Below are 95,153 nucleotides of genomic sequence, written 5' to 3' on the forward strand. Positions count from 1 at the left end.
GAATTCCAGGCCATCGGCGACGACGACGGTGCGCGTGCGCTGGCCGAGGAGGTGCTGGCCGAGGCCACCGGGCCGCTCAAGGCCCGGGCCCAGCGCTTCCTGGCCGACCTCGGCTGAGAAGCCCGCGGCGAGGGGATCGACGGTGCGTCTGGCACTCGGGGTCAGCTATGCGGGCCAGGCCTATGACGGTTGGCAGAGCCAGCCTTCGGGCAACACCGTGCAGGACAAGCTCGAGCACGCGCTGCGCACCTTCGCGCAGCATGACATCGGCACCATCTGCGCCGGCCGCACCGACGCCGGCGTGCACGGGCTCATGCAGGTCGTGCATTTCGACACCACGGCCGCGCGCGAGACCCATGCCTGGGTGCGCGGCACCAACAGCTACCTGCCTGGCGACATCGCCGTGCAATGGGCGCGCCCGGTGACGGAGCAGTTCCACGCCCGCGCCAGCGCCATCGGCCGGCGCTACGCCTACGTGCTGATGGAATCGCCCGTGCGGCCCAGCGTGGAGCGGGGCCGCATCGGCTGGGTGCACCGCCCGCTCGAGCAGGCCGCCATGCAGGCCGCAGCCGCGCTGCTGCTGGGCGAGCACGACTTCACATCCTTCCGCGCCTCGCAGTGCCAGGCGCGCACGCCGGTCAAGACCATGCGCCGCATCGACATCACGCGGCGCGGCGCCTACTGGCGCTTCGAATTCGAGGCCGATGCCTTCCTGCACCACATGATCCGCAACCTCATGGGCTGCCTGCTGGTCATCGGCAAGGGCGACCGGCCCGTGGCGTGGATGGCCGAGGTGCTGGCCGCGCGCAACCGCCAGGTCGCCGCCCCCACTTTTTCGCCGGACGGCCTGTACTTCCTGGGCCCGCGCTACGAAGACCATTGGGGCCTGCCGGAACGCACGGCTGCCTATGATTGGCTTCCTTGAGAACGTGCCGACGTTCCAGCGCCACCCCGCCTGAGAGCACCCCCACCGCAGCCCCGCCCCGGGGCAGAGGTTTTCCATGACCAGAACCCGCATCAAGATCTGCGGCATCACGCGCGAGCAGGACCTGGAGGCCGCCGTCGCGGCCGGTGCCGACGCCGTCGGCTTCGTGCTCTATGCCAAGAGCCCGCGTTACGTCACCGCGCAGCGCGCGGCCGAACTCGCGCGCCGGTTGCCGCCCTTCGTCACGCCCGTGCTGCTGTTCGTCAACACGCCGGCCCAGGACGTGGCCGCCGCCTGCGACCAGGTGCCAGGCGCCATGGTGCAGTTCCACGGCGACGAGACCCTCGCCGAGTGCCTGGCCGCCACTGCGCGCCCGGCCCGCCCCTTCCTGCGTGCCGCCCGCATTCCGCTGGATGGAAACGCAGCCCCGTTCGACTTGGTAAGATTCGCGGCCGAATTCTCTCCAGCCCAGGCCATCCTGCTCGACGCCCATGTCGAGGGATACGGCGGCGGCGGCAAGGCATTCAATTGGTCACTCCTGCCAACAAGCGTCGACTCTCACCTCGTCTTGAGTGGTGGACTCACGCCTGCAAACGTGACCGATGGCATCTTGCAGGTGCGGCCACGCGCGCTGTCGCTGGCCGTTGATGTGAGTTCCGGCGTCGAGGCCTCCAAGGGCATCAAGGACGCCGACAAGATCAACCGCTTCGTCGCGGCCGTTCGCGCCGCCGACGCGCACTTTGCAAAGATTCAACATGTCGACCCCTTATCAACAGCCTGATGCCTCGGGCCATTTCGGCATCTACGGCGGCAGCTTCATCTCCGAGACGCTGACCCACGCCATCGCCGAACTCCGCGAGGCCTACGCCCGCTACCAGAACGACCCGGAATTCATCGCCGAATTCAAGAGCGAACTGGCGCACTTCGTGGGCCGTCCCTCGCCCGTCTACCACGCCGCGCGCAGCAGCCGCGAGCATGGCGGCGCGCAGATCTTCTTGAAGCGCGAGGACCTCAACCACACCGGTGCGCACAAGATCAACAACGTGATCGGCCAGGCGATGCTGGCCAAGCGCATGGGCAAGCCGCGCGTGATCGCCGAGACCGGCGCCGGCCAGCACGGCGTGGCCACGGCCACGATCTGCGCGCGCTACGGCCTGGAGTGCGTGGTCTACATGGGCAGCGAGGACGTCAAGCGCCAGAGCCCCAACGTGTTCCGCATGAAGCTGCTGGGCGCCACCGTGGTGCCCGTGGACAGCGGCAGCAAGACGCTCAAGGACTCGCTCAACGAGGCCATGCGCGACTGGGTCGCCAATGTGGACAACACCTTCTACATCATCGGCACCGTAGCCGGCCCGCACCCCTATCCGATGATGGTGCGCGACTTCCAGAGCGTCATCGGCAACGAATGCCTGGTGCAGATGCCCGAGATGCTGCGGGCTGCCGGCTGCCAGGGCGAGCAGCCCGACGCCGTGCTGGCCTGCGTGGGCGGCGGCAGCAACGCCATCGGCATCTTCCATCCCTACATCGGACACGAGGGCACGCGCCTGATCGGCGTGGAAGCCACCGGCCAGGGGCTGGACAGCGGCAAGCACGCGGCCTCGCTGCAACGCGGCAGCCCCGGCGTGCTGCACGGCAACCGCACCTACCTGCTGCAGGACGAGAACGGCCAGGTGACCGAGACGCACAGCATCAGCGCCGGCCTGGACTACCCCGGCGTGGGCCCCGAGCACGCCTTCCTGAAGGACATCGGCCGCGCCGAGTACGTCGGCGCCACCGACACCGAGGCGCTGGACGCCTTCCACTACCTGTGCCGCACCGAGGGCATCATCCCGGCGCTGGAATCGGCCCATGCCTTCGCCTACGCCCGCAAGCTGGCGCCGACCATGCGGCCCGACCAGAGCATCCTCGTGAACCTGTCCGGCCGTGGCGACAAGGACATCGGCACCGTGGCCGACCTGTCGGGCGCGGACTTCTACGACCGCCCCTCGATGCGCGGCCACGCCGTGAAGGGAGGTGCGCTGTGAGCCGCATCCAATCCACCTTCGCCAAGCTCAAGGCGGACGGCCGCAAGGCCCTGATCCCCTACGTCACGGCCGGCTTCCCCTATGCCGATGTCACGCCCGAACTCATGCACGCCATGGTTGCCGCCGGCGCCGACGTGATCGAACTCGGCGTGCCGTTCAGCGACCCGATGGCCGACGGCCCCGTGATCCAGCAGGCCGGCGAGAAGGCCCTGGCGCTGGGCATCGGCATGGCCCAGGTGCTGGACATGGTGAAGGCCTTCCGCGCCCAGGACGCGCTGACGCCCGTGGTGCTGATGGGCTACGCCAACCCGGTCGAGCGCTACGAGCAGCGCCACGGCGAAGACAGCTTCCCGCGCGACGCCGCCGCCGCCGGCGTGGACGGCGTGCTGGTCGTCGACTACCCGCCCGAGGAATGCGTGGACTTCGCCGCCCGCCTGCGCGCCAAGGAGATCGACCTGATCTTCCTGCTGGCGCCCACCTCGACCGACGAGCGCATGCGCCAGGTGGCCGATGTCGCCAGCGGCTACGTCTACTACGTCTCGCTCAAGGGCGTCACCGGCGCCGGCACGCTGGACACGGCGGCCGTCGAGGCCATGCTGCCGCGCATCCGGCGCCATGTGCAATTGCCCGTGGGCGTCGGCTTCGGCATCCGCGATGCGGCCTCGGCCCAGGCCGTGGGCCGCGTGGCCGACGCCGTGGTCATCGGCAGCAAGATCATCCAGCTGCTCGACGACCAGCCGCGCGACCGGGTCGCCAGCACGGCCGCCGGGTTCCTGCGCGGCATCCGTTCGGCGCTCGACGCATAATCCCCTCCCCGTTCGTCCCACCGGAGTAGCCAATCCCATGTCCTGGCTCGAAAAACTGCTTCCCGCCAAGATCCAGCCCAGCGACCCCGCCGAGCGCCGCCAGGTGCCCGAGGGCCTGTGGATCAAGTGCCCGAGCTGCGAGAGCGTGCTCTACAAGACGGATCTGGAGAAAAACCTGAACGTCTGCCCGACCTGCGGGCACCACCTGCGCATCACGGCCCGCGCGCGGCTGGACAGCTTCCTGGACCATGAAGGCCGCTACGAGATCGGCCACGAGGTCCTGCCCATGGACCCGCTCAAGTTCAAGGACAGCCGCAAGTATCCCGAGCGGCTCAAGGAAGCGCTGGACAACACCGAGGAAACGGATGCGCTGGTCGTCATGGGCGGCGCACTCCATGGGCTGAACGTGGTGGTCGCCTGCTTCGAGTTCGAATTCATGGGCGGCAGCATGGGCAGCGTGGTGGGCGAGCGCTTCGTGCGCGGCGTGCATGCGGCCATCGACCAGAAGGTGCCCTTCATCTGCTTCACCGCCACCGGTGGCGCGCGCATGCAGGAAGGCCTGCTGTCGCTGATGCAGATGGCCAAGACCAATGCCTCGCTCACGCGCCTGGCCAAGAAGGGCCTGCCCTACATCAGCGTGCTGACCGACCCGACCATGGGTGGCGTGAGCGCCGGCTTCGCCTTCGTCGGCGACCTGGTGATTGCCGAACCCAAGGCGTTGATCGGTTTTGCCGGCCCGCGCGTGATCGAGTCCACCGTGCGCGTGACGCTGCCCGAAGGCTTCCAGCGCGCCGAGTTCCTGCAGCAAAAGGGGGCGGTCGACCTGATCTGCAACCGCAAGGACCTGCGCCGCACCATCGCCAGCACGCTGGCCATGCTGCAGCGCCAGCCGGCCGACGCCGTCAGCGCCAGCTGATCAGAAGCTCATCGCGCCCAGCACGCCGCGCAAGGCGTGCTGGAGCACGATGGACGCCACCTGCAGCAGCACCAGCAGGATCAAGGGCGTGAGGTCCATGCCCCCCACCAGCGGCACCATGCGCCGCAGGGGCCGCAGCGGCGGTGCCACCAGCCGCGCGACCACGTCGTACAGCGGCGACTGCGCCTGCACCCAGGACAGGACGGCGTACACGATCAACAGGCCGGTGAGGCCGTAGATCACCAGGCCGATCACGCCGAACACCGCCATCACCGGCACCACCACCAGCGCCCCGCCGGTCAGCAGCCACAGCAGGAAATACTGCGCCAGCTTGAGCAGGAAGGCGCCGGCCAGGCTGGCCAGGTCCCAGCGCGCCACGGGCCGCAAGACCTTGCGCAGCGGCAGCACCAGCCAATCGGTCAGCGCGAACACCAGGTTGCCGATGGGGTTGCCGAAGGGAATGCGCTGGTGCTGCATGTACAGCCGCAGCAGGCAGGCGCTGCCCAGCAGGCCAGCGGCCACCTCGAGCAGAAAGGCGAAGATTTGATACAGCATGCGGCCCTATGAAAAGCGCATGGGATGATAGCGGCTGCAACAATCCTGCCGGCCCCTTGATCCCCTCGCCCCTGCCCCTGTTTCCGCTGTCCTCCGTGCTGTTCCCGGGCGGCCTGCTGCCGCTGCGCATCTTCGAGGTGCGCTACCTCGACCTGATCGGGCAGTGCCAGCGCGAAGGCAAGCCCTTCGGCGTGGTGGCCCTGCACCAGGGCAGCGAGGTGCGCCGTGCCGGCGCGCCGGCAGAAGAGTTCCTTCAAGTCGGCACGCTGGCCCATCTGCGCACGGTCGAACGGCCGCAACCGGGGCTTATGCACATCGTCAGCGAAGGCGGTACGCGCTTTCGCATCCAGTCCGCGCGCCAGCTGCCGCATGGCCTGTGGACCGCCGACGTGCAGGCGCTGCCCGACGACGCGCCCGTGCCCGTGCCCGACGACCTGCGCCAGGTGGCCACGGCGCTCGAACAACTGCTGGACAGCTGGCGCGCGCGCGCCATCCCCGAGGACCAATGGCCGCTGCGCGCGCCCTGGCGCTGGGACGACTGCAGCTGGCTGTCCAACCGCTGGTGCGAGCTGCTGCCTCTGCCGCCCACGGTCAAGCAGCAATTGATGGAACTGGACAACCCGCTGGTGCGGCTGGAGCTGGTGGGCGATCTGCTGGCGCGGCACGACAAAGCCTGATGCCGGCGGCGCGCGCTTCTTCCGCCGTGCTTGGCTGGCCCCGCGCCGTCAAGCGCGCCGTGGTCGTGGCCACGGACGTGCTGCTCTCGCTGGCGGCGACCTGGCTGGCCTTCACGCTGCGCCTGGACACGCTGCACTGGCCCGAGCAGGACCAGTGGGCCGTGTACACGGTGGCGCCGCTGCTGTCGGTGCCCGTGTTCGTGCGCTTCGGGCTGTACCGCGCCATCTTCCGCTACACGGGCGTGGCCACGCTGCTCGCCACCGCCAAGGCCATCGCGCTGTACGCGCTCATGCTGCTGGCCGCGCTGGCCGTGATGCAAAACGCCGGCCTGTCGGTCGTGCCGCGCAGCCTGGGCATCCTGCAGCCGTTGATCTTCCTGCTGCTGGTGCTGGCCAGCCGCACGCTCGCGCGCGCATGGCTGGATGGGCAGGCGCGGCGCGGCCTGCGCGCGCCCCGGCGGCTCATGGTCTACGGTGCCGGCCAGGCCGGCGCGGAGGCCGCTGCCGCGCTGCTGAACGGCCAGCAGCCGTACCGGCTGCTCGGCTTCATCGACGACGATGCAGCCAAGGTCGGCCGCAGCATCCACGGCGTGCGCGTGTTCGCGCCGCGCGAATTGCCCACGCTGGTGGCGCGCCTGCACGTGCAGGACATTCTGCTGGCCATTCCGAGCGCGGCCCGCGAACGGCGCAACCAGATCCTCAACAGCCTGCAGCCCTTACCCGTGCATGTGCGCACGCTGCCCAGCCTGGCCGACCTGGCCAGCGGCCGCGTGAGCGTTCAGGACATCCACGAACTCGACATCGAAGACCTGCTGGGCCGCGAACCCGTGCCGCCGCGGCCCGAACTGCTCGCGCGCAACCTGGCCGGCCGCACGGTGCTGATCACCGGGGCAGGCGGCAGCATCGGCGGCGAGCTGTGCAGGCAGATCCTGCGCGAACGGCCTGCACGCCTGGTGCTGCTGGACCACAGCGAGTTCGCGCTGTACAGCATCCACGAGGAACTGCAGGGGCTGGCAGCGCGGTTGGGCAGCAGCGTGGAACTGGTGCCTGTGCTCGGCAGCGTGGTGCACTACGCCCGGCTGGCGGCGCTGTTCCAGCGCTGGCAGCCCACCACGGTCTACCACGCCGCGGCCTATAAGCATGTGCCGCTGGTCGAAGTCAATGCCGCCGAAGGCGTCATGAACAACGTGCTGGGCACCTTGAACCTCGCACGCGCGGCCATCGCCGGTGGCGCGGAGCACTTCGTGCTGATCTCCACCGACAAGGCGGTGCGGCCCACGAACGTGATGGGCGCCAGCAAGCGGGTGGCCGAGTTGATACTGCAGGCCCTGGCGGCTGAAACGCAGGTCGACTTCGAAGCGCTTGCCGATGCCGGCGCCGAGACGCGTACCAACCACACCCGGTTCTCGATGGTGCGCTTTGGCAACGTGCTGGGCTCCAGTGGCAGCGTGGTGCCGCTGTTCCGACGCCAGTTGGCCGCCGGCGGGCCGCTGACCGTCACGCATGCGGAGGTCACGCGCTATTTCATGACCATCGCCGAAGCGGCGCAGCTGGTGCTGCAGGCCGGCGCGATGGCGCAAGGCGGCGACGTGTTCGTGCTCGACATGGGACAGCCTGTGAAGATCTTGGACTTGGCGATGCGCATGATCGACCTCTCGGGATTGCGGGTGCGCGATGCGGGGCATCCGGAAGGAGACATCGCCGTAACGGTCACCGGCCTGCGGCCAGGCGAGAAGCTGTACGAAGAATTGCTGATTGGCAACGACCCAGAGCCCACTGAGCATCCGCGCATTCTGCGAGCGCAAGAGGAACATTTGACTTGGGCTGCATTGGCCCCCCCCCTGCGAGAGTTGACCACTGCGGCGCGCCACGGAGAAAGCGGCCGCATGCTCAACTTGCTGCAGCAGCTGGTCCCTGGCTTTAAAACCGATGGCGTCCTCTGTGCTTCGGCGATGCCCTGAGGTCGAAGGGATGCAGCGCATCAGCCAGTGGTACACCCCACATGCGCCAAGGCAGGCCGCCATCGCCGCCGGAAAATGCATTGTGCTTCCAAGCATGTCGATGGCCAGGCGGCGCTGAGCAGGCCATGGGACTGAAAGCCAACATTCTTGCCAACTACCTGGGAATGGCGACGGTGGCGGTCGCTCCGCTGCTAGCCCTCCCCTGGTATTGGACTGCCTTGGGCCCACAGCAGTTCGGCTTGGTTGGTTTCATCACCATGCTGCAGGGCTTGATGGGCATTGTGGATGCTGGTACCAGCCAGGCGCTGGTGCGTGAATTCTCCGGACGTTTCCATGTGCACGGCGGTCAGCGCGACACCGCCCTGATGCTTTTGGGCTTCGAGCGCCTGTACTGGTTGTTTGGCGCAACCATGGCCTTGGTCGTCGTGCTTCTGAGCAAGCCCATTGCCAGCCACTGGCTTGTTCTGGAAGATCTCCCACTGTCCACGGGCATCCATGCCATTTGCGGCGCAGGCGCATTGTTTGCCGCCCAGTTTCCAGGCTCTGTCTATCGCAGTCTGCTGGTGGGCGCCCAGGCTCAGATCCAGCTGAATGGGGTCATGCTGACCGGTGCTTTACTGCGCCATGGCGGTGGTGTGCTTGCTGTGCACATTTGGCCAAGCATTCCCGCTTATCTCACCTGGCACGTCGGCATCGGGCTTTTGGAGACTCTGGCACGCAGGCAACTGGCGTGGCGCACCACAGGAATCGACAGAAGCACCCTGCAATGGGAGTTCGTGCGCCTGCGCCCTCTCTGGAAGACGGTTGCCAGCTTGACCGGAGCCGCCTGGTTGGGAGCATTGACCGTACAGATGGACAAGGTCATCCTGAGCAAGATGGTCAGCGTGCAACAGTTCGGCTACTACACCATCGCCGCAAGCCTTGCCATCGGCGCTTTGCAGTTGGTCTATCCGCTGATCCAGGCTGTCATGCCCCAAGCCATTCAATTGCGGGACGATCCCAAGGGCTTGCGCAAATTCAGCATCAGGTTGCTTGGGCTGTTCGCACTGTGCGTCACGATGGGTGCACTGCTGTTCGCCACTCTCGGGGAGCGGTTGCTAACCTTCTGGGTCCGGGATGCTGCGGCCGTCGCCGTGATTTATCCGGTGCTGTCGGTTCTGCTCGTGGGCACGGCCTTAAATGCCCTTTACAACGTGGGCTATATCTATTGGCTGGTTGTTGAAAAGGTGGATCGCATGCTCAAGGTCAATTTGGCTGCGCTGTTGCTGTCGATTGCGCTCATCCCGCCGCTCGTCCTGCGCTTTGGCATCGTAGGGGCCGCCTTTGGCTGGTTGACGCTCAACGTGATCGGCTTCATCGTCAGCCTGGAATGGCTGAGGCATGGACGCAGCGGACACCAGCCCCCACCTTGACCCCATACGCCAAAGCAAACAATGACAGCCGTCAAACATTTCGCCTTTGGCGCAGCCTGAAAAATCGCGCGAGAAGGCCAAGATCTCCGCAAATCCAATTCCACGACTTCATATCCGACGCCATACCGATGCGTAAGTCCACCCTAAGACGGCTTTTGCTCACATACAAGGAGCAGTGGGATGACCCGTTCATCCGGGCATCGTGGGCGAGAACATGAACCCAATCCACAGATCGACCCCCGTGATCATCTGCCATATCTTGGGAGGCCTTGGCAATCAGATGTTCCAGTTCGCCGCAGGCCGGGCTCTGGCGCTGGACCGGGAAGCCCAACTCCAATTGGACACTTCGGGCTTTAAAGGCTACCGGTTGCACGAAGGCTTCCAATTGGAACAAGCCTTTGCCGGCTCGTTCCATCTCGCAAATGAATTGGACATTCAAGCCGTCCTGGGTTGGCAAAGAACGCGGTGGGCACAGAACATCGTCGCCCGCCCGGCCATGGCGCCGATGCGGAAAGACAGCCTTGTGATCGAGCCCCATTTTCAGTATTGGCAAGGCATTCACAACACACCGGCGCGCTGCTACCTGAAGGGCTATTGGCAATCCGAAAAGTACTTTAAAAAGCATGTGAAGACACTTCGCTCAGATTTTGGCTTCCGATTGCCGCTATCGGGGAGGAATGCCGTTCTTGCCACCAGGATCCGTCAATGCAACGCAGTGAGCGTGCATGTTCGGCGCGGTGACTACGTGCAGAACCACGTCACAGCGGCCACCCATGGGTTGTGCCCGCCAGACTATTACCAGGCTGCTGCGCACCATGTCGCCAGCCGTGTGGACAACCCTGTCTTTTTCATCTTTTCAGACGACATGTCATGGGCAAGACAACATCTGCCCCTGCCTGCTCCCGTGGAATACGTCGACCACAACCAACATGCCTACGACGACATGCATTTGATGAGCCTGTGCAAGCACCACGTGATCGCCAACAGTTCATTCAGTTGGTGGGGGGCATGGCTCAATGCCAACCTGCATAAGATCGTCGTGGCCCCGAGACAATGGTTTGCGGTGGCACGGAATACGCAAGACCTGTTGCCCGCGGACTGGGTCGCCTTATGACGGCTGCAGCGCCGCGTTCGTCGCCCACGGTGACAGTCGGAATGCCCGTTCACAACGCCGGCCGCCATCTGCGTGCGGCAGTGGCCTCCATCGTGCAGCAGACTTTCACCGACTGGGAATTGCTGCTCATGGACGATGGTTCCGACGATGGCGCTCTGGACAGCGTGGAAAACTTGGCCGATCCGCGCATACGCATCCTGCGCGATGGAAAGAAGCGGGGCATTGCAGTCCGGTTGAACCAGGCCTTGGACCTAGCATGCGGACAGTATTTCGCCCGGATGGACGCCGACGATGTCTCGTTTCCCGACCGGTTTGCCAAGCAGGTGGAGGTGCTGCAGGCCGATGGTGCCCTGGATCTGGTGGCCACGCGCGCGATCGTCATCGACGAGGAACATCGGATCACCGGCACTTGTCAGTCCGCCATTTCCCATGAAGCGATCTGCGCCCGCCCGTGGCTCGGATTCCCTCTCCCGCACCCGACCTGGATGGGAAGGACGGCATGGTTCCGCGCCCACCGGTACGCCACGCCTGCGCCCTATCTGTGCGAAGACCAGGAGCTGCTGCTTCGGACCCATGCTCACAGCAAGTTCGGGACGGTTGACGAGCTTCTGTTCGCTTACCGCATCCAAACCACGAAAGACCGGCGGATTCTTCCAAAGATCCGCCGGGCAACAGCCCAATACCAGCTGCGCTACTTCCTGGGTCGCGAGCAGTGGTATTGCGCGGCCTTGGCACTGTTGGCTTGGCCGGCGAACAACGCCAACGACTGGCGAAAGACAATGTCCCGGCGGTCGCCGTTCGTCAACACGTATGATGTTGCTCCCCGCGTGCGGCAACAGTGGGCCGACATTCTCGACGCCGTGACCGGCTCAGCGCCGCCCAGGTCCGTATCTGACGGATGACGAAATGCGCCACCGCCAAGGGTACCGCTCCTGTCTCGGTCGTGGTCCCGATCTACAACGCCGAGGCCACGTTGGCTCGGGCGCTTGCATCCGTCTATAGCCAGACCCTGCTGCCGAGCGAAGTGCTGTGCATCGACGACGGGTCCCGCGATCGCTCCGAGCATGTCGCCGCTGCATTCGAGCATGTGGGTGGGCCGCCCCTGCGCTGGTTGCGCATGGCGTCCAATCGGGGCCCTGCGGCCGCTCGCAACCACGGCATCGATGCGGCGTCGCAAGCCTACATTGCGTTTCTGGATGCGGACGATGCATGGCATCCGCAGAAGCTGCAACTGCAACTGCATGCCATGCAGGCGCAGCAGTTGGATCTGCTGGGCAGCCATCTTTGCGTCAGCCGGACCGCCACTTGGTCCCCCCCCCCGCTGCCGGCCGAACTGCCGATCCGCACCGTGGGACTGTGGCGCGCCATGTTGTCCAACCCCTATCACACGTCGGCGGTCGTCATGCGTCGCGATCCCGCCTTCCGCTTTCCGGAAACCGGGGCGCTCGGTGAAGATTTCGCGCTCTGGCTGCACTGCATCGCAGCCGGCTGGCGCAGTGCCCACCACCCCGCAACGCTTTCAGCCATGTTCAAGGAGTCGTTCGGCGATGCGGGATTGAGCCGGCATCTGATGCGCATGCAACGCGGGGAGTTGGCCGCACTGATCGACATCGGCAAACATGGCCATCCACTGGCCGCCGCCTTGACCATCCCATGGTCATGCGGCAAGTTCGTCCGGCGGCTGCTGCTCACCTGGCTGAGAAAGAGGCCCTTATAGCGCCACAGAGGCGTCAAATTTCCGTCGCAGGAGCCAAGCGCTCGTACTCGGCCAAGGTCTTACGCGCAATGATCCGTCCGTCGAACTCTCTCAGCGCCCGCTTGCGCCCCTCGGCCCCCATGCGCAAGCGCTCGGCCTCGTCGTCGACAAGGCGCTGCAGTGCCCCAACCAGCGCTGACACGTCGCGCGTCGGGACAAGCAGCCCGGTAACGTCAGCTTCGACCGCCTGCCTGCAGCCAGTTGCATCAGTAGTGACGATGGGCAAGCCGCAGGCCATGGCCTCCAACAGGAACTTGGGCAAACCCTCCCTGTAGTAGGACGGCAGGCACGCGATGTGGCATTGCTGCAGCACGGCGGCCATGTCGTCGCGGTGGCCGAGCCACTCGACAACACCTTCGGCATGCCAGCGCTCCAGCTGCTCGCGGGGCACGCACGAGGGGTTCTCCGGATCGGGTGCGCCTGCCAGCACGCAGCGCACCCGCACACCGCGTGCGGCCAGCATCCGCGCAGCCTCGACAAACTCGAAAACCCCTTTCTCACGCAGCATGCGCGACCCCATGACCACCCGCAGCGGCCCAGCGGGTGGTGGCCCAGGACGGAACAGGTCGGTATCGACGCCCGCCCCCGGAATCAACACGCTATCGGACGCACGCACGCTGCGGCCGCGCACGCACAATGTCAGGTCTTCCTCGTTCTCGAACACGACCTTGCTGCCAGCCGGGTTCATCAGCCAGCGCAGCAGCGTGCCGACGAGCGCGCGCAGAACGCGTCCTTTGGCGCCGCCCACCGTGAACGCATAGCCCATGCCCACGGGCGCGTTCAACACAGCGCGGATGCCCAGACATTGGGCGATGAGGCTCCCGTAGACAATGGGCTTGAGCGCCACCTGGTGCACCAGGTTCGGCCGCTCGGCCCGATACGCGCGCCAGACCTGGCGCAGCACGCCGAACTCGCGCAGCACGTTGACGCCGCTGCGGTCCATCTGCAGCGCGATCAGCCGAAAGCCCGCGGCCCGCAGTTCCGGCCCGTGGCGCCCCACGCGTGTCAGCACAACGACCTCATAGCCTGCGTCGCGCGCGGCCGCCGCGCGGTCGAAAAAGTGGGAACGGAAGAACCAGTCTTCCGAGATGAAAAAAAGCAGCTTTGCCATCGAGCCAGTGGGTTCGGTCGAGCGCGTCCCGCAGCGGACGGCCAAGCGCGCATGTGTACCATACGCAGCCCCCATGGCCGCCCCCCCTATCCCGTCGGACCGCACTGTGCTGGTAACCGGTAGCAGCGGCTTCATCGGTCAGCATCTGGTGCGTGCGTTGGCCCTTCGCGGCCGCAGTGTCCAGCGCGCGCAGCGACCGACAGGAGACGGCGGGATCGACCGGTTGCACGGCATCCAGAGCATCATCCATCTGGCTGCCCGCGCCCATGTCCTGGACGACACTGCCGCCGCCCCTCTGGCGGCCTACCGAGCAGCTAACACCGTCGCCACCTTGGCCCTGGCCGAGCAGGCCGCAGCAGCCGGCGTGCGCCGTTTCATCTTCATCAGCTCCGTCAAGGTGCACGGCGAATCGACGCCCCCTGGACGCCCATTCGACGAAAACATCACCGCAACGCCGCACGACCCGTACGCCCTGAGCAAATGGGAAGCCGAACAAGGCCTGGCGGCCATCGCCGCGCGCGGCGCGATGGAGGTAGTCGTCGTGCGGCCGCCCCTGGTCTATGGGCCCGGCGTCAAAGCCAACTTCGCCGCCCTGCTGCGCGCCGTCGCACGCGGATGGCCGCTGCCGCTGGCCGCCATCGACAACCGGCGCAGCCTGGTCGGCATCGACAACCTCGTGGACTTCCTGCTGCTGTGCCTGGACCATCCCGCGGCCGCCAACGAGACCTTCCTCGTCAGCGACGGCGAGGACTTGTCCACACCCGAGCTGCTGCGCCGCCTGGGCAATGCCATGAGCCGGCCCGCCCGGCTCTGGCCCATTCCCCCCGAGCTGCTGACAGCCGGTGCTGCATTGCTAGGCCGCCGCGCGGCGGCAGAGCGCCTGTGCGGCAACCTGCAGGTCGACATCACCAAAGCCCGCACGCTGCTGAACTGGTCGCCACCGGTCAGCGTCGACGAAGGCCTGCGCCGCGCGGCTGCAGGGCGTGCACCATGAAACGCCTGCTCGACTTCCTGCTGGCCCTGGCCCTGCTGCCCCTGCTCGCGCTCCCCCTGCTCTCCGTCGCCCTGGCCGTCCGCCTCACCTCCCCCGGCCCCGCCCTCTACTGGTCCGACCGCGTCGGCCGCCACAACCGCCTCTTCCGCATGCCCAAGTTCCGCAGCATGCGCACCGACACGCCGGCCGTGGCCACGCACCTGCTCGAACGTCCCGAGCAGTACCTGACCCCCATCGGCAGCTTCCTGCGCCAAAGCAGCCTGGACGAGCTGCCGCAACTCTGGAGCATCCTCCGTGGCGACATGAGCTTCGTCGGCCCACGCCCGGCCCTGTTCAACCAGCACGACCTCATCGCCCTGCGCACCGAGCGTGGCGTCGACGCGCTGGCCCCGGGCCTCACGGGCTGGGCCCAGATCAACGGGCGCGACGAGCTGCCGATCCCGGTCAAGGTCGACTTCGACCACTGGTACCTGGAGCACCGCAGTCTGCGCCTGGACCTCCAGATCCTGTGGCGCACGGCACGCAAGGTGCTGGCCCGCGACGGTGTGTCGCACTGACCCTTCTAAAATGGCGGGTTCGCCGCAGGCAGCCCGCCCGCGCGCCACCCGTTCTTTTCCAGCCATGTCCGAACCCACCAGCACGCCCACCGCCACCGACGACAACCAGCTCATCGCCGAGCGGCGCGAGAAACTCAAGGCCTTGCGCACGCTGCAGGCCCAGGGCGGCGGCGTGGCGTTCCCGAACGACTTCAAGCCGCAGGACAAGGCTGCCGCACTGCAGGCCGCGCACGACGGCGTGGCCAACGATGCGCTCGAGCCCCAGGCCGTGCGCGCCGTGGTGGCCGGCCGCATGATGCTCAAGCGCGTGATGGGCAAGGCCTGCTTCGCCACGTTGCAGGACGCCACCGGCCGCATCCAGCTCTACATCACGCAGGACCTGGTGGGCCCCGAGACGCTGGCCGCCTTCAAGCACTGGGACCTGGGCGACATCGTCGGCTGCGAGGGCACGCTGTTCCGCACCAAGACCGGTGAACTCTCGGTCAAGGCCACCAGCGTGCGCCTGCTCACCAAGTCGCTGCGGCCGCTGCCCGACAAGTTCCACGGCATGCAGGACCAGGAGCAGAAGTACCGCCAGCGCTATGTGGACCTGATCACCGACGCCGACGCACGCGCGCGCTTCACGGCGCGCAGCCAGGCCGTCTCGGCGATCCGCGGCTTCATGGTCGACAACGGCTTCTTGGAGGTGGAGACCCCCATGCTCCACCCGATCCCGGGCGGCGCCAACGCCAAGCCCTTCGCCACGCACCACAACGCGCTCGACCAGGAGATGTTCCTGCGCATCGCGCCCGAGCTGTACCTGAAGCGCCTGATCGTCGGCGGCTTCGAGCGCGTGTTCGAGATCAACCGCAACTTCCGCAACGAAGGCATCTCGGTCCGGCACAACCCCGAGTTCACGATGATGGAGTTCTACGCGGCCTACTGGAACTACCGCGACCTCATGGACTTCACCGAGGCGCTGATCCGCCACGCGGCCGAGTCGGCCTGCGGCACGCTGCAGTTGGCCTATGGCGGCAAGCCGGTCGACCTGTCGCAACCGTTCGCGCGGCTGACGATCCGCGAGGCCATCGTGGCCCACACCGAGGCCGGCGACAACGTCGACAGCGCCGAATGGCTCATCGCCGCCTTGCGCAAGCTCGGCATGACGGAGGAGAAGGACCGCCTGTCCAAGCGCAGCCTGGCCAGCCTGCAGGTGCTCTATTTCGAGGAGACGGTGGAAGAAAAGCTCTGGCAGCCCACCTTCATCATGGAGCACCCCACCGAGATCTCGCCGCTGGCCCGCGCCAACGACGACCGGCCCGAGGTGACGGAGCGCTTCGAGCTCTACATCACGGGCCGCGAGTTCGGCAACGGCTTCTCCGAGCTCAACGATGCCGAGGACCAGGCAGCCCGTTTCCAGGCCCAGGTGGCCGCCAAGGACAGCGGCGACGACGAGGCCATGTACTTCGACCACGACTTCGTGCGCGCGCTGGAATACGGCATGCCGCCCACGGGGGGCTGCGGCATCGGCATCGACCGCCTCATGATGCTGCTGACGGACTCTCCCAGCATCCGCGACGTGATCCTGTTCCCGGCGCTGCGCCGCGAATCCTGATCTGCGGAGCGCATGCAACTCAGGACCTACCTGCCCGCCTGGGCGCACGAATGGATCGAGCTGATCGTGCCCGGCCTGCAGATCATCGGCATCCTGCTGGTGGCCTGGCTGCTGCAGTACCTGCTGCGCCGGCTCATCAACCGCGTGGGCCAGCGCTACCAGCTGCCCAGCGACCTGGTATCGCCAGCGCGCAACGTGCTGCGCTACCTGATCTACGCGGCGGCGTTCCTGCTCGTGATGGAGCGGCTCGGCGTGTCGGCCACCGTGCTGTGGACCGGGTTCACCGGCTTCGTGACGGTTGCGGCCGTCGCTTTCTTCGCGGCCTGGAGCGTGCTGTCCAACCTGTTCTGCGCGGTGCTGATCTTCAGCACGCGGCCGTTCCGGCTGGGCGATGTGGTGGAGCTGATCGACGCGGGTGACAAGCCCGGCATCAAGGGACGCGTGGTCGACATCCAGCTGGTCTACACCACGCTGGAAGACGTGACACCCGAGCATGCCGGCGCGCTGCTGCAGGTGCCCAACGCGCTGTTCTTCCAGAAGTCGTTGCGGCGCTGGCGCAGCGATCCGGGCACGCTGTCGCTGTGAGCAGTCCGGCGCCAGCACTCGGCATCGACTTCGGCACCTCGAATTCGGCCGTGGCCTGGGTCGGCACCGATGGGCTGGCCCGGGCCCTCGCGGTGGAAGGCCCCGCCACCACGCTGCCCACGGCCGTCTTCTACAACACCGAGGAAGGGCTGCGCCACTTCGGCCGCGACGCCATGGAGCAGTACCTGGCCGGCCTGGAAGGCCGGCTCATGCGCTCGCTCAAGAGCGTGCTGGGCAGCGCACTGATGCAGGAGACCACGGCCATCGGCGACCAGCTCGTGCGCTTTTCGGATGTGGTGGCGCTGTTCCTGTCCGAGCTGGCCACGCGCGCCGAGCGGCAACTGGGCTCCAGGCCGCGCCGCGTGGTGCTGGGCCGGCCCGTGCACTTCGTCGACGACGACGCCGCGCGCGATCGCCAGGCCGAAGACAGCCTGCGCGCCGCGGCGGCCAGCGCCGGCTTCGAGGAGATCGCGTTCCAGTTCGAACCGATCGCAGCGGCCCTGGACTACGAGCGCCGCATCACCGGCGAGTCGCTGGTGCTGGTGGCCGACATCGGCGGCGGCACCTCTGACTTCACCGTCGTACGGCTGGCCCCCGGCCGCGCCCAGACGACGGACCGGGCAGGCGATGTGCTGGCCACGCGCGGCGTGCACATCGGCGGCACCGACTTCGACCAGCGCCTCAACCTCGCGCGCGTGATGCCCGCGCTGGGCTTCGGCCACCAAGGGCCGGGCGGGCGCGAGGTGCCCAGCGCGATGTTCTTCGAGCTGTCGTCCTGGCACCTGATCCACTGGGTGTCGGGCCCGCGCGCGTTGCGCGAGGCGCGCGCGCTGCGCGTGAACTACAGCGACCTGCGCCTGCACGACCGGCTGCTGCACGTGGTCGGCGACGGCCAGGGCCACCGCATCGCGGAGACCGTGGAGCGGGCCAAGATCGCGGCCTCGCAGCGCAACGCCGAAGCCGGCATGGCGCTGGACTGCATCGAGCCCGGCCTGGCCATCGCACTGACGCCTGCCCAACTGGCCGAAGAGCTGCAGGCACAGCTCGCGCGCGTGGTCGCTTGCGCGCAGGACTGCGTGCGTGCCGCCGGCATCGCGCCAGGCGACCTGCAGGCCGTGTACCTCACCGGTGGCTCGTCGGCGCTGCGGCCGTTCCAGGCAGCGCTGCAGGCCGGCTTCGCGGGGGTGCCGCTGGTCGAGGGCGATCTGTTCGGCGGCGTCGCGGCTGGCCTGGCCTACCAGGCCCGCACGCTGTACGGCGCATAAAGCCTCAGGGCAGCTTCCAGAGCGCCTGCATGTAGGTCGGCTGCGTCATGAGCACATCCCAGTCCGTGGCGGGCGTGCGCGGCAGCAGGGCCAGGCGGCGCTGTTCCGACGCTTCGGACGGCTGCCAGTGGCCCTCGACCTGCGCGCGGGCCAGCCCGTCGATGAGTTCGTCCAGCGCAGCGCCCTCGCCCAGCGACTGGTTGCACAGCAGCGCCAGGTCGCAGCCTGCCTGCAACGCAGCCAGCGCCGCCTCGGTGTAGGAGAGCGTGCGGCCCTCCAGCTGCCGCGCGCCGGCCATGCTGAGGTCGTCGCTGAACACCGCGCCGTCGAAGCCCAGCCGGCCGCGCAGGATGTCCTCCAGCCAGCGCGGCGAGAAGCCCGCCGGCCGCGCATCGACCTTCGGGTAGACCACATGCGCAGGCATGACCGCGGTGAGCACGCCGTCCAGCCAGCGGTACGGTTGGGCATCGTCGGCCAGGATGGCCTTGAGGCTGCGACGGTCGACCGGTGTGTCGGTGTGCGAATCGGCGCGCACGAAACCGTGGCCGGGGAAGTGCTTGCCGCAGTTGGCCATGCCCGCCTGCAACAGGCCCTGGGCAACGGCACGCGCCAGCATCGCGACCACACGTGGGTCGCGCGCGAAGGCCCGGTCGCCGATCACGCCGCTGCCGCCATGGTCCAGGTCCAGCACGGGCGTGAAGCTGAAGTCCACGCCGCAGGCCCGCAGTTCGGCACCCAGCACGTAGCCGCAGGCGGTGGCCGCGGCCATGGCGGCCATCGCGCCCTCGCCGGGCTGCTTCTCGTCGGCGCGCAGCCACAGTTCGCCCAGCGCGCGCATCGGCGGCAGGTGGGTGAAGCCGTCGCTCTTGAAGCGCTGCACGCGGCCGCCTTCGTGGTCCACGCAGATGAGCAGGTCGGGGCGCAGCGCGTGGATCTCGGCGCACAGGGCCGTGAGCTCGGCGCGGCCCTGCCAGTTGCGCGCGAACAGGATCATGCCGCCCACCAGCGGATGGCTCAGGCGGCGGCGGTCGTCGTCGGTCAGCGCGGTGCCGGCGATGTCGAGGATCAGGGGGGCGTGTTGCATCTTCAGTTTTTTTCCACGACGACGAAGCTCGCCGCGTAGTCGGTCTCGTCGGTCAGCGTGACGTGCGCGGTCAGGCCCTGCGCCTCGAACCAGGTCTTGAGCGCACCGTGCAGCACGATGACGGGCTGGCCACTGGGCAGGTTGGCGATCTCGCAGGTGCGCCAGGTCATGGGCATGCGCATGCCCAGGCCGATGGCCTTGCTGAACGCTTCCTTGGCCGAGAAGCGCGTGGCCAGGTAGCGCAGGCCGCGGTCGGGCCAGCGTTCGCTGCGGCGGCGGTAGACGGCCAGTTCGGCCTCGCTGAGCACCTTCTCGGCGAAGCGCTCGCCATGGCGCTCCACGCTCTCGCGGATGCGCCGCACATCGCAGATGTCGGTGCCCAGGCCGTGGATCATGCGGCTTCGATACAGGCGAGGTAGGCGCGCACGGTCTCGCTGTAGCCGAGCTCCAGCGCGTCGGCGACCAGCGCATGGCCGATCGAGACCTCCTGCACGGCCGGGCAGGCCGCCAGGAAGGGCGTGAGGTTGTCGCGGTTGAGGTCGTGGCCTGCGTTGACGCCGAGGCCGGCAGCGGCCGCCGCCTGCGCGGACTGTGCGAAGGCCTGCAGCACCTGGGCCTGGCGCGGGCCACCGAAGGCCGCGGCATAGGGCTCTGTGTAGAGCTCGACGCGGTCGGCGCCCGCAGCACGCGCGGCAGCCATGGCGCCCGGCTCCGGGTCCATGAACAGGCTCACGCGCACGCCCAGCGCCTGGGCTTCGGCGATCAGCGGGCGCAGCCGCTCGCCGTCCTTGGCCAGGTCCCAGCCGTGGTCGCTCGTGAACTGGTCCTCGCCATCGGGCACGAAGGTGCATTGCGCGGGGCGCACGGCGCGCACGAACTCCATGAGGTTCTGGAACGGGTTGCCCTCGATGTTGTATTCGCGGCCGGGCCAGGCCTTCATCAGCGCCGCCAGTTCGTGCACGTCGTCGCTGCGGATGTGGCGCGCGTCGGGCCGCGGATGCACGGTGATGCCTTGTGCGCCGGCCTGGAGGCATAGCTCTGCCGCGCGCAGCACGCTGGGGATGCCCAGGTGCCGCGTGTTGCGCACCAGGGCGACCTTGTTGACGTTGACGGACAGCGCGCAGCGCTGCGAAAGGTGGGGGTTCATAGGGCTTGCAGGTCCATCATCAACTGCCGGGTGTGCAGCGGGGTGCCGCCGCAATGGTAGTGCAGCATGGCGCGCAGCTGCGGCTTGAGCGCAGGCGCCAGGTGGGCACCGGCATGCAGCGTGGCCATGAAGGGCGCGGCGTCCTGCAGCGCGTCGTGCAGCGCCGCCCACTGCACGCCCGACAGGCCGGCGCGGTCGTCGCCATGGCGCTCGCGCAGGCCGCCTTCGGGCACCAGCGTGTACTGCGTGGCGGCATCCAGCGGCGCCAGCGTGGCGGTCTGCAGGTCCAGCGCAGGCAGCACACCGGTTTCGCGCAGCAGCAGCAGTTCGAAGGCGCGCAGCACGGGCTGCAGCGCCTCGCCATGCTCGGACGCCAGCAGCGCCACGGCCTGGCCGTAGGCATCGAACAGCTCGGGGTGCGCATCCTCGCGCGCCAGCAGGCGTTGCAGCAGCTCGTTGAGGTAATAGCCGGCCAGCAGTGCATCGCCGGTCGGCATGACATGGCCGCCGCCCCATTCGGCGCCCTTGAGCGTGCGGATCTCGCCATCGCCACCAAAGGCCAGGCGCAAGGCCTGCAAGGGCAGCAGCACGGGGCGGAAGCTGGAGCTGGGCCGCTTGGCGCCCTTGGCCACCAGTGCCACGCGGCCATGCCGGCGCGTGAACACGTCCAGGATCAGGCTGGACTCGCTCCAGTCGTAGCGGTGCAGCACATAGGCTGGCTCGTCGAGAACCCGTCGGACGGCCACATGCTCACTCGTAGCCGAACGAGCGCACGCGCGCTTCGTCGTCGGCCCAGCCCGAGCGCACCTTGACCCACAGCTCGATGAACACCTTGGCGTCCATCAGCCTCTCGAGTTCGACGCGCGTCTCGGTGCCGATGCGCTTGATGCGCTCGCCCTTGTCGCCGATCACCATGGCCTTGTGGCCGTCGCGCTCGACCACGATGGTGGCGGCAATGCGCACCAGGCGCTTGTTGGGGCCGCGGCCTTCCTCCTCGCTGTACTGGTCGATGATGACGGTGGAGGTGTAGGGCAGCTCGTCACCGGTGAGGCGGAACAGCTTCTCGCGCACGGTCTCGCTGACGAGGAACTTCTCGCTGCGGTCGGTCAGTTCGTCCTCGGCGTAGAACCACGGCTGTTCGGGCAGGTACTTCTCGCAGATGGCGAACAGGCGCTCGATGTCCTTGGCGTTCTTGGCCGACATGGGCACGAACTCGGCGAACGCGTGGCGCTCCTGCATGGACTTGAGCCAGGGGGCGATCTCGGCGCGCCGGTGCACGTTGTCCAGCTTGTTGGCCAGCAGCACCACGGGCGTGCCTTCCTTGAGCAGCGACAGCACCTTGGCGTCGGCCAGCGTGAAGCTGCCGGCCTCGACCACGAACAGCACCAGGTCCACATCGCCGACCGCACCCAGCACCGTCTTGTTCAGCGAGCGGTTCAGCGCGTTGTCGTGCCGGGTCTGGAAGCCGGGGGTGTCGACGAACACGAACTGCGTGGCGCCGCGCGTGCGCATGCCCGTGATGCGGTGGCGCGTGGTCTGCGCCTTGCGCGATGTGATGCTGATCTTCTGGCCGACCAGTGCGTTGAGCAGCGTGGACTTGCCCACGTTGGGCTTGCCGACGATGGCGATCAGGCCGCAGCGCTGGCCTTCGGCACCTGGCACCGGCGCAATCCCGGGCACGGGGGGGATGGTTTCTTCGCTCATGGCTTGCTCGCTTTCAGTTTGGCCAGCATGGCCGTGGCGGCGGCCTGCTCGCCGGCACGGCGCGAACCGCCGATGCCGCGTTCGCGCAGGTCCAGCTCCTCGATGGCGCACTCCACGTCGAAGGTCTGCCGATGGGCTGCGCCCAGGATGCTGACCACGGTGTAGGCCGGCAGCTTCATCTTGCGGCCTTGCAGCCACTCCTGCAAGGCCGTCTTCGGATCCTTGCCGATGGCCTGCATCTGCGGGTTGATGGCGATCTTGGCGAAAAGGCGCTGCACCAGGGCCTCGCCTGCGGCGAAACCGCCGTCGAGGTAGGTGGCGCCAATCACGGCCTCCAGCGCATCGGCCAGGATGGAGGGCCGCTTGAAGCCGCCCGAGCGCGCCTCGCCCTCGCCCAGGCGCAGCACTGCGGCCAGGTCGAGCCCCAGCGCGATGTTGTGCAGCGTGTCCTGCTTGACCAGGTTGGCGCGCACGCGCGAGAGATCGCCTTCGGGCAGGTCGGCCAGGCGCTGGTACAGCAGGCCGGAGATGGACAGGTTCAGCACCGAGTCGCCCAGGAACTCCAGGCGCTCGTTGTGGTCGGCCGAAAAACTGCGGTGGGTGACGGCGCGCAACAGCAGGCGCTCGTCGGCAAAGCGGTAATGCAGGCGCTGCTGCAGCGCCGCCAGGTCAGGATTCACGCGTCGACATCAGCGGGAACGGCCCGTGTACTTGATCAGCAGGTAGGCCGGCGCGAACAGCTCGACCTCCCTGTTGTAGGCAAAGGCCACGACGACCTTGTCGCCTTCCTTGCTAATGTTGAGGTCCGTGCCCTTGATGGACGTGATGTCGTCGACCGCGGCCGAACGGTCGAATAGCGAACGCACTTCGGCCACCGTGGTGCCGGCCGCCGCGCGGTCGACCGCCTTGCGGATGGCCTGGTACTCGAGCACGGTCGGCACGACCTTGGCGCCGACCACGAAGCAGAACACCACGACCACGCCGACAATCAGCACGCCGAAGAAGCTCAGGCCCGTTTGCCGGCCTCCCACGCGCCGATGCTGCTGCAACATGTTCCGCACAGTCCGTCTCCTGCTCAATTGAAGGCGCCGATGCGCCCGAAACTGCCGAAGTTCATCCAGATGAAGAACGCCTTGCCGACGATGTTGGCGTCCGGCACGAAGCCCCAATAGCGCGAGTCCAGCGAGTTGTCGCGGTTGTCGCCCATCATGAAGTAGTTGCCTTCGGGCACCTTGCAGACCACGCCCTCGACACTGTAGCGGCACTGGTCCTTGGCAGCGAAGTTCTCCACGCCGGGGATGAACGCGGGACGGTCGTCGTCGATCAGCAGGCGGTGCGGCTTGTCGCCGAGCTTTTCCTCGTACTGCTTGAAGTAGCGCATCGCGTCCTGGTCGAAGAACTCGGGCACGGACTGGATCGGCACGGGCTGGCCGTTCACGGTCAGGCGCTTGTTCAGGTAAGCCACTTCGTCGCCGGGCACGCCGACCACGCGCTTGATGTAGTCCAGGCTGGGCTTGGGCGGGTAGCGGAACACCACCACGTCGCCACGCTGTAACGGATTGCCCTGCGTGATCTTGGTGTTGATGACCGGCAGGCGCACGCCGTAATGGAATTTGTTGACCAGGATCAGGTCGCCCACGAGCAGCGTGGGAATCATCGAGCCCGAGGGAATCTTGAACGGCTCGAACAGGAACGAGCGCAGCAGGAACACCACCAGGATGACCGGGAACAGGCCCGCAGTCCAATCCAGCCACCAGGGCTGCATCAGCAAGCGGCTCTTGGCCTCGGCGAGGTCCACGTTGTCGACCTGGGTGATGCCCTTGCTGGCCAGCTCCTGCTTGCGTTGTGCGGTCTGCTGCTCCAGTTGGGCCACAGCCTTGCGCCGGCGCGGCAGGAAGACGAAGCGTTCGGCCAGCCAGTACAGGCCGGTCACGAAGGTCGCGAGGAACAGCAGCAGCGCGAAGTTGCCTTCGAGGCGCCCGAGGTACCAGGCCCCCGCGTAGGCGACGAAGCCGGCGAGGATCGCAGCGGTGAGAACCGGCATCAGTCCTCCACCTGCAAAATGGCCAGGAAGGCCTCCTGAGGAACTTCCACCGAGCCAATCTGCTTCATGCGTTTCTTGCCAGCCTTTTGTTTTTCGAGGAGCTTGCGCTTGCGGGAAATATCGCCGCCGTAGCACTTGGCCAGGACGTTCTTGCGCAAAGCCTTGATTGTCTCACGCGCGATGATGTTGGCCCCGATGGCGGCCTGGATCGCTACGTCGTACATCTGGCGCGAAATGATCTCGCGCATCTTGGCCACCACCGCACGGCCGCGGTACTGCGACTGGCTGCGGTGCACGATGATGGACAGCGCATCGACCTTCTCGCCGTTGAGCAGGATGTCGACCTTGACCACGTCGGAGGCGCGGTACTCCTTGAACTCGTAGTCCATGGACGCATAGCCGCGGCTCACGGACTTGAGCTTGTCGAAGAAGTCCAGCACGATCTCGCCGAGCGGCATCTCGTAGGTCAGCACCACCTGGCGGCCCTTGTAGGCCATGTTCATCTGCAGGCCGCGCTTCTGGTTGGCCAGCGTCATGACCACGCCCACATACTCCTGCGGCATGTACAGGTGCACGGTGACGATGGGCTCGCGGATCTCGGCCGTCTTGCCGATGTCGGGCATCTTGGAAGGGTTCTCGACCATGATGACTTCGCCGTCGTTCTTCATGACCTGGTAGACCACGCTGGGCGCGGTCGTGATCAGGTCCTGGTCGAACTCGCGCTCGAGCCGCTCCTGCACGATCTCCATGTGCAGCAGGCCGAGGAAGCCGCAGCGAAAGCCAAAGCCCAGCGCCTGGCTGACCTCGGGTTCGTAGTGCAGCGAGGCATCGTTGAGCTTGAGCTTCTCGAGCGCATCGCGCAGCGAGTCGTACTCGCTGGCTTCGGTCGGGTACAGGCCGGCGAAGACCTGCGGCTGGATCTCCTTGAAGCCCGGCAGCGGCTCGGCGGCCGGGCCCAGGTTGTTCGGCAGCTTCTTCTCGAGCGTGACGGTGTCGCCGACCTTGGCGGCCTGCAGTTCCTTGATGCCCGCGATGATGTAACCCACCTCGCCCGCCTCGAGCGAAGAACGTGGTTCGTTGGCCGGCGTGAAGACGCCGAGGTTGTCGGCGTTGTAGGCCGCGCCCGAGGCCATCATCTTGAAACGTTCGCCCTTGGCCAGTCGGCCATCGACGACGCGCACCAGCATGACGACGCCGACGTACGAATCGAACCAGCTGTCGATGATCATCGCGCGCAGCGGCGCATCGGCATTGCCCTTGGGCGCCGGCACGTGGGCGACCACGGCCTCGAGGATTTCGTCGATGCCCACACCGGTCTTGGCCGAGCAGGGAATGGCATCCGTGGCGTCGATGCCGATCACGTCTTCGATCTCGGAGCGCGCGTTGTCGAGATCGGCGTTGGGCAGGTCGATCTTGTTGAGCACCGGCAGCACTTCCACACCGAGGTCCAGTGCGGTGTAGCAGTTGGCCACCGTCTGCGCTTCGACACCCTGCGATGCATCCACCACGAGCAGCGCGCCTTCGCATGCAGACAGCGAACGGCTCACCTCGTAAGAGAAGTCGACGTGGCCCGGTGTGTCGATGAGATTGAGGTTGTAGACCTTGCCATCGCGCGCGGTGTATTTGAGTGCCGCGGTCTGCGCCTTAATAGTTATCCCACGCTCTTTTTCGATGTCCATCGAATCGAGGACCTGCGCTTCCATCTCACGTTCTGCGAGGCCGCCGCAGCGCTGGATCAGGCGATCTGCCAGTGTCGATTTGCCATGGTCGATGTGCGCGATGATCGAAAAGTTTCTGATGTGCTGCATCAACGGGAAGCTTTAAGTAATTGAATTTAGAGGGCGCACAAAAAGAAAAAGGGCGCGTCGATCAACGACGCGCCCAGAACCAACAATCTTTGGCAACTGCGATGGTTGGAACTTCATTGTAGGCAAAAAGGCTGAACTGCATAGCCGCGAGAGTCGGTCCAAGTGGTCGTTGCAGGGTCACAACAAGCATTTTATCCACAGCTTATCCACAAGATTCCTGGATAGGTCTCTGGACAACTTGTGGGCGCCCTGTGGATCGCGTGGTTGTTGCCTGTTGGCATCCCGCATCGTGGGTTGGCGACAGATTCAATATGCCCGGTACGCCGTGATCGCTCGCCTGATTCTATCCAAACTGCTTGATGGCCCTGAAAAGCTGGTGTGCACTAACTTTTAGGCCGCCAAAAAATACTGTCGAAAAAAACAGCCGAGAGTCGCATCGGCGCCACCATCGCCAGCCCCAAACCCTGTAAACCTGAGCAGAAGTTGGGGCCTTTGGCGGCGGCAATCCGTTCAGCGCTGCGCGCGAATCAGCGCGTACTGCGCCCAGTCTCCACGACGGAACAGGACGTTCACAGGCTTGCTGCGGTCGACCTTGGCAATCACAGCCTCGAAATCCTTGACGCCCGTGATCTCGGTATTGGCAATGGCCACGATCACGTCGCCCTCGCGCAGGCCGGCCTGGGCTGCGCCTTCGGTGGCGGCCTCGACCTTGACACCGCCCTTGATGCGCATCTCCTTCTTCTGCGCGTCGGGAACCTCGCTGACCACCAGGCCCAGCGCCTGGCCAGCGGCGGAACCGCGCGGGCGCTCTTCCTTGGCAGGCGCCTTGGCCACCGGGGCCTCGGCCTCGATCTCGGCGATCAGGATGCTGAGTTCCTTGGTCGCACCGCGGCGGAAGACCGTGATGGCGCTCTTGGTGCCAGGCTTGGTGTTGCCCACCTGGCGCGGCAGTTCGCCAAAGCGTTCGATCACCCGGCCATCGAAACGCGTGATGATGTCGCCCGCCTCGATGCCGGCCTTCTCCGCCGGCGACCCAGGCTCCACGCTGCGGACCAGCGCGCCCTGGGGCTTGCCCAGGCCGATGGACTCGGCCACGTCCTTGGTGACCTGCTCGATCTGCACGCCGATCTTGCCGCGCGAGACACGGCCGGTGGCGCGTAGCTGCTCGCTGACGCGCGTGGCCTCGTCGATCGGGATCGCGAACGAGATGCCCATGAAGCCGCCCGAACGCGAGTAGATCTGGCTGTTGATGCCCACCACCTCTCCGCGCATGTTGATCAGCGGCCCGCCGGAGTTGCCTGGATTGATCGCCACGTCGGTCTGGATGAATGGAAGGTAGTCGCCGGTATCGCGCTGCTTGGCGCTGACGATGCCAGCGGTGACCGAGTTCTCCAGGCCGAATGGCGAGCCGATGGCCATGACCCATTCGCCCACGCGCAGCCGGCTCACATCGCCAAGCTTGACCGCGGGCAGGCCCGTGGCGTCGATCTTCACGACGGCCACATCGGTGCGCTTGTCGGAGCCGATCAGCTTGGCCTTGAACTCGCGCTTGTCGGTCAGCGTGACCAGTACCTCTTCGGCGCCGTCGACCACGTGGTGGTTGGTCATGATGAGGCCGTCGGAGGTCAGGATGAAACCCGAGCCCACGCCGCGTGGCTGTGTCTCGCCGCCACCCTCGGGTTGCTGCGGGCGAGGGCCCTGGCGCGGGACGTTCGGCAGCGGAATTCCGAAGCGTCGGAAGAACTCCAGCATCTCCTCTTCCGAGCCGCCCGGGCCCGGGCGCGCGGCAGCACGCTCGACCGTGCGGATGTTGACCACCGACGGCCCGACCTGGTCCACCAGATCGGTGAAGTCCGGCAGCGCGCGCATTTGCTGCGCCTGAACGGGCGTGTGCGGCGCGAGCGCCAGGGTTGCGGCCAGCGCCATGGCCCAGGCCATGGCCTGCACCCGCAGTTGTCGTCCGGCGAAGCTAGACATCGTCATCCACCTCTTTCCATCACATGGTCCACAGGGCTCTCGCCCATTGCTTGTCTATTTGCGGGTGCGTTGCAGCGAGGCGGCAAAGCTCTTGAGCGTGACCACCGGGACCTCGCCCACGGCGGTCAGCCACCACTCGTCGCTGCGCCGCATGAGCGATTGTGTGGCACCCATCCCCACCAACCCCTCCTTGGGGTGGCGCTGCGCATCGTAAGGCTCGACGAACAAGGACACCGAGGCCAGGCCATCGGAGAACACCCACTGCATCGTGCTGGGCGGCATGCCCGGCTGCGGCGCGCGCTTGATGCAACTCATGGACCGGAAGCCCGGCACGGGCTCGTTCAGCGTCCAACCCTCGGCAGCCGGGTCTGCTGCCAGCGTCTCCACACGCTCCGTGCGGTAACCAGCCGTCTTGTTCATCATGCGCGCCAGGCTCTCCAGGCGCACGGGTGCGTCGATCTGCAGCTCGGAAAAGGCAGCCTGCTCCAGCACCTTGCCGTCCACGTCCAAGGTCTGCAGCTTGATCACGAGGCCGGACTTCTTCTCGCTCCAGACCCGGTAGCCGAAGCGCAGCTTGTCCTTGGGCTTGAGCAGCACGATGTCGGCCTCGAAGCCGGCCACGCGGTCCTGGCCGAGCCGCTTGGCGCTGTAGAACTCGGCGATCGAGGTGTCGGCCGCCTGCAGCAGGTTGGGGAACAGCCCGAGCGCCTCGCGCTTTTCCATGCGCGCGACCTTGCTGTCCTGCAGAAAGGTAACGACATGGTCGTTGCGCCGGAAGGTGGTGCGCGGCGGCCCTGTCAGTGCATCCACGCGCTCGATCTGCTGCTCGCCCTCGCAGGCATGCCAGATGCGCGCGCTGGCCAGCATGGCATCCGACGACACCACGAAGGTGCCCGTGTAGGCGCGCTTGCGCGAGGCATCGTGCATGCGCATCAGCCACTCGCCGATGCTGCGCTGCTCGGTCACCGCCGGTGCGGCATCGACAGGAACCGGAGCGACCTGCGCCAACACCGTGCAGGCGGCCAAACCCAGGGAGACCGCAGCCACCGCAGCGCGGCCGGACGACAGCATGGACATCGGCAGCAAACTCAACCTTGACCGGCCATCAACGCTCCGGCGCCGTGAACGTGGCGCTGCGCAGCAGGCCGGCCGGCACGGGCATCTGCAACGCGCTGGAACTGCCTGCCTGCTTGTGCGCAGCCAGCAATTCGTCCAGGCGCGCATCGCGCAGCATCACTTGCGCCTCCCCGCTGGGCAGACGCACCTCCTGCTCGACCACCTGGGGTGCCGCGCTTGCCTCCACCACCGGTGCGGGCAGCGCCGCCATCTGGGGTTGCTGCACCATCGACCCGGCGCCGCCGACCACGGTCCAGGCCAGTGCGGCCACCGCGACAAAGGACGCGCAGCCCGCCACCATCTTCCAGCGGAAGCTCGCGTCGTTCGCAGACGCGCGGGAAATGGCCGCCACCTGCACGGGCTCCGCAACCGGTACGGCCGGCCGCGCCGGCACCAGCGGCGCCTCCTGCGCGAGCCGCGTCTGCAGGCGAGACAGGAAATCGGACGATGCGTGCACCGCGGTCTGCTCGCCTCCGCGCAACACGTCGCCAATCAGGTGATAGGCCTGCCAGGTCTGGTGCAGGCCGTCGCGCTCTGCCTGAGGCGCCTCCATCAGCCGGGCGGTCTCGTCGCCATCGAGCTCGCCGTCGGCCAAGGCCGAAAGCCGTTCGCGCAGCCTCACCACATCGTCCTGGTTCATCGTCGTCACCTGCATCACTGTTTCCGCCGCGCCATCACCAGCGCTTGCCCGACTGGTTTTCCAGCAGGGGCTTGACCTTGGCCGAAATCGCCTCACGCGCACGGAAGATGCGGGAACGCACGGTTCCGATGGGGCAATTCATGGCTTCGGCAATTTCTTCGTAACTGAGGCCTTCGATCTCGCGCAGCGTCACGGCCTGGCGCAAATCTTCGGGCAAGGCTTCCATCGCCATGTTCACCACCGAGGAGATCTGCTTGGCCGCCAGCACGGTGTCGGGCGTCTCATGGCTGATTGGTTCGGTTTCGGCGCGGTAAGTTTCATCGTCGTCGTCACCGGAGCGCAGTGCGGCTTCAGCCACGGTTGGATCGCGCTTGAAATCCATCAGCGTCTTCTTGGCCGTGTTGACCGCGATGCGGTACAGCCAAGTGTAAAACTGTGCGTCGCCACGGAACTTCGGGAGGGCGCGGTAGGCGCGGATGAAGGTTTCCTGGGCGATGTCTTCTACCAGATCGACGTCGCGCACCATGCGGGCGATCAAGCGCTGGATGCGGCGCTCGTACTTGAGGACCAGCAGCTCGAATGCACGCTGGTCGCCCGCAACCGCACGCTCGACCAGCACCAGATCGCTGTCGCCCGTGGGAGGCGTGGCCCCGCTCACGGCTGCGGCTCCGGCACCGATGGCGCCGGAACGCCGCGTTGGTGCAGTGCGCGGCGCACATCGCTCCACCGCGCGGGTGCGGCAGCACACTCCAGCCAGCGCCACCGCACGCGGCCCGGCGCGCCGACCATGCGCACGAGCACTGCGGATTGCAGGTCCAGGTGCAGGACGATGCTCACGGCGTACTCATCCGCCTGCGCGGCATCGTCGGGCAGCCACCACCAAGCCTGGCCGTCCCAGCGCAACTGTCCGGCACGCACGCCGCGCCATTGAAGAACAACGGCGGCAGCGGCCAGCACCCAGCTGGCAGCGACCGCAACCAGTGGCGCGGCCGCCAGGCCAGAAGCCCAACCCAACAGGCAGGACGCGGCCGGCGCCAGGCACAGCACAGCCAGAGCGCGGCCGGCACGCGCGGAACGCGGCACCGGATAACGGACCGCCGGAGCGCTGTGCATGCCGAACAGGATGGTCGCAGGCGGCTCAGACGCGCTTGAACACCAGCGAACCGTTGGTGCCGCCAAAACCGAAGTTGTTCTTCAGCGCCACATCGATGCGGGCATCACGGGCCGTATTGGCGCAGTAGTCCAGGTCGCACTCCGGGTCCGGGTCGGTCAGGTTGATCGTCGGCGGGATCTTCTGGTGGTGCAGCGCCAGGATCGTGAACACGCTCTCGATGCCGCCCGCGCCGCCCAGCAGGTGGCCGGTCATGGACTTGGTCGAGTTGATTGCCAGCTTGTACGCGTGCTCGCCGAACACCGCCTTGACGGCGTTGGTCTCGTTCGCGTCGCCCAGGGGCGTGGACGTGCCGTGTGCGTTCAGGTGCTGGACCTGGTCGGGGTTCAGGCCCGCGTTGCGCAGCGCCATCTGCATGGAGCGGCGCGGGCCGTCCACGTTCGGCGCGGTGATGTGGTAGGCATCGCCCGTCATGCCGAAGCCAACGACTTCGGCATAGATCTTGGCGCCACGCGCCTTGGCACGCTCGTACTCCTCGAGCACGACGACACCGGCGCCTTCGCCCAGCACGAAACCGTCGCGGCCCTTGTCCCAAGGGCGCGATGCGCCCTTCGGATCGTCGTTGCGCGTACTCAAGGCACGTGCAGAGGCGAAACCGGCGATGCCCAGCGGCGAAACCGTGGATTCGGCGCCGCCGGCCACCATCACGTCGCAATCGCCGGATTCGATCATGCGGGCCGACAGGCCGATGGCATGCAGGCCGGTGGTGCAGGCCGTGACCACGGCGATGTTCGGGCCCTTGAAGCCGTACTTGATCGAGACGTGGCCGGAAATCATGTTGATGATCGAAGCTGGCACGAAGAACGGCGACACCCGGCGCGGGCCGCGGTTCACCAATTCGGCGTGGGTCTGTTCGATCATGGGCAGACCGCCGATACCCGAGCCGATGTTGCAACCGATGCGGGTGGATTCTTCTTCGCCCAATGCGTCGCCGGTGGCCAGCCCGGAATCCGCGACCGCCTGGCACGCTGCCGCGATGCCCAGGTGCATGAAGCGGTCCATGTGGCGCGCTTCCTTGTCGGGGATGTAGCTGGCGACGTCGAAGCCCTTGACTTCACCTGCGAACTTGCAGGCCAGGCCGCTTGCGTCGAAGCTCTGGACCAGATCGATGCCGGACTGACCAGCCAGCAAGGCCTGCCAGGACGACTCGACCGTTGCTCCAACCGGGCTCACGCAGCCCAGACCTGTGACGACGACACGACGACGCGACATAAGCGGCGGTTCCCTTCGGCCTCAGGCCTTCTGGTGGCTGTTGGCGTAATCGATGGCGTTCTGCACCGTGGTGATCTTCTCGGCATCCTCGTCAGGGATCTCGATGCCGAACTCGTCTTCCAGAGCCATGACCAGTTCGACGGTGTCGAGCGAGTCGGCACCCAGGTCGGCAACGAACGACTTCTCGTTCGTGACCTGGGACTCCTCCACACCCAGTTGCTCGGCAATGATCTTCTTGACGCGTGCTTCGATATCGCTCATGGTTCCCTCTTAGGGTTTGTAAAGAATCGGTGATTTTAGCGAGGCGCTTACGCCGGCACTTGTCCCCCGCTTCGCAGGGAATCCGCCGGGCACTCGCCAGCTACATGTACATGCCGCCGTTGACGTGCAGTTCCTGCCCCGTCACGTAGGCTGCCTCGGGTGAGGCGAGATAGGCCACCGCATGCGCCACATCGGATGGCGTGCCCAGTTGGCCCAATGGGATCTGGCCGAGCAACGCCTTGTGCTGCTCGTCCGAAAGCTTGCCGGTCATGTCGGTGGCGATGAAGCCCGGCGCGACGCAGTTGACCGTGATGCCGCGCGAGCCCAGCTCCCGCGCCAGGGCGCGCGTCATGCCGGCCACACCCGCCTTGGCGGCCGCGTAGTTGGCCTGGCCGGGGTTGCCCGACGCGCCGACGACCGAGGTGATGTTGACGATGCGGCCGTAGCGCTGCTTCATCATCGCGCGCATGACCGCGCGGCTCATGCGGAACACGGCCTTGAGGTTGGTGTCCAGCACCGCATCCCAGTCCTCGTCCTTGAGCCGCATGGCCAGCATGTCTCGCGTGATGCCGGCGTTGTTGACCAGCACGTGCAACGCGCCATGCTCCTTCACGATGGCCTCGACCAGGGCTTCGCCGGCTTTGGCGTCGTTGACGTCCAGCACACGGCCGACGCTACCGGCATGGCCAGCCAGCGCCTGCGTGATGTTGGCCGCGCCGGCCTCGCTGGTGGCCGTGCCGACGACCTTGAAACCGCGTTGCGCCAGTTCCTTGGCGATGGCGGCGCCGATGCCGCGCGACGCGCCGGTGACCAGCGCGACCTGTTCGGAGATGGCGGGTGCGCTCATGCCGTCGTTCCTTCGAGTTGTGCCTTGGCCTGCGCCAGCGTGGCGGGGTCGTGGACGGCGCCCGAGGCCAGTTCGGCGTCGATGCGCTTGACGAGGCCCGCCAGCACCTTGCCGGGGCCGCATTCGATCAGCGTGCCGATGCCACGCGCCTTGATGGCCTGCACGCATTCGACCCAGCGCACCGGACCGAAGGCCTGGCGGTACAGGGCGTCGCGGATCGCATCGGCATCCTGCTGCACGGCCACGTCGATGTTGTTGACGACCGGGATCTGCGGCGCACCGAAGGTGAGTTCGGCCAGGCGTTCGCGCAGGCGTTGCGCCGCAGGCCGCATGAGGCTGGAATGGAATGGGGCCGACACCGGCAGCGGCAGCGCGCGCTTGGCGCCCTTGCTCTTGAGCAGTTCGCAGGCTTTCTCGACCGCCAGCTTGCTGCCGGCGATCACGGTCTGGGCCGGGTCGTTGAAGTTCACGGCCTCGACCACTTCACCAGCTTGGCCGAGGGCGGCCTGCGCCTCGGCACAACCGGCCGCGACCTGGGCACTGTCCATGCCCAGGATGGCCGCCATCGCGCCCGTCCCCACCGGCACGGCGTCCTGCATGGCCTGGGCACGGAAACGCACCAGCGGCGCCGCCTGTGCCAGCGTCAATACCCCGGAGGCGACCAGCGCCGAATACTCGCCCAGCGAGTGGCCGGCGACCACGGCCGGCGCCAGCCCGGTTTCAGCCATCCATGCACGGTAGGCGGCCACACCGGCCACCAGCATCACGGGCTGGGTGTTGGTGGTCAGCGCCAAGGCCTCTTTCGGGCCCTCATGGATGAGCTTGGCGACATCCTCGCCCAACGCATCGGAGGCTTCGGCCAGCGTCTGGGCGATGACGGCATGGCCTTGCCAGCCATCGAGCATGCCGACGGCCTGCGAGCCCTGGCCTGGAAAAACGAACGCGAATGGTGTGGTCATGGCGTGGAAGGCGCGCGGGTGCTTTGCAAGCACCCTGTCGCGCACGGTCTCCTCAGAAATTCAGCAGGACGGCGCCCCAGGTGAACCCGCCGCCGACACCTTCGAGCATCAGCAGATCACCCTTCTTGATATCGCCCTTGCGCACGGCGTGGTCCAGGGCCAGCGGAATCGAAGCCGCCGAGGTGTTGCCGTGCTGGTCCACGGTGACGACGAGCTTGTCCAGCGGCAGCTTGAGCCGCTTGGCCGTGCTCTGCATGATGCGGATGTTGGCCTGGTGCGGGATCAGCCAGTCGATCTGCTCGTGCGTCTTGCCGGCCTTGGCGAGCGTGGCGCGCGCGGCATCCTCGAGCACGCCCACGGCCAGCTTGAACACGGCCTGGCCATCCATCTTGAGCAGCGGATCACCCAGCACCGAACCGCCAGACACATGGCCTGGAACGCACAGGATGCCGACATGCTTGCCATCCGCATGCAGGTCGCTGGCCAGGATGCCGGGCGTCTCCGAAGCCTCCAGCACGACGGCACCGGCGCCGTCGCCGAACAGCACGCAGGTCGTGCGGTCGTTGAAATCGAGGATGCGCGAGAACACCTCGGAGCCGACCACCAGCGCGCGCTTGGCGTTGCCGGCGCGGATCATGGCGTCCGCCACCGTCAGGGCGTAGACGAAACCGCTGCACACGGCCTGCACGTCGAAAGCCGGGCAACCGGCGATGCCGAGCTTGTGCTGCAGGATGGTGGCAGCCGAAGGAAACACCATGTCCGGCGTGGACGTGGCGACGATGATGAGGTCGATCTGCTGCGGCGCGACGCCCGCGGCCTCCATGGCCGCCTGCGCTGCCGGCACGGCCAGGTCGCTGCAGGTCACGTCCGGCGCGGCGAAGTGGCGCGCGCGGATGCCGGTGCGCTCGACGATCCATTCGTCGGAAGTCTCGACTCCCTTGGTGGCCAGCTCTGCGGCGAGCTCGGCGTTGCTCAGGCGGCGCGGCGGCAGGTAGCTGCCGGTGCCCGTGATGCGGGAATAGGTGGACATGGGTGTTGTCAGTGGTGGGCTGCCAACTCGGCCGGCACCGGCGCACCGGTGTCCACGGCCTGCTGCGGGGCGGTCTTGGCGATGCGTGCCTGCACCTGCTCCAGCAGCTTGTTGCGCGCCGCATCATAGCCGCGGTTCAACGCCTGCTCGAACGCGAAGGCGTCGGCCGAGCCGTGGCTCTTGAACACCAGGCCACGCAGACCCAACAGGGCTGCCCCGTTGTAGCGCCGGTGGTCGAGCCGACCCTTGAGCGCCTGCAATACCGGATAGGCGACCAGGGCCGCGGCCTTGGTCCAGACGCTGCGCGAAAACTCCGCCTTGAGGAAGCCGCTGATCATCGACGCCACACCTTCGCTGCTCTTGAGCGCCACGTTGCCGACGAAGCCGTCGCAGACCACGATGTCGGTCGTGCCCTTGTAGATGTCGTTGCCTTCCACGTTGCCGTGGAAATTCAGGTGCCCGGCGGCATGCGCGGCCTGGAACAACTCACCGGCCTGCTTGATGACTTCACTGCCCTTGATCACCTCTTCACCGATGTTCAGCAGCCCGACCGTGGGCTCGTCGTGCCCCTTGAGCACCGACACCAGCGCAGCCCCCATCAGCCCGAACTGGAGCAGGTGCTCGGCCGTGCAGTCGACATTGGCGCCGAGGTCGAGCACCGTGGTGGCGCCACCACGCGCATTGGGCAACTGGGTGGCGATGGCCGGGCGGTCGATGCCAGGCACTGTCTTGAGCAGGTAGCGCGCGATCGCCATCAGGGCGCCGGTGTTGCCGGCGGACACGGCCACATCGGCCACCTTGTCCTTGACCTGTGCGATGGCCACGCGCATGGACGAGTCGCGCTTCTTGCGCAGCGCGACCTCCACGGGGTCGTCCATGCCGACGACCTCGCTGGCCGGAACGGCGCGCGCGCGCGGGTGCGAAAAACCCTGGATGGCCTCGGGCAGGCCGACCAGCAACAGTTGCGCGTCGGCATGCGACGCCAGGAAAGCGCGGCACGCCGGCAGCGTGATGCCAGGGCCGTGGTCCCCACCCATACAGTCGACAGCCACAGTGATCATGGGCGCGACTGTACGTCCAGGGGACGCACGAATTCGAAAGGAAAGTGAACGGTCACCAAAACAAAAGCCCGTCGCTACGACAGGTAGCCACGGGCCTTGCGGGCGAAACGATCAGGCTTCGGACTTGTTCTTGAGCACCTGGCGGCCACGGTAGAAACCGTTGGGGCTGATGTGGTGGCGCAGGTGGGTTTCGCCGGTGGTGGGCTCCACCGCGATGCCGGGCACGTTCAGCGCATTGTGCGAACGGTGCATGCCGCGCTTGGACGGCGATTTCTTGTTTTGCTGGACTGCCATGCTTGGCTCCTTGAATCAAAGTAGAGGTTTGCGGGGATCGCAACCCGAAAACTCTCACCGAAGGAGATATCTGGAGCGATCTGGCCAAAATCGTGGCCGATTGAATTGTCCAAAAATTGTTCAATTTCAACCGACCCCGCGGCACGCGAAGCCGGCCATTATAGCCCGGCTGCGGACATCGAGGCTAGAGGCCGTTGCCGCTGGACTTGCGCTTGAGGTCGGCCAGCACGTCGAACGGATTGGGCTTGTCGGCCTCGGCCTGCGCGAAACCGGGATCGGCCACCTCCATCCGCACCTCACCCGGGCACACGTCATGCCGCGGCACCAGGGGCAGCGCCATCAGCAGCTCGTCCTCGACCAGGGCCTGCAGGTCGAACGCGGGATCGAGTACCAGCACGTCTTCGTCGGCCTCCTCGTCCTCGCGCGCGGCCTGTGCCTCGTCGGCCACGAAACGGAACCAGCGGTCCACGGCCAGGGGCTCGTCGACCGGCTCCAGGCAACGCTGGCAGGTCAGCGGCACATCGGCATCGGCCACGACGTGCAACCAGATCTGCGGTACCACACCGGCCGACGTGCGCCACTGGCCCACGGCGTGCCAACGCACAGGCCGGTCGCCGCCACGGCCTTCGGCCTCTTCGAACAAACGCGGATGGTCGGCGAGACGGTCTTGCTGCTGCCGCTCGCCACCCGACTGGGCGAAGGCCTTGATGTCCAGGCCACGTGCCTGCTTGGGGGCTGTCATGCGGGGCAGTGTAAGAGAATCGCACCATGCCACGCCTCATCCTGGGATCGACCTCGCGCTACCGCCGCGAACTGCTGACACGCCTGCGCATCGACTTCGACGTGGTCGCGCCAGAGGTCGACGAAACCCCTCTTGCCGGCGAAGCGCCGGCCGCCCTCGCCCGCCGGCTGGCGCTGGCCAAGGCGCGGGCCGTCGCCGCCAGCCATCCGGATGCCGTGGTGATCGGCTCGGACCAGGTCGCCGACCTGCACGGCCAGCCACTCGGCAAGCCCGGCGACCATGCGCGGGCCACCGCCCAATTGCGGGCAATGCGCGGCCAGACGGTGGTGTTCCAGACCGCGTTGTCGGTCGTGCATGCCGCCCAGGGTTTCGAGCAGACCGCCCTGGTGCCCGTGCAGGTGCGCTTCCGCGACCTGGACGACGCCGACATCGAGGCCTACCTGCAGGCCGAACAGCCCTACGACTGCGCCGGCAGCGCCAAGAGCGAGGGCCTGGGCATCGTCCTGCTGGACGCCATCACGAGCGACGACCCGACCGCGCTGGTGGGCCTTCCGCTGATCCAGACCAGCCGCATGCTGCGCGCCGCCGGCGTCCGACTGCTGTGAGCGGCCGCCTGTACCTGGTGCCGGCGCCGCTGGACTTCGGTTGCGCCGAGCAGGCGCCGCTGCAGGACGCGGTACCGCTGGGCACGCTGCAGGTGGCCGCCCGCCTTTCGCACTGGATCTGCGAGAACGCCAAGAGCACGCGCGCCTACCTCAAGCGCGTCGATGGCGTCGTGCCACTCGCCATGCCGCTGCAGCAGCAAACGCTGACGGAATTGCCCCGCGAAGTGCACAAGAAAGGCGACCACGGGCCCGGCTTCGACGCCACGCCGCTGCTGGCCGCCGCTCTGCAAGGTCATGACATCGGGCTGGTCAGCGAGGCCGGCATGCCCGCGGTCGCGGATCCGGGCAGCTCGGTGGTGCGCGCCGCCCACGCGCTGGGCGTGGCGGTGGTGCCCCTGGTCGGCCCCAGCGCGCTGTTGCTGGCGCTGGCGGCCAGCGGCCTGAACGGCCAGAATTTCGCGTTCGTCGGCTACCTGCCGCAGGACGCCGAAGCGCGCACCGAGCGCGTGCGCCAGCTCGAAACCCTGGCGCTCAAGACCGGGCAGACGCAGCTGTGCATCGAAACCCCGTACCGCACGGAAACCCTGCGCCGCGCGCTGGTGCAGGCCCTGCAGCACAACACGCGGCTGGTTATCGCCACCGGCTTGACGCTGGACAACGCCCGCATCCTCAGCCAGACCGTGAAGGCCTGGCGGCAGCACCAGGAACCGCTGCCGGACGCGCCGGCCGTCTTTGCCATCGGCCGCTGACGGCCACGACGGCCACGACCGGCCGCCGATCCGCTCAGCGCAGCGCCGGCACCGATTGGAGCGCCCGCATGGCGCCCTCGCCCAAGGCCGCGCCGAAGCGCTTGGCCAAGCGCTCGGCCACGTTCTCGCGGCGCGTGTAGTCGACGATCTCCTCGGCCTTGACCACATCGCGTGCCACGTAGTCCAGGCTGCCGAGTTGGTCCGCCAGACCCATCTGCACGGCCTGTTCGCCACTCCAGAACAGGCCGCTGAAGGTCTCGGGTGTTTCCTTGAGCCGGTCGCCACGGCCCTTCTTGACCACGCCGATGAACTGCTGGTGGATGGTGTCGAGCATGTTCTGCGCCAGCGCACGCTGGGTCTCGCTCATGGGGCTGAACGGGTCGAGGAAGCCCTTGTTGGCGCCCGCCGTCAGCAGCCGGCGCTCCACGCCCAGCTTGTCCATGAGGCCGGTGAAGCCGAAGCCGTCCATCAGCACACCGATGCTGCCCACGATGCTGGCCTTGTCGACGAAGATCTTGTCGGCGCCAACGGCGATGTAGTAGGCCGCCGAGGCGCAGGCTTCTTCCACCACGGCATAGACGGGCTTGTTGTGCTTGGCCTTGAGCCGCAGGATCTCGTCGTTGATCATGCCGGCCTGCACGGGGCTGCCGCCCGGCGAGTTGATGAGCAGCACGACAGCCTGCGCACCCTGGTCCTCGAAGGCGCTGCGCATGGCGGCCACGATGGATTCGGCGCTGGCATCGGCGCCCGAGGCGATCTCGCCCTTGATCTCGACCACGGCGGTGTGCATGGTCGAGGTGTCGGTCGTCGGCGCAGCGCGCAGCAGCAGCAGCCAGGCCAGCACGATGAAAAAGCCGAGCCAGGTGAGCCGCGTGAAGATCTTCCAGCGGCGCGCGGCGCGCTGCTCCTTCAGCGATGCGAAGGCCAGCCGCTCCAGCAGGCTGCGCTCCCATTGCGGATCGGACGAGGGGGAGCCGGAGGCTTGCGGTTCACTCATGGTGATGGGGCTACTCGAAGAAAACAGGTTGCAATTGGGGCTGAGTATGCCAATGCACCACGCTGCCCGACTCCGACAGCGCGATCTTGACCAGGCCGCCGCGGCAAGGACCGCCGCCGCAGGCACCCGTGTCGGGCCGGTAGGCGGCGCCGTGGGTCGCGCACAACAGCCATTCGCCAGTGTCGTCGAGGAAGCGGTTGGGCTGGTAGTCCATCTCCATGGCCACGTGGGTACAACGGTTCAGGTAGGCATGGGCCTGGCCACGCCAGCGCACGGCAAACGCCCGGCAGGTCTGGCCCTGGTACCGCACATCGAAGGGCACGGCCTCGCCGCCCTCGGCCAAGTCATGGGAATTGCACAGTGCAACGCAGTCCATGGTGGCGCTGCTCGCAAGCTTCAGGCCGGCGCCAGCAGCCAGTCGTGCAGTTCGCGGACCGAGTGGGCCACGAACAGCGGCCGCAGCGCAGCGAACTCGCCGTGCGGATGCGCGCCATAGCCCACGCCTACGCTGGGGCAACCGGCGTTCAGTGCCATCTGGAGGTCGTGGGTGGTGTCGCCGACCATGAGCAGGCGCTCGGGCGCCACGTCGAACTCGCGCATCAACTCATGCAGCATGCGCGGGTGCGGCTTGCCGGCGGTTTCGTCGGCGGTGCGCGAGCCGTCGAACAGGCCTTGCAATTCCACGACGCGCAAGGCCTCGTCCAGGCCGCGGCGCGATTTGCCGGTGGCCACGGTCAGCAGGATCTGCTGCTCCTTGAGTGCGCGCAGCAGCTCCAGCACGCCGGGGAACAGCACGATGTCGTTCTGGTGCTGCATGTAGTGCACGCGGTAACGCGCGGCCAGGTCGGGGTAGCGCTCGCGCGGCACGTCTGGCGCGGCATGTGCCAGGGCCTGCGGCAGGGCCATGCCGATCACGAAGGAGGCGGCGGTGTCGGTGGGCACGGTGCCGCCGACATCGCGGACCGCCTCCTGGATGCACCGGGTGATGATGGCCGTCGAATCGAACAGGGTTCCATCCCAGTCGAAGGCGATCAGGTCAAAGCGTCGGGCTTGCATGCGGCGATTGTCGCCCGGCGCCCGTGACAGCCGGTGCGCAGGCGGCCAGAAAACCGGCCAGTTCGGGCGGCAATGCGGCCTCCAGCTGCACCGTTTCGCCACTGGCCGGGTGCGCAAGCCGCAACCGCCAGGCATGCAGGAACATGCGCGACAGCCCCTGCCGGACCAGGGCCTTGTTGACCGTGAAGTCGCCGTACTTGTCGTCGCCCGCGATCGGATGGCCTTCGCTGGCCAGGTGCACGCGGATCTGGTGCGTCCGGCCGGTCTTGATGGTCACCTCCAGCAGGCTGAAGTCGGCCAGGGCTTGCGCGACCCGGACCAGCGTGATCGAGCGCATGCCTTGCGGATCGTCCGCAGCCGCCACGCGCACGCGGCGCTCGCCCTCCGTGCCGGGCTTGCCGGGCAGCAGGTAGCGCACCAGCGGCTTGTCCAGCACCTTGTGCTTGCCCGGCCAGGTGCCCAGCGCCAGCGCCAGGTAGGTCTTGCCGGTCTCGCGCTCGCGGAACTGGTCCTGCAGGTGTTTCAGCGCGCTGCGCTTCTTGGCCACCAGCAGCACGCCAGAGGTTTCGCGGTCCAGCCGGTGCACGAGCTCCAGGAACGGCGCACCTGGCCGCGCCATGCGCAGCTGCTCGATCACGCCGAAATCCACGCCGCTGCCGCCGTGCACGGCCACGCCGGCCGGCTTGTCGATGGCCAGGAAGGCATCGTCCTCGTGCAGCACGGGGAAGCTGCGGGCCGGAGCGTTGCGGGCCATGGCCGCGGATTTCTCCTCTGCGCGTTCGGACAGGCGCAGCGGCGGCAGGCGCACGCTGTCGCCCAGCGCCAGGCGCGTGGCGGCATCGGCACGGCCCTTGTTCACGCGCACCTCGCCGCTGCGGATGATGCGGTAGACATGGGTCTTGGGCACGCCCTTGAGCACGCGCAGCAGGTAGTTGTCGAGGCGCTGGCCCTCGGCATCGGGACCGATTTCGACGAGCTTTGCGGCCGGCGCGGACACCTCCTGCGCTGCACCTATAATATTTTTCACCAGCGTCTCGGCCTAAGTGCTTGATAAGACACGAGTTTAGAGCACGACTCCAAACACGCTGGGAGGCGATGCCACTTGGAGGCATCGGTTGTCGACCCCCTGGTCCGCGCGGACCCTGGTGACAACCGGTGGCAGCCAAGGCGGGCTGACGCAATTGAAACCCTGATACGGAATACCCCAAGCCGGCCTGGACGTGCTGTCCATGGCAGCGCGTCCAGGCCGGCGGATCAAAGCAAGAACATGGTGTGGAGGCCCCCTTCCCGAACCTGCCAGCCCGGGCGAGCGCCCGTGCGGCCAGGATCGCGCGCGAGCCACGCACCGCCCCGGCACGCCTGTCCGGCCACCGCACCTGCGGCCCGGACAGGCCTTGCGAAGCCCTTGCTCCATCCACGCGCCCATGCCCCACTGCGCGAGCCCGATGGCTCGTGAGTGAAGGCTCTCCGGCAATTCCCTTCGTTTCAAGCGCGTCCGCTCAGGCATCAACCAGGTTCCCACGGAACCACGACGTTTTGACGACACACCGGGCTCCGCAGGAGCCCAGAGGACGCTACCCATGAAACGGATGCTGATCAATGCCACGCAGGCCGAAGAGCGCCGCCTGGCGATCGTGGACGGGCAAAAGCTGCTCGACTACGAAATCGAGATCGAAGGGCGCGAACAGCGCAAGGGCAACATCTACAAGGCCGTGGTCACGCGGGTCGAGCCTTCGCTCGAGGCCTGCTTCGTCGACTACGGCGAAGACCGCCACGGCTTCCTGCCGTTCAAGGAAATCTCCCGCCAGTATTTCGCCGAGGGCGTCTCGGTCAGCCAGGCGCGCATCAACGATGTGATCCGCGAAGGCCAGGAATTGGTGGTGCAGGTCGAGAAGGAAGAACGCGGCAACAAGGGCGCGGCCCTGACCACCTTCATCTCGCTGGCCGGCCGCTACGTGGTGCTGATGCCCAACAACCCGCGCGGCGGCGGCGTGTCGCGCCGCATCGAGGGCGACGACCGGGCCGAGCTCAAGGAGGCGATGGACCAGCTCGAGTACCCCAAGGGCGCCAGCATCATCGCGCGCACCGCCGGCATCGGCCGCAGCGCGCCCGAACTGCAGTGGGACCTGAACTACTTGCTCAAGCTCTGGAAGGCCGTCGACGAAGCCGCCAAGAGCCTGCGCAAGCCCGAACTGATCTACCAGGAGTCCAACCTGGTAGTGCGCGCGCTGCGCGACTACTTCAACCACGACATCGGCGACATCCTGATCGACACCGACGACGTGTACGAGCAGGCCCAGCAGTTCATGGCGCACGTGATGCCCGAACACGCGCCGCGCGTGAAGCGCTACCGCGACGACGCGCCGCTGTTCAGCCGCTTCCAGATCGAGCACCAGATCGAATCGGCCTACGCCCGCACCGTGACGCTGCCCTCCGGCGGCGCCATCGTGATCGACCACACCGAAGCGCTGGTGTCCGTCGACGTGAACTCGGCCCGCTCCATCCGCGGCGGCGACATCGAGGAAACCGCCACCCGCACCAACCTGGAAGCCGCTGAAGAAGTGGCGCGCCAGATGCGCCTGCGCGACCTGGGCGGCCTGATCGTGATCGACTTCATCGACATGGAGGAGTCCAAGAACCGCCGCGAGGTCGAGAACCGCCTGCGCGATTCGCTGCGCCAGGACCGCGCCCGCGTGCAGTTCGGCACCATCAGCAAATTCGGCCTCATGGAAATGAGCCGCCAGCGCCTGCGCCCGGCGCTGTCCGAAGGCTCCTCGATCCCCTGCCCGCGCTGCGGCGGCTCCGGCCACATCCGCGACACCGAAAGCTCGGCGCTGCAGATCCTTCGCATCATCCAGGAGGAGTCGCAGAAGGACAACACGGCCTCGGTGCTGTGCCAGGTGCCGGTCGAAGTGGCCTCCTTCCTGCTCAACGAAAAGCGTGCCGAGATCGCCAAGATCGAGTTGCGCCAGCGCATCAGCGTGCTGATGGTGCCCAACAAGACGCTGGAAACGCCGAACTACCGCATGGAGCGTCTCAAGCACGACGACCCGCGCCTGGACCAGATGCAGGCGAGCTACAAGCTGGCCGAAGAGGTCGAAGACCGGACCGGCGTCACGCGCCGCTCGCAGGAGCCCACCAACAAGCAGACGCCGCTGATCAAGGGCGTGCTGCCCGACGCGCCGGCACCGCAACCGGTGGCCAAGCCCGTCGAGGCACCGGCCCCGGCGCCTGCTGCCGCAGCACCCGCCGCCTACGTGCCGCCGGTGCACGAGGAAAAAGGCTTCCTGGGCTTCATCAAGAGCCTGTTCGGCGCCCGGCCGGCCGTCGCGCCGGCACCCGTGGCCCCTGCCCCTGTGGCTGCACCCGCGCCTGCCGCCGCTCCGAAGTCCGAAGCCCGCGCCCCGCGGGGCGAAGGCCAGGGCCGCGGTGGCCGCGGCAACCGTGGCCGCAACGGCGAAGGCCGCGAGGGCCGTGAAGGACGCGAAGGCCGGGACACCCGCGAAGGACGCGAACCGCGCGAAGCCCGCGAGCCGCGTGAACCGCGCGCACCGCGCAGCGATGAAGGCCGCGTCGAAGGCGGTGAAGCGCGCGGCCGCGGTGGCCGTGGCGGCGAACGCCAGGGCGGCCGTCAACGTGCAGACGCCGAGCTGCGCAACGAAGGCCTGAGCGCCGTGCCGAACGGCGAGGCTGCAGCCGAGCAACCCGCAGGCGAGCGCCAGCGCCCGCCGCGCAATGCAGAGCGTGGTGAACGCGGCGAAAGCCGCGAAGCCCGCGAATTGCGGGAACCCCGTGAACCGCGCGAGCCCCGCGAACCGCGCGAAGGTGGCCGTGAACGCGGTGGCCGTGGCGGCCGTGGCCGCGGCGAACGCGAAGAGCGTGCGCCCGGCGAAGCCGAGGCAGCCGGTGCAGGTGCAGCTGCAGGTGCCGCAGGCGAGAGCCTGAACGACGAGGTGCAAGCCCCGCGTGAAGCGCCCGCACGGCCAGAGCGCACGGACCGCCCGTCCTACTTCTCGGCATCGGACGCAGCCGCGCCGCAAGCCGAGGCCGAAGCCGATGTGCCGGCTGCTGCCGCGGCCGACAACGCCGCACCGGCAGCCGAAGGCGAGGAAGCCCCCCGCCGCGAGAAGCGTTCGCGCGACCGCTACGGCCGTGAGCGACGCGAACGCGGCGAGCGCGGTCCGCGTACGGCCGAGCCACTGGCCGAAGGCGAGGCCGAGGCAGCACCCGCTGCACCGGTGCAGGCCGCCGTGCCCGCCCCCGCGTCGGCCCCCGCCCGGGCGCCTGTCGCTGCGCCCTCAGTGGCTGCCGCTGTGGCCCCTGCACCCGCTCCGGCTCCCGTGCCGGCCCCCGCCCCTGTCGCGCCCGTCGCCGCCCTGCCACAAGTGCAGGCCTTCGCGCTGCCGGTCAGCGATCTGGAGCAGATCGCGCTGAGCTCGGGACTGCAGTGGGTCTCCACCGACGCCGCCAAGAGCGCCGCCGTGCAGGCCGCCATTGCCGCCGAGCCGCGGCCCGTGCATGTGCCGCGCGAGCGGCCGCCCGTGGTGCAGATCTCCGACGAGCCCCTGATCCTGGTCGAGACCCGCCGCGACCTGGGCAACCTGCAGCTGCCGTTCTGACGCAGGCACTGCGCCAATGAAAAGACCGCCTCGTGAGGCGGTTTTTTTTTTGCCTGGGGCCCGCCACGGGGCTGGGCCCGATGCGGTGTTGAACCTACAGCAGCGCCGCCTCGCGCAGGGCCTGCTGGGATGCGGCGCCATCGCCGCGCTGCTCGGCCAGGGCCGCCAGTGCGCGCCAGGCGTTGCGCTTGAGACCGGCATCCTGCAGCCGGGCCAGCGCCTGCGTGAGCAGCTGCTGGGCCTTGCCCCACAGCTGGTGGCGCAGGCAGGCGATGCCCGCCAGGTACTGCAGTTCGGCGCTCTCGGGATGCTGGCGCTGCGCCGCCTCGATGCGTTCCAGCCATTGCAGGTCGCTTGCGCCGGCTTCAGCGCCGAAGCCCTCTTCCAGCGCGTGGATCAGCTTGACCAGCACGGGGGCCTGTTCGCGCAGGCTGGGCGCGCGCAGCAGCTCGTCCCAGACCGGCTGAAGCCATTGGCGCGACAAGGCCACGTCGCCTTCCAGCTGCGCCAGGCGGTGGCCAGCCTGGATCGCGACATCGGCCATGGTGCGCTCTGCCGGCTCCAGCCCAGCCCAGGCACGCTGCAGCTGCACCGAGTCGTGGGCACCCTGGATCAGTTCGAGGGCGAGGCCCTTCAGGATGAGGTGCGCGGCATCGGTCGAGAACGCGCGGTGCTTGGCCAGCAGCCGCGCCGTCTCCAGCGCCGGCAGCGTCTGGCGCGACAACCGCGTGGCCTTGAGCCGCGCGCGCAACGCCAGCGTGCGGCGCGAGGCGCCCTGCGGCATCTCGTCCAGCCATTGCAGGGCGGCCTGCGGATCGCGGTCGGCCAGTGCCCAGCGCGCGGCCTGCAGCTGCACGCCTTCGCGTGTCTCCTGGGCCTCGCGCGGTTCGGTTTCCTTGAGCAACTGCTGCAGGTGCATCTCGCGCGTCGCGCGGTCCTGCAGCGCGTGCGCGCTCTCGGCCGCGACGAGGTGGGCCGTGGCCCGCAGCTTGCCGGCGTGCTGGACGGGGTGGCCGCCGGCCGCCAGCGCCTCTTCCTGCTGCAGGGCCGCCTCGGCCGCCTTGCGCGCGCGCAGGAAACGGCCGGCCTGGCGGTGCGTCAGCGCATCCAGCACGGCAGCGTGCATGGCGCGTTCGCGCTGCTGCAGGCGCCAACGCTGGGCCTGCCGCGGCATCGAGAACAGCGCCGACAGGCCGCGCAGCGCCAAATGCAGCAGCACGAAGCCCAGCGCCAGCGTGGCCAGCACCAGGTTCAGCGACAGGTCCACACGGTAGGGCGGCAGGAACAGCGTGACCGTTCCCTGGTTGTTGCCAGCCAGCAGCGCCGCACCGGCCGCCAGGCCGAACAGCGCCAGAAACCACAGCAGTGCGCGCATCATGCGGTTCAGCGCCCCGCTGCCGCCGTGGCCAGGGCCGACAGCGTTTCGTCGATGCGCGGCAACTCCACCGCCTTGAGCTGCGCCTGCACCTCGGACAGCGTGTTGGCGAACTGCTGCGTGCGCCGTGCCGCTGGATCGAAGTAGCGGTGCAGCATGAAGGCAGCCGCCGTCGCATCGGCACGGGCCGAGGGGAACTGGCGCGCCAGCAGGCCCATGCGCGTGTTCAGCAGGCGCAGCTTGAGGTTCTCGCGCAGGAAATAGGCCTGGTCGGGTGCCAGCAGTGCCGCCTCGGGCTGGTCGATGCGCGACACGCGCATGAGCCGCGCCGCCTCCGCGCGCACCAGTTGCCAGATGCGCAGCCACCAGTGCTCCGACGGCGGCTCGGCTGCGGCCTGGCCTTGGGCCAGGTTGGCGGCCAGCACGGCGTTGAGCATGGGCACGTCGTCGATCTGGCGCACCAAATCGTCGAGCTTTTCGAGGATGGACTGCGTGTCGGCGATCTGTGTGGAGCGGATCGACTCGGTGTCGCGCGCCACGGCGCGGCGCACGGGGTCCAGGCGCGGCTGCGCCGCGCGTTCGAGGCGCTGGTCGGCCGTGCGCAGCGCGGCCAGCAAAGGCTCGGCGCTGAGCGTCAGCTGGGCCTGCTGCTGCGCCAGGCGCAGCGAGGATTCGAGGTCGACGACCAGGGTCTCGTCGCGCGAGCGCGACAGGCTCACGAGCAGCTCGTCGATCTGGCCGCGCTGCAGCGTGGCTTCGCCGAGCTTGGTGTCGGTCACCGCCTGGCGTGCAGCGGTCTCGCGCGCCAGGTCCTGGGCCTCGCGGGCTGCGGCCCGGGCTTCCATCGCGCGGGCCTGCGTGTCGGAACTCTGGCGGGCCAGGTTCTCCTGCATGCCGCCGACCTTCTGCCAGAGCAGGCCGACCGCCGCCAGCGCGATGACGACCAGCAGGGCCAGGAACAAGACGAGCACCCGGGGTGCGGAGGTGGCCGGAGGCCTGGGCTGTGGGGCGGGCCCTGCAGCGGCACTGCCCGGTGGGGATTCTGAAGACAGCTCGGCAGCGTTCATCGGGCGGATTCTATCGACGCCACCATGTCGTCCAGCCCGGGGCGCACGGTATCGACCTGGCCGAAACCCGCGGCGCGCGCCGCCTCGGCGATGCGCGCATGCGTGGCCAGTGCGCGCGTGGCGCGCCAGTCGGCCGAGGGCAGCAACTGCTGCAAATGGCGCACCGCATCGGAGCTGCTGAACAGCCACAGGGCATCGGTCGCGCCTGCGGCCAGCGCACGCGTGCGGGCGTCCCAGGCCGGCAGTTGGCGCGCGTACGCAGCCAGCGCATGCACCTGCGCGCCCACCGCCTCAAGCTGCGTCGCGAGCCAGGGCCGCCCGGCCAGCCGGCCGTCGGCGTCGGTGCCGCGCACGATCAACACCTGCGCACCGGCCAGGCCGGCGTCGTGGCCGACCAGGTGCCACAGCGCTTCGGAGTCGAACTGCGGCGCATCGGGGGAGGGCGCGACCAGTGCCGCCTGCGGCACGCCCGCCGCCAGCAGCGCGCGGGCCGTGCCCGGGCCGGTGGCCCAGGCCGCCGTGTGCGCAGGCCAGTCCATGGCCTCGGGCCGCGCCGCGAAAAAGGCCTCGACGGCATTGGCGCTCACGAACATCGCAGCCCGGCAGCCGGCCAAGCCGGCCCAAGCGCGGGCCACTGGCGCGGGATCGGTGGGCGCGATGTCGATCAGCGGCAGCGGCTCGGCCGCGAGGCCGCGTGCGCGCAACTGCTCGCACCAATGCAGTGCTTCGCGCAGCGGCCTGGTGACCAGCACGCGCATGCGCGCGTCAACCCGCTGGGCGGGCACCACCGGCCTGCAAGGCCTCGGCCACCTGCCAGCCCAGCGCCTCCGCGGCGGCCAGGCTGCCGGCCGGGCCCGCCGTCTCGGCCCGCACCAGCAGGCCCTTGGTGTCCTGGTCGCCCCAGGCGGCATGCAGCTGCAGCGCGCCGTCCACCCACTGGGCATGCGCAGCCAGCGGCATCGAGCAGCTGCCGCCCATCGCGCGGCTCACGGCACGCTCGGCCGCGGTGGCCTGCCAGGTCGGCTGGTGGGCCAGCGGCGCCAGCACGGCCAGCAGGTCGGCGCGGTCGGCCCGCACCTCGATGCCCAGGGCGCCCTGCCCGGCAGCCGGCAGCATGCGGTCGGGCGCGAACACCGCGCGGATGCGGTCTTCCAGGCCCAGGCGTTTGAGGCCGGCGGCCGCCAGCACGATGGCCGCGAAATGGCCTTCGTCGAGCTTGCGCAGGCGCGTGTCCAGGTTGCCGCGCAGCGGCTGGATGTCCAGGTCCGGCCGCAGCGCCTGCAGCAGCACGGCGCGGCGCAGGCTGGAGGTGCCGACCACCGCGCCCTGCGGCAGATCGTCCAGCGATGCATGGTGCGGCGAGACGAAGGCGTCGCGCGGGTCCTCGCGCTCGAGCACGCAGGCCAGCGCGAAGCCGGCCGGCAGCTCCATGGGCACGTCCTTGAGCGAATGCACGGCGATGTCGGCGCGGCCGTCCTCGAGCGCGGTCTCCAGCTCCTTGACGAACAGGCCCTTGCCGCCGACCTTGCTGAGCGAGCGGTCCAGGATCTGGTCACCGCGCGTGGTCATGCCCAGCAGCTCGACGCTGTGGCCGCGCTGCACCAGCAGGACCTTCACGTGTTCGGCCTGCCACAGCGCGAGACGGCTTTCCCGGGTCGCAATGACGATGGTGGAAGTGGGGGAGGAACGCACGCAGGTAACCAGTTCGTAATCGTCCGGGGGGCCGGATGCTAGCATGGGGTGAGCCCCCAGCAGGGCATGGCATTCTTCTTGCAGGGCGCTTGCACAGCCCTCGTTCCAACATGAAAACACAAGACCAGGCGCCCTCCCCCTCCGCTGCGGCCGCAGCCCCTGCCGCCGAGGACGCGCCGCAACGCAGCCGTGCCGCGGCGCGCGATGCGGAGCGGCCCCTGGTCGAGGACATCCGCCTGCTGGGCCGGCTGCTGGGCGACGTGATCCGCGAGCAGGACGGCGCGCCCGCCTTCGACCTCATCGAGCAGGTGCGCAAGCTGTCCGTGGCCTTTCGCCGCGATGCCGACGAGGAGGCCGACAAGGCCTTGAAGAAGCTGCTCAAGAGCCTGACGGCCGACCAGACCGTCAGCGTGATCCGCGCCTTCACCTACTTCAGCCACCTGGCCAACCTGGCCGAAGACCGGCACCACATCCGCCGCCGCGCCGTGCACGAGCGCGCCGGCAACACGCAGGAAGGCAGCATCGACGTGGCGCTGTCGCGCCTGCGCTGGGCCGGCATCTCGCCCAAGGCCATCGCGATGACGCTGGCCACGAGCTACGTCTCGCCGGTGCTGACGGCACACCCGACCGAAGTGCAGCGCAAGAGCATCCTCGATGCCGAGCGCGACATCGCGCAACTGCTGGCCGCGCGCGACGAGATCCGCCTGCGCGCCCAGCTCTCGGGTGGCGGCCGCGACGCGCTCACGCCGCGCGAACTGGCCGCCAACGAAGCCCAGCTGCGCGCCCGCGTGATGCAGCTGTGGCAGACCCGGCTGCTGCGCTATTCCAAGCTCACGGTGGCCGACGAGATCGAGAACGCGCTGTCCTACTACGAATCCACCTTCCTGCGCGAGATTCCCAAGCTCTACGCGCAGCTGGAGCGCGAGCTCGGCAACCAGAACGTGGCCAGCTTCCTGCGCATGGGCCAGTGGATCGGCGGCGACCGCGACGGCAACCCCAACGTCAGCGCCGAGACCATGGAATACGCCATGCGCCACCAGGCCGAGATGGCGCTGCGCCACTACCTGACCGAGGTGCACCGCCTGGGTGCGGAGCTGTCGCTGTCGGCGCGGCTGGTCGACATCCCGGCCGAGATGCAGGCCCTGGCCGAGCGCTCGCCCGACACCAGCGAGCACCGCAAGGACGAGCCCTACCGCCGCGCGCTGACCGGCATGTACGCCCGCCTTGCCGCCACGCTCAAGACGCTGACGGGCGGCGACGCCGCGCGCCATGCCGTGGCGCCGCAGAACCCCTACCTGAAGGCCGAGGACTTCCTGGCCGACCTGCGCACCATCGAGGCCTCGCTCAAGTCGCACCATGGCGCGGCCTTCACCGCGCAGCGCCTGCATCCCCTGATCCGCGCCGTCGACGTGTTCGGCTTCCACCTGGCCACGCTGGACCTGCGCCAGAGCTCGGACAAGCACGAGGAAGTGGTCGCCGAACTGCTGGCCACGGCGCGGCTGGAGCCGCAGTACGCCGCGCTCGACGAAGCCGCCAAGCGCGCGCTGCTGCTGCGCCTGCTCAACGACGCGCGGCCCTTGCGCGTGCTGGGCGCGCAGTATTCCGACCTGGCCCGCCACGAACTCGCCATCTTCGAGAACGCGCGCAGCGTGCTGCAGCGCTACGGCCGCAACGCCATCCGCCACTACATCATCAGCCACACCGAAACCGTCAGCGACCTGCTGGAGGTGCTGCTGCTGCAGAAGGAAGTGGGCCTCATGCACGGCCTGCTCGACGAGGCCAAGGGCAAGGGTGCGCGCACCGAAGGCGCCAGCGCCGACCTCATCGTGGTACCGCTGTTCGAGACCATCGAGGACCTGCGCAACGCCGCGCCCATCATGCGCGAGTTCTACGCGCTGCCGGGCGTCGCGCGCCTGGTGCAGCGCTCCGGCGGCGAGCAGGACATCATGCTGGGCTACTCGGACAGCAACAAGGACGGCGGCATCTTCACGAGCAACTGGGAGCTCTACCGCGCCGAGCTGGCACTGGTCGAGCTGTTCGACGAACTGGCCAGCAGCCACGACATCACGCTGCGCATGTTCCACGGCCGCGGCGGCACCGTGGGCCGTGGCGGCGGCCCGAGCTACCAGGCCATCCTGGCGCAGCCCCCCGGCACCGTGCGCGGCCAGATCCGCCTGACCGAGCAGGGCGAGGTGATCGGCTCCAAGTACGCCAACCCCGAGATCGGCCGGCGCAACCTGGAGACGCTGGTCGCCGCCACGCTGGAGGCCACGCTGCTGCAGCCGACCAAGGCCGCCACGCCGGCCTTCCTCGACGCGGCCGCCGTGCTGTCGCAGGCCAGCATGCGCGCCTACCGCCAGCTGGTCTACGAGACACCGGGCTTCACCGACTACTTCTTCGAGTCCACGCCGATCCGCGAGATCGCCGAGCTCAACATCGGCTCGCGCCCGGCCTCGCGCAAGGCCAGCCAGAAGATCGAGGACCTGCGCGCGATCCCCTGGGGCTTCAGCTGGGGCCAGTGCCGGCTCACGCTGCCGGGCTGGTACGGCTTCGGCTCGGCGGTCGAGGCCTTCCTGGCCGGCGACGCGGAGCAGGCAGGCACCGGCAGGAAGCCCGCCGGCACCAAGGACCGGCTGGCCCTGCTGCAGAAGATGTACCGCCAGTGGCCGTTCTTCCGCACCCTGCTGTCCAACATGGACATGGTGCTGGCCAAGAGCGACCTGCAGCTGGCCTCGCGCTACGCCGAACTGGTGAGCGATGCGCGGCTGCGCAGGAAGGTGTTCGGCGCCATCGAGGCCGAGTGGCAGCGCACGGCGCAGGCGCTGGTGCAGATCACGGGCGAGAAGCAGCGCCTGGCCGGCAACGCCGCACTGCAGCGCTCGATCCGCCACCGCTTTCCCTACATCGACCCGCTGCACCACCTGCAGGTGGAACTGGTGCGGCGCTACCGTGCCGGCCAGGCCGACGAGCGCGTGCGCACCGGCATCCACATCTGCATCAACGGGATCTCGGCCGGGCTGCGCAACACCGGCTGAGCCGGTTCAATCGGCAGGGCCGCGGTTCAGGCGTAGACGTCGAGCCGCGTGCCCAGCATGCCCTGCGGCACGGGCGGGGGCGGCGGCAGCGATTCCAGCAGCGCCGCGGCTGCGTTCTCCTGCACATCGAGCGCCTTCTTCAGCACGCGCAGCTGGACGCTGGCCTGCACCGCGCCGGCCGGAGCCGACGACGATGCCGCAGCGGCCGTGGCGGCCTGCACGGCTGGCGTGCTGGAAATGTTCATTGCGAACGGCCGTACACGTCCTCGAAGCGCACGATGTCGTCCTCGCCGAGGTAGCTGCCCGACTGCACTTCGATCATCTCCAGCGGCAGGCGGCCCGGGTTCTCCAGCCGGTGCGTGGAGCCCAGCGGGATGTAGGTCGACTCGTTCTCCGAGACCAGGTAGCTGTCCTTGTCGCGCGTGACCCGGGCCGTGCCCGACACCACGATCCAGTGCTCGGCGCGGTGGTGGTGCATCTGCAGCGACAGCTGGCCGCCCGGCTTGACCACGATGCGCTTGACCTGGAAGCGCGCGCCGTTGTCCACGCTGTCGTACCAGCCCCAGGGCCGGAACACCTTGCGGTGCAGCTGGCCCTCGGAGCGGCCCTCGCGCTTGAGCGCGTCGACGATCTTCTTGACGTCCTGCGTCTTGTCCTTGTTGGCCACCAGCACGGCGTCGGCGGTCTCCACGATGACCAGGTTGTCCACGCCCACGCAGGCGATGAGCCGGCCTTCGGACAGCGCCAGCGTGTTGCTGCTGTCGTGCAGCAGCACGTCGCCCTGCTTCACGTTGCCGTTCTCGTCCTTGGGCAGCACCTGCCACAGCGCATCCCAGGCGCCCACGTCGGACCAGCCCGCCGACAGCGGCAGCACCACGCCGGCCGGCAGGTCTTCGCGGCCGCCGGCAGCCAGGCGCTCCATGACCGCGTAGTCGATGGAGTCGCTCGGGCAGGCCGTGAAGGCGGCCTTGTCCACGCGCAGGAATTCGCCGTCGGCCGAGCCCTTGCCGAAGGCGGTTTCGCAGGCGGACAGGATGTCGGCGCGGCAGGCCGCGATCGCCGTCAGCCAGACCGAGGCCTTGAGCATGAACAGGCCGCTGTTCCAGGCATAACCGCCGGCGTCCAGGTAGCCCTGGGCCGTGGCGCGGTCGGGCTTCTCGACGAAGCGCGCGATGCGGCTGGCGCCGCCCTCGAAGGCCGCACCCGACTGGATGTAGCCGTAGCCGGTCTCCGGCGTGTCGGGCGTGATGCCGAAGGTCACCACGGCGCCGGCCTCGGCCAGCTTCGCACCCTGCACCACCACCGACTGGAACGCCGCCACGTCGACGATCACGTGGTCCGCCGGCATCACCAGCAGCACGGGATCGGCACCGTCGCGCCGCGCCGCCAGCGCGGCCAGCGTCAAAGCCGGCGCGGTGTTGCGGCCAGTGGGCTCCAGCACGATGGTGCCGGGCTTGCCCATCAGGCGCAGCTGCTCGGCGATGACGAAGCGGTATTCCTCGTTCGAGACCACCATGGGCGCGGCCAGGGACACACCGGCCAGCCCTTCGACGCGGCGCACCGTGGCCTGCAGCAGCGAGTCCTCGCCGATCAGCGGCAGCAGCTGCTTGGGGTATTTCTCGCGCGACAGCGGCCACAGGCGGGTGCCGGAGCCACCGGACAGGACAACGGGTTGGATCAGCATCGTTTGGTTCAGCAAAGTTGGAAAAACATCAGGCGGCGTAGCCGTTGGGGTTGCCGCTCTGCCAGCGCCAGGCGTCCTGGCACATGGCGACCAGGTCGCGCTCGGCGCGCCAGCCCAGCACGGCCAGCGCTTCGGCCGGGTCGGCATAGCAGGAGGCCACATCGCCGGCGCGGCGCGGTGCGAGCTTGTAGGGCACGGGCTTGCCGCTGGCCTGCTCGAAGGCACGCACCATGTCGAGCACGCTGTAGCCGGTGCCCGTGCCCAGGTTGACGGTCAGGCCGCCCTCGCGGGCCTGCAGCCGCTCCAGCGCGCGCAGGTGGCCGATGGCCAGGTCGACGACGTGGATGTAGTCGCGCACGCCGGTGCCGTCGGGTGTCGGATAGTCGTCGCCCCACACCTGCAGCTGCTCGCGCCGGCCGATGGCGACCTGCGCCACGTAGGGCATGAGGTTGTTGGGCACGCCGCGCGGGTCCTCGCCGATCAGGCCGCTGGCGTGCGCGCCGACCGGGTTGAAGTAGCGCAGGATCGCGATGCGCCAGGACGCATCGCTGACCTGCAGGTCGCGCAGCATGTCCTCGATCATGAGCTTGCTGCGGCCGTACGGGTTGGTGGCCGACAGCGGGTGGTCCTCGGTCAGCGGCAGGCGCTGCGGATCGCCATAGACCGTGGCCGACGAGCTGAACACCAGCTGCTGGACGGAACATTCACGCATCGCCTCCAGCAGCCGCAGCGTGCCCACGACGTTGTTGTCGTAATAGGAGAGCGGCTGCTGCACCGATTCGCCCACGGCCTTGAGGCCGGCGAAGTGGATCACCGCGCTGGCGCCGCTCTGCTTCAGTGCATCGACCAGCGCCTGGCGGTCGCGGATGTCGCCACGCACCAAGCTGGGCGCCTTGCCTGCGATGCGCGCGATGCGCGCAACCGACTCGGGGTTGCTGTTACAAAAATTGTCAAAAATGGTGACGTCCTGGCCTGCCTGCAGCAGTTCGACGCAGACATGGGAGCCGATGTAGCCGGCACCGCCGGTGACAAGAATCATGTGATGTTCTGGGCAAGGCCGGCGCGGGCCGGCGGGAGATGGGTTCTCGCCGCGCCGTTCGAGGCTGTAGGCCCTCCGGCGACTGTGGCGCGGCAAGAATAGCATGTGCCGTGCCAGCCCTTGTGTCAGCCGTGGGGCGGCCCTTGGCCGCGGGTTCAGGCTTGCAAGGCCTGCAGCAACGCCGCCCGGAACCACTGCGAGGCCGGGTCCGCATCGGCCGTGGCATGCCAGTACAGGAAGGTCTCCAGCGCCGGCAGCGCCACCGGCAGGGCCAGCACCTGGATGCCGGCCTGCGCGCTGTCCAGGTCGGCCTGCGTGCGGGACATGGTGGCCAGCAGGTCGGTGCGCGCGACGATGGCGCTGGCCGCACCGTGGCGCTGGCAGCGCACGCGGATCCGGCGCCGCATTCCCAGCCGCCCCAGCGCCACGTCCTCCAGCCCGACGCCGCGCCGGCGGCCCGTCACCAGCACATGCTCCTGCGCCAGGTAGGCCTCCATGTCGAAGCCGGGGCCGATGGCCGGGTGCCCGACCCTAGCCAGCACCACGAGCTCGCTGGTGCCGATCTGCTGGCGGCGGATCTCCGCCGTCAGCGGCAGTCCGATGTCCAGCGCCAGGTCGAGCTCGCCGCTGCGCAGGTCTTCCTCCAGGTTGCCGCGGTCGGCGCGCACGGTGGCCAGCCGCACGCCGGGCGCCTCGCGCGCCACGCGCTCGGCCAGGTCGGGCAGGAAGGACAGTTCCGCCGAACCGCTGGTCGCCACCTTGAACAGCCGCTGGCTGCTGGCCGGATCGAACTGCCCGACCTGGCGCAGCATCTGGTCCAGCCCGCCCAGCGAGGACCGCACGGCGCCGGCCATCACGCGCGCCATCGGCGTGGGGATCATCACGTTGCCCTGGCGCTCGAACAGCGGGTCGCCCAGCAGCTCGCGCAGCCGGGCCAGCGCGTGGCTGACCGCCGGCTGCGACAGGTGCAGCTGGCGCGCAGCCGCGGTGATGCCGCGCTCGCGGTAGATCGCATCGAACACGGCGAACAGGTTCAGGTCGATTCGGGACAGCTGCATCGGATCGCGCCAGGGTTGGGCAGGCTATGCATGCGGCAAATACCGCGTGATGCGCACATTGCATTCGCCATCGGAAGGACGCGCTGGCAAGCTGGCGCTCTCCCCGGCCTGCCGCGCGCGGGCCATTGTCCTTCCTCAGCCATTGCCACCATTGCCACCCGTGACCCTGCACGCATCGACGCACCCCGCCGTCTCCGACCGCTTCGCTCCGCTGCAGGCCCTGGTCTGGCGCCCCGAGCCCGGCTCGAACGCCCACCGCCGCGCCTGGACGCTGGAGCGGCCGCGCACACCACTGGCCTCGCCGACGCAGCAGCGCACCATGCTGGCCGCCGATTGGCTGGCCGGCGTGGGCCCGGCCGCGCGCGAGGCGCTCGTGGAATCGCTGCAGCCCAGCACCGTGCGGGCCGGCGAACAGATCCTGCACCAGGGCGCACAGGCGCTCGCCTGGCATGGCGTGGCCAGCGGCGCGGTCCGCCTGAACAGCGTCAGCGCTTCGGGCCGCCAGCTCAGCACCGCGCTCGTCGCGCCGGGCGAATGGTTCGGCGAAGGCCTGGCCGGCGACCTGCCCGAGGCCTGCAGCGCGCACGCCCATGTCGATGGCGTGCTGGTCTCGCTGCGGCCCGAGGCGCTGCGCCGGCTCACCGCCCACCACGCCGACCTGCGCCACGCGCTGCTGCGCTGGAGCTCGGCCCGGCAGAGCGCCTGGATGCAGGCGGTCCTCGAAGCCTCCAGCGCCCCGCTGGGCCAGCGGCTGGCCGCCTGCCTGCTCGACCTGGGCCGGCGCTTCGGCCAGCCGCAGGACGAGGGCTTCCGGCTCGCGCTGCCGCTCACGCAGACCGACCTCGCGCAGCTGGTCGCCACCAGCCGCCAGCGCCTGAACCAGGGCATGCAGGACCTGCGGCGCATCGGCGCGCTGGACACGCGGGACCACCACATCACCGTGCTGTCCACCGAAGCCCTGCAGCGCCGCGCCGGCCTGCCGGCCTGAAGCGCGCTGCGGGCGCGGCAGCCGCCGCGCCGCCGGCGGCCGTCAGTTGCGGAACACCGCCGCCATGCTCGGGTCTTCCTCGACGCCCTCGTGCATGCGGATCTCGTTGCGGCCCACCACCAGGTGGTGCACCTCGTCCGGGCCATCCGCCAGCCGCAGCGTGCGCTGCTGCGCGTACATGTGCGCCAGCGGCGTGTGCTGCGACACGCCCAGCGCGCCATGCATCTGGATCGCCTGGTCGATGATCTTGCAGACCCGCTCGGGCACCATGGCCTTGACCATGTGCACCCACTGGCGCGCCTCGCGGTTGCCCAGCACGTCCATGGCCTTGGCGGCCTTGAGCACCATCAGCCGCATGCTCTCGATCTCGATGCGCGCGCGCGAGATGATCTCCACGTTGCCGCCCAGCCAGGCCAACTGCTTGCCGAAGGCCTCGCGCGACAGGCCGCGCTGCACCATCAGGTCGAGGGCCTTCTCGGCCGCGCCGATGGAACGCATGCAGTGGTGGATGCGGCCCGGGCCCAGGCGCATCTGCGAGATCTCGAAGCCGCGGCCCTCGCCCAGCAGCATGTTGGCCTTGGGCACGCGCACGTTGTCGAACACGATGTGCATGTGGCCGTGCGGCGCGTGGTCTTCGGCGAACACGTGCATGGCGCCGAGGATCTTCACGCCCGGGGTGTCGCGCGGCACCAGGATCATCGACTGCTGCTTGTGCGAGGGTGCGTCGGGGCTCGTGCGCACCATGGTGATGAAGATCTTGCAGCGTGGGCTGCCGGCGCCGGAGATGTAGTGCTTCTCGCCGTTGATGACCCACTCGTCGCCGTCGAGCACCGCGCTGGTGGCCACGTTCTTGGCGTCCGACGACGCGTGGTGCACCTCGGTCATGGCGTAGGCCGAGCGGATCTCGCCGTTCAGCAGCGGCTTCAACCAACGCTCCTTCTGCTCGGGCGTGCCCACGCGCTCCAGCACCTCCATGTTGCCGGTGTCGGGCGCGGAGCAATTCATGCTCTCGCTGGCCAGCGGCTGCTTGCCGAGTTCGGAGGCGATGTAGGCGTAGTCCAGGTTCGACAGGCCCTCGCCGGTCTCGGCGTCGGGCAGGAAGAAGTTCCACAGGCCCTCTTTCTTGGCCTGGTCCTTGGCGGCGTTGAGCAAGTCCAGCTGGCCGGGCGCGTACTGCCAGCGGTCCTCGCCATAGCGGTTCTTGCCCAAGGCCTCGTACTTCTCGGCCATGGGCGCCACCGTTTCGGCGATGAAGCGCTTGACGTGCTCGTACAGCGGCATGGCCTTGGCGGACATGCGCAGGTCGTTCAGTTCGTCGGTCGGGTTGAACCCGAATGCCGGGGTGGGCTTGCTCATGGTCGGAAAGTCTCCAGGCGCGTGGTCGGCCATTGGTCTCGGGCGTGCAGTATGGAAGAGCGGTGCGTGCCGCAAAGTCCAATCCGCGACAGCGGCAATCCGGCGAGGAAGGACATGGCCCGGCCTCGGCGAACGACGCGGCTCAGGCAGGATCGGCGCCGGCTTCCTCGAGCCGGTAGACCCGCTCCGCCGTGCCCCGGAACATCGCGTCCTGCTCGTCCGCCGAATACGCCTTCGCGATCTTCTTCATCGCGTTCCAGTAGCTCACGTACGGCAGCGAGCGCCGGTCCACCGGGAAATTGCTTTCGAACATGCAGCGCTGCGGCCCGAAGCACGCGATGGTGTGGCGGTAGTAGCGCCCCTGGGCCTCGACCAGTTCGTCGGAGTTCGCGGGCAGCGCGCGCCGGTCCCAGCCGAAGCCGTTGTCGGGCATGGCCAGGCCGCCGAGCTTGGCGACCACGTTGGGGCAGCGCGCGATCTCCTCGATGTCGCGCTGCCACTGGCTGAAGATCGCGTCGCGCTGGCCGGCGTAGGCGCCCACGCCGAGCGGCGTGCCGAAGTGGTCCAGCACCATCGTCGTGCCCGGCACCGCGCGCGCCAGCGCGGCGAAGCCGGGGTTCTGGTGGTGGTAGTGCCAGGTGTCGTAGCTGTGGCCCAGGCGGCCCAGCAGGGCCACGCCGGCGCGGAAGCCGGCGTCCGCATACAGCCCCTCGCTGCCGCGGCCGGGGATGGCCAGTGCCTCGGGGTTCGGGTCGCGCGCGCCGGAATGGCGGATGCCGCGGAACAGGCCTTGCGCTGCGTCCGCCTGCGCCGCCAGCACCTCGCGCAGCTGCGCCTCGCCCTGGCGCAGATCGGTGTGGCCGACGAAGCCGGCGATCTCGGCGCCGCCGCCGCCCTCGCGGCCCGCGCGTGCGATGCCGGCCACGAACGCGGCCTCGCCCACGCTGCGCAGGTGCTCGGGGCCATCGTCGCGGTAGTTGGCGCGGCATTCGATGAACACGGTCTTGCGGATGTTGTGGCCGGCTCCCGTGTCGGCCCACAGGTGGCCGAGCAGGTACGGCCCCCAGTCGCCGCGCGACACCCACAGGTGGTGGTGCGGGTCGATGATGGGGCGGTCGGGGTCGATGGGTTCTTCGCGCACCTGGTTCAGCCAGGCCTGGGATCCGGGTTCCTTGTGTGCCATGTTCGCTCCAGTTGGTCAGCTTTTCGCAGCGTGTCGTGCCTTCTGTGCCCACTCCCAGGGCGTCATGCGGGGCAGCGGTGTGTGGGACGGCGATGTGTGGGGCGGCGGCGTGTGTGCCGAGGCCACCGGTGTGGTGCAGCGCTGCGTCCATGGACCACGCCGCCGGCACGGTCCGCGCTCGCCCACATGGCCCGTGTGTCGATGTCGCATCTCAGTGGTACGCCTCCAGCGCTTCGTCCAGCGTGCGCTCCAGGTCGGCCGCACTGGCGCAGTGCGACATGCTGGTGCAGTACGGCCGGTATTGCAGCATCGCGCTGTCGCCGCTGCCCCAGCGGCCCGGCGTTTCCGGGCACAGCCACACCACGCGCTTGGCGCGGCCGGCCAGTTCGGCGAACAGGTCGAGCCGCGGATCGGAGCCGTTGCTGCGGCCATCGCCCAGCACGATCACCGTGGTGCGGCGGTCGATGGCGTCCCAGTGCCGGTCGTGCAGGTCGACCCAGGCCTGGCCGTAGTCGGTGGAGCCGTTGCCCACCTCGCGCAGGATCAGCGCCATGGCGTCGTCGAAGGGCAGCTTTTCCAGCGGTCCGGCCACGTCCTGCAGCCGGTTGGAGAACGCGAAGCTGCGCAGGTCGCCCACGGCATCGTGCAGCGCGTAGAGGAACAGCAGCAGGAAGCGCACATGCGCGGCCACCGAGCCCGACACGTCGCACACCGCCACGATGCGCGGCTTGTCGCGGCGCCGGTGCTTGAAGGCCAGCGTGACGGGCACGCCGTCGTGGCCAGCGTTGGCGCGCATGGTGCGGCGCAGGTCCAGCTGGCCGCGCAGCGCCACGCGCTGGCGCCGTGCGTGGCGTGCGGCCAGCTTGCGCGCCATGCGGGCCACCGCAGTCTTCATGCGCTCCATCTCGGCCGGGGCCATGCGGCCCAGCGCGCGCGTGACGGCCACCTCGGTCATGAAGGCTTCGGTGGCGGGCTTGCCGAAGATCGCGTAGCGCTGCTGCACCAGCGCGCGCGCCTGGCGGCGCACATGGTCGCGCGCGGCCTCCAGCGCCTGCACTTCGTCTTGCGCGCCGGGCGCGGCGCGGCGCTCGGCCAGCCGGGCCTCCAGCGGCGCGATGCCCAGCGCGTCCAGCGTCTGGCGCACGAAATGGCCGGCCTGCGTCGCGAAGCGGATCTCGTCCACGCCGGCGCTGGCCGCAGCACGGGCCAGCGCCGCCGCCAGCGCGTCGCTGCCCTGCCCCTGCGGGCCGGGCCGGGCCAGGTCGAGCAGCGCATCGACCTCGGCGTCGCCGGTGCGCAGCGGCGCTGCGGCCTGCTGCGCATCCACCGCCTGCGGCCGGCCGAAGTACAGGTCGAACATCTGGTCGTGGATCTGCTTGTCGTCTTCCGACTTCGCCAGCACCAGGCCCAGCGCGGCCTTGAGGCCGGCGCGATCGGCATAGCCCAGCAGCGCCAGCGTGCGCGCCGCATCGATGGTCTCCGAGGTGGACGCCTCGGCCCCTGCGGCACGCAGCGCACGCACGAAGCCGGCGAGGATGCTGTCCATCGCCCGCTTCAAGCCACGGCAGCCAGCGCGGCCTGGGTCATCCGGCCCAGCCGGCCCTCGACCTCGCGCACATCGCTCTCGCGCTTGAGCAGCACGCCCAGCGTGTCGCGCACCAGCCCCTCGTCGAGCACGTTGGCGTGCATCAGCACCAGCGTGCGCGCCCAGTCCACCGACTCGGCGATGGAGGGCGGCTTGCGGATGTTGTCGGCCCGCAGCGCCTGCACGAAGGCCACCAGCTGCGCCAGCAATGCGTCGGCGATGCCGGGCACGCGGGCGCGCAGCACGCGCTGCTCCAGCGCCGCGTCGGGAAAGCCGATGTGCAGGTGCAGGCAGCGGCGCTTGAGCGCATCGCCCAGCTCGCGCGTGTTGTTGGACGTGAGGATGACCAGCGGCGGCACCTGGGCGCGGATGGTGCCGATCTCCGGGATCGTCACCTGGTAGTCGGCCAGCACCTCCAGCAGCAGGGCCTCGAAAGACTCCTCGGACTTGTCGACCTCGTCGATCAGCAGCACGCTGCCGCCCGGCTGCTCCATGGCCTGCAGCAACGGGCGTGGCTCGAGGAAATCGCGCGAGAAGAACAGGTCCTGGAAGCCCGCGAGCTTGCCGAAGGCGCCGGCCAGCGTGTCGGCACCGTCCACCAGCAGGCCGATCTTCTCCTTGAGGATCTGCGTGTACAGCAGCTGCTTGCCGTACTTCCATTCGTACAGGGCCCGGCTGTCGTCCAGGCCCTCGTAGCACTGCAGGCGCAGCAGCGCGAACTGCAGCGCGCGCGCGGCCGAGACGGCCAGCTCGGTCTTGCCCACGCCCGCGGGGCCTTCGATGAGGACCGGCTTGCGCAGGTGGTGGGCCAGGTACAGCGCGGTGGCGATCTGGCGCGTGGCGATGTAGCCGCTGCCTGCCAGCAGCGCGACCACGGCGTCGATGGACGCCAGGCCGGGCGGCGTCGATGGGGGGATTGCGGCATTCATGCGGCAAGTATGGAAGCGCGCCCTGGCGTGGGCAGTCCAGATGGGGACAGCCGCGTTCAGGGTTTTCCTCGGGGTGCGCGTGGCGCCGACGTCAGCGCGTCAGCGCGTCAGGCGGTCAGCGTCAGCAGGATGGCGGCGTACCACGCCGCGTTCAGGCCGAGCGACTCGTCCAGCTTCAGGTCGCGCGTGCCCATGTCGATGCGCGACGAGTGCACCCCCAGCAGCTTCCACGGCAGCGCCGCACCGGCCGCGGCATCGCTCATGACGACCGGCGCACCGCTGGTGCCGCGGTGCGTGCGCGCATCCGTGAGGAACAGGCCCTGGCCCTGGAACCGGATGCCGAAGGCGGAGGCGATCACGGCGTGGCGCACCACGGGCAGGTGGTACATCGTGTCGTGGAACCCCAGCGGAAAGCCCACCACGAGCAACCCCGTCCCGACCTCCACCTGGTCCAGCTCGACCTGCAGGTGGTCCGGGGTGAAGCAGCGGAACTCCGCGGACGCGGGCAGCGTGGCGCGGTCGATCTCGACCACGGCCACGTCGATCTCGCCCCCCGAATCGGAGCCCTGGCGCCACTGGCTCCTGCCGTCCTGGAACAGCCAGACCGAGAGCATGGTGGAGCGCGTGAGGTTGACCGCATCGACATGCAGCTCGATCTCGATGCGGTTGGGATGGTGATTGCTGGGCGCATCCTGCAGGACATGCCGGCTCGTCACGAAGAAGAGCCGCTCCGCGCGCTCGAAGAAGAAGCCGCTGGCGCCGGTGAGCAGCCGGTCGCCGTCGAAGGTCGTGATCCTTGCGGTGGTCAGGAGGAGAGGTTCCGTCATCGGGTGCGTTCCATGGAGGGGCGGGGTCGCGCGCAGGCGGTCGGCGCGGCACTCCCGGCCGCCAACCGGGCCGCATGGCTGTCGTCGAAAGGCATGGCCTCACCTCGTTGCTGCAGTGCGCTCAGATGCAGGGCGCGGCCAGGGCACCAGGAAGGTCGCCAAGCGAGTCTGACAGGTCCGAGGGCCGCGCGGCGCGGCCGATGGCGCCAGGCGGCGTCGGCCGACACGCCGTGCGGCAACGCCGGGCCCCGGCCCGGCCGCGGCCTGGAAGCCGGCTAAGCCAGCATCTCGGCATGCGAGCGCTGGCCTGCCGCATAGCAGCTGCAGGCCATCGCCTCCAACCCGCGGCGGTCCAGCACGGTGAAGCTGCCGCGCCGGTAGTGGATCAAGCCGCGTTGCTGCAAGGCCCCCGCCGCGGCCGAGACGCCGGCGCGCCGCACGCCGAGCATGTAGGCCAGGAACTCCTGGGTCACGCCGAAGCCGTCGGCGTGCGCGCGGTCGTGCGTCATCAGCAGCCAGCGCGCCAGCCGCGGCCCGATCAGGTGAAAGCGCAGGCAACCAGCCGAGATCGCCATCTGGGCCATCTGCACGTAGACGTAGCGGTGCAGCACGCCCACCAGTGCGGGGCTGCGGGCCAGCTCGCTGCGCAGCGTGTCGGCGCCCATCCGCAGGCACGTGCCCGGCCCCTGCACCAGCGCGTGAAATGGCGCGGCCGCCACGCCCAGCACCACCTGGGAGCCCAGCATGCCTTCGTTGCCCACCATGCCGACCTCGACGCCGCGGTCGCCCTCGATCATGGCCACCATGGAGATGAAGCCCTGCAGCGGAAAGTACACGTGCCGCATGGGCGCGCCGGGTTCGCTCAGCACGTCGGCGGGCCGCAGCTGCACGGTCTCGCAGCGCGCGAGCAGGCGGCGGCCTTCGGCCACGCCGAGCCGGGCCAGCAGCTGGTTCTGTGGGGCGGGGCGCTGCGGTGGCACATGGCTGGTCATCCGGGCAGTCTGGGCCGCGGCCGGCCTGCGCACCGTCTGCCGGCGCACATAGTGGGGGCATTGCACGCGCACAGGCCGGGGCGTGTATGTTCGATACCGTACATACGCAGCCCCCTGCATGTGGCAAGGTCGGCGCTGATCTGCCTCCGAAGGAACCGCCTCCGTGCAACCCGATTCGAACCTGCGGCGTGGCGCACCGCGCGACCCCCGCCGCAACCTCCTGATCGAAGCGCTCTCCGCGGCAGAGCGGGCGCGCTGGGAGCCCCTGCTCGAATTCGTCGAGATGCCGCTGGGCCAGGTGCTGTACGAGTCCGGCGTCCGGCAGCGCTACGTCTACTTCCCCACGACCGCCATCGTCTCGCTGCTGTATGTGATGGAGAACGGCGCATCGGCCGAGATCGCGATCACCGGCAACGAGGGCGTCGTCGGCGTCTCGCTGTTCATGGGCGGCGAATCCACGCCCAGCCGCGGCGTCGTGCAGTGCGCGGGGCACGGCTTTCGCCTGCCCGCCCAGGCGATCAAGGAAGCGATCACGCGGGCCCCCGTGCTCAGCCTGCTGCTGCGCTACGTGCAGGCCCTCATCACGCAGATGGCGCAGACGGCGGCCTGCAACCGCCACCACACCGTGGACCAGCAGCTGTGCCGCTGGCTGCTGCTGAGCCTGGACCGGCTGGACGGCAACGAGATCGCGATGACGCAGGAGCTCATCGCCAACATGCTGGGCGTGCGGCGCGAGGGCGTCACCGAAAGCGCGCTCAAGCTGCAGAAGGCCAAGCTGATCCGCTACGCGCGCGGCCACATCACCGTGCTGGACCGCCCCGCGCTCGAAGACCGCTCCTGCGAATGCTATGCGGTGGTGAAGAAGGAATACGACAGGCTGCTGCTCGAAGGCCTGCCGCACCATTAGTGCGGCAGGGGCCTGCGCGAGCCGGTCAGCGGGTCAGCCGCCTCGCAGCGGCGCCGCCGCAACCATCTGCGACAGGACATCCAGGTCGACGGGTTTGACCAGGTGCCGGTCGAACCCCGCAGCCTTGGACCGTGCCAGGTCCTCGGGCTGGCCATAGCCGGTCAGCGCGATCAGGGTGGCGCCAGCCGTCGCCGCGCTTCCGCGCAGCACGCGCGCGACCTGGTAGCCGTCCATGCCCGGCAGGCCGATGTCCAGCACCACCACGTCGGGCCGCACCGTCGCGGCCTTGTGCACGGCCTCGTGGCCGTCGTAGGCGGTGGCCACCAGGTGGCCATCCAGCGCCAGCACCTGGGCCAGGCCGTCGGCACCGTCGACGTTGTCGTCCACCACCAGGACGCTGCGCGACTGCGCGCTGCTGCGCTCGCGCGGCACTGCGCCATCGGCGGCCGGCGCGGCCCGGCGTGCGAGCAGCGGCAGGCACACGGTGAAGGTGCTGCCAGTTCCGAGCCCCGCGCTGTGCGCCTGCACGCTGCCGCCGTGCAGCTGCACCAGCTGCTGGACCAGCGTCAACCCCAGCCCCAGGCCGCCCTTGGCACGGTCCAGCGTGGTGTCGGCCTGCGCGAACAGGTCGAACACGCGCGGCAGCATCTCCGCGGAGATGCCGGCGCCGTTGTCCTCGACGCGCACGCACACCTGGGCATCCACCGCGGCCACCGTCAGCGCGATGGCGCCCCCCTCGTCCGTGTACTTGGAGGCGTTGTTCAGCAGGTTGGCGAACACCTGGGTCAGGCGCACCAGGTCACCCTCCACCACCAGTTCGGCCGGGCAGTGCACCGTCAGCGTCTGCCGGCGCGCGTCGACGGGCGCCTGGCTGATCTCGACTGCCCTCTGCACGGCCACCAGCAGCTCGACGGGCGCCAGGTCCAGCGTCAACTTGCCGCGTGCGATGCGGGCCACGTCGAGCAGGCCATCGAGCAGCCTGGCCATCAGCGCCACCTGGCGGTCGATCATGCCGACCGCCCATTCGGCGCGCGCATCGGGCAGCCCGGCCCGGCCCAGCATCGCCACGGCGCTGCGGATCGGCGCCAGCGGGTTGCGCAGCTCGTGCGCCAGCATGGCCAGGAACTCGTCCTTGCGGTGGTCGGCATCGACCAGCTGCATCTCGACAAGCTTGCGGTCTTCCACGTCCACCATCAGGGCGACGTAGCCGGCGAACGCACCGGACACGTCCACGTGCGGAACGCTCATGGAGCGCATCCACCGGTAGGCGCCGTCGTGGCGCTGCAGGCGGATGTCGCTGTCCAGGGCACGCCGCCCGGCCCGTGCGGCCGCGCACTCGTCCAGGTAGTGGTCCCGGTCCTGCGGGTGCACGAACTCCAGCCAACCCTTGCCCAGCAGGCCGTCGGCGGCATGGCCGACGAACTCGATGCAGCTGCGGTTCACGTACTCGGTGCGCCCGGCCGAGTCCTCCACCCGCAGCAGCGCGGGGATGTCGTCGGCCAGCCGGCGGAAGCGGATCTCGCTGTCGATCCGCAGGCGTTCGGAGATGTCCCGCTCGGTGAACAGCAGCGCGTGCACCGCGCCCAGGTCGTCGCGCAGCGCCGTGGCCGACATCGACACCGTGACGACCCGGCCCGCCTTGGTGCGCCGCTCCACGTCCACCGGGCCCAGCGCGCCGTTGCGGACGCCTTCGGCGATGGCCGCGTCCGCGCCCTGGCCCGGGGCTTCGCCGGTGGCGGCCGACAGCACGTCCAACGGCATGCCGATGACGTCCTCCCGGCGGTGGCCGTAGATGCGTTCGGCGCCCTTGTTCCACGCCAGGATGCGCCCGTCCAGGCCGCAGCTGTAGACCGCGTCGTTGGAGTCGTTCAGCAGGGCTTCCAGCTGGCCGACCTGGCGCGCCGCCGCGCGCAGCACGGTCACGTCGACGAAGGTCACGACCACGCCTTCGGTGCGGCCCTGGTGCCCCACGTACGGCAGGATCCTGCGCAGCCAGGTCGTCGCCCGCTGGCCCGGCACTTCCGCCTCGGCGGCCTCGCCGGTGCGCAGCACGGCCTGGGCATCGTCGAACAGCGCGGTGTCGTGCACGGCCGCTGCCATGTCGCTGAGCGGGCGGCCCTCGTCGCCGGCGCGCAGCCGGAACAGCTCTCCCGCCAGCGGCGTGAAGCGGCGCAGCCGCAACTGCGGATCGAGCAGCAGGGTGGCCACGTGCGTGCTGTCCAGCAGGTTGCGCAGGTCGTCGGCGTTGTGCAGCGTGTCGGCGATCTTGTCCTCGAGCTGGGCGTTGACCGTCGAGAGCTCCTCGTTCAAGGCCTGCAGTTCTTCCTTGGAGCTTTCCAGCTCCTCGTTGGAGGCCTGCACCTCCTCGTACAGGGCCGACGATTCCTCGTTGGCCATGCGCAAGGCCTCGTTCGTGCGCTCCGCATCGTCCAGGGCCAGGGCCAGTTCCTGCCGGTTCTGCAGCATCTCCAGCTCGAACGAACCCGGCTGCGCAGGGCCGTCGGGCACGGCCGACTGCTCCATGGGCGCGACCGTGAACGTGACGATCACCATGCCGTTCGCCGCGAACCGGTCGACGCGCTCGGCCAGCAGGTCGACGTGCTGGCGCACGGACGGGTCGCGCCGCGCGGGCAATGCCAGGCTGCGGCTGGCCGGCTGGTCGCTCTCCGTGGCCTGCCGCAGCACGATGCGGGCCGAAGGCCGCAATTCCTTGCGCAGCAGGCGCAGCAGCTCCAGCGTCGCGTCGCCCTGGGGCTCCAGGAAACGGCCCGTCTGGCCCCAGAAATGCAGCGCCCGCCCCTCGCGGTCGACGAGGATAGCGGCCGTCGCCTTGCGGCCGTCCAGGTGGGCCCGCAGGATGTCGGCGGCCAGGGGCTGGCGCAGATCGCCGCCCGCCCGCCCTGCGGCATCCGCCGGGAACGCCTTGGCGTGGAACCCGCCCGGCAGGAACGACCGCCCGCCGATGCGCCGGTACAGCCGCAAGGGACCGGAGACCTGCTCGAAGAGCGCCGCGTGGGCAGGCGCCAGCGACTCCGCCTTGCCGAGCCAGAGCAGGCCGCCCGGCTTGAGCGCGAAATGGAAGAGCTGGAACACCCGGTCCTGCAGGCGCGGCTCGAAGTACATCAGCAGGTTGCGGCAGCAGATCAGGTCGAGCCGCGAGAACGGCGTGTCCTGCACCAGGTTCTGCGGCGCGAAGGTGACGGCATCGCGCAGCCTCGAGCGGACGGCGAACATGCCGCGCCGGCGCTCGAAGAACCGGTCCAGCCGCTCGGTGGCGACGGACGAGACGATGCTGTCGTGGTACAGGCCCTGCCGCGCCACGGCGAGCGCCTCGCCATCGATGTCGGTGCCGAACACCTGCACCATGCCGTCGAGCCCGTGGCCGCCGAACAGGTCGAGCAGCACCATGGCGATGGAGTAGCTCTCCTCACCCGAGGAGCACGCGGGCGTCCACACCCTGAACGAGGCATCGTCGCGGGCCAGCTGCGCGACCAGGGGCGCCAGCACCGTGTGCTCCAGCTCCAGCCACACATCGGGGTCGCGAAAGAAGTTGGTCACGCCGATCAGGAACTCCGAGCCCAGGGCGCTGGCCTCGTCGGGCGATTCCGTGAGCAGGGCCATGTAATCGGACACGTGCGCGCAGCGCGTCATGGACATGCGCCGCTTGAGCCGGCGCTGCAACATCCCGGGGCGGTATTGCCGGAAGTCGCTGCCCGTGCGCGCCAGCACCAGCTCCAGGATTTCGCGCAGCGCGGACGGTGCCGTCTCCGAAAAGACCGGCGCCGCGCGCAATTCGCGCCCGGCGTTCTGCACGCCCAGGAAGTCGGACAGCGCCGATGACACCGCCGCCGGCGCCAGCACCAGGTCGGCGGTGTGTGCGCCGATGGCGCTGTTGGGCATGTCGGGAAACTCGGCCGTGACCGGGGTCTGCACGATCGTCAACCCGCCCACCGCGCGGACGGCCTTGAGGCCCACCGTGCCGTCGTGGTCGGTGCCGCTCAGCACCACGCCCACGCAGCGGTCGCCCGCATCCTCGGCCATGGAGGTCATGAAGAAGTCGATCGGCTTGGGCACCGGCCGCAGCTGCTGCGGCACCGGGTCGAAGAAGACCCTGCCCTGGTGCAGGCCCATGAGCCTGCCGGGCGGCATCACGTAGACGCGCCCGCCCTCCAGGCGTTCGCCGCTCGCCGCATCGGCGGTCGGCACGGACCCTGCACGGCCCAGCAGGTCGGCCAGATGGCTGACATGGTCGATCGGGAGGTGGGTGATCACGATGTAGGCCAGCTGCGGATCGGCCACCGCGGCGGCGAACAGCTCGCGCAACGCGTGCAGGCCGCCTGCGGAGGCACCGACGGCGACATAGGTCAGCGACTGCGCGGGTGCGTCTTCGAGCCCATCCGGTGGGAATTCAGTGCCATCCAAGGAGCGCTCCTCTCACACCGGGTTGCGGGACATGCGGCGCGCGGCGCTCGGCGCCTGGACGGCGCATGCGACGCATCGCGCAGCGGGCTGGCCCGGCGGGCAAGCCGGGGCTGGGAAACAGGGAAGCTGAAAAGCTGGGAGCTGGGGGCGCCTGCAAGGCCAGCCGGGATGTTCCGGACGTGGCACGCCGTGGGCTGGACTGTAATCGCAAAGCACACGGCCGGCGGCCCGAAATGCGCGGCGCGGCCTCATGCAGACGCATCTTCGTGCGGCACGAGGTCCTGGGGTGGCCGGTTCCACGGCCTGCGCAGCCGCGGCCGGCGGGCCGGGCGCCCTGCGCTGCACGGGGCAGCGTGCCAGGGCGATGCGCTCTGTGGCTCAGTGTGGCTGCTGCAGGCTCATTTGCCAGCCCAGCGCACGCACAGGGCGATGGCATAGATCGCCGCCAGGCCGACCAGCACGTAGATGAAGCGCGTGGCGATCGACATCACGCCGAACACCGCGGCGACAAGGTCGAACTGGAACAGCCCGACGCTGGCCCAGTTGAGCCCGCCGACGATGAGCAGCACCAGGGCGATGTAGTCCAGGGCATTGAGCACCGGGTCGCGGTGCACGGGCTGCATGCTGCCGGGGGTCTGGTTGTAGGTGGTGGGCATGGTGTGGTTCTCTCGGGTGGATGGGGAGCAGCCAGTACGCGCCCGGGCGTGTGCGGCCAGCGGAGTCAAGCAGGCCGCCTGCGTGTCCGGAAATGGCCTGCCCGGCCGCCTGGGCCGACGTCCGCCCTATCCCAGCGGGTCGACGACGAAGCTCGGCATGGCCTCGCCCGACCGGCGGCAGGCCTCGTAGCGGTCGGCCACGTCGAGCGCCTCGGCGATCGTCACGTGCATGTCGATGTAGCGGTAGGTGCCCAGCCGGCCGACGAAGGTCACGTGCGGTTCGCGCCGCGCGCGGCCCACGTAGTGGGCCAGCAGCGCCTTCTCGGCGACCAGCCGGATCGGGTAGTACGGCGTGTCGCCGGCCTCGCACAAGCGGCTGTACTCCTTGAAGACCACGGTGTCGGCGTGCTGCTCCCAGGGCGCGAAGTGCTTGTGCTCGGAGATGCGCGTCCACGGCACCGTGGTGTCGCAGTAGTTGATGACGGCATTGCCCTGGTGGTCGCCGGCATGGTCCTCGCGCACGAAGTCCAGCGTGCGGTAGCCGAGCCGGCCCTCGTCGCAGCCGAACCAGGCGTCGATGGGTCCGCTGCAGAACACGTGGTCGTAGCCGCCCGCCTGCGCGCGGTCGAAGCGTGCACCCAGGTGCACGGCCACGTTCGGCAGGTCCAGCAGCCGCTCGACGACGGCGGTGTAGCCCTCGCGCGGGATGCCCTGGTGGCGGCTGGCGTAGTAGTTGTCGTCGTAGTTGAAGCGCACCGGCAGGCGCTTGAGGATGCTGGCGGGCAGCGCGGCCGGCGCCATGCCCCACTGCTTGGTGGTGTAGCCCTCGAAGAAGGCCGCATACAGCGCGCGGCCCATCAGGCGCAGCGCCTGCTCCTCGAAGTTGGCCGGCTCGCCCTCGCCGGGCTCGCCGATCTGCGCGAAGTACGCCATGGCCTGCGCCGGCGAGAAGGTCTGGCCGGCGAACTGGTTGATCGTCAGCAGGTTCAGCGGCAGCGAGTACACCCGGCCGGCGCTGACCGCCTTGACGCGGTTGACGAAGGGCACGAACTCGCCGAAGCCGCGGATGTACTTCCAGACCCGCTCGTCGCTGGTGTGGAAGATGTGCGGGCCGTAGGTGTGCAGCATCACGCCGCTGGCGGGGTCGCGCGCGGTGTGGCAGTTGCCGGCCACGTGCGGCCGGGTGTCGAACACGTCGATGCGGTGGCCGGCCTGGCCGAGCTGCCGGGCGAGCACGGCGCCGGAGAAGCCGGCGCCGACGATGGCGATGTGGGCCATGCTGCTCAGGCCGTGGGCGCGGGTTCGGTGGTCGGCCGGCGCGCGGGTGCGCCGCCGGCGGCATCGAAGCGGCGCAGCAGCAGCTGCATCGCCGCGGCCGTGCGGTCCCACGAGGTGTCGGCCACGATGGCCGCGGCGGCCTGCTCGAACGACGCGCGTTCGTCGGCCGTCCAGGCCAGCAGCCTGTCGCATGCGGCCAGGAACGCGGGCGCCGAATCGGCGATCGGCACGACGTGCCCGTACTGCTGCGCCACGTCGCGCACCGGCGTGCTGACGGTCGGCTTGCCGGCGGCCAGGTATTCGAGGGTCTTGGTCGGGCTGATGAAGCGCGTGGACGCGTTCAGCGCAAACGGCATCAGGCAGGCCTGCCAACCCGCCAGGAAGGCCGGCAGCTCGTCGTAGCGGCGCTGGCCCATCCAGTGCAGGTTGGGGCGCCGCGGCAGTTGCGCCGGGTCCAGCTTGGCGACGGGGCCGACCATCACGATCTGCCACTGCGGGCGCGCGTCGGCCAACGCCGCGACCAGCGCCAGGTCGAGCCGCTCGTCGATCACGCCGTAGTAGCCCAGGCGCGGGAACGGCAGCGCGGCCTGGTCGGCATGGTCGGCCACGTCGCGGCGGCCGAAATGCGCGTGGTCCACGCTGCTCGGGAAGCAGTGCACGTCGCCATGGCGGCTGCGCTTGGATTCGTACAGGCTGCGCCCGCCGGTGAAGACCAGGTCGACCTGGCGGAACAGCGCATCCTCGCGCGCGATCAGGGCCGGCGGCGCGAAGTCGAAGGCGGACAGCTCGTCCATGCAGTCGTAGACCATGCCGCGCGGCCGCAGGCCCCGCGCCATGGGCAGCGCCATGGGGGTGTAGAACCACAGCAGGTAGTCGTCCACCGCGTGCTCCGCCAGGTACTCGTGCAGCAGCTCGCGCATGGCGGCCAGGTGCACGTCGGCGAAGCCGGCGCCCTGCCCGGGCACGTGCATGCGCAGCACCACGACGCCGGCACAGGGGCTGTAGTGTTCGAGCCGGGCCGGCCCGGCGCCCGTGACCGGCTCTTCGACGAACAGCACGGGATGGCGGCCCGCCAGGCGCGACAGCACCTGCTGGGGACGCTGGTACACGAAGTCCCAGCGCAGGTGTGAGAAGGCGATGATGGTCGTCATGGAGTTTTCCGTCGTGGTGGGTTGCAAAAGGGGTGGCGCGGCGGCAAAGACCTGCTGCCAGTGCTGCAGGCGCTCGGCATAGGGTTGGTGCAGGCGGCGCGTGAAGTCGCCCAGGTCGGCGCCCGGGACGTCCCACAGGCCGCTGTGGTGCCAGTGGCCGCTGTCCTGCCAGTCCGGCCGGTCGATCAGCGGGTACAGGCACAGGCCGGCAATGGGGATGCCGCGGGCGCGGCACGCCGCGACCTCGCCGGCCATGTGGTCCAGCCAGTCGGCGCGCCCTGCCCCCACGTGGCCGGTCTCGGCCACGCACAGCGGCCGGCCGTAGCGCTGCCAGACCGCCGCCGCCAGCGTGTGGAACGGGCGCCGGCGCGGGTCGTGCAGATGCCAGTGCAGCCGCGCGCCCGAGCCGTCTTCCCACTGGTTGTCGTGGTAGTAGTTGAGCCCAGGCAGGTCGAGGTAGTGCGGCGCGCCGCCGAGCTCGGGCGCCAGGCGGCCACACAGCATGTCCCAGGCCTCGAACTGGCTGCCCGCCGCGTGCGCGGCTGCGGCGCAGTGGCCCGGCCCTGCGCCGCGCGGCGGCTCCACGTGGACGACGGGGTCGGTGTGCAGGAAGCGCGCCACCGGTGCCAGCGCGCGGACCGCGTCGATGGCGCGCAAGGTGGCGCGCACCAGCGTGCGCTTGAGCTGCAGGCCGCGCTCGGGCTGCGAAGGCAGGTAGGGGTGGATCAGGCCGGTGCTGCTCGCGGCCCAGGCCAGGAACGAGATCTCGTTGATGGGCTGGTAGACCGGTCGCGGCCCCTCGACACCCTCCAGCACCTGCGCCACCTGCCGCGCATGCCGCACGAACGCGGCGACGAAGCCGTCGGGATCGGCGAACGGGTCCAGGCCCGCCGGCCAGCCGTAGTGCATCAAGGTCCACACCACCTGCAGGCCGTGGGCGGCGGCGCACCGGGCCTGGGACTGCAGGGCCTCCAGGCCGGCATCGCCGCGCTGCGCCAGGAGGCGCCAGCCGATGCTCTCGCGCACGGTGCGCAATCCGCAGCGCGCCAGCGCCGCGTAGTCCTCGTCGAGACGATGCCGGTGCCCGTTGCGGGCGTTCGGGTCCAGCGCCAGGCCATGGCCGTTCACGTGGTCCGCGCCCTCGTAGCCTCCCATCCAGAAGGACTGGAATGCCGGCGCCTGATGGCCGGGAGGCGCGCCGATCGACCTGCAGGTCTGCATGGTGGCGCGCCTTGAGTGAAGAAGCAGCCATCATGGCCAGCCGCGCGCACCGCCGGCGTCATCGCGGCGCCGCTCGCACCGTAGGCGGGCAAGCCTTGCACGGGGCGGCGCGCAGACGGCAGGCCGTCCGACGCGATGTCGGTTACCCACCGCACAGCGGATGCCGTGCAAAAGGGTCCATGATGCGCGGATGGGCCGAAAAAGCCCCCACCGAATCCTTCCCACAATCCTTCAACTCACGCATTGGAACGACGATGACCTCCACACCCAAGACCGACATGCCCCAGGGCCCGGCGCCGTCGGCCACCGTGCTGCCGCGGACCCACGTCAACAGCGCGATGCGCGTGCCCTATGTGCCGTCGGCCGAGCTCGCCGTGCGGGCCGGGTCCAACGACCACCGGCGCTACGCGACCAAGGGCAACCCCACCTGAACACGCGGGGCCCTGGCGGCCCGCTGCGCTAGCGCCCGGTGCCGGCGCCTGGACGCGGCGCGATGTCCCCATCGCGCAGCAGGATGGGCTCGGCCGAGCCCGCGGCCACGCGGCGCCGCACGGCGCTGTCGATCTCCGCGGCGTGGTCGCGGTAGGTGGCCAGTGGATCGTCGTTCACCCCCTGGGGGTGGAAGCGGTAGTGCAGCGTCTCCTTGCGGACCATGGCGCCGATGTGCCCCTGGTCCAGCTGCACCCAGAACCGGACGGTGCCGGAATCGTCATGGAAGAAGGCTTCGGTCGACATGGCTTTCTTTCTCGCTGGAAGGAGGGGCGCCGGCAGGCATCTGCAGCAACTGCGACAGGAGCAAGCCCAGTGCCACCTCGTGGCTGAGCGGACCGGCTTCGCAGTAGGCCCGGCAGAAGCCGCCGCCGTAGGCGAAGAGGCGGAACCCGGTAATGTCCGTGTAGCCGACCAGCAACTCGCCCACCTGTACCGGCAGGCCCGAGTGCTGCGAGAACACGCGCGCACTGCCATCGGCGAGCCGCAACGCGAACAGGCGGCTGCTGGATTCGACGGCCACCACGGTTCCTCTGCCCATGCCGCATGGTGCCGAGGCGGCGCGGGCCCATCTGTACGGTGCCGCACACTCGGCGACGCCGGCCTGCGCCGACGCTCACGGCCGTGTGCACGCTGAAGCCGGAGCCGGCGCCGGCACCGGAGCTGCAGACGCGATGCACAGCACGGCGTCCGTGGGCAGGCGGCGCCAGTCGATCCACTCGCCCACTGCCAGGCGGTGCACGGCCGCCGCCGCGATGGCCGGGACGCTGCCGTACTGCACCGTGATCCGGTGCGCCCCCAGTCGCAGCACCAGCTCGAAGCCGGGCCAGTCGTCCGGCACGCACGGCACCAGGCACAAGCGCCCGCCATGCACGCGCAGGCCCAGCAGCGTCTCCACCGCCGCGCGGTGCATCCAGGCGGCCGACCCGGTGTACCAGCTCCAGCCGCCGCGGCCCACGTAGGGCGGCGCGCTGTAGATGTCGCCGGCCATCACATAGGGCTCGAGTTCGTAGCGCGGGCCTTGCTCGGCGTGCGCGGCGCGGTGCGCCGGGCTCAGTCCGCGCCAGCTGCGCCAGGCAGCCGCGCTGTCGCCCTGCGTGGCCTGGGCCATCAATGCCCAGACGGCCGCATGCGCGTACTGCCCGCCGTTCTCGCGCACGCCGGGCGGGTAGGCCTGGATGTAGCCCGGGCTCGGCTCGGACTGCGCGAACGGCGGGTCCAGCAGGCGCAGCAGTCCGGCGTCGCTGTCCACCAGCCGGGCCTGCACCGCCGCCATGGCCGCCTGGGTGTAGCGGGGCTGCGAGGCACACGACAGCACCGACCAGGCCTGCGCGATCAGGTCGATTCGGCATTCCGCATTGGTACTCGCACCGAGCGGGCTGCCGTCGTCGAAGAAGGCGCGCCGGAACCAGTCGCCGTCCCAGCCCGCGCCGTGCAGCGCCGCCGTCCAGCCCGCGCGCGCCGCGCGCCAGCGCCGGGCCCGCGCATGCTCGCCGCGCGCTTCGGCATAGGGTGCAAAGCCGTCGACCACGCTGCACAGGAACCAGCCCAGCCACACCGATTCGCCGTGGCCGGCATGGCCGACGCGGTTCATGCCGTCGTTCCAGTCGCCCGAGCCCATCAGCGGCAGGCCGTGCCGGCCCGTGTTCAGGCTCTTGTCGATCGCGCGCGCGGCATGCTCGTAGATGCTGGCGGTGGCCACGCTGGCGGTGGGCGTGGCGTAGAGGTCTTCCGCACCGGGCGGGACCGGCGGGCCGTCGATGAAGGCGACGCGCTGGTCGAGCAGCCCGGCCTCGCCCGTGGTCTCGACGTAGCGCGTGCAGGCCAGCGGCAGCCACAGCAGGTCGTCCGAGAAATGCGTGCGCACGCCGGCGCCGCCCGGCAGGTGCCACCAGTGCTGCACGTCGCCTTCGGGAAACTGGCGGGCCGCGCAGGCCAGGATCTGCGCGTGCAGCCGTGCCGGGTCCCACAGCGCGAACGCCATCGCATCCTGCAGTTGGTCGCGGAAGCCCGAGGCGCCGCCGGCCTGGTAGAAGCCGGCCTTGGACCAGATGCGGCACGACAGCGTCTGGTACAGCAGCCAGCGGTTGACCATCACGTCGAACAAGGGGTCGGGCGTGCGCACCTGCACGCGGCCCAGCAGCTCGTCCCAGAAGCCGCGCACGCGCAGCAGCGCCGCCCCGGCATCCTGGTGCTGCCAGCGCCGCGCCAGGGCCGTGGCGGCGTCGGCCGTGTCGGCGTGGCCCAGCACGAAGCACACCACGGCCTGGGCGCCGGCATCCAGCACGGCATCGGCGGCGACAGCGCCGCACGCATCCAGGCCGCTGCCCTGGCGCTGCGCCAGCCGCGCCGGCAGCTCCAGCGTGCCGCCGGGGCCGAAGAACGCGCCCCGGTCGCAGCTCCACTGCAGGCCGTCCAGGCCGGTCAGCATCAGGAAGGCGGTGCTGCCGCCGAAGCCGGCGCTCGATTCGCGTTGCTGCGCGAACACGGCCGGCAGCTCCTGCGGTTTCCAGGTGTGCAGGGTGCGACGCTGGCCGCGGGCCGCGCCCAGCTGCCACTCGGCCAGCGCCAGCACGCGCAGGCGGCGCCGGCCGCTGCCGGTGTGGTGCACGCGCACCTGCACCAGCTTGACGGCGTCGTCGCGGTCGGCGAAGAAGGTGGCCTGCAGCGCCAGCTGCTGGTGCGCGCATTCGAAGACGCTGTAGCCCTGGCCGTGCCGCACGCGGTGCACCACCTGGCCGCCGGCGTTGGCCGGCAGCAGCGGCAGCACGGCGCCGGTGTCCAGGTCCTGCAGGAGGTAGTGCTCGAAGGCGGGGTCGCGGACCGGATCGTTGGACCACGGCGTGAGCTGGTGCAGCCGGCTGTTGACGGCCCAGGTGTAGCCGACGCCCGACTCGGACACCTGGAAGCCGAAGCCGCTGTTGGCGATCACGTTGACCCAGGGCCGAGGCGTGGGGCGGTCGGCGCCGATGTCGACGCAGTATTCGCCGGTGGCGGCGTCGAACCGGCCACTGGGTGCGCAGGCCGGGAGGGTCGTCGCTGCGGTCGTCGCTGCAGCCGATGCTGCGGTCGCCGGCACAGCGGGCGTCGCCGCCGCCCAGGGCAGCGCCATGCCCGCCGCCACGCTCTCCGGCAGCGGGGCGGCGCGTTCGGCCGCATCGCGCAGCGCGGCCACCTGCACCTCCAGCGGGCGGCCATCGGCCGTGAACACGGCCCGGGCCAGCGCGGCCAGCGCCGCCTGTTCGTGCGGCGCGATCTCGCGCTCGCGCAGCAGGTGGAAGTCGGCCACGTCCTCGCGCGCGAAGCTGTGCCGCACCTGCTGCGCCACCGCGCTGCGCAGGGCCTCGATGCCGCGCTGCAACGGCATGGCGTAGGAATCGGGTTCGCCGTTGAGCACCACCACGTCGCAGGCCACGCCACCGAAGCCCCACCAGGGCTGGGCGCGCAGCAGGGCATGGAGCAGCCCCATGCCGAGCGGACCATGGATGCGCACCAGCACGATGGGCTTGTCGCCGGAGATGCCGAAACGCCACAGCGCGCGCAGGTCGACCAGGCCGCGCTCCTGCGTGGCGCGCGGCGTGGTGTAGGTGAGGATGGTGGCCAGGTCCTGCAGCGCGAAGTCGCGCTGGGGATCTGCGCCCAGGTCGCGCATGCGCACCTGCGCCAGCGTGGCGGACAGCCGCGCGGCGCGCTCGACCTGCGTGGGCTGCATGTAGCGGTCGATGCTGGGGTACAGGCCTTCCAGGCTCTCGCCCGCGGTGGTGCCGAAGGTGAGGCTCGCCGTCTCGCCCGGACCGATGGACAACCGCACGCGCAGGCCGGCGATCGGGTCCAGGCCGGTGCTGGGCTGGCCGTCTGCGCCAACGGGCTGCGCGTGCAGCGCCGGCGTGGCCAGCGTGCGGTTGCGGCCGATGAAGGCACGCCGGTCCGTCATGCCATCGACCGACAGGACGGTGCACTCGGCCGCCCCCAGGAAATGCGCGGCGGCCACCACCGGCTCGCCGGGCAGGCGCGGCCGGCGCTCGAGCAGCAGCGCACGCCATTCGGGCCGCCAGTGCGTGCGCACGAACAGGTTGGCGAATGCCGGGTGCGCCTCGTCGGCCTTGGGGTTGGACAGCACGGGCTCGAAGCAGGAGATCAGCTCCAGCACGCGCGTGGCCGGCGCCTCGTTGTGGAGCGTGACGGTGCGCAGCTCGGTGTCGTCCTCCGGGCTGATCCGCACCACGGTGCGCAGGCGCAGGCCATCGCCCTGGGCATCGAACTGCACCCGGTCGGCCAGGAACAGGCAGCGGTAGGCCCAACCGGCGCCCGGGGCCGGCAGCGCGGTCAGCGAGGTCGGCGCCAGGCGGCCGGCCTCGCGCACGTAGAGGAAGCTGCCATGGTCGTCGCGCAGCGGGTCGTCGCGCCAGCGGCTGACGTTGAACGCGCGCCAGCGGCTCACGCCTGCGCCATTGGGCCGCAGCGCCACTGTGTAGCGCCCGTTGGACAGCAGCTGCGTGGGCAGGAAGCCACGCACCAGCGGATCGATCGCGCGCGAACGGAACGCGGCCGCCGCCTCCTGGCCCTGCGGCTCGGGCGGCGTGCGCGGATCGGCGCTGCCGACGATCTGGCGCGGCGTGCGCTCGTGCAGCAGCGTGGCGTGCGCCCGCACCAGCGGCGCGGCCGCGAACCAGCGCCGCGGCGCGGCCTCGCACAACAGGTTGCACAGGGCCACCAGCGCCATGCCCTGGTGGTGGGCCATGAAGTTGCGCACCACCGTGACGGGCTGGCCGGCCAGCTGGCGGGCAGCGGTGAAGTCCAGCGCGTCGAAGAAGCCCAGCTCGCCGCGCCCACCCAGCGCCTGCAGCCGCTGCAGGTTGGCCAGCGCCGCCTGCGGCGCCACCATGGACGCCATGGCGCTGGCATAGGGCGCCACCACCTGCTCGGCCAGCGGCGTGCGCCGCAGCGCCAGCCGCGGCACGCCGAACGGTGCGTACTGGTAGGCCAGCGAGTGGTCGCGTGCCGCATAGGCCGACTCCGACACCCCCCAGGGCAGGACGCGCACCCGCGCGAACGCACGCTGGGCCTGCACGGCCGCGCGGCTGGCGCCGCGCAACAGGCTGCCGCGCGGCTCGTCCATGACCAGCAGCGGCATGAGGTACTCGAACATCGAGCCCGACCACGACTTGAGCCCCGCGCGCATGCCCACCGGCAGGAAGACGCGGCCCAGCGCCGACCAGTGGCGCCGCGGCACGTCGCCCTTGGCGATGGCCAGGAAGCTCAGCAGGCGCGCCTCCGAGGCCAGCAGGTCGTAGTAGCCGGCGTCGAGCGCGTTGTCGTCGGCGCGCAGGCCGATGTGGAACAGGTGCCGCTTGCCGTCGTACAGGCCGCGGAAATCCATGGCGGCGCACAGCGCCTCGCAGCGCTGTGCCTGCGCCAGCAGGGCCGCCGCGCTGGCATGCCCGTCGCCGGCCAGCAGGCGGCAGGCCTGCGCCACGGCGACGAGGTGCCCGGCCAGGTTGCCGCTGTCCACGCTGGAGACGTAGGCCGGCGCCAGCACCTGCAGCGTGCGGGTCTCGTACCAGTTGTAGAGATGGCCGCGGTGCTTGTCGAGCCGCTCCACGGTGTCCAGCGTGGCGGCCAGGCGCAGGACCAGCGCGCCGCGGTCGATCCAGCCGAAGCGCTCGGCGCAGCAGGCCGCCAGCAGGTACATGCCGATGTTGGTCGGCGAGGTGCGGTGCGCCAGCGCGGGCTGCGGGTCGATCTGCAGGTTGTCCGGCGGCAGGTGGTGGTCGTCGGGCCCGACCACCTGCTCGAAGAAGCGCCAAGTGTCGCGGGCCAGCGTGCCGGCGTAGTCCCGCTCGGCCAGTGTGAGCGGTTGGTCTGGCTGCGTGGGCACCCGGCTGCCCCACCAGCTCAGCAACGGTGCGCAGGCCCACAGGCCCAGGATGAGCGGGCCCAGCCCGGGGTGCGGTCCCTGCGTCGCCGCCCCGGCCAGCGCCAGGCACAGCAGCGTGGGCAGTGCATCGACGCGCAGGAACGGGATGAGGCGCGCGCCGGCCTGCGCCTGCGCCTGCGCGGCCGTGGTCCATTCGAGCAGCCGGCGCCGGCTGACGGCCAGCCGCCACAGCGAGCGCAAGGCCGCATCCAGCGACAGGCGGCTCTGCGCCGCCAGCTGCACGCACTGCCAGGCCGCGCCGCCCGCGGCGCGCGCCAGCTCGGTGGCGCCCGCGGCGAGGAAGTGGCGCCACGCGATGCCACGCCGCGTGGGCACCAGGGCCGCGCACGCCCCCAGCAGCGGTCCCAGCGCGAACGCGGCGGCGACGACGGCCAATGCCCAGCCCAGCGGCACGGCGGCGGTGAACAGCGCCAGCACCAGCAGCGCCGCGCAGGCCGGCGCCAGCAGCGCACGGCGCAGGTTGTCGGCCATCTTCCACAGGCCCAGCGCATCGATGCCGAAGTGGCGAGCGTGGCGCATCAGCGGCAGCAGCTGCCAGTCGCCACGCATCCACCGGTGCAGGCGCGCCGCGGCCACGCCCGCGTGGTGCGGGTGCGCCTCGACGAAGGCCAGGTCGCTGACCAGCGCGCAGCGTGCCAGCGTGCCTTCGAGCAGGTCGTGGCTCAGCACCGCGTCGTCGGGCAGGCGGCGGTCCAGCGCGGCGTGCAGCGCGCGCACGTGCAGCAGGCCCTTGCCCGTGAACGAGCCGCTGCCGAACAGGTCCTGGTAGATGTCGGACGCGCCGGCGCTGTAGGGGTCGATGCCGCACTGGCCGGCGAACAGCCAGTGGAACGGCGAGCGCTCGGCCCGCGCCGGCAGCGGCGCCAGGATGCGTGGCTGCAGGATGCCGAAGCCAGCCGTGACGCGCCGCGTGCGCGCATCGACGACGGGCGCATTGAGCGGGTGGGCCGCCACGGCGACGAGCTCGCGCAGCGTGCCGGGCGGCAGGATGGTGTCGCTGTCCAGCGTGACCACGTAGGCGATGCGTTCGGCCAGGCGCTGGCCGGGTGCCAGCGCGACGAAGCCGCGGCCCTTCCCGGTGGCCAGCAGGCGCAGCAGCATCTCCAGCTTGCCGCGCTTGCGCTCCCAGCCGATCCAGCGCTGCTGCGTGAAGCACCAGCGGCGCGGCCGGTGCAGCAGTGCGAAACGCGGCGGCTCCCCTGGCGCGGGCGGATGGCGTTGGTTCAGCGCGGCGATCTCGGCCAGCGCGGCCTGCAGCACCGGCCGGTCGTCGGGCAGCGTGGCGATGTCGGCATCGGGCCAGTCGGTCAGCAGCGCGAACTGGGCATGCGCCTCCCGGTTGGCGAGCCAGTGGCGCTCCAGCGCCTGCGCCAGCTCGACCGCCGCGGCCGCCGAGGTCAGCAGCGCCGGCACCACCACCAGCACACGGTGCGCCGCGGGAATGCCGTCCGCGAAGCTGAGCCGGGGCAAGGGTTCGACCTGCGTGGATTCGGCCACCAGCCGGTGCAGCAGCGCCATCACGGCCTCGAACAGCGGCATGGCGAACAGCCCGGCCGCCGCGGCCAGCAGCCAGGGCGACACGGCCACGGCCATGTCCTGGCGCTGCAGCCGGTGCAGCCCCGCGGCCAGCAGCACGGCGGTGCCGGCCGCGGCAATGAGCAGGCACAGCGCCAGCGTGGCATCCGGCCCCAGCCGGAACCGCCGCCCTGGCCGCGCGCCCCCGGCCTGTGGCGGCCCGAGCTGCGCCAGCAGCGCGGCCCGGCCATTGCCGAAGAGGTGGTAGCCCGCCGTGGCGGCGGCGGCGCTGCCGCCCTGCTCCGCGGCGCCGGCGGCCAGGGCCCGCTGCAGCACCGCCTGCGCCACCGCGCGCTCGGTCTGGCGGCTGCTGCGCGCGACCTGCTCCAGTGCGCTGGTGATCTGCTGGCGCGTGCGTTCGCTCTCTTCGCCGAAGCTGGGCAGCTGGCGCAGCACGCGCAGCGGGCGGCTGATGGGGTCGATCAGGTCGGACCATTCCACCTGCCCGACCAGGCGCAGGGTCGTCACGATGTTGCCGACCGTGAGGTTCGTGGACGCCTGCACGCCCTGTACGCGGGCCAGCAGCGCGGGGCCGTCCGCGCAGTGCCGCTCGGTCCAGTCGCGCACCGGCGGCGGATCGTCGCCGCGCTCCACCGGCAGCCGCTGCCACAGCTGCGTGAGGTAGGCCGCTTGCTGGCCGATGCCATCCATGGCGGCGAGCAGCGCGTCGAGCTGGGGCACGGACAGGTGCGCCGGTGCGTCCCACACCGCATGCGCGACCTCGCGCGCCACCTTGCTCTCGGCGATGCCCTGCGCCACGCGGCGCAGGTTCTCCAGCAGCACCACGCGCAAGGTGGTGGGCAGCGCCCACAGTTCGCCGGTGCCGAGTTCGGCCACGTCCTGGTAGGCCTCCAGGAAGGCGGTGAACAGTGTCTGGTCGAGCACGCTGTCGGTGTGCGCCACATAGGCCCAGGCGATGCCGTAAACGCGCGGCAGGCCTGCCAAGGGCGGCGCGGACAGCTTGGGCAGCTGCGCGTAGTAGCGGCGCGGAACACCCTCGCGGATCTGCTGCAGCTGGGCTTCGACGAGGTGGAAGTTGTCCAGCAGCCATTCGGCCGCGGGCGAGATGTAGTGGCCGTTCTGCGAGGTCAGCGCGATGTAGTCGAAGGCACTGCGCAGCGCGGCGAGGTTCTGCGCCACGCGCGGAAAGAAGCCGGCACCGGGCGGCCCCTTGCCCGGCGGGTACACCGTCTGCGCGCGGGCCAGGCTGTGCCCATGTTCGGCAAAGCGCTGCACGCCGAACAGCTCGGCGCGCACATGGGCGGCCGCAGGTGCGCGGGGGCGGCCCAGCAAGTCACGCGCGTAGGGGCTGAGCCCGGGAAGGCCGTCGATCAGCGGGCGCTGCAAGCGGCGCCTGATTCAGCCGAACACGGCAAGCGCAGCGACCAGCACGGCGCCCAGGCAGGCAACGGTGACCAGACGCCCGGCCGTGGCGACCGACACGCGCTGCAGCGCGCCCGCAAGGCCGAACCGGTCGCCGCGGGCGGCATCGCACTGGCGCATGTGCGCGGCCATCTGCGCGGCGTCGCGGCCGATCGCGTCGGAGGGCGGATTCTGTGGAGTGGATCGAAGAGACATGCAAACCCCCGGTGCCGTGAGTGGGTGCATCGCGAAGGCGTGGCAGGCAGCCCGTGCCCGTTGCCCTGTGTGCGGCGCGTGTACCGCCCGTGCGGGCCGCGGCCTCAGGATGTGGCGCCGCGCGCCATGAGACGCGCAAGCCCGACCAAGCAATTGAGGCGCAGCTTGGGGCAGGCGCGGGCACCTGTCGGTGCGGTAGCGAACATTGGCCGGGCGCGGCCTGCGTGACGACGCCGAACGGGCCGCGGCGCGGGAGGTGCATGGAGCCGGGGAGGCCGGATGGGGGCCGTAAAGGGCCGTAAAGGGCCGTATGGGCCGTAAAGGGACGTCAAGGGCCGGATGAGGCCGTAGGGGTGTTGGTAGGGCCCCCGAGAGTCGAACTCGGCACCAACGGATTATGAGTCCGAGCCGGGCCATGTTCGCCCGTGTTGATCTTCACCCGTACAATCAATACAAATCAACGCCTTACGCGCATTCGCACTGGATGCGTGGACAGGACTGCGTTGAACGATATTCGGCGAAATTGGGGAAATGTGGCTACATGGTGGCTACATGGAAAGGCTACATGGCACGGGCGCGCGCGACTGATCCGCTGGACCTGGAACAGGCTCATGACCTGACCGTGGGCGTGATCGAACGACTTACCTGCCCGGCCGGCAAGGCGCAGGCGTTCCTCCGGGATCGCAAGGCGCCAGGGCTTCGCGTGCGCATCACCGCCGCTGGCGCCAAGGCCTATGTCTTCGAGGCCAAGCTCCGACGCGACACGATCCGCCGCACGATCGGCGCCGTCAGCGCCTGGTCCATTGAGGCTGCACGCAAGGAAGCGAACCGGCTGCGGGTCATGGTTGACGCTGGCCAAGATCCGCGAGAGATCGACCGGCTACACGAGCAGGAGCGCAAGGATGCCGCAGCCAAGCGCGCGGCGCACGCCGTCACGGTGGGCGAGGCCTGGACGTTGTACCTGGCAGAGCGGAAAGAGCATTGGGGCGATCGGCACCATGAGGACCATGTGAGGCTCGCGCGCGCCGGCGGCGCGCCGGCGCTGCGCGGTACGCGTGGCCGCGGCGTCACAATCGCCGGGCCGCTGCACCGCTTCATGCACATGCGCCTCGCAGACCTGCGCGGCCCCGTGATCGACGATTGGGCCGCGCGTGAGGCCAAGACCCGCCCAACAGTCGCCCGCCTCGCCTGGCGCCTGTTGAAGGCCTTCCTGGGCTGGTGCGCAGAGCACGACGAGTTCAAGGGCGTAGTGTCGGCCGTGAACCCCGCGAAGACCAAGAAGGCCCGCGAAGCGCTGGGCCGCGCTGGCGTGAAGAAGGATGCCCTGCTGAAAGAGCAGCTGCCGGCCTGGTTCGAAGCCGTGCTGGCCGACGGAAGCCCGACCATCGCTGCATGCCTGCAGACGGTGCTGCTGACCGGCGCGCGGCCAGGCGAAGTGCTGGACCTGCAATGGGGCGACCTGAATCTGAAGTGGCGCGGCCTGACGATACGGGACAAGGTGGAAGGCGCGCGCGTGATCCCGCTGACGCCGTACGTGCAGCACCTGCTGGCCGGCCTGCCGCGCCGCAACGCCTGGGTCTTCGCAAGCGTGCCGCGAGGCGATGGCGAGTCCGCCGGGCCGATCTCAAGCCCAAACCTCGCGCTGGCCCGCGCGTGCGCCGTGGCCGGCATCGAAGGCCTGACGCTCCACGGCCTGCGCCGCAGCTTCAAGAGCCTGACGGAGTGGCTAGACATACCTGCAGGCGTGGTCGCGCAGATCATGGGCCACAAGCCCAGCGCGACGGCGGAGAAGCACTACACCGTGCGGCCGCTCGACCTGCTGCGGGTGCATCACGAGCGCATTGAGGCGTGGATGCTGGAGCAAGCCGGCGTGCAGTTCGTGCCGAAGAAGGGCAAGCGTCCGCTGGCAGCGGTCGCCTGAAGGTTTGCACCGGATAGGCCGACGGGCCGAAGAGGCGGACACCCGACCGCCCTGCCGGTGCATCTCAATCGGGGTGCAAGGGGTGCACATGAAATCAATGACAGACGCAATCGTTCTCTTCAACCCGCCGCGGATCGCGGAGGAGATCGGAGGACATCAAGGCGATGCCTTGGCGGTGATGAAGACCTGCAACCAGACGGCGGTGGATGAGGCGGTGACTTGGTTCCATCAAGGCGGAACCACCGAGCCGTGGCCACTGGCTGAGCCAGGGAGCCGCGGTGAACGGCTTGTGGATCTTCGCACCGAGCAGCTGTGCGAGAACATCCTGGAAGCGGCGCAGCGCGTCGCTGGGGGCACCGAGGAGCAGAGGGCCGAGGCCTTGAATCATTGGCACCGCCAGCTGCTCGACCACATGGCCGGCGGCATGGACTTCGAACGCCGACAGTTCCACCGCGACGAGATTGCCCGATGGCTCAAGGCCATGGGCTTGAAGTCGAACTATCAGTTCGGGGCCAGCGCAGCGCCCGGCCAGGAGGCGCAGCCGGCAACCACAGGGACCACGAAGAGATGGACGGAGGACGGCTTGGCTGCGCTGAAGGCGTACCGCGCAGAGCACGGCACGAAAGAGACTGCGAAGCACTTCGGAATCACGGAGCAACGTGTGCGAGAGCTGCTGCCGCAAGACAAGAAGAGCGCCGGTCTGTTCGCTGGACTGGGTGGCACATCTGGCGCGTAGGGGTTGCGCAAGGGGTTGCGCCTTCAGCCCGAAAACCCGCATGAAATAAGGCTCCGCAGCTCCGCAAGGGGGTTGCGGATTGACCGCAAGGGGGGCTGCGCCCGAATCATTCGCAACCATGTTCAACACGCCCGAGGGCTACAACATGGTTGCAAGCACAGTTCACTCCACATCGCTGGCGCAGGAATCTCGCACCGCGCTGCCTACTGCTGAGGCGGCGTTTCACCTGAATCGCTCGCCTCAGACACTGAGGCTGTGGGCATGCCAGGGCTGCGGGCCGCTTCGTCCCGTTCGAATCCACGGCCGCCTGGCCTGGCCGGTTGCCGATCTGCGCCGCCTGATGGGTGTCGTCGAGGTGGCCGTCTGATGGCCGCCCTCCTGCGCGCGGTGCTCGACGCCAAGCGCCTGGCCACGCTCCAGGCCCGCGCCGCCCTGCGGGGCTACGAGGTTCACGCCATCACCGGCGACCGCGGCGAGCCGATGCTGGTGGCCACCCGCGCCGCTGCGACCCACCACCTGGACAGCCTCGACGCGCTCGAGCGCTGGCTGGCCAACCTGGCCAGCGAGGAGGACAGCAATGTCTGACACCACAAAAGAAAAGGCCCCGCAGCGGTGGTGCGCTGGCGAGGCCTCAGGCAAGCAGTTGAGCCTCAAGTTTAGCGAGAAGTCGACGGCGCGTGAAGCCCAGATCCAGCGCGTGCTCGACATGCTGCGCGAGGGACCGCGAAACACCTACGAGTTCCGCTCTCGCGGCATCAGCCACCCGGCACAGCGCATCCTCGACCTCCAGGCACGCGGCTGGAGCATCACGAGCTCGCGCATCACGACGGTGGACAGCGATGGCTTCACGCACGTGAACGTCGCTCTGTACTCGCTGTCAGCGGGACCGGGAGGGCGGTGATGCATGGCCCGCAAGAACTACCAGAAGGGCCAGCTGCCATTCGACTTCGTTGCCGTGCCCAAGGACATCCTGCGGTCCTCAGAGTGGCACGCGTTGGCGCCGTCGGCGATGCGGCTCGCTTTCGACCTCATGGCGCAGTACAGCGGCAAGAACAACGGCCGGCTGTGCCCCTCGTTCGAGGCCATGCAGCGGTGCGGCTGGCGATCGGAGACGACGCTGATCAAGGCCAAGCGCGAGCTGCTGGAGTGCTCGTTCGTCGTGCACACCCGGCGCGGCCATCGGCCGCACACAGCAGACTGGCTCGCTTTCACCTGGTGGAAATTGGACTGGGAGCAGTCCATGGACATCGGGCCGCGCGGCTTCCCGTATCTCAACTTCGTGCGGCTCGAAGTGGCCACTGCAAAAACGATTCCTGTCCTCCAGAAACTGGAGTTACCCACCTCGAAACAGCCTTCCAGACCTACAGAAACTGTAGCTCTGAGGGCTGTCAGGTGATCCCTGTTACTCCAGTTTCTGTAGGTCTGCCCCTCTGGCGCGGTGGTGCAGCCATAACTCCAGAAACTGTAGGTGTCTTAGATGTTGCCATCTCCGGGCGCAGCAAGCCGGCGCGGGAGGGCATGCGATGAGCTGGTTCGAGACCTTCCCACCGCTGACCATCGAGCCGCTGCCGAACGGCAATCTGCGGCTGGAGGACCCCACCGAACGGAGCGACGGCTACACGACCGTGCTTGATCTGCACCCGATGCAGCTGCGGCTCATGGCCGAGCGCCTGGGCCTGCTGCGCGAGGTGTCGGCCAGCGACGCGGTGCTGCTGCAGTCGGAGCGCGAGCACGCCCAGCGGCAGCGCGCCGAAATTGATTCGCTGAAGCGCCGGCTGCTGCTCATCCGGGACCGCGCTCTCTCGCTGCAGGACAACTTCCGTCGCTTCGCAGACTGGGAGAACGCAGATCCTTCGAACGAGATGTACCAGATCAACGGCCTGGTTGCCCTTCTGGACCTGGCGGTCGACGACTTCGAATGCGCCGATCCGTCAGCGCCTAAGACGAGGGCTGGAAGTTCAGCCGTGGATCAGGCACCAGCACCCCCAGCAGCAGCAGCAGCAGCACCAGCGGATGCGCCGCCCCAGGCCTGCGCGCCGGCCGCTCCGACAACCCAGCTCACCCTTCTCGAAGGACCGACACCATGAAGCTCTTCCAACGCAAGGCCGGCGTCGCTGCTGCACCGACCACGCCCGCGGCCTACGGCGCCCAGGTCCAGGCCTTCATGGCCGGGCTGACCCTTGAGGACAAGGCCCGCGTCGTGGCCGCCACGAAGACCGATCACGGCGATCTCGAGTTGCGCATGCGCCACCTCAAGGATGGCACTCAGCAGCTGAGCCTGTGGCTGTGCCTGCGCGGCACCGACGAGGCGCTGAAGCTGGTGCCGGCGCCCGTGCAGGAGCCTGCAGCGTGACGGCGCGCAGCACCGGGGCGAAAGTCGGCAAGCTCGTGCTGATCGACCCTGGACACCGCGTCCGAGGCACACAGTCGCACCGGACGCCACGCACGTCCCTGCAACCGAGGGCGTGCGATGTCCGTCACCTGTGCTGAAGCCGCTGCGCAGCTGGGTGTCTCCCCTTCGCAGGTGCGCCGCTGGGTTCAGGCCGGCGCGCCTGTCGTGCGCGAGGGGCGGCCAATGCTGGTCGAGGTGGCAGACCTGCAGCGCTGGCGACAGTTCCAAGCCGCTGACGCGCTCGACGCGCTGGCCATCGCAATGCTGCATTCCGTGCGCTGCGAGATGGCCGACGGCAGGACAGCCCCGCAACTGCTGTCCATCGATGAGCGGCGCGCTGCGGCGTTGATGCTCGCAGCCTATCGCCGGGCGCACAGCGAAATGACCGGCCGTGACGGGGACACCGAGGTCTGCGACGCCATAGCCCAGCTTCGCCGAATTGCTGGAATGCCGGTCTGAACGCGCACGTCGTGCGCGTTTAGCTAGGCTGGTTTCAAAGGAGCCAGCCGATGAACGACGACGAGAACAGCCCGCAGATGCAAGCGTTGAAGCGGGCCTTCTATGAACGAGCCGCACCGCACGCCCGGCAGCTGGAGGCGTACGTACAGGCCGGGCTCATCACGTCGGCCGAAGCCGACCGGCGCCTCGTGCAAATCATGAGCTCGCGCCACGAGATGGAGGCGGTCGTCGCCACTTCCGCTGACACCACTCTGCCCAACTGAAAGATCGGTATGACCTATCTGAAATATTCGCAGCCCAGCAATCGGGCTTACTCCACGATCAACATCAAGGCGACCGACCGAGGGGACGGGACCATCGTCGGCATCGCGAGCACGCCAGAGTTGGATCGCGCCGGAGACGTGCTGCTGCCCGAAGGAGCCGTGTACCGGTTGCCGATTCCGCTCTTGTGGCAACACGACCATTCCAAGCCGATTGGCCATGTCACATCGGCCCGGGTCGGCGTGCGTGGCATCGAGATCGTTGCCAAGATTGCAGTTGGCGCCACTCCTGAGATCGACAACGCCTACAGCCTCATTCGCGCCGGCCTGGTGCGTGGTCTGTCCGTCGGATTCAGGCCGTTGGAACTGCCGGAGGTGACGCGCACGGGCTACCTGTACCGGTCCTGGGAAATGATGGAACTCTCGACGGTCACGATTCCCTGCAACCAAGGGGCGACGATCAGCGCCGTGAAGTCGGCATGCGGCCAGCGGGGCACCGGGTTCGCAATCCCCCTGAACTCCCGGAGTAGCACAGTCAAGTTGACCACGCGTGGCAGCGTCCCGCTGAAAACCAGCAGCTCCGCGGTGGAGCTTTACCGCCCCGCTGTCCGGCTCATCACGACGCGCTGACCATGAGCGGCACTCACCCATCTGAATTGGCGTACGAGAAGGCGCTGCTGCAAGCGCCTGAGTCGGTCCGCGAAAGGGTCTCCGTATTCACGTCGTACGCAAATCCGAGCACCGGGCAGTGGTTCCTGCGAAGCGCGAGCGGCGTTGAACTTTGGCGGACACCGCTCCCTCCGCCACCCGCTAGCGCGGCCGCGCAGCCGATGCCGCGCGTAGAGGCCAAGGCCCAGCAGAACTATGACATGGTGCGCAAGCTTGGGCTTGCGAACTCCGAAGCCGTCCAGGCCATTTCGGAGAACGTCCTCGCATTGCTTCAACGTGTGGAGAGGCTGGAGGCTGAAGTTTCCGAAGCCCGCGCGCGCATGGACTTGGAGCGACGCGGAATCACCTTCCGAGGCATCTGGCAAGTCGCTATCGACTACGAGCAGGGCGCCATCGTGACCTACAGCGAGCGAGCCTATGTTGCATCGAAGGCCATACGAAGCGGCGGTCAACCACCGTCCCGCAACGGCAGCGGCTGGCTGCACATGTTCGATCAATCCGAAGTACCGCGCTGAGGCGCGCAAGAGGAAAAGCAATGACCGAAGACTTTCAGATCAACCGCGACGCGTTCGCCATGGTGCACTGCAAGCATGCGGAGGCCAAACTGAACGAGGCCGTCGCCCGCGGCGAGTGGACGCCCGAGGAGGCCAGCCAAGCGCTCGCGCGGTTCCGCAGCTCCGACGTGCTGAAGACGCTGATCGACCTCGACGTCGAGCGCGCCATCGCAATGCTGGAAGGCCAGGTGCACTGATGAACGAGGCAGTGACACAGGCCCGCCTGCTGGCCGAACGGCTCGGCATGCAGCTGATCGTCAGCAACGATGCCCGAGGAGGTCGGTTCCGCGTGCAGCGTGGTCGCGACTTCTTGCACGTGGCCGATGACGTCAAGGACGTGCTCGACTTCCTGAATTGCTGGGCCGCCCATGTCCGGTAGGCAGCTCCCCGACAACTGGCCCGAGATCTGGGCCGCCCGCAAGGCCGAGGCGCAGAAGCGCAAGCACATCCACTTCTTCAAGGTGCCGTTCGCGCGCATGCCCTATGGCCCTGACCATCCAGAGGGCGGCCCCACGTGCAGAGACTGCGGCGTTGAGCGTGGCCAGCTGCACGTGCCCAGCTGCTGCATGGAGCGCTGTCCGATCTGCGCTGGCCAAGCCATCGGATGCGGCTGTGCAGACGACGACACGCCCGGCGATGACGACGACGAGGAAGAGGAAGAGGAGGTGGCCGCATGAAGCTGCGCACCCTCAAGCCAGCCGTGCGGTCGCTCGGCTCTACCTTGCGCACCGTCTCCGGCCGGGCCGACTCCTGGCGAGCTGGCAAGACCACGGCCGAGCGTGGCTATGGTGCTCGCTGGCAGCGCGCCCGCGGCTTCTTCCTGCAGCGCAACCCGCTGTGCTGCTTCTGCCACGCCGTCGGCCGCGTCGAGATCGCAACAGTGGTGGACCACATCCGGCCCCACAACGGCGACATGCAGCTGTTCTGGGATCGGACCAACTGGCAGCCGTTGTGCAAGCCCTGCCACGACAGCACCAAGAAGCGCATGGAGAACGGCGGCTTCGCGCCGAAGGCCGTGGGCCTGGACGGCTGGCCCAAGGCATAGGGGCGGGTATGTCGACAGCGCTGACCGATCGCCTTCATGACCGAGCCCCCAGTCCTTCTTTCGCGCATGCAGATCGCAAATTTGGTTTTGCGCGTTGCCGCACCCTGGGGGGAGGTCCTCCACGGAAAACGGACTTCGCTTCCTGACCGCGCCCCTACTCATTCGCAGGTTTTTTTCTCGTCGGCCGAAGTTTCAGGATCGACGCTCCAGCCGGTGAAGAAATGCCTATTTTTTACGCAATCAGAGATTCTGAGAAATCGCTGTGAATCGCTTGCAAACCCGCATGGATGCTGGCTCTCAGGCCGCATGACCTCCTGCAAAACGCACACCGGACCCTGAAAGGATCACACCATGGCATCGCGCAGCCTCGGCACCCTGTCGTTGGACTTAATTATGAAAATCGGCGGCTTCACGCAAGGCGCCACGCAGGCCGAGCGGCAGATGGACCGCACCAACCGCAAGCTGGCGGCCGATCACAAGAAGCTGCGCGACGACCTTGAGAAGTCGTGGGCGTCGTTCGGGACCGTGATGGGCGCGAGCCTGGCCGGCGCCGCGACGGCTGCGTTCGCGGCGTTCAAGACCAACGTCAACTCACTGGACGCCTTCAACGACCTTCGCGACATCACCGGCAGCTCGGTCGAGAACCTTTCTGCGCTGGACAGCATTGCGCGCCAGACCGGCGCCAGCTTCGATACCGTGCAGTCTGCTTTGGTCAAGTTCAACCTTGGGCTGAGCGGCATGGAGGATGGCGGCAGCGGTGCGGCCGAGATCATCCGCAACCTTGGGCTGAGCGTCACCGAGCTGAAGGCGCTGGACCCTGCGGAGGCCCTGCGGCGCGTGGCCGTCGCATTCGGCGAGTACGGCGACACGGCGTCGAAGGCCCGCAATGTGCAGGCCCTGTTCGGCAAGTCGGTGGCCGAGGTCGGGCCCTTTCTCAAGGACCTGGCAGAACAGCAGCGCCTGGTCGGCACCACGACGGACGAGGCGGTGCGCCAAAGCGAGCTCTTCAACAAGCACCTGTCCAGCATGCGGGCCAATGTCGTCGACCTGGGCCGCTCGCTCACGTCCGATGCGCTGCCAGCGATCAACACCTTCCTGCAGAACCTGCGCGACATCCACAAGATCGGCGGCCTCGGGACCGTCATCGGCGATGCGGCGAAGGACGTGTTCGGCCTGGGCAAGCTGTCGTCTGACCCCGGCGCCGACATCAAGAAGCTGATGCGTGAGCGCGATCGCCTGCTCAAGGACCGGGACTATGCGGGCAGCAAGGACCGCCCGACGCGCGGCCTGGATGCCGAGCTGAAGGAGATCGAGAAGCTGCTGGAGGTGTCGCGCGTGCGGCAGGCCAACGGCGTGCTGTCCAGCGCGAACGAGTTCAGCGATCAGATCTCGCGGCGGTTTCAGCGCGGCATGCCGACCATGAAGGACGTGGACCCGAACGGGAAGAAGGGGCCGGCCGATGATCCGACCAAGAACCTGCTGGCCAACCAGCTCAAGGAGTTCGATCGCCTGGTGCAGGAGCAGACCGGCCTGATGGCCGATCGCAATCGCATGCTGGAGCTGTACAACGCCCAGGGCCTAGTCTCGATCCGCGACTACCACGACGCCCAGCGGGCAATCCTGGAGGAGGCAACTGCGGGCCAGGTGAAGGCCTACGATGCGCAGATCGCGGCGCTGGAGAAGTACCGGGCCAGTGCCACGAAGAAGACCGACCGCGCCGAAGCTGACGGCAAGATCGCCGAGCTGGTCGCCAAGCGAGCGAAGGTCGAGCAGGAGGCTGGCCTGGCCAAGACCGAGCTGGACGAGAGGCAGAAGCAGAGCACCAAGCAGTTGGCCGATTCGGTGCAGGACCTCACCACCAAGATGATGCAGCTGCGCGGCGAGAGCGTCGAGGCCGCGAAGATCAACTTCGACAAGGCCAACGAAGGGCTGCGCAAGATGCTGGAGGTCAACGGCGACCAGGCCGGCCTGGCCAACCTCAACGCGCTGCGCGACGCCGCGGTGGCGCAGGCCACACTGAACGACGTGACCGCCAAGTTCGCGTTGATTCAGAGCGACCTGAGCGACGCCGAGCAGCGCATCCAGTTCGACCGGGAAGCTGGCATCGTCACCGAGCTGGAGGGACTGGCCCGCACCGGCGACGCCCGCCGCGAGCGGCTGCAGCTGATGCAGGCCGAGATCGACCGCATCCTCGCTCTCAAGGCCGTGATGACGCTCACGCCCGAGCAGGAGGACGCGCTGCGCAAGCTGACCGGCCAAGTGAACGCGATCAAGCGGAGCACGGACCCGATCGGCGACAACATCAAGACGAGCCTGGAGAACATGAGCACCACGCTGTTCTCTGACCTCACCAGCGGATCGAAGAGCGCGACGGCTGCGATCAAGGACTTCGGCAAGTCCGTGTTGAACGAGTTCAACAGCCTCATCAGCAAGAAGCTCGGGCAGGAACTCATGAAGTCGCTGTTCGGCACCAAGACCACGGCCGACGGGGAGAAGCAAGACGGCATCTTCGGCTCGGCGCTGTCCGGCATCGTCAAGTGGCTTGGCAGCAGTTGGGGCTTCGCAGAAGGCGGCTACACAGGCGCCGGCGGCAAGTACCAGCCAGCGGGCATCGTGCACCGAGGCGAGGGCGTCCTGAATCAGGGCGACATGGCCAAGATCGGCGGCCCGGCGGGCTTCGCGCAGCTGGTGTCCACCATCCGCAGCGGCCGCAGCCACGCCGGCGGCGGGGTGGGTGGGGCGAGCGGTGCCGCGTTCGCTCCGGCCGCTCGTGGCGGCTTCGGCGACGTGAACATCTACAACCAGGCCGGCGCCGCGGTGACAGCTGAGAAGCGCCCGAACGCCAACGGCGGCATGGACCTGATCGTGATGATCAAGAAGGACATCAAGAACGAGATCGGCGGCGAGCTGGCGACTGACAGCGGTGTCATGGGCCAGGCGATGCGCGCGCGGCGGGCGAGGGGCTTGTGAAGGCGGTCCCGGCCGCGCCTATCGCCGCAGATCCCGAGCTACACCGAGAGCCGACATTCTGAGATGGGCGACGTGGTCTGCGCACTCGGCGAACAGCTGATTCCGCAGAGACTCCGGCAAATCCATGTTCTCCGCGATCTTCGTGATCGCGCCGTCGGATCGTCTGGCGATGCCGTCGAGCATCTCCCCGATGAAAGCATCCTGGTTTTCCAAGTCCCTCGTGCACAGGGCCACGACGTAGGCTAGGACCTGAAGGTCAACGATGTCCTTCGCGGTCGATGTGTCGATGTCGGTGCTCATGGTGCGTGCGCCTCCAGGCAAAAGGAACGAGCATAGATGCTGCCCGGCACGAACATCGCCAACCTGCAAGCGCATCGAGCAGCTGGAGGCGTGAGGCCGGTGATCTATGCGCTGGTGGCCGGGCCCTTCACACCGGCCACCGCACGTAGCCAGCAGCTTCGCCGTTCGCCACCTGCACGTGCCCATCTGGGCCATTCAGTTGAACGACGAGCACATGTCTATTGCTAAGCCTCACGTAATGGCGTGCCATAAGACGCTCGATGCGCGGCACCCATTCCGAAATCGGCCGGCCCAGGCTGATGGTCGCGACTTGCTTCAAGGGGTTCAGGACGTGGGCGACCTGGCTCACTGAGGTTGCCCCCGAACCCTGGAGTGCATAGCCCCAGCCCGGAGAATGCCGGGACGGGAGCATGAATTGAACGAGAAGCAAACGAGAGCGAAGTACAC

Annotated in this window: 93 protein-coding genes (1 of these 93 only partly in view); 41 read left to right on the plus strand and 52 right to left on the minus strand. The window is 69.0% G+C overall.

What is annotated here, in order from left to right; genetic code table 11:
• The 6 genes from ASF44_RS30280 to accD form a co-directional block, all read left to right on the plus strand.
• Positions 1–117, plus strand: the 3' portion of a protein-coding gene (locus ASF44_RS30280; RefSeq protein ID WP_235579395.1) for a FimV/HubP family polar landmark protein. The gene continues 2,379 nt to the left of window position 1, outside the view; only the last 117 of its 2,496 coding nucleotides appear in the window; its start codon lies beyond the left edge, outside the window; the stop codon is at positions 115–117.
• A gap of 25 nt (positions 118–142) precedes the next feature.
• Positions 143–925: a tRNA pseudouridine(38-40) synthase TruA gene (gene truA, locus ASF44_RS30285; RefSeq protein ID WP_056902947.1), complete on the plus strand. Its 783-nt coding sequence runs from the start codon at positions 143–145 to the stop codon at positions 923–925.
• A 76-nt stretch (positions 926–1,001) separates the two neighbouring features.
• On the plus strand, positions 1,002–1,706 hold the full coding sequence (locus ASF44_RS30290; RefSeq protein WP_056902948.1) for a phosphoribosylanthranilate isomerase: 705 nt from the start codon (positions 1,002–1,004) through the stop codon (positions 1,704–1,706).
• Entirely contained in the window at positions 1,681–2,949 is a 1,269-nt protein-coding gene (trpB, locus tag ASF44_RS30295) for a tryptophan synthase subunit beta (RefSeq protein WP_056902949.1), read from the plus strand. The genes ASF44_RS30290 and trpB overlap by 26 nt, the downstream gene beginning before the upstream one ends.
• Positions 2,946–3,755 carry a tryptophan synthase subunit alpha gene (trpA, locus tag ASF44_RS30300; RefSeq protein WP_056902950.1) on the plus strand — a complete coding sequence of 270 codons (810 nt, stop codon included), beginning with the start codon at positions 2,946–2,948 and terminating at the stop codon, positions 3,753–3,755. Before trpB ends, trpA begins: the two co-directional genes overlap by 4 nt.
• A gap of 37 nt (positions 3,756–3,792) precedes the next feature.
• Complete coding sequence (gene accD, locus ASF44_RS30305) at positions 3,793–4,671, plus strand: acetyl-CoA carboxylase, carboxyltransferase subunit beta (protein ID WP_056902951.1); 879 nt, start codon at positions 3,793–3,795, stop codon at positions 4,669–4,671.
• Here the strand turns inward: accD and ASF44_RS30310 are convergent, their stop codons facing one another.
• Positions 4,672–5,226: a YggT family protein gene (locus ASF44_RS30310; RefSeq protein WP_056902952.1), complete on the minus strand. Its 555-nt coding sequence runs from the start codon at positions 5,224–5,226 to the stop codon at positions 4,672–4,674.
• A gap of 8 nt (positions 5,227–5,234) precedes the next feature.
• Here ASF44_RS30310 and ASF44_RS30315 point away from each other — a divergent pair, with 8 nt between their 5' ends.
• The 6 genes from ASF44_RS30315 (at position 5,235) to ASF44_RS30335 (ending at position 12,107) form a co-directional block, all read left to right on the plus strand.
• Positions 5,235–5,903 carry an LON peptidase substrate-binding domain-containing protein gene (locus ASF44_RS30315; protein WP_056902953.1) on the plus strand — a complete coding sequence of 223 codons (669 nt, stop codon included), beginning with the start codon at positions 5,235–5,237 and terminating at the stop codon, positions 5,901–5,903.
• Positions 5,903–7,864, plus strand: coding sequence for a nucleoside-diphosphate sugar epimerase/dehydratase (locus ASF44_RS30320; RefSeq protein ID WP_056902954.1), 1,962 nt, complete (start codon positions 5,903–5,905; stop codon positions 7,862–7,864). Before ASF44_RS30315 ends, ASF44_RS30320 begins: the two co-directional genes overlap by 1 nt.
• A 125-nt stretch (positions 7,865–7,989) precedes the next feature.
• Positions 7,990–9,276, plus strand: coding sequence for a lipopolysaccharide biosynthesis protein (locus ASF44_RS30325; RefSeq protein WP_056902955.1), 1,287 nt, complete (start codon positions 7,990–7,992; stop codon positions 9,274–9,276).
• Between the two features lie 241 nt (positions 9,277–9,517).
• Positions 9,518–10,390 carry an alpha-1,2-fucosyltransferase gene (locus ASF44_RS31390; RefSeq protein WP_082525137.1) on the plus strand — a complete coding sequence of 291 codons (873 nt, stop codon included), beginning with the start codon at positions 9,518–9,520 and terminating at the stop codon, positions 10,388–10,390.
• Positions 10,387–11,292, plus strand: coding sequence for a glycosyltransferase family A protein (locus tag ASF44_RS30330; protein WP_255358235.1), 906 nt, complete (start codon positions 10,387–10,389; stop codon positions 11,290–11,292). Before ASF44_RS31390 ends, ASF44_RS30330 begins: the two co-directional genes overlap by 4 nt.
• A 41-nt stretch (positions 11,293–11,333) precedes the next feature.
• A complete protein-coding gene (locus ASF44_RS30335; RefSeq protein ID WP_056902957.1) occupies positions 11,334–12,107 on the plus strand; it encodes a glycosyltransferase in 774 nt (257 codons plus the stop codon).
• 13 nt (positions 12,108–12,120) lie between these two features.
• Here ASF44_RS30335 and ASF44_RS30340 read toward each other — a convergent pair whose 3' ends face one another.
• Positions 12,121–13,257, minus strand: a complete 1,137-nt coding sequence (locus tag ASF44_RS30340) for a glycosyltransferase family 4 protein (protein ID WP_056903086.1) — start codon at positions 13,255–13,257, stop codon at positions 12,121–12,123.
• Here ASF44_RS30340 and ASF44_RS30345 point away from each other — a divergent pair.
• The 5 genes from ASF44_RS30345 to ASF44_RS30365 all read left to right on the plus strand — a co-directional run bounded on the left by ASF44_RS30345 (position 13,235) and on the right by ASF44_RS30365 (position 18,252).
• Positions 13,235–14,251 (plus strand): NAD-dependent epimerase/dehydratase family protein, encoded by a 1,017-nt coding sequence (locus ASF44_RS30345; RefSeq protein WP_235579396.1) that lies wholly within the window; start codon positions 13,235–13,237, stop codon positions 14,249–14,251. The two genes, ASF44_RS30340 and ASF44_RS30345, sit on opposite strands and share 23 nt — an antisense overlap.
• Positions 14,248–14,808 (plus strand): sugar transferase, encoded by a 561-nt coding sequence (locus ASF44_RS30350; protein ID WP_056902959.1) that lies wholly within the window; start codon positions 14,248–14,250, stop codon positions 14,806–14,808. Before ASF44_RS30345 ends, ASF44_RS30350 begins: the two co-directional genes overlap by 4 nt.
• Before the next feature lie 64 nt (positions 14,809–14,872).
• On the plus strand, positions 14,873–16,402 hold the full coding sequence (gene lysS / locus ASF44_RS30355) for a lysine--tRNA ligase (RefSeq protein WP_056902960.1): 1,530 nt from the start codon (positions 14,873–14,875) through the stop codon (positions 16,400–16,402).
• Between the two features lie 12 nt (positions 16,403–16,414).
• Positions 16,415–16,987: a mechanosensitive ion channel family protein gene (locus ASF44_RS30360; RefSeq protein ID WP_056902961.1), complete on the plus strand. Its 573-nt coding sequence runs from the start codon at positions 16,415–16,417 to the stop codon at positions 16,985–16,987.
• On the plus strand, positions 16,984–18,252 hold the full coding sequence (locus ASF44_RS30365; RefSeq protein WP_056902962.1) for an Hsp70 family protein: 1,269 nt from the start codon (positions 16,984–16,986) through the stop codon (positions 18,250–18,252). The genes ASF44_RS30360 and ASF44_RS30365 overlap by 4 nt, the downstream gene beginning before the upstream one ends.
• A 4-nt stretch (positions 18,253–18,256) precedes the next feature.
• Here the strand turns inward: ASF44_RS30365 and nagZ are convergent, their stop codons facing one another.
• The 22 genes from nagZ to ASF44_RS30475 all read right to left on the minus strand — a co-directional run bounded on the left by nagZ (position 18,257) and on the right by ASF44_RS30475 (position 37,349).
• Positions 18,257–19,336, minus strand: a complete 1,080-nt coding sequence (gene nagZ / locus ASF44_RS30370; protein ID WP_056902963.1) for a beta-N-acetylhexosaminidase — start codon at positions 19,334–19,336, stop codon at positions 18,257–18,259.
• A gap of 2 nt (positions 19,337–19,338) precedes the next feature.
• Positions 19,339–19,731 carry a holo-ACP synthase gene (gene acpS / locus ASF44_RS30375; RefSeq protein ID WP_056902964.1) on the minus strand — a complete coding sequence of 131 codons (393 nt, stop codon included), beginning with the start codon at positions 19,729–19,731 and terminating at the stop codon, positions 19,339–19,341.
• Positions 19,728–20,483: a pyridoxine 5'-phosphate synthase gene (locus ASF44_RS30380; RefSeq protein WP_056902965.1), complete on the minus strand. Its 756-nt coding sequence runs from the start codon at positions 20,481–20,483 to the stop codon at positions 19,728–19,730. The genes acpS and ASF44_RS30380 overlap by 4 nt, the downstream gene beginning before the upstream one ends.
• Positions 20,480–21,229, minus strand: coding sequence for a DNA repair protein RecO (recO, locus tag ASF44_RS30385; protein WP_056902966.1), 750 nt, complete (start codon positions 21,227–21,229; stop codon positions 20,480–20,482). The genes ASF44_RS30380 and recO overlap by 4 nt, the downstream gene beginning before the upstream one ends.
• Positions 21,230–21,233: 4 nt before the next feature.
• Positions 21,234–22,187: a GTPase Era gene (gene era, locus ASF44_RS30390; protein ID WP_056902967.1), complete on the minus strand. Its 954-nt coding sequence runs from the start codon at positions 22,185–22,187 to the stop codon at positions 21,234–21,236.
• Positions 22,184–22,867, minus strand: a complete 684-nt coding sequence (rnc, locus tag ASF44_RS30395; RefSeq protein WP_056902968.1) for a ribonuclease III — start codon at positions 22,865–22,867, stop codon at positions 22,184–22,186. The genes era and rnc overlap by 4 nt, the downstream gene beginning before the upstream one ends.
• Before the next feature lie 9 nt (positions 22,868–22,876).
• Positions 22,877–23,218 (minus strand): DUF4845 domain-containing protein, encoded by a 342-nt coding sequence (locus ASF44_RS30400; protein ID WP_235579397.1) that lies wholly within the window; start codon positions 23,216–23,218, stop codon positions 22,877–22,879.
• Between the two features lie 44 nt (positions 23,219–23,262).
• Positions 23,263–24,231 (minus strand): signal peptidase I, encoded by a 969-nt coding sequence (gene lepB / locus ASF44_RS30405; protein WP_056902969.1) that lies wholly within the window; start codon positions 24,229–24,231, stop codon positions 23,263–23,265.
• Entirely contained in the window at positions 24,231–26,039 is a 1,809-nt protein-coding gene (lepA, locus tag ASF44_RS30410) for a translation elongation factor 4 (RefSeq protein ID WP_056902970.1), read from the minus strand. The genes lepB and lepA overlap by 1 nt, the downstream gene beginning before the upstream one ends.
• A gap of 510 nt (positions 26,040–26,549) precedes the next feature.
• Positions 26,550–28,016: a DegQ family serine endoprotease gene (locus tag ASF44_RS30415; RefSeq protein WP_056903088.1), complete on the minus strand. Its 1,467-nt coding sequence runs from the start codon at positions 28,014–28,016 to the stop codon at positions 26,550–26,552.
• Between the two features lie 54 nt (positions 28,017–28,070).
• Positions 28,071–29,093: a MucB/RseB C-terminal domain-containing protein gene (locus tag ASF44_RS30420; RefSeq protein ID WP_235579398.1), complete on the minus strand. Its 1,023-nt coding sequence runs from the start codon at positions 29,091–29,093 to the stop codon at positions 28,071–28,073.
• Between the two features lie 28 nt (positions 29,094–29,121).
• Positions 29,122–29,787: a sigma-E factor negative regulatory protein gene (locus tag ASF44_RS30425; protein ID WP_056902971.1), complete on the minus strand. Its 666-nt coding sequence runs from the start codon at positions 29,785–29,787 to the stop codon at positions 29,122–29,124.
• 19 nt (positions 29,788–29,806) lie between these two features.
• Complete coding sequence (rpoE, locus tag ASF44_RS30430) at positions 29,807–30,430, minus strand: RNA polymerase sigma factor RpoE (protein ID WP_056902972.1); 624 nt, start codon at positions 30,428–30,430, stop codon at positions 29,807–29,809.
• Positions 30,427–30,690, minus strand: coding sequence for a hypothetical protein (locus ASF44_RS32270; RefSeq protein ID WP_156374762.1), 264 nt, complete (start codon positions 30,688–30,690; stop codon positions 30,427–30,429). Before ASF44_RS32270 ends, rpoE begins: the two co-directional genes overlap by 4 nt.
• Positions 30,691–30,910: 220 nt before the next feature.
• Positions 30,911–32,155 (minus strand): beta-ketoacyl-ACP synthase II, encoded by a 1,245-nt coding sequence (gene fabF, locus ASF44_RS30440; protein WP_056902974.1) that lies wholly within the window; start codon positions 32,153–32,155, stop codon positions 30,911–30,913.
• Between the two features lie 21 nt (positions 32,156–32,176).
• On the minus strand, positions 32,177–32,416 hold the full coding sequence (acpP, locus tag ASF44_RS30445) for an acyl carrier protein (RefSeq protein ID WP_056672556.1): 240 nt from the start codon (positions 32,414–32,416) through the stop codon (positions 32,177–32,179).
• A gap of 100 nt (positions 32,417–32,516) precedes the next feature.
• A complete protein-coding gene (fabG, locus tag ASF44_RS30450; RefSeq protein ID WP_056902975.1) occupies positions 32,517–33,263 on the minus strand; it encodes a 3-oxoacyl-ACP reductase FabG in 747 nt (248 codons plus the stop codon).
• A complete protein-coding gene (gene fabD, locus ASF44_RS30455) occupies positions 33,260–34,222 on the minus strand; it encodes an ACP S-malonyltransferase (protein ID WP_056902976.1) in 963 nt (320 codons plus the stop codon). The genes fabG and fabD overlap by 4 nt, the downstream gene beginning before the upstream one ends.
• 52 nt (positions 34,223–34,274) lie before the next feature.
• Positions 34,275–35,252, minus strand: coding sequence for a beta-ketoacyl-ACP synthase III (locus ASF44_RS30460; RefSeq protein WP_056902977.1), 978 nt, complete (start codon positions 35,250–35,252; stop codon positions 34,275–34,277).
• An 8-nt stretch (positions 35,253–35,260) separates the two neighbouring features.
• Positions 35,261–36,313: a phosphate acyltransferase PlsX gene (plsX, locus tag ASF44_RS30465; RefSeq protein ID WP_056902978.1), complete on the minus strand. Its 1,053-nt coding sequence runs from the start codon at positions 36,311–36,313 to the stop codon at positions 35,261–35,263.
• Positions 36,314–36,424: 111 nt separating this feature from the next.
• The gene (gene rpmF, locus ASF44_RS30470; RefSeq protein ID WP_005794249.1) at positions 36,425–36,607 is read right to left on the minus strand and encodes a 50S ribosomal protein L32; all 183 of its coding nucleotides are present in this window, start codon (positions 36,605–36,607) and stop codon (positions 36,425–36,427) included.
• 184 nt (positions 36,608–36,791) lie between these two features.
• Positions 36,792–37,349: a DUF177 domain-containing protein gene (locus ASF44_RS30475; RefSeq protein WP_056902979.1), complete on the minus strand. Its 558-nt coding sequence runs from the start codon at positions 37,347–37,349 to the stop codon at positions 36,792–36,794.
• A gap of 26 nt (positions 37,350–37,375) precedes the next feature.
• Between ASF44_RS30475 and ASF44_RS30480 the strand changes: the two genes are divergently transcribed.
• Positions 37,376–37,954, plus strand: a complete 579-nt coding sequence (locus tag ASF44_RS30480) for a Maf family nucleotide pyrophosphatase (RefSeq protein WP_056902980.1) — start codon at positions 37,376–37,378, stop codon at positions 37,952–37,954.
• Positions 37,951–38,703: an SAM-dependent methyltransferase gene (locus tag ASF44_RS30485; RefSeq protein WP_056902981.1), complete on the plus strand. Its 753-nt coding sequence runs from the start codon at positions 37,951–37,953 to the stop codon at positions 38,701–38,703. Before ASF44_RS30480 ends, ASF44_RS30485 begins: the two co-directional genes overlap by 4 nt.
• A 34-nt stretch (positions 38,704–38,737) precedes the next feature.
• Here the strand turns inward: ASF44_RS30485 and ASF44_RS30490 are convergent, their stop codons facing one another.
• The 4 genes from ASF44_RS30490 to ASF44_RS30505 are packed head-to-tail and all read right to left on the minus strand — an operon-like array spanning position 38,738 to position 41,783.
• Positions 38,738–39,706 carry a S49 family peptidase gene (locus tag ASF44_RS30490; RefSeq protein ID WP_369820973.1) on the minus strand — a complete coding sequence of 323 codons (969 nt, stop codon included), beginning with the start codon at positions 39,704–39,706 and terminating at the stop codon, positions 38,738–38,740.
• Positions 39,707–39,710: 4 nt separating this feature from the next.
• Positions 39,711–40,076 (minus strand): Rieske 2Fe-2S domain-containing protein, encoded by a 366-nt coding sequence (locus ASF44_RS30495; RefSeq protein ID WP_056902982.1) that lies wholly within the window; start codon positions 40,074–40,076, stop codon positions 39,711–39,713.
• A gap of 20 nt (positions 40,077–40,096) precedes the next feature.
• Positions 40,097–40,756 (minus strand): HAD family hydrolase, encoded by a 660-nt coding sequence (locus ASF44_RS30500; RefSeq protein WP_056902983.1) that lies wholly within the window; start codon positions 40,754–40,756, stop codon positions 40,097–40,099.
• Complete coding sequence (locus tag ASF44_RS30505) at positions 40,737–41,783, minus strand: RluA family pseudouridine synthase (RefSeq protein WP_056902984.1); 1,047 nt, start codon at positions 41,781–41,783, stop codon at positions 40,737–40,739. The genes ASF44_RS30500 and ASF44_RS30505 overlap by 20 nt, the downstream gene beginning before the upstream one ends.
• A gap of 553 nt (positions 41,784–42,336) precedes the next feature.
• Between ASF44_RS30505 and ASF44_RS30510 the strand changes: the two genes are divergently transcribed.
• Positions 42,337–45,375 (plus strand): Rne/Rng family ribonuclease, encoded by a 3,039-nt coding sequence (locus ASF44_RS30510; protein ID WP_056902985.1) that lies wholly within the window; start codon positions 42,337–42,339, stop codon positions 45,373–45,375.
• 94 nt (positions 45,376–45,469) lie between these two features.
• On the opposite strand, the gene ASF44_RS30515 is transcribed toward ASF44_RS30510, so the two are convergent.
• Genes ASF44_RS30515 through hemC form a run of 4 tightly spaced genes read right to left on the minus strand, consistent with a single transcriptional unit; the run spans position 45,470 to position 49,554 of the window.
• A complete protein-coding gene (locus tag ASF44_RS30515) occupies positions 45,470–46,750 on the minus strand; it encodes a heme biosynthesis HemY N-terminal domain-containing protein (RefSeq protein ID WP_056903091.1) in 1,281 nt (426 codons plus the stop codon).
• A gap of 8 nt (positions 46,751–46,758) precedes the next feature.
• On the minus strand, positions 46,759–47,817 hold the full coding sequence (locus ASF44_RS30520; protein ID WP_156374763.1) for a uroporphyrinogen-III C-methyltransferase: 1,059 nt from the start codon (positions 47,815–47,817) through the stop codon (positions 46,759–46,761).
• A complete protein-coding gene (locus tag ASF44_RS30525) occupies positions 47,814–48,575 on the minus strand; it encodes a uroporphyrinogen-III synthase (RefSeq protein WP_056903093.1) in 762 nt (253 codons plus the stop codon). The genes ASF44_RS30520 and ASF44_RS30525 overlap by 4 nt, the downstream gene beginning before the upstream one ends.
• 7 nt (positions 48,576–48,582) lie before the next feature.
• The gene (gene hemC, locus ASF44_RS30530; protein ID WP_082525141.1) at positions 48,583–49,554 is read right to left on the minus strand and encodes a hydroxymethylbilane synthase; all 972 of its coding nucleotides are present in this window, start codon (positions 49,552–49,554) and stop codon (positions 48,583–48,585) included.
• Positions 49,555–49,580: 26 nt separating this feature from the next.
• Here hemC and ppc point away from each other — a divergent pair, with 26 nt between their 5' ends.
• A complete protein-coding gene (gene ppc / locus ASF44_RS30535) occupies positions 49,581–52,544 on the plus strand; it encodes a phosphoenolpyruvate carboxylase (RefSeq protein ID WP_369820974.1) in 2,964 nt (987 codons plus the stop codon).
• 26 nt (positions 52,545–52,570) lie between these two features.
• Here the strand turns inward: ppc and ASF44_RS30540 are convergent, their stop codons facing one another.
• From ASF44_RS30540 to ASF44_RS30555, 4 genes are all read right to left on the minus strand, one after another.
• Positions 52,571–52,789, minus strand: a complete 219-nt coding sequence (locus tag ASF44_RS30540; protein WP_056902987.1) for a YjfB family protein — start codon at positions 52,787–52,789, stop codon at positions 52,571–52,573.
• Positions 52,786–54,228 carry a mannose-1-phosphate guanylyltransferase/mannose-6-phosphate isomerase gene (locus ASF44_RS30545; RefSeq protein WP_056902988.1) on the minus strand — a complete coding sequence of 481 codons (1,443 nt, stop codon included), beginning with the start codon at positions 54,226–54,228 and terminating at the stop codon, positions 52,786–52,788. Before ASF44_RS30545 ends, ASF44_RS30540 begins: the two co-directional genes overlap by 4 nt.
• A 28-nt stretch (positions 54,229–54,256) precedes the next feature.
• The gene (galE, locus tag ASF44_RS30550) at positions 54,257–55,267 is read right to left on the minus strand and encodes a UDP-glucose 4-epimerase GalE (RefSeq protein WP_056902989.1); all 1,011 of its coding nucleotides are present in this window, start codon (positions 55,265–55,267) and stop codon (positions 54,257–54,259) included.
• Between the two features lie 155 nt (positions 55,268–55,422).
• The gene (locus tag ASF44_RS30555) at positions 55,423–56,325 is read right to left on the minus strand and encodes a LysR family transcriptional regulator (RefSeq protein ID WP_056902990.1); all 903 of its coding nucleotides are present in this window, start codon (positions 56,323–56,325) and stop codon (positions 55,423–55,425) included.
• Positions 56,326–56,485: 160 nt separating this feature from the next.
• On the opposite strand from ASF44_RS30555, the gene ASF44_RS30560 reads away from it, so the two are divergent.
• A complete protein-coding gene (locus tag ASF44_RS30560) occupies positions 56,486–57,313 on the plus strand; it encodes a Crp/Fnr family transcriptional regulator (protein WP_056902991.1) in 828 nt (275 codons plus the stop codon).
• A 42-nt stretch (positions 57,314–57,355) separates the two neighbouring features.
• On the opposite strand, the gene ASF44_RS30565 is transcribed toward ASF44_RS30560, so the two are convergent.
• The 6 genes from ASF44_RS30565 to ASF44_RS30590 form a co-directional block, all read right to left on the minus strand.
• The gene (locus ASF44_RS30565; RefSeq protein ID WP_369820975.1) at positions 57,356–58,609 is read right to left on the minus strand and encodes an acyl-CoA dehydrogenase family protein; all 1,254 of its coding nucleotides are present in this window, start codon (positions 58,607–58,609) and stop codon (positions 57,356–57,358) included.
• Positions 58,610–58,811: 202 nt separating this feature from the next.
• Positions 58,812–59,852, minus strand: coding sequence for an amidohydrolase (locus tag ASF44_RS30570; RefSeq protein ID WP_056902993.1), 1,041 nt, complete (start codon positions 59,850–59,852; stop codon positions 58,812–58,814).
• A gap of 211 nt (positions 59,853–60,063) precedes the next feature.
• Positions 60,064–61,398, minus strand: a complete 1,335-nt coding sequence (locus ASF44_RS30575) for a VWA domain-containing protein (protein ID WP_056902994.1) — start codon at positions 61,396–61,398, stop codon at positions 60,064–60,066.
• Positions 61,399–61,406: 8 nt separating this feature from the next.
• Positions 61,407–62,366: a MoxR family ATPase gene (locus ASF44_RS30580; protein ID WP_056902995.1), complete on the minus strand. Its 960-nt coding sequence runs from the start codon at positions 62,364–62,366 to the stop codon at positions 61,407–61,409.
• A 107-nt stretch (positions 62,367–62,473) separates the two neighbouring features.
• Positions 62,474–63,193 (minus strand): trypsin-like peptidase domain-containing protein, encoded by a 720-nt coding sequence (locus ASF44_RS30585; RefSeq protein ID WP_056902996.1) that lies wholly within the window; start codon positions 63,191–63,193, stop codon positions 62,474–62,476.
• A 275-nt stretch (positions 63,194–63,468) separates the two neighbouring features.
• Complete coding sequence (locus tag ASF44_RS30590) at positions 63,469–64,185, minus strand: Crp/Fnr family transcriptional regulator (protein WP_056902997.1); 717 nt, start codon at positions 64,183–64,185, stop codon at positions 63,469–63,471.
• Between the two features lie 163 nt (positions 64,186–64,348).
• On the opposite strand from ASF44_RS30590, the gene ASF44_RS30595 reads away from it, so the two are divergent.
• Positions 64,349–65,092 carry a Crp/Fnr family transcriptional regulator gene (locus tag ASF44_RS30595; protein WP_235579399.1) on the plus strand — a complete coding sequence of 248 codons (744 nt, stop codon included), beginning with the start codon at positions 64,349–64,351 and terminating at the stop codon, positions 65,090–65,092.
• Positions 65,093–65,125: 33 nt separating this feature from the next.
• Here ASF44_RS30595 and ASF44_RS30600 read toward each other — a convergent pair whose 3' ends face one another.
• The 4 genes from ASF44_RS30600 to ASF44_RS33035 all read right to left on the minus strand — a co-directional run bounded on the left by ASF44_RS30600 (position 65,126) and on the right by ASF44_RS33035 (position 73,820).
• The gene (locus ASF44_RS30600; RefSeq protein WP_056902998.1) at positions 65,126–69,514 is read right to left on the minus strand and encodes a CheR family methyltransferase; all 4,389 of its coding nucleotides are present in this window, start codon (positions 69,512–69,514) and stop codon (positions 65,126–65,128) included.
• Positions 69,515–69,912: 398 nt separating this feature from the next.
• The gene (locus tag ASF44_RS30605) at positions 69,913–70,170 is read right to left on the minus strand and encodes a DUF378 domain-containing protein (protein ID WP_200930676.1); all 258 of its coding nucleotides are present in this window, start codon (positions 70,168–70,170) and stop codon (positions 69,913–69,915) included.
• A gap of 126 nt (positions 70,171–70,296) precedes the next feature.
• Positions 70,297–71,448 carry a UDP-galactopyranose mutase gene (locus ASF44_RS30610; protein ID WP_056902999.1) on the minus strand — a complete coding sequence of 384 codons (1,152 nt, stop codon included), beginning with the start codon at positions 71,446–71,448 and terminating at the stop codon, positions 70,297–70,299.
• A 5-nt stretch (positions 71,449–71,453) separates the two neighbouring features.
• Positions 71,454–73,820: a glycosyltransferase gene (locus ASF44_RS33035; RefSeq protein WP_056903000.1), complete on the minus strand. Its 2,367-nt coding sequence runs from the start codon at positions 73,818–73,820 to the stop codon at positions 71,454–71,456.
• Positions 73,821–74,074: 254 nt separating this feature from the next.
• On the opposite strand from ASF44_RS33035, the gene ASF44_RS32280 reads away from it, so the two are divergent.
• Complete coding sequence (locus tag ASF44_RS32280) at positions 74,075–74,251, plus strand: hypothetical protein (RefSeq protein WP_156374765.1); 177 nt, start codon at positions 74,075–74,077, stop codon at positions 74,249–74,251.
• Positions 74,252–74,279: 28 nt separating this feature from the next.
• Here the strand turns inward: ASF44_RS32280 and ASF44_RS30620 are convergent, their stop codons facing one another.
• The 4 genes from ASF44_RS30620 to ASF44_RS32285 all read right to left on the minus strand — a co-directional run bounded on the left by ASF44_RS30620 (position 74,280) and on the right by ASF44_RS32285 (position 83,400).
• Positions 74,280–74,555 (minus strand): DUF1488 family protein, encoded by a 276-nt coding sequence (locus ASF44_RS30620; RefSeq protein WP_056903001.1) that lies wholly within the window; start codon positions 74,553–74,555, stop codon positions 74,280–74,282.
• Positions 74,530–74,832 carry a hypothetical protein gene (locus tag ASF44_RS30625; RefSeq protein WP_156374766.1) on the minus strand — a complete coding sequence of 101 codons (303 nt, stop codon included), beginning with the start codon at positions 74,830–74,832 and terminating at the stop codon, positions 74,530–74,532. Before ASF44_RS30625 ends, ASF44_RS30620 begins: the two co-directional genes overlap by 26 nt.
• Before the next feature lie 93 nt (positions 74,833–74,925).
• Positions 74,926–83,169, minus strand: a complete 8,244-nt coding sequence (locus tag ASF44_RS30630; RefSeq protein ID WP_056903003.1) for a GH36-type glycosyl hydrolase domain-containing protein — start codon at positions 83,167–83,169, stop codon at positions 74,926–74,928.
• Positions 83,170–83,181: 12 nt separating this feature from the next.
• Positions 83,182–83,400, minus strand: coding sequence for a hypothetical protein (locus ASF44_RS32285; RefSeq protein ID WP_156374767.1), 219 nt, complete (start codon positions 83,398–83,400; stop codon positions 83,182–83,184).
• Between the two features lie 565 nt (positions 83,401–83,965).
• On the opposite strand from ASF44_RS32285, the gene ASF44_RS30635 reads away from it, so the two are divergent.
• From ASF44_RS30635 to ASF44_RS30710, 17 genes are all read left to right on the plus strand, one after another.
• The gene (locus tag ASF44_RS30635; protein ID WP_056903004.1) at positions 83,966–85,321 is read left to right on the plus strand and encodes an integrase family protein; all 1,356 of its coding nucleotides are present in this window, start codon (positions 83,966–83,968) and stop codon (positions 85,319–85,321) included.
• 97 nt (positions 85,322–85,418) lie between these two features.
• Positions 85,419–86,057 (plus strand): hypothetical protein, encoded by a 639-nt coding sequence (locus ASF44_RS30640; RefSeq protein ID WP_056903005.1) that lies wholly within the window; start codon positions 85,419–85,421, stop codon positions 86,055–86,057.
• Positions 86,058–86,175: 118 nt separating this feature from the next.
• Positions 86,176–86,424 (plus strand): DNA-binding protein, encoded by a 249-nt coding sequence (locus ASF44_RS31395; protein ID WP_369820972.1) that lies wholly within the window; start codon positions 86,176–86,178, stop codon positions 86,422–86,424.
• A complete protein-coding gene (locus ASF44_RS30645; protein WP_056903006.1) occupies positions 86,424–86,642 on the plus strand; it encodes a hypothetical protein in 219 nt (72 codons plus the stop codon). Before ASF44_RS31395 ends, ASF44_RS30645 begins: the two co-directional genes overlap by 1 nt.
• A complete protein-coding gene (locus ASF44_RS30650; RefSeq protein WP_082525144.1) occupies positions 86,635–86,958 on the plus strand; it encodes a helix-turn-helix domain-containing protein in 324 nt (107 codons plus the stop codon). Before ASF44_RS30645 ends, ASF44_RS30650 begins: the two co-directional genes overlap by 8 nt.
• Before the next feature lie 3 nt (positions 86,959–86,961).
• Entirely contained in the window at positions 86,962–87,453 is a 492-nt protein-coding gene (locus ASF44_RS30655) for a hypothetical protein (protein ID WP_056903008.1), read from the plus strand.
• A gap of 127 nt (positions 87,454–87,580) precedes the next feature.
• Positions 87,581–88,144, plus strand: coding sequence for a hypothetical protein (locus ASF44_RS30660; protein WP_056903009.1), 564 nt, complete (start codon positions 87,581–87,583; stop codon positions 88,142–88,144).
• Positions 88,141–88,410: a hypothetical protein gene (locus ASF44_RS30665; RefSeq protein WP_056903010.1), complete on the plus strand. Its 270-nt coding sequence runs from the start codon at positions 88,141–88,143 to the stop codon at positions 88,408–88,410. The genes ASF44_RS30660 and ASF44_RS30665 overlap by 4 nt, the downstream gene beginning before the upstream one ends.
• Positions 88,411–88,527: 117 nt before the next feature.
• The gene (locus ASF44_RS32645; protein WP_200930677.1) at positions 88,528–88,908 is read left to right on the plus strand and encodes a helix-turn-helix domain-containing protein; all 381 of its coding nucleotides are present in this window, start codon (positions 88,528–88,530) and stop codon (positions 88,906–88,908) included.
• A gap of 50 nt (positions 88,909–88,958) precedes the next feature.
• Positions 88,959–89,171, plus strand: coding sequence for a hypothetical protein (locus ASF44_RS30675; protein ID WP_056903012.1), 213 nt, complete (start codon positions 88,959–88,961; stop codon positions 89,169–89,171).
• Positions 89,172–89,180: 9 nt separating this feature from the next.
• Positions 89,181–89,798, plus strand: a complete 618-nt coding sequence (locus ASF44_RS30680) for an HK97 family phage prohead protease (RefSeq protein ID WP_056903013.1) — start codon at positions 89,181–89,183, stop codon at positions 89,796–89,798.
• Between the two features lie 2 nt (positions 89,799–89,800).
• Positions 89,801–90,352, plus strand: coding sequence for a hypothetical protein (locus tag ASF44_RS30685; protein ID WP_156374768.1), 552 nt, complete (start codon positions 89,801–89,803; stop codon positions 90,350–90,352).
• Between the two features lie 20 nt (positions 90,353–90,372).
• The gene (locus ASF44_RS30690) at positions 90,373–90,588 is read left to right on the plus strand and encodes a hypothetical protein (RefSeq protein WP_056903015.1); all 216 of its coding nucleotides are present in this window, start codon (positions 90,373–90,375) and stop codon (positions 90,586–90,588) included.
• Positions 90,588–90,770, plus strand: a complete 183-nt coding sequence (locus ASF44_RS30695) for a hypothetical protein (RefSeq protein WP_056903016.1) — start codon at positions 90,588–90,590, stop codon at positions 90,768–90,770. Before ASF44_RS30690 ends, ASF44_RS30695 begins: the two co-directional genes overlap by 1 nt.
• Complete coding sequence (locus ASF44_RS30700) at positions 90,760–91,068, plus strand: hypothetical protein (RefSeq protein ID WP_056903017.1); 309 nt, start codon at positions 90,760–90,762, stop codon at positions 91,066–91,068. Before ASF44_RS30695 ends, ASF44_RS30700 begins: the two co-directional genes overlap by 11 nt.
• Positions 91,065–91,436: an HNH endonuclease gene (locus ASF44_RS30705; RefSeq protein WP_056903018.1), complete on the plus strand. Its 372-nt coding sequence runs from the start codon at positions 91,065–91,067 to the stop codon at positions 91,434–91,436. The genes ASF44_RS30700 and ASF44_RS30705 overlap by 4 nt, the downstream gene beginning before the upstream one ends.
• Before the next feature lie 351 nt (positions 91,437–91,787).
• On the plus strand, positions 91,788–94,406 hold the full coding sequence (locus ASF44_RS30710; RefSeq protein ID WP_156374769.1) for a phage tail tape measure protein: 2,619 nt from the start codon (positions 91,788–91,790) through the stop codon (positions 94,404–94,406).
• An 18-nt stretch (positions 94,407–94,424) separates the two neighbouring features.
• Here the strand turns inward: ASF44_RS30710 and ASF44_RS30715 are convergent, their stop codons facing one another.
• Together ASF44_RS30715 and ASF44_RS33040 are read right to left on the minus strand one after the other, a co-directional pair.
• Positions 94,425–94,706, minus strand: a complete 282-nt coding sequence (locus ASF44_RS30715; protein WP_056903020.1) for a hypothetical protein — start codon at positions 94,704–94,706, stop codon at positions 94,425–94,427.
• A gap of 127 nt (positions 94,707–94,833) precedes the next feature.
• A partial coding sequence (locus ASF44_RS33040) for a hypothetical protein (protein ID WP_235579401.1) occupies positions 94,834–95,153 on the minus strand: 320 nt, incomplete at its 5' end.

This window comes from Pseudorhodoferax sp. Leaf274 (assembly GCF_001422445.1).
GTDB lineage: Bacteria > Pseudomonadota > Gammaproteobacteria > Burkholderiales > Burkholderiaceae_C > Pseudorhodoferax.

Coding starts and splice junctions, on each gene's coding strand:
- ASF44_RS30610 (WP_056902999.1), bottom strand. CDS start 71,448: ATGGCCCACATCGCCATCGTCGGCGCCGGCTTCTCCGGCGCCGTGCTC.
- ASF44_RS30290 (WP_056902948.1), top strand. CDS start 1,002: ATGACCAGAACCCGCATCAAGATCTGCGGCATCACGCGCGAGCAGGAC.
- fabD (WP_056902976.1), bottom strand. CDS start 34,222: ATGACCACACCATTCGCGTTCGTTTTTCCAGGCCAGGGCTCGCAGGCC.
- ASF44_RS30520 (WP_156374763.1), bottom strand. CDS start 47,817: ATGAACGCTGCCGAGCTGTCTTCAGAATCCCCACCGGGCAGTGCCGCT.
- ASF44_RS30345 (WP_235579396.1), top strand. CDS start 13,235: ATGAAAAAAAGCAGCTTTGCCATCGAGCCAGTGGGTTCGGTCGAGCGC.
- lepA (WP_056902970.1), bottom strand. CDS start 26,039: ATGCAGCACATCAGAAACTTTTCGATCATCGCGCACATCGACCATGGC.
- ASF44_RS30325 (WP_056902955.1), top strand. CDS start 7,990: ATGGGACTGAAAGCCAACATTCTTGCCAACTACCTGGGAATGGCGACG.
- ASF44_RS32645 (WP_200930677.1), top strand. CDS start 88,528: ATGTCCGTCACCTGTGCTGAAGCCGCTGCGCAGCTGGGTGTCTCCCCT.
- ASF44_RS30710 (WP_156374769.1), top strand. CDS start 91,788: ATGGCATCGCGCAGCCTCGGCACCCTGTCGTTGGACTTAATTATGAAA.
- ASF44_RS30480 (WP_056902980.1), top strand. CDS start 37,376: ATGCCACGCCTCATCCTGGGATCGACCTCGCGCTACCGCCGCGAACTG.
- ASF44_RS30540 (WP_056902987.1), bottom strand. CDS start 52,789: ATGAACATTTCCAGCACGCCAGCCGTGCAGGCCGCCACGGCCGCTGCG.
- ASF44_RS30690 (WP_056903015.1), top strand. CDS start 90,373: ATGACCGAAGACTTTCAGATCAACCGCGACGCGTTCGCCATGGTGCAC.
- ASF44_RS30315 (WP_056902953.1), top strand. CDS start 5,235: ATGAAAAGCGCATGGGATGATAGCGGCTGCAACAATCCTGCCGGCCCC.
- ASF44_RS30340 (WP_056903086.1), bottom strand. CDS start 13,257: ATGGCAAAGCTGCTTTTTTTCATCTCGGAAGACTGGTTCTTCCGTTCC.
- ASF44_RS30655 (WP_056903008.1), top strand. CDS start 86,962: ATGGCCCGCAAGAACTACCAGAAGGGCCAGCTGCCATTCGACTTCGTT.
- ASF44_RS30660 (WP_056903009.1), top strand. CDS start 87,581: ATGAGCTGGTTCGAGACCTTCCCACCGCTGACCATCGAGCCGCTGCCG.
- ASF44_RS30680 (WP_056903013.1), top strand. CDS start 89,181: ATGACCTATCTGAAATATTCGCAGCCCAGCAATCGGGCTTACTCCACG.
- ASF44_RS30665 (WP_056903010.1), top strand. CDS start 88,141: ATGAAGCTCTTCCAACGCAAGGCCGGCGTCGCTGCTGCACCGACCACG.
- ASF44_RS30700 (WP_056903017.1), top strand. CDS start 90,760: ATGTCCGGTAGGCAGCTCCCCGACAACTGGCCCGAGATCTGGGCCGCC.
- ASF44_RS30565 (WP_369820975.1), bottom strand. CDS start 58,609: ATGTCCGCCAAGGCCATGCCGCTGTACGAGCACGTCAAGCGCTTCATC.
- ASF44_RS30645 (WP_056903006.1), top strand. CDS start 86,424: ATGGCCGCCCTCCTGCGCGCGGTGCTCGACGCCAAGCGCCTGGCCACG.
- ASF44_RS30575 (WP_056902994.1), bottom strand. CDS start 61,398: ATGGACAGCATCCTCGCCGGCTTCGTGCGTGCGCTGCGTGCCGCAGGG.
- ASF44_RS30500 (WP_056902983.1), bottom strand. CDS start 40,756: ATGCAAGCCCGACGCTTTGACCTGATCGCCTTCGACTGGGATGGAACC.
- ASF44_RS30545 (WP_056902988.1), bottom strand. CDS start 54,228: ATGCTGATCCAACCCGTTGTCCTGTCCGGTGGCTCCGGCACCCGCCTG.
- lepB (WP_056902969.1), bottom strand. CDS start 24,231: ATGCCGGTTCTCACCGCTGCGATCCTCGCCGGCTTCGTCGCCTACGCG.
- ASF44_RS30415 (WP_056903088.1), bottom strand. CDS start 28,016: ATGTCTAGCTTCGCCGGACGACAACTGCGGGTGCAGGCCATGGCCTGG.
- ASF44_RS30310 (WP_056902952.1), bottom strand. CDS start 5,226: ATGCTGTATCAAATCTTCGCCTTTCTGCTCGAGGTGGCCGCTGGCCTG.
- ASF44_RS30605 (WP_200930676.1), bottom strand. CDS start 70,170: ATGCCCACCACCTACAACCAGACCCCCGGCAGCATGCAGCCCGTGCAC.
- acpP (WP_056672556.1), bottom strand. CDS start 32,416: ATGAGCGATATCGAAGCACGCGTCAAGAAGATCATTGCCGAGCAACTG.
- ASF44_RS30570 (WP_056902993.1), bottom strand. CDS start 59,852: ATGGCACACAAGGAACCCGGATCCCAGGCCTGGCTGAACCAGGTGCGC.
- ASF44_RS30620 (WP_056903001.1), bottom strand. CDS start 74,555: ATGTCGACCGAAGCCTTCTTCCATGACGATTCCGGCACCGTCCGGTTC.
- ASF44_RS30590 (WP_056902997.1), bottom strand. CDS start 64,185: ATGACCAGCCATGTGCCACCGCAGCGCCCCGCCCCACAGAACCAGCTG.
- ASF44_RS30635 (WP_056903004.1), top strand. CDS start 83,966: ATGGCACGGGCGCGCGCGACTGATCCGCTGGACCTGGAACAGGCTCAT.
- ASF44_RS30525 (WP_056903093.1), bottom strand. CDS start 48,575: ATGCGCGTGCTGGTCACCAGGCCGCTGCGCGAAGCACTGCATTGGTGC.
- ASF44_RS30675 (WP_056903012.1), top strand. CDS start 88,959: ATGAACGACGACGAGAACAGCCCGCAGATGCAAGCGTTGAAGCGGGCC.
- ASF44_RS30460 (WP_056902977.1), bottom strand. CDS start 35,252: ATGTCCACCTATTCCCGCATCACGGGCACCGGCAGCTACCTGCCGCCG.
- nagZ (WP_056902963.1), bottom strand. CDS start 19,336: ATGCAACACGCCCCCCTGATCCTCGACATCGCCGGCACCGCGCTGACC.
- rpmF (WP_005794249.1), bottom strand. CDS start 36,607: ATGGCAGTCCAGCAAAACAAGAAATCGCCGTCCAAGCGCGGCATGCAC.
- ASF44_RS30715 (WP_056903020.1), bottom strand. CDS start 94,706: ATGAGCACCGACATCGACACATCGACCGCGAAGGACATCGTTGACCTT.
- ASF44_RS33035 (WP_056903000.1), bottom strand. CDS start 73,820: ATGCAGACCTGCAGGTCGATCGGCGCGCCTCCCGGCCATCAGGCGCCG.
- ASF44_RS30320 (WP_056902954.1), top strand. CDS start 5,903: ATGCCGGCGGCGCGCGCTTCTTCCGCCGTGCTTGGCTGGCCCCGCGCC.
- lysS (WP_056902960.1), top strand. CDS start 14,873: ATGTCCGAACCCACCAGCACGCCCACCGCCACCGACGACAACCAGCTC.
- ASF44_RS32285 (WP_156374767.1), bottom strand. CDS start 83,400: ATGTCTCTTCGATCCACTCCACAGAATCCGCCCTCCGACGCGATCGGC.
- ASF44_RS30705 (WP_056903018.1), top strand. CDS start 91,065: ATGAAGCTGCGCACCCTCAAGCCAGCCGTGCGGTCGCTCGGCTCTACC.
- fabG (WP_056902975.1), bottom strand. CDS start 33,263: ATGAGCGCACCCGCCATCTCCGAACAGGTCGCGCTGGTCACCGGCGCG.
- ASF44_RS31395 (WP_369820972.1), top strand. CDS start 86,176: ATGTTCAACACGCCCGAGGGCTACAACATGGTTGCAAGCACAGTTCAC.
- ASF44_RS30515 (WP_056903091.1), bottom strand. CDS start 46,750: ATGCGCGCACTGCTGTGGTTTCTGGCGCTGTTCGGCCTGGCGGCCGGT.
- ASF44_RS30495 (WP_056902982.1), bottom strand. CDS start 40,076: ATGGACTGCGTTGCACTGTGCAATTCCCATGACTTGGCCGAGGGCGGC.
- accD (WP_056902951.1), top strand. CDS start 3,793: ATGTCCTGGCTCGAAAAACTGCTTCCCGCCAAGATCCAGCCCAGCGAC.
- plsX (WP_056902978.1), bottom strand. CDS start 36,313: ATGATCACTGTGGCTGTCGACTGTATGGGTGGGGACCACGGCCCTGGC.
- hemC (WP_082525141.1), bottom strand. CDS start 49,554: ATGCTAGCATCCGGCCCCCCGGACGATTACGAACTGGTTACCTGCGTG.
- ASF44_RS30360 (WP_056902961.1), top strand. CDS start 16,415: ATGCAACTCAGGACCTACCTGCCCGCCTGGGCGCACGAATGGATCGAG.
- ASF44_RS30380 (WP_056902965.1), bottom strand. CDS start 20,483: ATGAACCCCCACCTTTCGCAGCGCTGCGCGCTGTCCGTCAACGTCAAC.
- ASF44_RS30330 (WP_255358235.1), top strand. CDS start 10,387: ATGACGGCTGCAGCGCCGCGTTCGTCGCCCACGGTGACAGTCGGAATG.
- ASF44_RS30685 (WP_156374768.1), top strand. CDS start 89,801: ATGAGCGGCACTCACCCATCTGAATTGGCGTACGAGAAGGCGCTGCTG.
- ASF44_RS30555 (WP_056902990.1), bottom strand. CDS start 56,325: ATGCAGCTGTCCCGAATCGACCTGAACCTGTTCGCCGTGTTCGATGCG.
- acpS (WP_056902964.1), bottom strand. CDS start 19,731: ATGATCCACGGCCTGGGCACCGACATCTGCGATGTGCGGCGCATCCGC.
- era (WP_056902967.1), bottom strand. CDS start 22,187: ATGAGCGAAGAAACCATCCCCCCCGTGCCCGGGATTGCGCCGGTGCCA.
- ASF44_RS30580 (WP_056902995.1), bottom strand. CDS start 62,366: ATGAATGCCGCAATCCCCCCATCGACGCCGCCCGGCCTGGCGTCCATC.
- ASF44_RS30510 (WP_056902985.1), top strand. CDS start 42,337: ATGAAACGGATGCTGATCAATGCCACGCAGGCCGAAGAGCGCCGCCTG.
- ASF44_RS30420 (WP_235579398.1), bottom strand. CDS start 29,093: ATGTCCATGCTGTCGTCCGGCCGCGCTGCGGTGGCTGCGGTCTCCCTG.
- ASF44_RS30695 (WP_056903016.1), top strand. CDS start 90,588: ATGAACGAGGCAGTGACACAGGCCCGCCTGCTGGCCGAACGGCTCGGC.
- ASF44_RS30475 (WP_056902979.1), bottom strand. CDS start 37,349: ATGACAGCCCCCAAGCAGGCACGTGGCCTGGACATCAAGGCCTTCGCC.
- ASF44_RS30640 (WP_056903005.1), top strand. CDS start 85,419: ATGACAGACGCAATCGTTCTCTTCAACCCGCCGCGGATCGCGGAGGAG.
- ASF44_RS30650 (WP_082525144.1), top strand. CDS start 86,635: ATGTCTGACACCACAAAAGAAAAGGCCCCGCAGCGGTGGTGCGCTGGC.
- ASF44_RS30425 (WP_056902971.1), bottom strand. CDS start 29,787: ATGCAGGTGACGACGATGAACCAGGACGATGTGGTGAGGCTGCGCGAA.
- ASF44_RS30350 (WP_056902959.1), top strand. CDS start 14,248: ATGAAACGCCTGCTCGACTTCCTGCTGGCCCTGGCCCTGCTGCCCCTG.
- trpB (WP_056902949.1), top strand. CDS start 1,681: ATGTCGACCCCTTATCAACAGCCTGATGCCTCGGGCCATTTCGGCATC.
- ASF44_RS32280 (WP_156374765.1), top strand. CDS start 74,075: ATGACCTCCACACCCAAGACCGACATGCCCCAGGGCCCGGCGCCGTCG.
- fabF (WP_056902974.1), bottom strand. CDS start 32,155: ATGTCGCGTCGTCGTGTCGTCGTCACAGGTCTGGGCTGCGTGAGCCCG.
- ASF44_RS30585 (WP_056902996.1), bottom strand. CDS start 63,193: ATGACGGAACCTCTCCTCCTGACCACCGCAAGGATCACGACCTTCGAC.
- galE (WP_056902989.1), bottom strand. CDS start 55,267: ATGATTCTTGTCACCGGCGGTGCCGGCTACATCGGCTCCCATGTCTGC.